The 113,271-nt window shown below is 65.7% G+C and carries 105 protein-coding genes, 3 tRNA genes and 1 pseudogene (2 of these 109 cut by a window edge); 51 read left to right on the forward strand and 58 right to left on the reverse strand.

Annotation, left to right across the window (positions count from 1 at the left end):
- From NLR35_RS11280 to NLR35_RS11310, 7 genes are all read right to left on the reverse strand, one after another.
- Positions 1-6,974, reverse strand: the 5' end (the start) of a protein-coding gene (locus tag NLR35_RS11280) for a VCBS domain-containing protein (protein ID WP_257166615.1). The gene continues 7,249 nt to the left of window position 1, outside the view; only the first 6,974 of its 14,223 coding nucleotides appear in the window; the start codon lies at positions 6,972-6,974; its stop codon lies beyond the left edge, outside the window.
- A gap of 413 nt (positions 6,975-7,387) precedes the next feature.
- The gene (locus NLR35_RS11285; protein WP_257166616.1) at positions 7,388-7,738 is read right to left on the reverse strand and encodes a hypothetical protein; all 351 of its coding nucleotides are present in this window, start codon (positions 7,736-7,738) and stop codon (positions 7,388-7,390) included.
- A gap of 82 nt (positions 7,739-7,820) precedes the next feature.
- Positions 7,821-8,657 (reverse strand): transglutaminase-like cysteine peptidase, encoded by an 837-nt coding sequence (locus NLR35_RS11290; protein ID WP_257166617.1) that lies wholly within the window; start codon positions 8,655-8,657, stop codon positions 7,821-7,823.
- 464 nt (positions 8,658-9,121) lie between these two features.
- A complete protein-coding gene (locus tag NLR35_RS11295) occupies positions 9,122-10,456 on the reverse strand; it encodes an HlyD family type I secretion periplasmic adaptor subunit (RefSeq protein ID WP_257166618.1) in 1,335 nt (444 codons plus the stop codon).
- Between the two features lies 1 nt (position 10,457).
- A complete protein-coding gene (locus NLR35_RS11300) occupies positions 10,458-12,755 on the reverse strand; it encodes a type I secretion system permease/ATPase (RefSeq protein WP_257166619.1) in 2,298 nt (765 codons plus the stop codon).
- 152 nt (positions 12,756-12,907) lie between these two features.
- On the reverse strand, positions 12,908-14,467 hold the full coding sequence (locus NLR35_RS11305; RefSeq protein ID WP_374940805.1) for a TolC family outer membrane protein: 1,560 nt from the start codon (positions 14,465-14,467) through the stop codon (positions 12,908-12,910).
- A gap of 130 nt (positions 14,468-14,597) precedes the next feature.
- A tRNA-Tyr gene (locus NLR35_RS11310) sits at positions 14,598-14,683 on the reverse strand.
- Between the two features lie 232 nt (positions 14,684-14,915).
- On the opposite strand from NLR35_RS11310, the gene rlmB reads away from it, so the two are divergent.
- Positions 14,916-15,758: a 23S rRNA (guanosine(2251)-2'-O)-methyltransferase RlmB gene (gene rlmB / locus NLR35_RS11315; RefSeq protein ID WP_257166621.1), complete on the forward strand. Its 843-nt coding sequence runs from the start codon at positions 14,916-14,918 to the stop codon at positions 15,756-15,758.
- A gap of 58 nt (positions 15,759-15,816) precedes the next feature.
- Here the strand turns inward: rlmB and NLR35_RS11320 are convergent, their stop codons facing one another.
- Both NLR35_RS11320 and NLR35_RS11325 read right to left on the reverse strand, forming a co-directional pair.
- Complete coding sequence (locus NLR35_RS11320) at positions 15,817-16,314, reverse strand: hypothetical protein (protein WP_257166622.1); 498 nt, start codon at positions 16,312-16,314, stop codon at positions 15,817-15,819.
- A gap of 54 nt (positions 16,315-16,368) precedes the next feature.
- Positions 16,369-16,830 (reverse strand): hypothetical protein, encoded by a 462-nt coding sequence (locus NLR35_RS11325; RefSeq protein ID WP_257166623.1) that lies wholly within the window; start codon positions 16,828-16,830, stop codon positions 16,369-16,371.
- Between the two features lie 287 nt (positions 16,831-17,117).
- Between NLR35_RS11325 and NLR35_RS11330 the strand changes: the two genes are divergently transcribed.
- Both NLR35_RS11330 and NLR35_RS11335 read left to right on the forward strand, forming a co-directional pair.
- Complete coding sequence (locus NLR35_RS11330) at positions 17,118-17,594, forward strand: hypothetical protein (protein ID WP_257166624.1); 477 nt, start codon at positions 17,118-17,120, stop codon at positions 17,592-17,594.
- 181 nt (positions 17,595-17,775) lie between these two features.
- Positions 17,776-17,850, forward strand: a tRNA-Thr gene (locus NLR35_RS11335).
- 40 nt (positions 17,851-17,890) lie between these two features.
- Here the strand turns inward: NLR35_RS11335 and NLR35_RS11340 are convergent.
- From NLR35_RS11340 to NLR35_RS11350, 3 genes are all read right to left on the reverse strand, one after another.
- On the reverse strand, positions 17,891-18,703 hold the full coding sequence (locus NLR35_RS11340) for a DUF2147 domain-containing protein (RefSeq protein WP_306577383.1): 813 nt from the start codon (positions 18,701-18,703) through the stop codon (positions 17,891-17,893).
- Complete coding sequence (locus tag NLR35_RS11345; RefSeq protein WP_257166625.1) at positions 18,700-19,326, reverse strand: DUF3313 domain-containing protein; 627 nt, start codon at positions 19,324-19,326, stop codon at positions 18,700-18,702. The genes NLR35_RS11340 and NLR35_RS11345 overlap by 4 nt, the downstream gene beginning before the upstream one ends.
- A gap of 179 nt (positions 19,327-19,505) precedes the next feature.
- On the reverse strand, positions 19,506-20,090 hold the full coding sequence (locus tag NLR35_RS11350) for a TetR/AcrR family transcriptional regulator (protein WP_257166626.1): 585 nt from the start codon (positions 20,088-20,090) through the stop codon (positions 19,506-19,508).
- A 327-nt stretch (positions 20,091-20,417) separates the two neighbouring features.
- On the opposite strand from NLR35_RS11350, the gene NLR35_RS11355 reads away from it, so the two are divergent.
- Positions 20,418-20,933, forward strand: a complete 516-nt coding sequence (locus tag NLR35_RS11355) for a hypothetical protein (protein ID WP_257166627.1) — start codon at positions 20,418-20,420, stop codon at positions 20,931-20,933.
- 45 nt (positions 20,934-20,978) lie between these two features.
- Here NLR35_RS11355 and NLR35_RS11360 read toward each other — a convergent pair whose 3' ends face one another.
- Positions 20,979-21,086, reverse strand: coding sequence for a hypothetical protein (locus NLR35_RS11360; RefSeq protein ID WP_035647070.1), 108 nt, complete (start codon positions 21,084-21,086; stop codon positions 20,979-20,981).
- A gap of 181 nt (positions 21,087-21,267) precedes the next feature.
- Here NLR35_RS11360 and NLR35_RS11365 point away from each other — a divergent pair, with 181 nt between their 5' ends.
- A complete protein-coding gene (locus NLR35_RS11365) occupies positions 21,268-21,516 on the forward strand; it encodes a hypothetical protein (RefSeq protein ID WP_006612910.1) in 249 nt (82 codons plus the stop codon).
- A gap of 220 nt (positions 21,517-21,736) precedes the next feature.
- Here NLR35_RS11365 and NLR35_RS11370 read toward each other — a convergent pair whose 3' ends face one another.
- The 4 genes from NLR35_RS11370 to NLR35_RS11385 form a co-directional block, all read right to left on the reverse strand.
- Complete coding sequence (locus NLR35_RS11370) at positions 21,737-21,976, reverse strand: hypothetical protein (protein WP_257166628.1); 240 nt, start codon at positions 21,974-21,976, stop codon at positions 21,737-21,739.
- Positions 21,977-22,194: 218 nt separating this feature from the next.
- Positions 22,195-22,923 (reverse strand): outer membrane protein, encoded by a 729-nt coding sequence (locus NLR35_RS11375; protein ID WP_257166629.1) that lies wholly within the window; start codon positions 22,921-22,923, stop codon positions 22,195-22,197.
- Positions 22,924-23,209: 286 nt separating this feature from the next.
- The gene (locus NLR35_RS11380; protein WP_257166630.1) at positions 23,210-23,656 is read right to left on the reverse strand and encodes a hypothetical protein; all 447 of its coding nucleotides are present in this window, start codon (positions 23,654-23,656) and stop codon (positions 23,210-23,212) included.
- Between the two features lie 162 nt (positions 23,657-23,818).
- The gene (locus NLR35_RS11385) at positions 23,819-24,220 is read right to left on the reverse strand and encodes a hypothetical protein (RefSeq protein WP_257166631.1); all 402 of its coding nucleotides are present in this window, start codon (positions 24,218-24,220) and stop codon (positions 23,819-23,821) included.
- Positions 24,221-24,514: 294 nt separating this feature from the next.
- Between NLR35_RS11385 and NLR35_RS11390 the strand changes: the two genes are divergently transcribed.
- Both NLR35_RS11390 and NLR35_RS11395 read left to right on the forward strand, forming a co-directional pair.
- Entirely contained in the window at positions 24,515-25,051 is a 537-nt protein-coding gene (locus NLR35_RS11390; protein WP_006612915.1) for a tetratricopeptide repeat protein, read from the forward strand.
- Positions 25,052-25,188: 137 nt separating this feature from the next.
- The gene (locus NLR35_RS11395) at positions 25,189-26,577 is read left to right on the forward strand and encodes a serine hydrolase domain-containing protein (RefSeq protein ID WP_257166632.1); all 1,389 of its coding nucleotides are present in this window, start codon (positions 25,189-25,191) and stop codon (positions 26,575-26,577) included.
- 132 nt (positions 26,578-26,709) lie between these two features.
- Here the strand turns inward: NLR35_RS11395 and NLR35_RS11400 are convergent, their stop codons facing one another.
- A complete protein-coding gene (locus NLR35_RS11400) occupies positions 26,710-28,290 on the reverse strand; it encodes a S10 family peptidase (RefSeq protein WP_257166633.1) in 1,581 nt (526 codons plus the stop codon).
- Between the two features lie 219 nt (positions 28,291-28,509).
- On the opposite strand from NLR35_RS11400, the gene NLR35_RS11405 reads away from it, so the two are divergent.
- From NLR35_RS11405 to NLR35_RS11425, 5 genes are all read left to right on the forward strand, one after another.
- Positions 28,510-29,172 carry a hypothetical protein gene (locus NLR35_RS11405; protein ID WP_257166634.1) on the forward strand — a complete coding sequence of 221 codons (663 nt, stop codon included), beginning with the start codon at positions 28,510-28,512 and terminating at the stop codon, positions 29,170-29,172.
- Between the two features lie 18 nt (positions 29,173-29,190).
- Positions 29,191-31,338 carry an adenylate/guanylate cyclase domain-containing protein gene (locus tag NLR35_RS11410; RefSeq protein WP_257166635.1) on the forward strand — a complete coding sequence of 716 codons (2,148 nt, stop codon included), beginning with the start codon at positions 29,191-29,193 and terminating at the stop codon, positions 31,336-31,338.
- Positions 31,339-31,542: 204 nt separating this feature from the next.
- On the forward strand, positions 31,543-32,322 hold the full coding sequence (locus tag NLR35_RS11415) for an NAD kinase (RefSeq protein ID WP_257166636.1): 780 nt from the start codon (positions 31,543-31,545) through the stop codon (positions 32,320-32,322).
- A 114-nt stretch (positions 32,323-32,436) separates the two neighbouring features.
- A complete protein-coding gene (locus tag NLR35_RS11420) occupies positions 32,437-32,982 on the forward strand; it encodes a response regulator (protein WP_172107934.1) in 546 nt (181 codons plus the stop codon).
- 111 nt (positions 32,983-33,093) lie between these two features.
- Positions 33,094-33,678 (forward strand): Hpt domain-containing protein, encoded by a 585-nt coding sequence (locus tag NLR35_RS11425; protein ID WP_257166637.1) that lies wholly within the window; start codon positions 33,094-33,096, stop codon positions 33,676-33,678.
- Positions 33,679-33,966: 288 nt separating this feature from the next.
- Here NLR35_RS11425 and NLR35_RS11430 read toward each other — a convergent pair whose 3' ends face one another.
- The 4 genes from NLR35_RS11430 to folE form a co-directional block, all read right to left on the reverse strand.
- Positions 33,967-35,142: a DUF2336 domain-containing protein gene (locus tag NLR35_RS11430; RefSeq protein ID WP_257166638.1), complete on the reverse strand. Its 1,176-nt coding sequence runs from the start codon at positions 35,140-35,142 to the stop codon at positions 33,967-33,969.
- A gap of 285 nt (positions 35,143-35,427) precedes the next feature.
- Positions 35,428-36,456, reverse strand: coding sequence for a transglycosylase SLT domain-containing protein (locus tag NLR35_RS11435; protein ID WP_257166639.1), 1,029 nt, complete (start codon positions 36,454-36,456; stop codon positions 35,428-35,430).
- A gap of 151 nt (positions 36,457-36,607) precedes the next feature.
- Positions 36,608-37,036, reverse strand: coding sequence for a phosphoribosyl-AMP cyclohydrolase (gene hisI / locus NLR35_RS11440; RefSeq protein ID WP_257166640.1), 429 nt, complete (start codon positions 37,034-37,036; stop codon positions 36,608-36,610).
- 30 nt (positions 37,037-37,066) lie between these two features.
- The gene (folE, locus tag NLR35_RS11445) at positions 37,067-37,774 is read right to left on the reverse strand and encodes a GTP cyclohydrolase I FolE (RefSeq protein ID WP_006612926.1); all 708 of its coding nucleotides are present in this window, start codon (positions 37,772-37,774) and stop codon (positions 37,067-37,069) included.
- A 227-nt stretch (positions 37,775-38,001) separates the two neighbouring features.
- On the opposite strand from folE, the gene NLR35_RS11450 reads away from it, so the two are divergent.
- Positions 38,002-38,460 (forward strand): iron-sulfur cluster assembly scaffold protein, encoded by a 459-nt coding sequence (locus NLR35_RS11450; protein WP_257166641.1) that lies wholly within the window; start codon positions 38,002-38,004, stop codon positions 38,458-38,460.
- Positions 38,461-38,574: 114 nt separating this feature from the next.
- On the opposite strand, the gene NLR35_RS11455 is transcribed toward NLR35_RS11450, so the two are convergent.
- Positions 38,575-39,462: a hypothetical protein gene (locus NLR35_RS11455; RefSeq protein ID WP_257166642.1), complete on the reverse strand. Its 888-nt coding sequence runs from the start codon at positions 39,460-39,462 to the stop codon at positions 38,575-38,577.
- Between the two features lie 262 nt (positions 39,463-39,724).
- Here NLR35_RS11455 and yidD point away from each other — a divergent pair, with 262 nt between their 5' ends.
- Positions 39,725-40,078, forward strand: a complete 354-nt coding sequence (yidD, locus tag NLR35_RS11460) for a membrane protein insertion efficiency factor YidD (protein ID WP_257166643.1) — start codon at positions 39,725-39,727, stop codon at positions 40,076-40,078.
- Between the two features lie 156 nt (positions 40,079-40,234).
- Positions 40,235-40,462 (forward strand): hypothetical protein, encoded by a 228-nt coding sequence (locus NLR35_RS11465; protein ID WP_257166644.1) that lies wholly within the window; start codon positions 40,235-40,237, stop codon positions 40,460-40,462.
- Between the two features lie 111 nt (positions 40,463-40,573).
- Here NLR35_RS11465 and NLR35_RS11470 read toward each other — a convergent pair whose 3' ends face one another.
- A complete protein-coding gene (locus NLR35_RS11470; RefSeq protein ID WP_257166849.1) occupies positions 40,574-41,809 on the reverse strand; it encodes a hypothetical protein in 1,236 nt (411 codons plus the stop codon).
- A 2-nt stretch (positions 41,810-41,811) separates the two neighbouring features.
- A complete protein-coding gene (locus NLR35_RS11475; protein ID WP_257166645.1) occupies positions 41,812-43,203 on the reverse strand; it encodes an APC family permease in 1,392 nt (463 codons plus the stop codon).
- Between the two features lie 425 nt (positions 43,204-43,628).
- Between NLR35_RS11475 and NLR35_RS11480 the strand changes: the two genes are divergently transcribed.
- The gene (locus NLR35_RS11480; RefSeq protein ID WP_374940809.1) at positions 43,629-44,759 is read left to right on the forward strand and encodes an alpha/beta hydrolase; all 1,131 of its coding nucleotides are present in this window, start codon (positions 43,629-43,631) and stop codon (positions 44,757-44,759) included.
- Positions 44,760-44,789: 30 nt separating this feature from the next.
- On the opposite strand, the gene NLR35_RS11485 is transcribed toward NLR35_RS11480, so the two are convergent.
- From NLR35_RS11485 to NLR35_RS11495, 3 genes are all read right to left on the reverse strand, one after another.
- The gene (locus NLR35_RS11485; protein ID WP_257166647.1) at positions 44,790-45,152 is read right to left on the reverse strand and encodes a hypothetical protein; all 363 of its coding nucleotides are present in this window, start codon (positions 45,150-45,152) and stop codon (positions 44,790-44,792) included.
- Positions 45,153-45,321: 169 nt separating this feature from the next.
- Positions 45,322-46,497 (reverse strand): MFS transporter, encoded by a 1,176-nt coding sequence (locus NLR35_RS11490; protein ID WP_257166648.1) that lies wholly within the window; start codon positions 46,495-46,497, stop codon positions 45,322-45,324.
- A gap of 113 nt (positions 46,498-46,610) precedes the next feature.
- Positions 46,611-47,894, reverse strand: a complete 1,284-nt coding sequence (locus tag NLR35_RS11495) for a hypothetical protein (RefSeq protein ID WP_257166850.1) — start codon at positions 47,892-47,894, stop codon at positions 46,611-46,613.
- Between the two features lie 456 nt (positions 47,895-48,350).
- Here NLR35_RS11495 and thrS point away from each other — a divergent pair, with 456 nt between their 5' ends.
- Positions 48,351-50,417 carry a threonine--tRNA ligase gene (gene thrS, locus NLR35_RS11500; protein ID WP_257166649.1) on the forward strand — a complete coding sequence of 689 codons (2,067 nt, stop codon included), beginning with the start codon at positions 48,351-48,353 and terminating at the stop codon, positions 50,415-50,417.
- Positions 50,418-50,580: 163 nt separating this feature from the next.
- Here the strand turns inward: thrS and NLR35_RS11505 are convergent, their stop codons facing one another.
- The gene (locus tag NLR35_RS11505) at positions 50,581-51,480 is read right to left on the reverse strand and encodes a hypothetical protein (RefSeq protein WP_257166650.1); all 900 of its coding nucleotides are present in this window, start codon (positions 51,478-51,480) and stop codon (positions 50,581-50,583) included.
- Between the two features lie 305 nt (positions 51,481-51,785).
- Between NLR35_RS11505 and NLR35_RS11510 the strand changes: the two genes are divergently transcribed.
- Positions 51,786-52,349, forward strand: a complete 564-nt coding sequence (locus NLR35_RS11510) for a nitroreductase (RefSeq protein WP_257166651.1) — start codon at positions 51,786-51,788, stop codon at positions 52,347-52,349.
- Between the two features lie 186 nt (positions 52,350-52,535).
- On the opposite strand, the gene NLR35_RS11515 is transcribed toward NLR35_RS11510, so the two are convergent.
- Positions 52,536-55,004, reverse strand: a complete 2,469-nt coding sequence (locus NLR35_RS11515) for a bifunctional diguanylate cyclase/phosphodiesterase (RefSeq protein WP_257166652.1) — start codon at positions 55,002-55,004, stop codon at positions 52,536-52,538.
- A gap of 934 nt (positions 55,005-55,938) precedes the next feature.
- Positions 55,939-57,033 (reverse strand): hypothetical protein, encoded by a 1,095-nt coding sequence (locus tag NLR35_RS11520; RefSeq protein ID WP_257166653.1) that lies wholly within the window; start codon positions 57,031-57,033, stop codon positions 55,939-55,941.
- Positions 57,034-57,285: 252 nt separating this feature from the next.
- Between NLR35_RS11520 and NLR35_RS11525 the strand changes: the two genes are divergently transcribed.
- Positions 57,286-58,326 (forward strand): patatin-like phospholipase family protein, encoded by a 1,041-nt coding sequence (locus tag NLR35_RS11525; protein WP_257166654.1) that lies wholly within the window; start codon positions 57,286-57,288, stop codon positions 58,324-58,326.
- Here the strand turns inward: NLR35_RS11525 and NLR35_RS11530 are convergent.
- Positions 58,313-58,741, reverse strand: coding sequence for a CBS domain-containing protein (locus NLR35_RS11530; RefSeq protein ID WP_257166655.1), 429 nt, complete (start codon positions 58,739-58,741; stop codon positions 58,313-58,315). The genes NLR35_RS11525 and NLR35_RS11530 overlap by 14 nt on opposite strands.
- Positions 58,742-58,773: 32 nt before the next feature.
- Between NLR35_RS11530 and NLR35_RS11535 the strand changes: the two genes are divergently transcribed.
- Entirely contained in the window at positions 58,774-59,025 is a 252-nt protein-coding gene (locus tag NLR35_RS11535; protein ID WP_257166656.1) for a hypothetical protein, read from the forward strand.
- Positions 59,026-59,032: 7 nt separating this feature from the next.
- Here the strand turns inward: NLR35_RS11535 and NLR35_RS11540 are convergent, their stop codons facing one another.
- Positions 59,033-59,827 (reverse strand): rhomboid family intramembrane serine protease, encoded by a 795-nt coding sequence (locus NLR35_RS11540; protein ID WP_257166657.1) that lies wholly within the window; start codon positions 59,825-59,827, stop codon positions 59,033-59,035.
- 513 nt (positions 59,828-60,340) lie between these two features.
- Here NLR35_RS11540 and NLR35_RS11545 point away from each other — a divergent pair.
- The 8 genes from NLR35_RS11545 (at position 60,341) to NLR35_RS11580 (ending at position 68,567) form a co-directional block, all read left to right on the forward strand.
- The gene (locus NLR35_RS11545) at positions 60,341-60,898 is read left to right on the forward strand and encodes a PAS domain-containing protein (RefSeq protein WP_257166658.1); all 558 of its coding nucleotides are present in this window, start codon (positions 60,341-60,343) and stop codon (positions 60,896-60,898) included.
- Between the two features lie 136 nt (positions 60,899-61,034).
- Entirely contained in the window at positions 61,035-61,649 is a 615-nt protein-coding gene (locus tag NLR35_RS11550; RefSeq protein ID WP_257166659.1) for a PilZ domain-containing protein, read from the forward strand.
- Positions 61,650-61,981: 332 nt separating this feature from the next.
- Positions 61,982-62,602, forward strand: coding sequence for a transglutaminase-like cysteine peptidase (locus NLR35_RS11555; protein ID WP_257166660.1), 621 nt, complete (start codon positions 61,982-61,984; stop codon positions 62,600-62,602).
- A gap of 569 nt (positions 62,603-63,171) precedes the next feature.
- On the forward strand, positions 63,172-63,762 hold the full coding sequence (locus NLR35_RS11560; protein WP_257166661.1) for an RNA polymerase sigma factor: 591 nt from the start codon (positions 63,172-63,174) through the stop codon (positions 63,760-63,762).
- Positions 63,752-65,911, forward strand: coding sequence for a VWA domain-containing protein (locus tag NLR35_RS11565; protein ID WP_257166662.1), 2,160 nt, complete (start codon positions 63,752-63,754; stop codon positions 65,909-65,911). Before NLR35_RS11560 ends, NLR35_RS11565 begins: the two co-directional genes overlap by 11 nt.
- 226 nt (positions 65,912-66,137) lie before the next feature.
- Positions 66,138-66,569: a hypothetical protein gene (locus tag NLR35_RS11570; RefSeq protein ID WP_257166663.1), complete on the forward strand. Its 432-nt coding sequence runs from the start codon at positions 66,138-66,140 to the stop codon at positions 66,567-66,569.
- A gap of 265 nt (positions 66,570-66,834) precedes the next feature.
- Positions 66,835-67,353 (forward strand): hypothetical protein, encoded by a 519-nt coding sequence (locus NLR35_RS11575; RefSeq protein ID WP_257166664.1) that lies wholly within the window; start codon positions 66,835-66,837, stop codon positions 67,351-67,353.
- Positions 67,354-67,754: 401 nt separating this feature from the next.
- Positions 67,755-68,567, forward strand: a complete 813-nt coding sequence (locus NLR35_RS11580) for a dienelactone hydrolase family protein (RefSeq protein WP_374940810.1) — start codon at positions 67,755-67,757, stop codon at positions 68,565-68,567.
- A gap of 186 nt (positions 68,568-68,753) precedes the next feature.
- Here the strand turns inward: NLR35_RS11580 and NLR35_RS11585 are convergent, their stop codons facing one another.
- The 3 genes from NLR35_RS11585 to NLR35_RS11595 all read right to left on the reverse strand — a co-directional run bounded on the left by NLR35_RS11585 (position 68,754) and on the right by NLR35_RS11595 (position 70,047).
- Complete coding sequence (locus NLR35_RS11585; RefSeq protein ID WP_257166666.1) at positions 68,754-68,894, reverse strand: hypothetical protein; 141 nt, start codon at positions 68,892-68,894, stop codon at positions 68,754-68,756.
- 138 nt (positions 68,895-69,032) lie between these two features.
- The gene (locus NLR35_RS11590) at positions 69,033-69,335 is read right to left on the reverse strand and encodes a hypothetical protein (RefSeq protein ID WP_257166667.1); all 303 of its coding nucleotides are present in this window, start codon (positions 69,333-69,335) and stop codon (positions 69,033-69,035) included.
- Between the two features lie 154 nt (positions 69,336-69,489).
- Entirely contained in the window at positions 69,490-70,047 is a 558-nt protein-coding gene (locus tag NLR35_RS11595) for a hypothetical protein (RefSeq protein WP_257166668.1), read from the reverse strand.
- A 75-nt stretch (positions 70,048-70,122) separates the two neighbouring features.
- Between NLR35_RS11595 and NLR35_RS11600 the strand changes: the two genes are divergently transcribed.
- Together NLR35_RS11600 and NLR35_RS11605 are read left to right on the forward strand one after the other, a co-directional pair.
- On the forward strand, positions 70,123-70,419 hold the full coding sequence (locus NLR35_RS11600) for a hypothetical protein (RefSeq protein ID WP_257166669.1): 297 nt from the start codon (positions 70,123-70,125) through the stop codon (positions 70,417-70,419).
- Positions 70,416-70,583, forward strand: coding sequence for a hypothetical protein (locus NLR35_RS11605; RefSeq protein ID WP_257166670.1), 168 nt, complete (start codon positions 70,416-70,418; stop codon positions 70,581-70,583). The genes NLR35_RS11600 and NLR35_RS11605 overlap by 4 nt, the downstream gene beginning before the upstream one ends.
- 34 nt (positions 70,584-70,617) lie before the next feature.
- Here the strand turns inward: NLR35_RS11605 and NLR35_RS11610 are convergent, their stop codons facing one another.
- Positions 70,618-71,148: a gamma carbonic anhydrase family protein gene (locus NLR35_RS11610; protein ID WP_009027539.1), complete on the reverse strand. Its 531-nt coding sequence runs from the start codon at positions 71,146-71,148 to the stop codon at positions 70,618-70,620.
- A gap of 85 nt (positions 71,149-71,233) precedes the next feature.
- Entirely contained in the window at positions 71,234-71,563 is a 330-nt protein-coding gene (locus NLR35_RS11615; protein WP_006611188.1) for a DUF6949 family protein, read from the reverse strand.
- 196 nt (positions 71,564-71,759) lie between these two features.
- On the opposite strand from NLR35_RS11615, the gene NLR35_RS11620 reads away from it, so the two are divergent.
- Positions 71,760-72,458: a hypothetical protein gene (locus NLR35_RS11620; protein WP_257166671.1), complete on the forward strand. Its 699-nt coding sequence runs from the start codon at positions 71,760-71,762 to the stop codon at positions 72,456-72,458.
- 359 nt (positions 72,459-72,817) lie between these two features.
- Here the strand turns inward: NLR35_RS11620 and NLR35_RS11625 are convergent, their stop codons facing one another.
- Positions 72,818-73,030 carry a DUF3126 family protein gene (locus NLR35_RS11625; RefSeq protein WP_006611186.1) on the reverse strand — a complete coding sequence of 71 codons (213 nt, stop codon included), beginning with the start codon at positions 73,028-73,030 and terminating at the stop codon, positions 72,818-72,820.
- A 270-nt stretch (positions 73,031-73,300) separates the two neighbouring features.
- Positions 73,301-74,128 (reverse strand): serine O-acetyltransferase, encoded by an 828-nt coding sequence (cysE, locus tag NLR35_RS11630; RefSeq protein WP_257166672.1) that lies wholly within the window; start codon positions 74,126-74,128, stop codon positions 73,301-73,303.
- A gap of 387 nt (positions 74,129-74,515) precedes the next feature.
- Here cysE and NLR35_RS11635 point away from each other — a divergent pair, with 387 nt between their 5' ends.
- Positions 74,516-75,913, forward strand: coding sequence for a hypothetical protein (locus NLR35_RS11635; protein ID WP_257166851.1), 1,398 nt, complete (start codon positions 74,516-74,518; stop codon positions 75,911-75,913).
- A 160-nt stretch (positions 75,914-76,073) separates the two neighbouring features.
- On the opposite strand, the gene NLR35_RS11640 is transcribed toward NLR35_RS11635, so the two are convergent.
- Both NLR35_RS11640 and NLR35_RS11645 read right to left on the reverse strand, forming a co-directional pair.
- Positions 76,074-76,823 carry an alpha/beta fold hydrolase gene (locus NLR35_RS11640; protein WP_257166673.1) on the reverse strand — a complete coding sequence of 250 codons (750 nt, stop codon included), beginning with the start codon at positions 76,821-76,823 and terminating at the stop codon, positions 76,074-76,076.
- Positions 76,824-76,866: 43 nt separating this feature from the next.
- Positions 76,867-78,009 (reverse strand): hypothetical protein, encoded by a 1,143-nt coding sequence (locus tag NLR35_RS11645; RefSeq protein ID WP_257166674.1) that lies wholly within the window; start codon positions 78,007-78,009, stop codon positions 76,867-76,869.
- Between the two features lie 327 nt (positions 78,010-78,336).
- Here NLR35_RS11645 and NLR35_RS11650 point away from each other — a divergent pair, with 327 nt between their 5' ends.
- Together NLR35_RS11650 and NLR35_RS11655 are read left to right on the forward strand one after the other, a co-directional pair.
- The gene (locus NLR35_RS11650; protein WP_006611181.1) at positions 78,337-78,579 is read left to right on the forward strand and encodes a zinc-finger domain-containing protein; all 243 of its coding nucleotides are present in this window, start codon (positions 78,337-78,339) and stop codon (positions 78,577-78,579) included.
- A 10-nt stretch (positions 78,580-78,589) separates the two neighbouring features.
- Positions 78,590-79,789 carry an FAD-dependent monooxygenase gene (locus NLR35_RS11655; protein WP_257166675.1) on the forward strand — a complete coding sequence of 400 codons (1,200 nt, stop codon included), beginning with the start codon at positions 78,590-78,592 and terminating at the stop codon, positions 79,787-79,789.
- A 28-nt stretch (positions 79,790-79,817) separates the two neighbouring features.
- Here the strand turns inward: NLR35_RS11655 and NLR35_RS11660 are convergent, their stop codons facing one another.
- Entirely contained in the window at positions 79,818-80,276 is a 459-nt protein-coding gene (locus NLR35_RS11660; protein ID WP_257166676.1) for a hypothetical protein, read from the reverse strand.
- Positions 80,277-80,697: 421 nt separating this feature from the next.
- Between NLR35_RS11660 and NLR35_RS11665 the strand changes: the two genes are divergently transcribed.
- Positions 80,698-80,784 (forward strand) — tRNA-Leu (locus tag NLR35_RS11665).
- Between the two features lie 194 nt (positions 80,785-80,978).
- Positions 80,979-81,932 (forward strand): SIR2 family protein, encoded by a 954-nt coding sequence (locus NLR35_RS11670; RefSeq protein ID WP_257166677.1) that lies wholly within the window; start codon positions 80,979-80,981, stop codon positions 81,930-81,932.
- Between the two features lie 132 nt (positions 81,933-82,064).
- Here the strand turns inward: NLR35_RS11670 and NLR35_RS11675 are convergent, their stop codons facing one another.
- Complete coding sequence (locus NLR35_RS11675; RefSeq protein WP_257166678.1) at positions 82,065-82,325, reverse strand: type II toxin-antitoxin system ParD family antitoxin; 261 nt, start codon at positions 82,323-82,325, stop codon at positions 82,065-82,067.
- A 127-nt stretch (positions 82,326-82,452) separates the two neighbouring features.
- On the opposite strand from NLR35_RS11675, the gene NLR35_RS11680 reads away from it, so the two are divergent.
- A complete protein-coding gene (locus NLR35_RS11680; RefSeq protein WP_257166679.1) occupies positions 82,453-83,184 on the forward strand; it encodes an SDR family NAD(P)-dependent oxidoreductase in 732 nt (243 codons plus the stop codon).
- Positions 83,185-83,193: 9 nt separating this feature from the next.
- Here the strand turns inward: NLR35_RS11680 and NLR35_RS11685 are convergent, their stop codons facing one another.
- The 4 genes and pseudogenes from NLR35_RS11685 to NLR35_RS11695 form a co-directional block, all read right to left on the reverse strand.
- A complete protein-coding gene (locus tag NLR35_RS11685) occupies positions 83,194-83,733 on the reverse strand; it encodes a glutathione S-transferase family protein (RefSeq protein ID WP_257166680.1) in 540 nt (179 codons plus the stop codon).
- Between the two features lie 47 nt (positions 83,734-83,780).
- Positions 83,781-83,852, reverse strand: a pseudogene (locus NLR35_RS34300) (glutathione S-transferase family protein); the annotation flags it as partial.
- Between the two features lie 24 nt (positions 83,853-83,876).
- Entirely contained in the window at positions 83,877-84,359 is a 483-nt protein-coding gene (locus NLR35_RS11690) for an SRPBCC family protein (protein WP_257166681.1), read from the reverse strand.
- Positions 84,356-84,688, reverse strand: coding sequence for a helix-turn-helix transcriptional regulator (locus tag NLR35_RS11695; protein WP_257166682.1), 333 nt, complete (start codon positions 84,686-84,688; stop codon positions 84,356-84,358). The genes NLR35_RS11690 and NLR35_RS11695 overlap by 4 nt, the downstream gene beginning before the upstream one ends.
- Positions 84,689-84,869: 181 nt before the next feature.
- Between NLR35_RS11695 and NLR35_RS11700 the strand changes: the two genes are divergently transcribed.
- Positions 84,870-86,273, forward strand: coding sequence for a methyl-accepting chemotaxis protein (locus NLR35_RS11700; protein ID WP_257166683.1), 1,404 nt, complete (start codon positions 84,870-84,872; stop codon positions 86,271-86,273).
- Between the two features lie 190 nt (positions 86,274-86,463).
- Here the strand turns inward: NLR35_RS11700 and NLR35_RS11705 are convergent, their stop codons facing one another.
- Entirely contained in the window at positions 86,464-88,074 is a 1,611-nt protein-coding gene (locus tag NLR35_RS11705; RefSeq protein ID WP_257166684.1) for an ABC transporter substrate-binding protein, read from the reverse strand.
- A 249-nt stretch (positions 88,075-88,323) separates the two neighbouring features.
- On the opposite strand from NLR35_RS11705, the gene NLR35_RS11710 reads away from it, so the two are divergent.
- On the forward strand, positions 88,324-88,467 hold the full coding sequence (locus NLR35_RS11710; protein ID WP_257166685.1) for a hypothetical protein: 144 nt from the start codon (positions 88,324-88,326) through the stop codon (positions 88,465-88,467).
- A gap of 84 nt (positions 88,468-88,551) precedes the next feature.
- Here NLR35_RS11710 and NLR35_RS11715 read toward each other — a convergent pair whose 3' ends face one another.
- Together NLR35_RS11715 and NLR35_RS11720 are read right to left on the reverse strand one after the other, a co-directional pair.
- Entirely contained in the window at positions 88,552-90,165 is a 1,614-nt protein-coding gene (locus tag NLR35_RS11715; protein ID WP_257166686.1) for an ABC transporter substrate-binding protein, read from the reverse strand.
- 431 nt (positions 90,166-90,596) lie between these two features.
- Entirely contained in the window at positions 90,597-92,210 is a 1,614-nt protein-coding gene (locus NLR35_RS11720; RefSeq protein ID WP_257166687.1) for an ABC transporter substrate-binding protein, read from the reverse strand.
- A 274-nt stretch (positions 92,211-92,484) separates the two neighbouring features.
- On the opposite strand from NLR35_RS11720, the gene NLR35_RS11725 reads away from it, so the two are divergent.
- The 8 genes from NLR35_RS11725 to NLR35_RS11760 all read left to right on the forward strand — a co-directional run bounded on the left by NLR35_RS11725 (position 92,485) and on the right by NLR35_RS11760 (position 103,342).
- Complete coding sequence (locus tag NLR35_RS11725; RefSeq protein ID WP_257166688.1) at positions 92,485-93,615, forward strand: M20/M25/M40 family metallo-hydrolase; 1,131 nt, start codon at positions 92,485-92,487, stop codon at positions 93,613-93,615.
- 494 nt (positions 93,616-94,109) lie between these two features.
- Positions 94,110-95,051, forward strand: coding sequence for an ABC transporter permease (locus NLR35_RS11730; protein WP_257166689.1), 942 nt, complete (start codon positions 94,110-94,112; stop codon positions 95,049-95,051).
- Between the two features lie 14 nt (positions 95,052-95,065).
- Positions 95,066-95,956, forward strand: coding sequence for an ABC transporter permease (locus NLR35_RS11735; RefSeq protein ID WP_257166690.1), 891 nt, complete (start codon positions 95,066-95,068; stop codon positions 95,954-95,956).
- 148 nt (positions 95,957-96,104) lie between these two features.
- Entirely contained in the window at positions 96,105-97,751 is a 1,647-nt protein-coding gene (locus NLR35_RS11740; RefSeq protein WP_257166691.1) for an ABC transporter ATP-binding protein, read from the forward strand.
- 268 nt (positions 97,752-98,019) lie between these two features.
- Positions 98,020-99,519: a M81 family metallopeptidase gene (locus NLR35_RS11745; RefSeq protein ID WP_257166692.1), complete on the forward strand. Its 1,500-nt coding sequence runs from the start codon at positions 98,020-98,022 to the stop codon at positions 99,517-99,519.
- Between the two features lie 22 nt (positions 99,520-99,541).
- Positions 99,542-100,705 carry a M20 aminoacylase family protein gene (locus NLR35_RS11750; RefSeq protein ID WP_257166693.1) on the forward strand — a complete coding sequence of 388 codons (1,164 nt, stop codon included), beginning with the start codon at positions 99,542-99,544 and terminating at the stop codon, positions 100,703-100,705.
- Between the two features lie 66 nt (positions 100,706-100,771).
- Positions 100,772-102,193 (forward strand): amidase, encoded by a 1,422-nt coding sequence (locus NLR35_RS11755; protein WP_257166694.1) that lies wholly within the window; start codon positions 100,772-100,774, stop codon positions 102,191-102,193.
- 258 nt (positions 102,194-102,451) lie between these two features.
- On the forward strand, positions 102,452-103,342 hold the full coding sequence (locus NLR35_RS11760; RefSeq protein ID WP_257166695.1) for a crotonase/enoyl-CoA hydratase family protein: 891 nt from the start codon (positions 102,452-102,454) through the stop codon (positions 103,340-103,342).
- Between the two features lie 198 nt (positions 103,343-103,540).
- Here NLR35_RS11760 and NLR35_RS11765 read toward each other — a convergent pair whose 3' ends face one another.
- The 3 genes from NLR35_RS11765 to NLR35_RS11775 form a co-directional block, all read right to left on the reverse strand.
- Entirely contained in the window at positions 103,541-104,518 is a 978-nt protein-coding gene (locus tag NLR35_RS11765; RefSeq protein ID WP_257166696.1) for an NADPH:quinone oxidoreductase family protein, read from the reverse strand.
- A complete protein-coding gene (locus NLR35_RS11770; RefSeq protein ID WP_257166697.1) occupies positions 104,518-105,120 on the reverse strand; it encodes a 2-hydroxychromene-2-carboxylate isomerase in 603 nt (200 codons plus the stop codon). The genes NLR35_RS11765 and NLR35_RS11770 overlap by 1 nt, the downstream gene beginning before the upstream one ends.
- Positions 105,121-105,308: 188 nt before the next feature.
- Positions 105,309-106,016 carry a glutathione binding-like protein gene (locus NLR35_RS11775; RefSeq protein WP_257166698.1) on the reverse strand — a complete coding sequence of 236 codons (708 nt, stop codon included), beginning with the start codon at positions 106,014-106,016 and terminating at the stop codon, positions 105,309-105,311.
- Positions 106,017-106,166: 150 nt separating this feature from the next.
- Here NLR35_RS11775 and NLR35_RS11780 point away from each other — a divergent pair, with 150 nt between their 5' ends.
- Complete coding sequence (locus NLR35_RS11780; RefSeq protein WP_257166699.1) at positions 106,167-107,189, forward strand: methionine synthase; 1,023 nt, start codon at positions 106,167-106,169, stop codon at positions 107,187-107,189.
- Positions 107,190-107,354: 165 nt separating this feature from the next.
- Here NLR35_RS11780 and NLR35_RS11785 read toward each other — a convergent pair whose 3' ends face one another.
- The 4 genes from NLR35_RS11785 to NLR35_RS11800 form a co-directional block, all read right to left on the reverse strand.
- On the reverse strand, positions 107,355-107,975 hold the full coding sequence (locus NLR35_RS11785) for a hypothetical protein (protein WP_257166700.1): 621 nt from the start codon (positions 107,973-107,975) through the stop codon (positions 107,355-107,357).
- Positions 107,976-108,079: 104 nt separating this feature from the next.
- The gene (gpt, locus tag NLR35_RS11790; RefSeq protein WP_257166701.1) at positions 108,080-108,607 is read right to left on the reverse strand and encodes a xanthine phosphoribosyltransferase; all 528 of its coding nucleotides are present in this window, start codon (positions 108,605-108,607) and stop codon (positions 108,080-108,082) included.
- Between the two features lie 19 nt (positions 108,608-108,626).
- Entirely contained in the window at positions 108,627-108,950 is a 324-nt protein-coding gene (locus NLR35_RS11795; protein WP_257166702.1) for a hypothetical protein, read from the reverse strand.
- 42 nt (positions 108,951-108,992) lie between these two features.
- Positions 108,993-109,730 (reverse strand): molybdopterin-binding protein, encoded by a 738-nt coding sequence (locus NLR35_RS11800; protein WP_257166703.1) that lies wholly within the window; start codon positions 109,728-109,730, stop codon positions 108,993-108,995.
- 228 nt (positions 109,731-109,958) lie between these two features.
- Between NLR35_RS11800 and NLR35_RS11805 the strand changes: the two genes are divergently transcribed.
- From NLR35_RS11805 to NLR35_RS11815, 3 genes are all read left to right on the forward strand, one after another.
- Positions 109,959-111,377, forward strand: coding sequence for a circularly permuted type 2 ATP-grasp protein (locus NLR35_RS11805; RefSeq protein WP_257166704.1), 1,419 nt, complete (start codon positions 109,959-109,961; stop codon positions 111,375-111,377).
- An 86-nt stretch (positions 111,378-111,463) separates the two neighbouring features.
- Positions 111,464-112,408, forward strand: coding sequence for an alpha-E domain-containing protein (locus NLR35_RS11810; RefSeq protein WP_257166705.1), 945 nt, complete (start codon positions 111,464-111,466; stop codon positions 112,406-112,408).
- A gap of 137 nt (positions 112,409-112,545) precedes the next feature.
- On the forward strand, positions 112,546-113,271 hold the 5' portion of the coding sequence (locus NLR35_RS11815; RefSeq protein ID WP_006612101.1) for a transglutaminase family protein. Its footprint extends 123 nt past the window's final position; 726 of the gene's 849 nt are visible here — the first part of the coding sequence; it begins with the start codon at positions 112,546-112,548; its stop codon lies beyond the right edge, outside the window.

Consider the following 113,271-nt stretch of genomic DNA (forward strand, 5'->3'; position numbering starts at 1 on the left):
AGGGTCGCGCCGTTCGGCGTGCCGACCACCGGCACGTCGTCCTTGACCGAGACGGTGAAGCTGTTGCTCGAGGTGTCGCCGTCGCCGTCCGTCGCCGTGAAGCTGAACGAGAGATTGACGATGTTCTCGCCGGAGCCGGCGGGATGATCGATGTTGCCGAGCAGCTTGAAGCTGTAGGAGCCGTCGTTCTGATCGCTCAGCGACACTTCGAACACACGGGTGCCGTGCGCGAGATCGTTGCCGGTGTAGCCGACCAGCACGCCGTTCTCGAACGCGTATTTGACGGTCTGGCCGTCCGACGTCAGGTTCAGGTTGCGGCCCGCGCTGTCCTCGGCGTCGACATTGGCGCTGGCGCTTGAATAGCGGAACGAGACCGAGCGGTCGCCGAGGCCGCCGCCGGCGGTCTTGTTGTTGTCGTCGCTCCCCCAGCTGATGTTGAGATCGCCACTGACGGTGGTCGATTCCTTGGAGGAATCGGTGCCGTTCGACAGATCGTCCTCGTCGACGGTCCGGGAGTCGCCGGCTGCCGCGGTCGGGGCGGTGTCGATCACGTTGACCTTGAACGTGCTCGTAACGCTGTCGCCGTCGGAATCGGTCGCCTTGAAGCCGAAGCTCAGCGGCAGGCTGTCCTTGCTGGCGCCCGATGCGGGGTGATCGAGATTGTCGTACAGCGTGAACTTGTAGCTGCCGTCACCGCTGTCGGACAGCTGGATGGTGAAGACGGTACGGTTGTCGGCGCTGACGGCCGTCAGCAAGGTGCCGTCGCTGGAGACCGTGTAGCTGATCGCCGAGCCGTCCGAGGTCAGGCCCGTTGCACCGGCTGACGTGGTGAACACCACCGAGCGGTTGTGACCGACGCCGCTGTTGTTGTCGTCGGCGCCCCAGGAAATGTCCAGGTTCCCGGTCTGGACCGTCGAGTTCGACGCATCGGGATGGCTGGTGTCGTAACTCGTCGTCGGCAGGCTGGCTTCGCTGACGGTCTCGTCCTCGGGGCAACCGATCGTCGGCACGTCGTCGGTGATCGAGACGCTGAAGCTGCTGGTGGCGCTGTCGCCGTCGGAATCGGTTGCCTTGAAGCCGAAATTCAGCGTCCGGCTGTCGGTGCCGGCGCCGCTATGGTCGATGTTGTCGAGCAGCGCGAACTTGTAGCTGCCGTCGCTGTCATCGCTCAGCGTCACGGTGAAGACGGTGCGGTGGTCGGTGGTGACCGCCGAGAGCGTGGTGCCGTCGGCCGAGATCACATAGCTGACCGCATAGCCGTTCGAGGTCAGGCCCTCCGGCGCGGCCGTGTTGAAGAACGACACCGAGCGGTTGTTGGTTGCGCCGGAGTCGTTGTCGTCGGCGCCCCAGGAGATGGCCAGCCGGCCGGTCTGCACGGTCGAATATGGCGAGTCCGGAAAGGCCACGTCGTAGAGATCGGTCGGCAGGTTGGATTCGCTGACCGTCTCGTTCTCGGCATGCCCGATGGTCGGGACGTCGTCCACCACGGTCACGGTGAAGGTGTTGCTGCTCGAATCGCCGTCGGAATCGGTCGCGGTGTAGTCGAACGTCAGCTTGACGACGTTGCTGCCCTGCCCGGCTGGATGATCGAGATTGCCGAGCAGCTTGAACGTGTAGGTGCCGCTGCCGTCGTCATCGAGCGAGACCTCGAACACGCGCTGTCCGAAGGCGAGATTGCTGCCGGTGTAGCCGACCAGCACGCCATGATCGAAGGCGTATTTCACGGTCTGGCCGTCCGACGTCAGCCCGCTGAGCGCGGCATCGCTGCCGTTGGTCACGTGGACATCGGCCGCGGCATTGGACGTATTGGTGAAGCGGACCGAGCGATCGGCGGCTCCGCTGTCGTTGTTGTCGGCGCCCCAGTTGATGTTCAGCGCGCCGGTGACCTGCGGATCACTGCTGCCGCCATGTCCATCATCGCCATGTCCATCGTCGCCATGGCGCTCGCCGTCGTCGCGCCCGTCGAAACCGCAATCGCCGCCGGCGTTGAGAGCGGCCTCGTTGATGCTCTTGCCCGTCCCGGTCTGAGCCACCGGGCTGTCGTCATTGACGTTCACCTTGAACGAGCCGCCGACCTGGTCGCCGTCTGAATCCGTCGCGACGTATTTCAGCGTCAGCGCGATGTTGTCTTCGGTGTTCGGAACGGGGTGATCGAGATTGTCCAGCAGCGTGAACGTGTAGGAGCCGGAATCCAGGTCGGACAGCTTGACCGTGAACACCGCGGCGTTGGCCTTGCTGTTGGTCCAGTTGCCGTTGCCGTCGATGTAGTGCTGGCCGTCGAAGCGATAGGCCGTGATCAGCGTGCCGCCGTCGCTGACGGCGTAGGTCAGGGCCACGCCGTTCGAGGTCAGGTGCTGAGCCGCGAGCGTGCTGGTGGCGTCCGACGCGAAGGTGACGGCGCGATCGCCGGTGACCGGCGCGGCGCCGGTGATGCCGACATTGCCGAGATTGTTGGCGCTATCGGCGCCCCAGGAGATGCCGAGGGCTCCGGTCGCGATCGTGTTCTGGCCGGGGACGTCGTTCGGGCCACCGGCAATGCCGGTCGCGAGGCCGTCCTCGTCGACCACGCCGGTCGGAATCTCCCGGTTCAGCACCGGCGCGTCGTCATTGACCTTCACGGTGAAGGTGTTGGTGACCGCGTCTCCGTCGGAATCGGTGGCGACGAAACCGAGCGTCAGCGTGACGTCGTCCTCGGTGTTGCGGACGGGGTGATCGATGTTGTCGATCAGCGTGAAAGTATAGGCGCCCTGCCCCTGGTCGGACAGCGACACCGTGAACACCGCGGCGCTGGCCGGATCGTCCGTCGGCTTGCCGTTCGCGTCGACATAGGTTTCGTGCGCGGCGTCATAGCGATAGGCCGACAGCAGCGTCCCGTTCTCGGACACGACATAGGTCAGTCCGACTCCGTTCGACGTCAGATGCTTGGCCTCGAGCGTGGTGACCACGTCCGAAGCAAACGTCACGGCCCGGTCGCCATTGACCGGCGCTCCGTTGATGCCGCCGTCGACGTCGCTGTTGGCGCTGTCGGCCCCCCACTGGATGCCGAGGAAATCGGTCACCGTCAGACTGGCGCCGGGGGCGTCCTTGCCATCAGCATAGGAATTGCCGGGATTGCCGAGCCCGTCCTCGTCGACCACCGAAACGCCGGCAGGCTCGCCGAAGGTCGGCGCGTCGTCATTGACGTCGACAGTGAAGCTGCCGTTGATCGCGTCGCCATCGGAATCGGTCGCGACGAAGCCGAGGTTGAGCGTGATATTGTCCTCGGTGCCATGCACCGGATGATCGAGATTGCCCGTCAGCTCGAAGGTGTACGAGCCGGCGTCCTTGTCGGACAACGACACGGTGAACACCGCGGCGCCCGCCTGCTCCGTCGGCTTGCCATCGGCGCCGATATAGGTCTCGTTCGCGGCATCGTAGCGATAGGCGGTCAGCACATTGCCGTTGGACGAGACCTCGTAATGCAGCGCGAAGCCGTCCGACGTCAGATTCTGGGCCTCGAGCGAGGCAACCACGTTCGCAGCGAAGGTGACTGCGCGATCGCCGTTGACCGGCGAACCGTTGATGCCGCCATCGACATTGCTGTTGGCGCTGTCGGCGCCCCAGAGGATGCCGAGCGTCTTCGTAACCGTCAGGTCGGCGCCGGCGACGTCGCCGCCATCGTCGTAGCTGTTGCCGTCATTGCCGAGACCGTCCTCGTCGACGACCGCATGGCTCGGCTTGCCTTCGATCACCGGGGCGTCGTCATTGACCTCGACGACGAAGCTGCCGTTGATCGCATCACCGTCGGAGTCCGTGGCGGTGTAGCTGAAGGACAGCGCCTGATTGTCTTCGCTGCCGTGAACCGGATGATCGAGATTGCCGATCAGCGTAAAAGTGTAGGAGCCGGCATTCTGGTCCGACAGCGACACGGTGAAGACCGCGGCGTTGGCCTGGTCCGTCGGCTGGCCGTTGGCGTCGATATAGTGCTCGCCGTCGTAGCGGTAGGCGGTGAGCAGCGTGCCGTTCTCGGCAACGGCATAGGTCAGGGCAATGCCGTTCGACGTCAGCCCCAGCTCGGCGAGCGACGGGATCGCCATCGAATCGAAGGTCACGGCGCGGTCGCCATTGACCGGCGAGCCGTCGATGCCGCCATCGACATGGCTGTTGGCGCTGTCAGCGCCCCAGAGGATGCCGAGCGTCTTCGTGACCGTCAGGTCGGCGCCGGCTGCGTCGTGGCTCTCCGCATAGCTGTCGCCGACATTGCCGAGGCCGTCCTCGTCGACCTGGCCCGAGCTCTGCTCCGCGCCGATGACGGGCGCGTCGTCGTTGATCTTGACGGTGAAGGTGTCGGTGATCGCGTCGCCATCGGAATCGATGGCGACGAAGCCGAGATTGAGCGTGAGGTTGTCCTCGGCGCCGTGCACCGGGTGATCGAGATTGGCCGACAGCGTGAAGGTGTAGGAGCCGTAGCCCGGGTCGGACAGCGACACCGTGAATACCAGCGTGCCGGAGCCGCCTTCGCTGTCTTCGCTGACCGCGTCGGCGCGATAGGCCGTCAGTGTGGTGCCGTCGGCCGACAGTTCATAGCGCAGCGCGAAGCCGTCCGAAGTCAGGTGCTGCGATTCGAGCGTCGCCACGACGTCGGGCGCGAACGTGACGGCGCGGTCGCCATTGACCGGCGCTCCGGTGATGCCGCCGTCGACATGGCTGTTGGCGCTGTCGGCGCCCCAGCGGATGCCGAGCGTGTCGGTCACCGTCAGGTGTTCGCCATCGGCGTCGCTGCCGCCCTTGTAGCTGTCGCCGGCGTTGCCGAGGCCGTCCTCGTCGACCACCGAATAGCTCGGCTTCTCGCCGAAAACAGGCGCGTCGTCGTTGACCTTCACCGTGAAGGTGTCGGTGATCTGGTCGCCGTCGGAATCTGTGGCGACGAAGCCCAGATTGAGCGTGATGTCATCCTCGGCGCCGTGCACCGGATGATCGAGATTGCCCGACAGCGTGAAGGTGTAGGAGCCGCGGTCCACGTCGGACAGCGACACCGTGAACACCGCCGCGCCCGAAAGGCCTTCGCTGCCCTCGACGTTCAGCGGCTTGCCGTCGGCGCCGACATAGGTTTCGTGCTCGGCGTCGTAGCGATAGGCGGTCAGCACAGTGCCGTTGGAGGACAGCTCGTAGCGCAGCGCGAAGCCGTCGGAGGTGAGATTCTGCGCCTCGAGGGTCGACACCACGTCGGCCGAGAAGGTGACGGCGCGGTCGCCATTGACCGGCGCACCGTTGATGCCGCCATCGACGTTGATGTTCGCATCGTCGGAGCCCCAGCGGATGCCGAGCGTCTCGGTGACCGTGAGGTCCTCGCCATCGGCGTCGCCGCCGCTGCCGGCCTTCATGACCACAGGCTTGACGCTCTCGCCCTCGGAGCCGCCCTCGTCGCCGCCCGGATGGTAGCTGTCGCCGGGATTGCCGAGGCCGTCCTCATCGACCACCGAGTAGCTCGGCCTCTCGCCGAAGCTCGGACCGTCGTCGCCGATGTTCACCGTGAAGGCGCTATTGACCGGGTCGCCGTCGGCATCGGTCGCCACGACATTGAAGGTCAGCGGCTGCGACGCGCCATGGACGCCGTTGTGGTCGATATTGTCGGACAGCGTGAAGGTGTAGCTGCCGGATCCCGTGTCGGACAGCGTGACCGTGAAGATGGTGCGCACGCTATCGCCGCTGCCGGCGGTGGCGATGATCTCAGTGCCGCTCGCCGAGACGCTGTACGAGATGGTCTCACCGTTGGAAGTCAGCCCGAGCGCCTGCAGCGTCGCGATGTCCGAGGACGCGAACACCAGCGAGCGGTCGCCGTCCACCACAGTGCCGTTCGAGCCGCCGTCGACCTTGCTGTTGCCGTTGTCGGCGCCCCAGGAGATGCCGAGATCCACCGTCTCGGTGGTCTGCACGAAGCCCCCCTCGCCGTTGGTCTGCTCGGCAAGGCTGGGCGTCTCGACCGTCGCCGCGACTGGCGAATCGTCGTTGACGCCGATCACGATTGTTACCGGCGCGGTGTCGCCGCTGCCATCGATCGCGATGACATTGACGGTGAGGTTCAGCGTGTCCTCGGTGCCGAACACCGGATGGTCGAGCGGACGCAGCAAGGTGACCGTGTAGGTCCCCTCGATCGTCGAATTCGCGTCGAGCGTGATGGTGAAGACCTGGTTGGCTGCGATCGACGGATCAACGCCGATGTAGCCGATCAGCTCGGGCTGGCCGTTGATCGTGGTGATCGCGAAATGCACCTCCTCGCCGCCCGACGTCAGGCCTGCGAGACCGGGCTGCGAGGCCGCGAACGCAAAGGCGCGGCCGATCACGTCGGTGCCGAAATCGACGTTCAAGGAGCCGGTGAAGCTCGTCGCCACACCGCCGACGTCGCCGGGGCCGCCGGGCCGCCCCTCGGACAGGCCGTCCTCGTTGAGGAGCACGGGCTGGACGCCACCGGGGATCGGCGTGGAGTTCGGCGTGGTCGGAGCCTGGCCGAAATTGCTCCCGAGCGATTCGCCGGCCAGCAGCGCCAGCGGCGTACCGCCGGTCAGCGGATCGATCGTGAAGCCGCCAAAATTTGCGCCCGCGGGCACGCCAGGCGCACCCGGCGTTCCGGCCGCCGGCAGCACCGACTGATCGGTCGTGACCGGAAACAGCTCGGCGAACTGATCGCCATTGATGATGCGGTCGGGACCGACTTCGAAGCTGACGTCCTTGAGCGGCGCGCCGTTGTTGTCGAACACCGGGTCGATCGACACCGTCGACTGATTGTCGAACAGGATGATCAGGCGATTGCCGATCTTGACGAAGGTCAGCTTCTCGCTGGCGATGTCGCTGAAATCGATCTGGTTCTGACCATCGAGATGAACCGTGACAGCCTGGCTGCCCTGCGGCTTCTCGATCTTCACATGCTTGGCAGAGACGCTGGATGGCTGCGAGGACGTGCCGGTCAACTGGGCCAGCAGGACAGGAGCATTCATGCGCCACAATCTCCAAATGCGGGGCGCCTTGGTGGCGCTCCCATTTTTCTGCGATTAAACTATTATTAAAGTTTAATTCGGGTCAATATTAGCAAGGTCTCTTAACCGGACTTTAGGGACTTTGGGTAAATGCAGTCAAGTGCAGCCGCGTTTACCAAGGTAAACCGGTTAGCAAGAATGCTTTACGACTGGGGGGAATGGGGCGCGCACCCCAAGACTAGATCGACGCTAGTCTGTATAGACGGCGCGGTGTCGGCTAGTATTCGCAAGATCTATACTTGAGCGCGGCAATACGCGCGTCGCCCGAATGTGGCGGGAAAGCCTCAAAATCGACGAAATGGAACTCGCCCGCCGCAAATTATTTGCGGCAGGCGCGGGTTATTCTTCTGAAATGCTGAAAAATGCGCGCGAGGTCAGATCCGGCTGACGACGCAGGGGATCGGCTGGTCCTTGCGCAGGTACAACAAAGCCTGATCATTGATGCCATCGAGCCACACACCGCGGCCGGCATAACGGTAACCATCGCCCATCGGGATCAAGCGAACCGGAATCGCGTGACGCGGACTGAGGCGCAGCTCGCCCGTGACGATTTGTCCCGGTGCAAGGACGGGACGGGAGCGCAGCACGTAAGAGCCGCCGTTGTCGCAGGCGATCGCGAAGGCTGCGCCAGGCAGCATGAGATCATGTGCCTTTGCGCTACCGATGAATCCACCGAGCGCCGACAGGGCCACTGCCCCGGAAATCATGAGTTGCTTGATCTTCACTGCTATCCCTCTGCTCGCCAGCTTCCCCGCGCGCATTAAGACCGCAAACAGCCTCTTCCACAAGCCGTCATGTCCGCGCAGCTCAGAGCAGAAGCGGCCGATCAAGCTCCCAACTACCACCGGTCTCGGCCTCGGCGGCCGGCGCGAGATCGCTCTCGCTTTCATGGTGCAGCCGCTCGGCATAGGGCGCGGCAAACAGGCTGACGCCGCGATGATCGATCGCAAACAGCGGCATGAAGGACTGCAGATCGCGGCCTTCCATCAGGGCGGCCCGACGGTTGTCGAGCACCAGCCACTTGCCGTCGATCCGCACGGCGAGAACCGCGTGGTCCTGCCGCACGGCGAGGTCGCGGACCAGCAACAGCTTGAGATCGGATTCCGCCGTTCCCGCAGCGAGCAGCACGGCATATTTGGCGATCGCGTAGTCCTCGCAGTCACCGAGCCCGCTGCGCAAGGTCTGCAGCGGTGAGCTCCAGACGTCCGGCGAGCCGTGCTGCTGATCATCGCTGACATAGCGCACGGCCTGATTGACGCCGCGATTGACGATCTCCGCGCGGACACGGGCGTCGGTGGCCGCCGCAGCGAGCCGTTTCAACGCCACGAAGCTGCGCTCCGACGGCGAGCAGCGCGCGTCATCGCCGTTGCAGCGTTCGACCGACATCCGCTCGCTGGCCATTGCGCCTTGGACGCCGCGCCATTTGATCCACAACAGCCCTTCGGGCGCACGGAAGGTCATCAGGCCGAACGGCTCGTCGCTCGGCGCCGCGACCGCGGGTCCTTGCGGCGCGTCGCTGCCGATCCCGACGCGCGTCGCCGCGTCGGTCGACGCCACTTCGACCGGTCCAGAAGCCGCGCGGCGCAGGCCGTCGTGCTTCGCAAGTACAGAATTGATGGTGAAGAAGCGAACGGGCGGCGGCACGGAGAGAGCTGTGTCGGCCGTATCCCGCTGGGCTCTGCGAGCCGACGTCTCGGCGGACGCGACACCGGCACAGCCGGCCATTACCGAGAAGGCAAGCGCAAGCCCTAGCGCACGCGGGACTCCCCGCGGCCGATCGATCCGCAACATCACTGACGCCCCGTATGCTCCGGGGCATCGGCCGACATCCCGTGTCGGTCCCTGTCCCGGTCGTTATGGGGATCAGGGATAGAACCGGCGCTGCTTCGGGCCGGTTAAACGGGGCCGACCAGGGCGGCCATGTTTGCCGATGCGACTAACAGCGCCGCACCAGACCGTATCAAATTGTACCTATTTTTCGGGACGCCCCCGGCCCACGCGAGCGCAGCAACATGCAATGAAACGCCGCAATCGGTGAGCTCCTGGATACCGCTGCCCGCCTGCCCTGGCGGCCATCGGCCGCCACAGCCGGCTTGCGAGACGGACGCTCAGCGCTCGCGCAGCGCCTCGTCGCGCAGCATGCGGGCCGGCTTGACCAGATAGTCCAGCACCGACTTCTTGCCGGTCAGGATCTCAACCGTGGCGACCATGCCCGGAATGATCGGAAGCGGCTGCTCGGCGGTGCCGAGATGGTTCTTCTCCGTTCGCACCATCACGCGATAGAACGTCTCGCCGCGTTCGTTCTTGTCGCCCTTTTCATCCGTGATGGTATCGGCGCTGATGCGCTCGACGCGGCCGTGCAGCGAGCCATACACCGACGAATCATAGGCGCTGAGCTTGACCACCGCCTCGTGATTGGGACGGATGAAGGCGATGTCCTGCGGCCGGATGCGGCCCTCGACCAGCAGCGTATCGTCGAGCGGCGTGATCTCCATCAGGCTGGCGCCGGGCGCGACGACCGCACCGATGGTGGTGACGTTGAGGCGATTGACGATGCCGCGCACCGGCGAGCGCAGCTCCGTCCGCCGCACGCGGTCCTGGGCCGACTTGATATTCTCATCGAGGACGGCGAGATCGGCGCGGGATTTGGCGAGGTCGTCCTCGGCCTGGGCACGGAAGGCGGTCACGATGTTGAGCCGTCGGGCGCGCGCTTCCTGCACGGCGGCTTCCGTCTTGACGATGCTCGCCTGTACGACCGCGAGCTGGCCGCGCATGTCGGTAGCCTGGCGGTCGGCGCGCAGCATCTCGATCTCCGGCACGACCTTCTGCTCATAGAGCTTGCGGGTCAGGCCGAGCTCGCGATTGAGCAGGGTCAGCGTCTCCGAGAATCGCTTTTCGGTCGCCCTGAGCTCGTCGATCTCCTTGCTCTTCTGCTGCTCCTGCTGCTGCACGACGTCGACGTCCTGCGCCAGCTTGCGGGCATGGGCGTCGAACACGGCGCGCTCGCTCTGCACGGCGCGCGGAGCGTCCGCGGCGAGGTCGTCGGGAAACACGACCGGGCTGCGGCCTTCGGTTTCCGCCGCGAGCCGGATGACACGCGCCGCCATCGCGCCACGGCGCTCGCGAATTTCGCCGAACTGCGAGGCGAAATTGGTGTCCTCGATGCGCGCCAGCGGCTGGTCCTTCTCGACGATCGCGCCCTCCTGCACCAGGAGATCGGCGATGATGCCGCCTTCGAGCGACTGCACCACCTGGGTCTGACGCGACGGCACGACCTTGCCGTTGCCGCGCTTGACCTCGTCGAGCACGGCGAAATGCGCCCAGATGAGGAAGGTGAAGAACAGGCCGAGCGAGGCGAACAGCAGCATCCGCGCCGTCTTCGGCGTGCGCAGCTCGATGGCCGCGCGGATGTCGTTGGAGAAGGCGAAATCACTGTGCGACATGTTACTTCGCGCCCTGCACCGGCTTCACTGCCATGGTCACGCCCTGTGCTGCCGCGGGCGGCTGCGGACGCAGCATGGTGAGGATCTGCGCGGTCGGCCCGTCGGCGACGATCTTGCCGGAGTCGAACACGAGGATGCGGTCGACCAGCGACAACAGCGACGGCCGATGCGTCGAGACGATGATCGACATCTCGCCGGCCTTGTCGCCCTTGGCCAGGACCTTCAGCCGCTCGAGGAATTCGCCCTCGCTGCGGACGTCGAAATGCGCGGTCGGCTCGTCGAGAAACAGCACGCGCGGCTTGCGGATGAGAACGCGGGCAAGCCCGATCGCCTGCTTCTGGCCACCCGACAGACTGCGGCCACCCTCGGCGATCATCATCTCATAGCCCTGCGGATGGCCGGCGATGAAGGTCTCGACGCCGGCGAGCCGCGCCGCCTCCAGCACCTCCTCATCGGTCGCTGCGGGACGGCCGAGCGTGATGTTGTCGCGCAGCTTGCCGTAGAACAGGTCAGTATCCTGCAGCACGAAGCCGATGCCGGCGCGCAGATCCGCCGGGTCATATTGCTGGATGTCGATGCCGTCGATCAGGATCGAGCCTTCGGTCGGCGGATAGAATGCGGTCGCGAGGCGGCCGACCGTGGTCTTGCCGGAGCCGACGCGGCCGATGATGCCGATCTTCTCGCCGGGCTTGATGTCGAAGGAGACGTTGTCGAGCGCCTTGGCCTGGCTTCCCGGATAGGAGAAGCTGACATTCTTGAACTGGATGCGGCCCTGCTTGATCTCGCGCGCGACGTAGATCTTTTCCGGCGGCCGCTCGCGGTCCAGCGACATCAGCCGGTCGATCGAGCGCAGCGCCGATGTGGTCTGGGTGAAGCGCGTCATCAGCCCGGCGATGCCGGCGATCGGACCGAGCACGCGGCCGGACAGCATGTTGGCCGCGACCAGCGCGCCGACCGAGAGCTTGCCGTCGAGGATCAGGAACACGCCGACCACCACCAGCAGCAGGCTGCACAGCTGGCTGGCCACGGACGCCGCGGTCATCGCCATCGAGGCCCAGAACTGCACGTCCTCGCTGGAGCGCGCCTGTGCCGCCACCGAGCGCTCCCACACCGTCTGCACCCGGCTCTCGCCGGCCACCGCGCGGACGGTCTCCATGCCGTTCAGCGATTCCACCAGGATGCCATGCCGCGCCGCCGACTGCGCCTGCATCTTGCGCATCGCCTTGTCGAGCGGCCGCTGGATCAGAAGGCCGACCGCGATCATCACCGGCAGCATCAAGAACGGAATCCAGGCGATGGGGCCTGCGATGACGAACAGCACGATGATGAACACGACCGCGAACAGCATGTCGGTCGCCGACACCACGGTGCCGGAGGTGAAGAATTCGCGGACCGAGTCGAAGTCGCGCATCTGGTTGGCGAGGATGCCGACCGACGGAGGCCGCTTGTCCATCTTCAGCGCCATCACGTGCTCGAAGATATTGGCGGCCAGCACCACGTCGATCTTCTTGCCTGTCATGTCGATGATGCGGCTGCGCACTACCTTGAGCAGGAAGTCGAAGCCGATGGCGAGCGCAAGGCCGATGCCGAGCGCCACCAGCGACGGGATGGCGCCGTTCGGAATGACGCGGTCGTAGACGCTCATCGTGAACAGCGGCGCGGCCAGCGCCAGGATGTTGACGATGAAGGCAGCGATCGCGACGTGTCCATAATTCGCGCCGAAACGGCTGACGATGGACCAGAACCAATGGGTCTTCGGCACCTCGCCGGCGGCATCGACGCGCGCATCGGCGACCGCGGCAGGCCGCACGAGATAGGCAAAGCCGACATAGCGGGCCGCAACCGCCTCGAAGCGCTCGATCGCGGGGGCTTCGTTGTGCGAGGGGTCGACGATGGTGACGCGGCCGGCCGCCTCATCGACGGTCAGCAGGATGCGGGTGGTGCCGTCATGAAACATCAGCACGCACGGCAGCACCAAAGCAGGAATCTCGCTGAGCGGCCGTTCGACGAGTTGCGCCTCGAGTCCGGCGCGGCGCGCAGCGCGATCGTAAAGGCCGATGGTGAGCACGCCGGTGTCGAGCGGCAAACCCGACAGCAGCGCGCTGCGGCTCAGCGCTCGGCCGTGATGGGCCGCGAGATAGAGCAGACTATCACTGAGAGGATCAGAAGCCGGTGCGGATACGCCGGGCGGCGGCAACACGGGCGCCTCTTCCAGCTCAAATCTGGTCGGACGAATATTCAACGACGCCTCAAAAATCCAGCGGGCCAGCCAGGCAACGCGCGCCTGCGCCCAGCGCATTGTGCTAATGATTGTCGTTTAGCCCAATTCTGTGGCTACGCCCCAGGTTTTTCGGGGCTTTCGCCGGTAGCAGGGTGAGTATGTGGCAGCACAGTAAATGCGAAAATGAGAAAGGCCGGCGCGGTCTGCGCCAGCCTTTTTATTCATCCTAACTATTTCGGTGCCGGGCCACCGTAGCCGCCGTACTTGCCCGACGTGACGAAGAGGGGCGAGTCCGCAGGATCGCTCGAGGCCCAGCGATCGCCGAAGGTGATCGGCGTGGGCTGCTTCGCCGCACCGTCCTGGCCGAACATCGGCACCGGACCTGCAGCGTTCAGCGGCTCCGGTCCCGGCGACGGCGCGCTCAGTCGCACCGGCGGCAGGCGATAACCGATGAAGCCACCAGACGCGTCGAGCGGCTCGGTCTCCGGCGGGTGGCCGGTCTTCAGATAGGCCAGCATCTGCCCCATCGCGGCGAGCAGCTGATAGTCCGCGAACACGACGACTCCGCGCGCCGACACCAGCGACACGTTGGCGTTGAAGTACTGGTTCTGCGAGTTCAAGAGATCGATCAGCGTGCGCTGGCCGAGCTCGTATTCCTTGTTGTAGGCGACGAAGGTGCGGCGGGCAGCCTCGACGTCACGGACCAGGGCCCCCACACGATCAGCGGTGATGATCCGGGCCGCCCAGGCCTTGTCGATCGACTCCAGCGCATCACGCTGCAGCCGGGCATGCTTCTGCTGCTCCTGGATCATGCGCTGCGCGGCCTCTTCACGGCGCCACGAGTTCTGGCCGCCGTTGAAGATGTCCCAGGACGCCACGACCTTGCCGCTCACCTCGTCATAGCGATTGTTGTAGGTGACCGACTCCTTGCCGGTGGTCGCGCGTCCCTCGAGCGAGACCGTCGGCAGGAAGCTTCCCGTGGTGGCATCGAAGCCACGCTTGGCGGCGGTCACGTCGGCTGCGGCGGCACGCAGCGTCGGATTGAACTTGTAGGCGATGTCCAGCGACTCCGCCTTGTCCCGCGGCAGGTCCGGCAGACGGCCGGGGAAGCGCAGATTGTACGGCTCGACGCCGACGACCTTGCGATACTTCGCCCGCGCCACTTCCAGGCTGAGACGGAATTCCTCGAGCACGGCCTGCGCTGCGGCGACGCGCTCTTCCGCCTGCTGCGTATCGCCCTCGCCGGCCCGGCCACCCTGGAAGCGCGCCAGCACGTTCTTGCGCAGCTCGAGATGGACCTTGAGGTTCTTGTCGGCCAAGCCGACCAGCGTGGTGTAGCGCACCACGTCCACATAGGCCTCGGCGGCGTCGAGCCCGATCAGCTCGGTACGCTCGAGCACGCGGAACGCAGCCGCATCCACGCGCGCAGCCTGTCGCCACACTTCGTTGATGGAGGAAAATCCATCGAACAGCAGCTGGCGCACGACCACGCTGGCCTCACGGCCGCGCAAATAGCGACCATTATTGTTCGGCGCTGGCGTGACATATTGCTTGAGCATTTCAGGTCCGGCGCTCGCATCGAGCCGGACCTGCGGGAGCAGGGTTCCCTGCTGCTGGCGAAGCTCCGATTCCGTGGCGCGACGATTGGCTGCCGCCTCGCCGACGCCCGGATTGGTCTTCACCGCCTGATTGATGGCGTCTTGAATCGTGAAAGGTTCTGCCCCAAACGCCGGGCTAAAGCCCATTCCCACGACACAAATGAAACCGAGTGAATGTATGATCTTCAACATACAGGATCGGTAACAAAGCCGCGATCAACCCGCAAGGAACCCCGCCACACTTCCGGCGAAAAATCGACGCGATGTTGCAGATTGGCGACTCTGCGTTGCAACCGGAGAAATTTCTAATCTTTATCAAGAATGGTGGGGGAGGCAGGACTCGAACCTGCGAAGCCATGAGGCGGCTGATTTACAGTCAGCTCCCTTTGCCACTCGGGACACTCCCCCGTATCGATGGCAGTTGAAGGCCGGCCGCGGAAAACAGCGGTTGAGTGACCATCAGCGCCATGAAGACGGTAAGGCCGGGGGCCCGGATGAAGGGGCGCGCGCGACCGGGGCCCTTATGATCGAACCGGCCCCTCAAAGTCAACCAAGGGACGACGATTTTTCCCAAGCCGGTTTTTCCAAGCCGCCGGTGCCAAATTGCCAGAATCCGCCGGCCGTGACAGAAGCTCACGCCATGAGCGAACGTGACCGCAAGCCCCCTTTTCGCCGCCAAGGCGGCAAATCTCCCGGCAGATTTTCCGGCAAGCCGCGCGGATTCGAGCGACCGCACGGCCGGTGGGAGCGCGAGGCCGGCTCGGATGGTCCGGTCATCCTCTATGGCTGGCACACCGTGAGCTTGGCGCTGGCCAATCCGAACCGGACCATCCGCAAGCTCTATCTGACCGAGAACGCCGCGCGCCGGCTTGCCGATGAAGGCATCGAGACGCGGGTCACGCCCGAAATCGTCCGTCCCGGCCAGATCGACCAGCGGCTCGGCCCCGACGCCGTGCACCAGGGCCTGCTCGCCGAGGCCGATCCCCTGCCCTCGCCCGACATCGACACGCTGGCTCCCGAGGGCCTGATCCTGGTGCTCGACCAGATCACCGATCCCCATAACGTCGGCGCCATCCTGCGCTCGGCGGCCGCCTTCGATGTCAAGGCCATCGTGACCACCGCGCGGCATAGCCCGGAGGCGACCGGCGTGCTGGCCAAATCCGCTTCGGGCGCGCTCGAGCTGGTGCCGATCATCACCGTGCAGAACCTCGCCCGCGCCCTGACCCGGCTCAACGAGCGCGGCTTCCAGACCGTGGGGCTCGACAGCGCCGGTGACGCCGACATCGCGTCGGTGCCCCTGCGCCAGCCGCTGGCGCTCGTGCTGGGCGCCGAGGGAAAGGGCCTGCGCCAGCTCACGCGCGAGACCTGCAGCGTGGTGGCGCGGCTCGACATGCCCGGCGCGATCAAGAGCCTCAATGTCTCCAACGCCGCAGTGCTCGCACTCTATGTCGGCGCGAGCCGGCTCGGACTGATGGCCAAATGACGAAACGCCCGCGCGCAGGCTGCGCACGGGCGTTCGCGACGGGGATTGACCTGGTAGATCAGTAGTAGCGGCGCAGCACGCGGCGGCCGTGATAGTAAGACGAGGCGCCCCAGCGATAGCCGCCATGCGGCTGGGCGTAGACCACTTCAGGCGCGACGCGGGTCGCCTCATAGGCGTGGTGGCGGTGATGATAGCGATACACCGGCAGCGCGCGCTCCTCATAGGCCGGATACGGGGCGAACGCACCGGGACCGCTATAGGTCGGGCCCTGGTTCACATAATAATATTGGCGGGTCGGCTCCGGCAGGCGCTCATAGGTGGCGCCGCAGCTGCCGCAGCCGGCCGCGCCATAGGTGTAGCCGGGCTGATAGGTATAGGTCGGCTGATAGGTGACCGTCGGCTGGTACGTCACGGTCGGCTGGTAGGTGACGGCCGGCGCGCACGGGCTCGCATAGCCGCACGGCGCGCAGGACGAATAGCCGCAGGCCATGGCGGGCGCGCTGCCGGCGACGGCAAGGCCGGCGATGGCGACAAGTCCTGAAATCATATGACGCATTACTCTCTCCTGATGATCTGATTTTTGTTTGATCTCGTTGTCGACGATTGGATTCTAACGACGATAGTCTGGAGGCCGATTACCGTAGCCGCGCGGGCCGCCGCCCTCCGGCGCGACGATCACCGCGGGTGGATACATCGGCACCGCCGGCTCGGCCGGCTGCATCTGCGACTCCGCGCCCCAGGAGCGGGAATAGCTTTCAGCCGGCTTCGGCAGCTTGCGGTTGGCCGGCGGCTCGATCTCCATCCGGCCATAGCCGGGCGTCGATCCGAGCGTCGGATAGTAGTGACCGACATGGGGCTCGGGCTCGACCAGACGGCCGCCATAGACCTGCGGCTGCATGTAGTTGCCCCGACCGAGACCGTACTGGCCTTCGACGACGGCGTAGGAGGCATCGATGCCGTTGATCACGACCGGCACGCCCGGCCGTTGCGGAATCACGATCTCGAACCCCTCGCTCGCGAGCGAGGCGGACGCCGTCCCGATCAAGATCGCAAGAGCCGTTGCAATACGCATGAATTCACGCCCGGGTTGCCACGCTACAAATACCGCAACGCGCCTCGCCATGGGTTAAGCGCGCGGATCAATCTGCCGGTAAGGCTAACGCGCAGGCCATTCGTTCGGGTTAAGGCGTCCGGCGAGTTCGCGGCGGAAGGTTAATGCCCGCTCATCAGCCGAGCGCGTCAGAACCAGCCGAAAATCTCCGAGCGCACGGTACGTGCCCTGCAAAAACATCGTGATCACTGCGGAACGGCAAAGCCCGCTTGTACTTAGCAGTCGGGGCGCAACGACGGAGTCATTCCATGATCAGATCTGCAATTCTCGGGGCTGCCGTGCTCGCGACGGCGCTGGCCGCACCGGCCATGGCGCGCGACATGCACCACCGCCACCACATGGCCCGCCACGACGCTGCTCGCCAAGACGCCGCGATGATGCAGCAGCGCGCCGACGGCGGCTGGAATAATGGTTGGAATAACGATTGGAATCGCCGGGGCACCGGCTTCTGGCCGGCCGATGTCGCCGCCGGCGCAGTCGGCGCCGCCGCAGGCGTGGCTGGGGCTGCCATCGGCACCGCCGGCGCCATCGCCACGGCGCCGTTCCGCACGGCGGACGCCTATGCCTACGATCCCGGCCCGTACCGCTTCGACCAGCCGACCTATGATCGCGGCCAGCTCGGCTACTACGGCGACTGGAACAGCTACGCCACCCGCAACGGCCTGGTCTGCCGTCCGGGCACGATGTTCAAGGGCGGCGACGGGCTGATGCACATCTGCCAGTAATCCCGGATCACTGCTCCGGCTCGACGAAGGGCGGCCTCACGGCCGCCCTTTTTCGATCTGGCGTCCCGATTGGAGCTCGCGCGACGGCAGTAGCTTCGGCCCATCAACTCTGGTAGGACGCGCTTCGGAGGCCCTTGCCGGGACGGCAGGCACACCTCCGCCACCATCCGAAGGCGCATTCGCCGGCTTAGCTCAGCGGTAGAGCAGCGGTTTTGTAAACCGAAGGTCGGGGGTTCAATCCCCTCAGCCGGCACCATCCGCCATGGCGCTGGGCGCGCCCCTCTTGAGCCCGAAAATCAATTCGCCCTGGGCTTGATCGCCGCCGCAGGCAACTTCACGCCCCCGGCCGCCGGCTTCGGCGCGGCCCATTCCGGATCGGACACGGGCCCACCGCCCTCCCCGGTCGCGGCGACGAGCTGACCGGGGACCAGATCAGTCACCTGAGCCCAGCCTTGGGTGGCGCAGAACAGGCCGAGCAGGCAGCCTTTGACCGCCAGCGTTCTCGGTCCCTCGCGCCAGATGGTCACACCGTAGGTCTTGCCGTCCTCGGCGTTGTACACCTCGCCGGCGTAGCGGCCGTCGGCATTCAGCTTCAGGCCGAGCAGCATCTGATGTCCGAGCAGCAGGCGGTTGCGTTTGGCCGGATCGGGATTGAGGCGGTCTCGGAACGCCTGGCCCTTGGCATCGGCGGTTTCTTTGGCCCACACGACGTAGCCACAGACGCGGTCCGGCGCCGATCCGCAGCGCTCGATGCGAATGCGGGCGCGGCCGTCCTCGGTCAGCCAGGTGCCGAGCGGATCGCTGATCGGTGCGGCGTTGCCGCGGCCCTCGGCCATCGACAACAACAGGCTGACCACGATGCGCAAGCTCACACGCAGGACGAATCTCAGAGTCATCTTGACGGACCTCATTGTCTCCACGGCTTCAAGCCAGGCGCTGGCGCGGCGGCCGCGCGGCCGGGATTCGCGCTCCGGGCGATCTTTGCCGGCCGATCGTCGACCTTGTGCGATCGAGCTGCCCGTACCCGCGATTTCGAGGCGGGAGGCGGCGGCAGATGCGCGGCGTGGCGACCCGCAATGATCGCGCCCGCGTGCGGGCTCGCCGCTCATTGCAGCTCAGCGACCAGGGCATCCGCGCCCTTGTCGATCCCCGCCTGCGCGGCGGACAGCGCACCGACGCTCGCGCTGATGTCGTAGGGCGCCGGATACTGCTTGCTGACGAACGCGTTCAGCAGCCGCCCGCTCGCGGCATCAAAGAGCTCGGCGGCGTAGAACACCGAGCCGGTCAGCAGCCCCTCGCCGTCGCGCGCGCTCTGCACGCCATTGTAGACGGCGCCTGCGAGATCGAAGCGCGAAGCCGTACCGAGCACGGGCGTGTTGGTCACCGCGCCTGTCAGGGTGAGCCGCACACGCAGCGTGTTCGGGCCGCGCTGGGTGACGGGCTGAAAGCGCGACGCCAGAGCTTGCTGGAAGCGGGTCCGCATATAGGCGGAGAGCTTTGCCTTGTCGGACTCCGACATGTCGCCGAACTGGTGATCGCGGCCCCGATAGATGACGATCGGCTCGAGGATCACCTTGTCATAGCTGCGCCAGTCGGTGGTCGTCGCGTAGCGGTAAGGCACCCGCCCCGAGGCATCAGCGGTATTCGATGCCAACAAGCGCGCCGAGGTCACCTCGGAATAGGCGACCGGCGTCACCGTGTTGCACCCGGCGCACATGGCAGCCGCTGTCATCACGACAGCGCCAGTCGTTCGGTACCCGCCCTTCATGTCACTCTCCTCTCGCCGATGCTGCGAAGCACAATCGACATCCAATCAATAAAACCGACCAGACGGTTTGTAAAGAGGTTAGCCTAAGAGCGGGTTAATTGCCCGAGGAACCTGACAACGGAAAATGGGGGAGGCGACCGGCCTCAGGATTTGGGCGAGTCGTCCTGCGCGAACCTGTCCCATTGCCGGTCATCGAGGAGGCGCGCGAACAAGCGATCCAGTTCGGCCGGTTCCAGCGGCGAGACGCGCAGCATGGCCATCAGGGCGAGCCCCCGCGCCGCGGCCCAGCGCAGCACGGCAAGCTCGGCGTCGTCGGCTTCGCCGCGAATCTCGGCCAGCCGCTCGGCGTCCTTGGCACGGGCATCGGCCAGCAGGCTGGGCTCCTGGGCCAGCGCGCCGAGCATCGCCTGCGCCACTGAATATTGCTGGGCAATCAGCTCGCGGGAGATGGCAATCTGGGTGGCGAGCTCAGACTGCCCTCCGGCTTCGCCGGCCTCAGTCCTGAATTTGCTGGCAAATTCGTCGAAGTGTGAGAACTGCTGCTCGAGCAGCGCCCGGAGCACCGCCTCCTTGCTGGGAAACTGGTGCATCAGCCCGCCCTTGCTGAGGCCGCTCTCGCGCGCGATCGCATCGAGCGTCAGCCGTCCCGGGCCATCGCGGGCGATAATGGTGAGGGCAGCAGTCAACGCCGCCTTCCGCGACCGCTCCGAGCGCGAGGGATTGTCCATCAGAAAACACCAGGTCTCGCCGAGATTGCATCAGTGCAGAGGCAGAGGGAGACTGAGGCGGCGTCTGCCCGGCCGGTGATAGGCGAGAGCCACCCTCTCCTGTCAAGCCAGCCGACTGCACGCTCGGATGCAGCAGGAACCATCGCCGCCACCGCGGATTGTCGCCATCGACTTCCACCGGGGCCAGGACGAAACGGGTTCGAACTGTGGCAACAGTATTGCCACACCTCAACCAGGACTCGCGCTTATCCCCAGAAGTCACTGGCCCATCAACTTGATTTAGGGACAGGCATTTGTTGCAATTACGGCCTTCTGGGGGACATCGCCATGACGTGGAAGGAAGAGCGTGATGCGCTGATCGCGCAGACCATGGCCTTCGTGCAATCGGTCACCGGCAAGCCGGCCGACTTCTCCAAGTTCGAAGTCCCTGCCATTCCGGTCGCGCCGCCCGTCGCCTCCCAGCAGGCACCGACCTCCCGCGCAACGTCGATCCCGGTCCAACCGGCGCTCGCAAAGCCCAGCGATCACGAACTCCCGGCCCGGGATTCGAACGATGCGGCGGATCCTGCCCCGGCAGAGAGTTATGAGTTGGCCAAGGTGCGAGGGCAGGAGTCCCCTGCTGTGCAGTCGCCAGCCGCCCAGGCCGGTTCTGGTCTCGGGCGCTTCACCAGCATCGCATCGCAGCTCGATCTACAGCGCGACATGCAGACCGAAATTCGCTCCCGCGTCGCCCGCTTCCGTGCCCATCAGGAGCGCTTCAACCGTGAGCGGCAGGAATATTTCAGTGCGACGCTTGCGCGACTGAAGGCCTCTGCCGAGGGAACGGAGCTTCCCGAGAAGTGAGTTCGTCATTCTCGCCCGCTCGAGCTCGCGAGAGGGCGCGCCTGCTCACAGCCAGGCGCACAGGGTCGCCACATTGGCGACAAAAGCCAGCAACAATCCAAACGCGAGCGTCAGCTGGATCCGCCCGCAGAAGATGTGGAGATCGGTTCCCATGGACTTAACCATCTGGCGATTCTAGCCCCGGAGTCCCACGGATTCTTTTTCCAAAAATTTAGGACTCGTTTACGACTCGCGCGGACCGAAAAGGCCACTTTCCGGCCGCGAACACGCCCGTGTCTCGCTACAACCCCTGTTCATCGTCGGTTCATCCTTCGCTTCTTTGGAGCCGTTTGGAATGCCCTATGCCCTGTTTTGCAATGAGGCCAAGTTGAGCAAGGCCTATCCGACCGAGGCTGACGTCTGGCGGCTGGCACGGCAAAGCGGACTGGTGGTGGATGTGATGATCAATGCGCGGCGTGAGGCCGGGCATCTGCAGCTCGACAATGACTACGAGATCCGGCCGTGTGCCGCCGAGCCGGAGGAGGATCCCTGGCAGAACCGCGTCGAGGCCGACCAGGAGTTCAACATCCCCTACGCCTCCTGAGCGAAGGGGAGATATTACGGCAGGGGCGCCTCGGCTGCCCCTCAGTCGACGCCGTCGAGCAGCGCCGATCATATGGTCAGACGGTTCGCGCGCGATCCTCCATGGGAGGGACCGCGCAGATACGTCTCTCACGACTTCCAGCAGGCTTTTGCAACTGAAGACACCGCAATCGGCGGGCAGCTGAGCTGCCCGCCGGAAGCGTCGCCTTGATATCCAGACCTTACGGCGTGGCCGTCGCCAGCGAGGCGGTTTCGGAGGGAAGTGCGACACAGGCACGCTTGCGGCTAAGGCCGCGGATCGCACCGGTCACCTTCAACACCTTACCCGACGGGCAGGATGCGGCTTGCACCAGCGCCACCTCGTATGGCGCCAGCATCAGCGGTTCGGACTTCAGGACGGTCTGGGCGGAGCACGGCAAAACAGCCGCCGACAACAACAGCACGGACAACAAGATACGCATGTGGGATGATCCATCAAACCGGCGGACTCATAATAACAACTGGTGGCGAAAGTTTCACGAAGGTTTGAAAATTTTTTTGCAGTGCGTGAGAGCCTCCGAAACCATCGCTACCATGGGTCGGTCAGCAAAACGCCCGCGCCAAGGCGCGGGCGTTTGACAGATTGTCGTTACGATGAGCGGCAGTGGGCGGGCGCCTTGCCTGCCGGCCGGTCGAGCGGTCAATACTTGCTGGCGACCGGACCACCCCAGCCGAACCGATAGTTCACGCCGACCTTCACCGTGTGGTCCTCGTTGTTGAAGCGGCCGCCCACGATCGGAGCCGGTCCACCCGTGAAAGTCGTATTGCCGAAATTATAGTACTGGTACTCGGCCTTGGCCGACCAGTTCGGGGCGAACATGTATTCGAGGCCGGCGCCGACGGTGTAGCCGTCCTTGCTGTTGCCCGCGGTCGTGAATCCGGCCGGCACTCCGGCGACGTTCACGCCGAGGCCATTGCCATCACGCCAGGCATAACCGCCCTTGGCGTAGACCATGGCCGGCCCCCAGGTGTAGCCGAGCCGACCGGTCACCGAGCCGAGCTGGTTGGCGCCGGTCGAGGTCACGACCGTCGCGCCAGGGAAGCCGAAATTGGTCGTGTTGCGGTCCATCCAGCTGTACTGGGCCTCGATGCCCAGCACCCAGTTCGGCGCGAACTGGTAGTCGAAGCCGCCCTGGACGCCGCCGAGGAAGCGCCCATTGTTGCCGTCGAGGCTGTTGTTCGCGGCAAAGGCCCCGCCGAGATGGCCGCCGATATAGAACCCGGTCCAGTCGTAGATCGCCTGGGGCGGGGTCATGGGCGGCGCCTTGGTGTAGGTGCGCGCGGGCATGTCGGCGGCGAACGCCGGCACGGCCGCAATGGTCGAAGCCAAGGCGGTCACAGCCACTGCACTCAGAAAAACGCGTTTCATGGGACGTCCCCGTTATTCATTTGCGACATCTATCGAACATCGTGGCCGCATTTGGGTTGCCCGATGGCGGTGACGCAGCTGTGATTGTCCGCCGCGTGTCACCAGGGGGCAACAAAGGCCTTTTGTTCCATAGGCTTCCCGAAGATTTCGTGAAGCTGAACGCTTCGCCCGACATTTGGTCGCACCGAGGCGGCAAAGCGTTTGAACCTATCCCTCACTTGTGATCGGGTTCGAACCCCCGCAAGCCGCTGCGACGACGTGGCAGGTCTGCCGTGAACGCAGCTTGCTAGCGGGTCATACCGGCCAGCTCGGGAAATGCCGCATAGCTCGATCCGGTACAGAGCTCGCCGGCCTCCTCGAGCAGCCGGTCGAACCGACCATCGACGAAGATCGCCGCCCGCTCCTTGGCCGGACGGTAGCTGCCGTCGGACTCGCGCGCCGCGTAGCGGAGGCAGCTGACATAGCGCAGGCGGCCGCCGACCGTCCGCTGCACCGGCTCGGCCAGCACGCCCTCGCGCACCCCGACCGGATTGTTCAGATAGGTCCTGAGATAGGCTACCAGCTCGGTGCGATAGTTTGCCGGAAAGGGCTGGTTGGAGACGCCGCGGTCCCCGGTGTAGGAGATGGCGCGATTGTCTTCGCTCATGAACGCAGCCGGACCGCCGCTCGCGCATCCCGCCAGCAGCAATGCCAGCGCGGCCGCCGGCCACCAGCTCGTTGTCCCAATCCCCACCGCGCCCAACTCTGCAAGCCCTCTCCTCGCCAGCTTCTAGCCGAAAGCCTGCGAACAGGAAATCCACCCGGCGTCACAGCCTCGTCAAACCGCTGCCGCCGGTCACGCGGGAGGCGTGCCGGCGGCAATACGAGCGTCGGTCGGATGGTCGTCCGCGGCCGATCAGCCGCGGCGGGTCGCAGGCGTCACACGCTTGAGGCTCACCTTCTTGTGGGCGGCGGCGGACGCATGCTGGACCTTCACCTTGTCGTGATGGCGAAGATGCGCGGTATGCCGATGCGTGTGCCGAAGCAGCGAGGCGTGCGGCTTGCCCTTGGCCTTGCCGACCGTCGGCTTCATCTCGTTGGTCTTGTCACCGGTCTGCGCGCTGCCGGCCTTCGCATCGGTCGTCTTGCTCGCGTCGGTCTTGTTGATCTCGCTCTTGTTGATTTCGGTCTTGCCGGTCGACGTGCCGGTGGTCTGGGTCGACTTCGCGGAAGCATCGGTTTTTGCAGGCCCTGCGGCGAAGGCGGGCGCAGCCAGGATCGACGCGGCGAGCAGTGCAATGGACATGGTCTTCAGCATGGTCGTCTCCGTGATGTGAAGATCTGCAAGGTACCATCCAGTGCGAATGGGCTCGTGATCATGGAAACGACCATAGGGAACGGGCACTGAACCCACCCTGAAGTAAAGCCGGGCTTTCAGTTCATCGACATGAAGGGATAGTCATCGAGGTGACTAGCCTGTCATCATCTGGCCAGTATAATGCACCGATCGCGGCGCAAAATCCGCGCAAACGACCGGGAATATTTCGCAGCTGCGGAAGTTCTTCTCCGCATGCAGTCACCACCTGTTGGATCGACAACTCGGGAGATACGAATGAAAAAGTCTGCGATCAGGATTGCCACGCTGGCATTGTGCGCGATGGCCGTGGCCTCCGGGCCGCTGCTTCTGTCGAAGGCTTATGCCGCGGGCAGCGAGACCCCGTCTTCGCCGCCGCCGGACAAGAAGAAGAAGGACAAGAGCTCGAGCATCGACGATCCGAAGTTCCTCGCTGCGTATCGTACGGCCTACACCTCGATCTATGATCGCGGCGACTACACCACCGCGATCCAGCAGCTCAAGGCGCTGAACCGTGAGGACGTCGCCGACGTGGCCAACCTGATCGGCTACTCCTACCGCAAGCTCGGCAACTACCAGGCCTCCAAGCAGTATTACGAGCAGGCCCTGGCGGATGATCCGAACCACGTGCGCACCTGGCAGTATTACGGCCTCTGGCAGCTCGAACAGGGCAACCGCGAGCAGGCCAAGTACCACCTCGACAAGGTCGCGCAGCTCGCCGGCACCAACAGCGCCGAATATCGCTCGCTGGCCGACGCGCTGGAAAAGCAGCCGGGCACCGGCCTCGTCTACTGAGGCGCTATCGGACACGTCCGATCTCGACAGTGGCGCAACCCGAAAGGGTTGCGCCATTTTCGTTTGTGCGCTGCCATTCCTCGGCTATGGATCAGTCTTCGCAGTTCATTTCATCACGGTTCGATAGGAGATTGCTCGTGGAGCCCTGGCTTGGCGCAGCTCTCGGTTACATCAAGGATTGGCTGGCGTATCAGGTCGAGGTCTCCGGACAGCCCGGCTGCATCATCGCGATCGCCCATCGCGGCGAGATCGTGCTCGAAGCCGCGTTCGGGCATGCCAATCTCGACAGCGGCGAGAAGCTGACGCCAAGGCATCGCTTCCGCATCGCCTCTCACACCAAGGCTTTCACGGCCGCCGGAATCATGCGGCTGCGCGAGCAGAAGCGGCTGAAGCTCGACGACCCCGTCGGCGACTACGTCAAGGACCTGCATCCGGAGGTCGCCACCGCCACACTCGGCCAATTGCTCTCGCATACCGCAGGCCTCGTCCGCGACGGCAAGGATTCCGGCCAGTTCACCGACGGCCGCCCCTACCTCGATTGGAACGAGCTGCTGGCTGAGCTGCGGCTGCCGCCGGCCATCGAGCCGAACAGCCGCTTCAAATATTCCAACCACGGCTACGGCCTGCTCGGCCTCGTCATCGAACAGATCACCGGGGAGCCCTACCCCAGTTGGCTGCAGCGCGAGATCATGACGCCGCTGGGCCTGCGCGAGAGCGCGCCCGACATGACCCTGCTGGCCAAGACCGTGCCGTTCGCGCGCGGTCATTCGCGCATCGTGCCACTGGGGCGCCGCGCGGTGATTCCCGGCGACAATCCGACCCACGCCATCATGGCCGCCGCAGGCGTCGTTGCGACCGCGGCGGATACCGCGCGCTTCTTCGCCCAGCTCGCACCCAACGCGAAAAAGAGCCTGCTCTCGGTCGCGAGCCGCCGCGAGATGGTCCGGCGGCAATGGCGCGTGCCGCAGGACGTCGAGGAAGCCTATTACGGCTTGGCGCTGATGAGCGGCACCACCGCAGGCTTCGACTGGTTTGGCCATGGCGGCGGCTTTCAGGGCTACATCTCGCGGACGTCGGTCATCCCGTCGCGTGAGATCGGGATCACCGTGCTGACCAACGCCATCGATGGCTGGGCCCCTGGATGGGCGAACGGCGTCAAGTTCATCCTGCAAGCCTTCGCCACCCATGGCGCGCCGTCGCGCAAGACGCGCGACTGGACCGGGCGCTGGTGGACGCTGTGGAGCGCCTTCGACCTCGTTCCCTTCGGCGAGCAGGTGATGGTGGCCAATCCGTCCTTCATCAACCCGTTCCTCGATGCGCCGCGCATCGAGGTGACGGGGCGCGACGAAGGCCGGATCACACACGCCGCCGGTTATTCCAGCCATGGCGAGCCCGTCCGGCGCGTGCGCTCGAAGTCCGGCGTCAGCGAAGTCTGGCTCGGCGGCGCGCGCCTGCGGCCGGAACGCGTTTTGAAGGCCGAAATGGAGCGGAAATATCCGAAGGGCCGGCGGAAGAAGGAGAGTTAGACTTCGGCCAGGAGTGTCCCCACACACCGTCAGTGCGAGCGAAGCGAAGCAATCCAGGGCGGCGCGAGGACTCTGGATTGCTTCGCTTCGCTCGCAATAACGGGTGGACAGAGAGGCGGCTCAAAAAAAGAGCTACCTGCCCTCCTTCATCATCGCCTCGGCCTCACCACGGAAGGCCTTCCGCGCATCGTCGCGGGAATAGAACATGTGTCCGCCGGGGTAGACCACGAGCTTGACCCGCGGCGGCCGCGCGAACGCCGGCAACTGGTCGAGCAGAATCTTCGTGCCGTAGTACGGCGTGGCGAGATCGAACAGGCCATGGCCGACCAGGAGCTTCAGCCTGGGATCGAGCGCGAGGATCTGCCGCAACTCGCCGGTCGATTCCGGCGGGCTGATGCCGCGGCCGAAATCCCAGGACCGGTTCACCGCGCCGCTGAGCAGCTCGTAGGAGCCGTCGGGACGCCAGTTCAGCTTGCGCGTCGTCAGCTCGACGGCCGCGCTGGTCAAGGGCGCCGTGAGCACGTCGCCGGAGGGATCGGAACTGCGCGAGTGGCTCGAATCCGGATACGGGTCGATGCCGAGCACCGAGCCGTCATAGCGGCCGGTGACGCGGCCATTCTTGCGATCGAACTCGCGGCGAAATTCCGAGACGTCGAAACGGCCCGCAAGCCTGCGGCTGACCGACTGGTCGATGCCGGTCAGGTTCGCGACATTGTCGGCAAGCCGGTTCGTCGCCTCAGTATCTGCCTCGCCCTTGACGAGATCGAGCAGGAAGTCCCCGCTGGCGTAACGCTCGACATCGGCGAGATCGGCGCGCGTCACCGGGCCCTTCATCTGCTTGGCCACCGCCGCAAAGCTCGGCAGGCTCGCGACATATTGCAACAGGCTGGAGCCTGAATAGTCGCGGAAGTCCATCAGCGGCGAGAGCAGGATCAGTCCGCTGACGCCGACACCCTGATCCTGCTGCAGATTTTGCACGATCTTCGGTCCTCGAATGCCGCCATAGCTTTCAGCGGTGACGAATTTCGGCGAGGCCAGCCGGTCATTCTTCTCCAGCCAGCGGCTAACCACAAGCGACAGCGAGCGCACGTCACCATCGACCGAGAAGAAGCGCTTGCGGACATCGTCGCCGGTCGCGACGAAGCGGCTGTAGCCGGTGCCCACGGGATCGATGAAGACGAGATCGGTGAAGTCGAGCCAGGTGTCGGCATTCGGCAGCAGGTCGGGCTTCGACGACGGTGTGACGCTGGCTGCGTCAATCCCAATCCGCCACGGCCCCGCATTGCCGAGCTGCAGATAGGCGGAGGACGCGCCCGGTCCGCCATTGAAGAAGAAGGTGACGGGGCGGCTGGCGCGATCGGTGCCGTCGAGCTGATAGGACGTATAGGCGATATCGGCCTGCGGCTCGCCCTTGTCGTCGAACAGGCGGATCGAGCCGGCGGTCGCCGTGAACGACAAGGTCCGGCCGGGCAATTTGACCGTCTGGGTGGTGGTGGAGTCGACCGGCAGCTTGTGCTGCTCGGCCGTCGAGGCCGAGCCCGGCGGGGTCGCGGCGCGATTGCCCGCTGAGCCGGCACGAGCTCCGCTCGGTGCGGCATGCTCCTGCGCCGCCGGCGGGGCGTCCTGGGCCCGCGCCGCGGGTCCAGCGATCAGCGCAGTCAAGGCCAAGGCCACCAGACCGGAACGTCCGATGGACGACGTGAAACCTGCCATCAACTCACTCCCTCGACCAAGTCCCGCACCAACCGTCGTCTTCAAACGCATGAACCGCGCTTGAGGACCAACCTCAACCAACTCTTCCGTGATCCAGGTCACACGGGGCCCGGTGCCTGTTCGGCCGACTTGTGTTATGGGCTCGAACCTCTCGATCCCGTCCAGCGTCCCAATCATGGGACAAAAGGCGCGCCGCCGGTTGCGATCACGGAGCTCATCATGAAATACCCGACGTTCATCGTCGCGGCCCTGACCGGGCTCGCCGCACCGGTCTTTGCCGGACCGCCGGCTGCGCTGGTGGAGGATGTGCAGGGCGAGGTGTCCGGCGCAGAGCTGATGGACTATGTCGCGCCCGGCCAGGTGATCAAGCTCGGTCCCGACGGCGCCGTAGTCATGAGCTACCTGAAATCCTGCCGCCGCGAGACGGTCAACGGCACCGGCAGCGTCACCGTGGGCCCCTCCGAGAGCAAGGTCGAGGGAGCCGCGCTCAAGAGCGACATCGTCAATTGCGACGCCAGCCACGCGCAGGCGACGACGCGTGAGACCAGCGAGGTCGCAGCGACCATCGTGCGCAGCGTCGGGCCGGACAGCGCGCCGATCGCGCAGGCGGTGATCTATGGCGCGTCGCCGATCTTCGAGGCCAAGGGACGTGGCACCCTGGTCGTCGAGCGGCTCGACCAGCCCGGCGATCGCCAGGAGGTCGAGCTTTCCGGCCGGCAATACAAGGGACGGTTCTACGATTTCGCCGGCACCAGCCATCCGCTGACGCCCGGCGGCACCTATGTCGCAAGCTTCGGCCCCGCCCGTATCGTCTTCAAGGTCGACGCGCAGGCCAAGGCGGGTCCCGGCCCAGCGGTCGGGCGGCTGATCCGGCTCAACTGAAGCTGAAAGCGGTCATCGGTGGCGATCGGACGCCGGACGCGCGACGCGCTTGCCGTCATCGCCATCGCATTGGCGTGCGCGGGCCTGTTCGTCTCGCCCGCCTTCGAGCGCGGCCGCGGGCTGTCGCTCGACGCCTTGACATGGCTGCGCTTCGAGGCGTTCGGCAATCGCCATGACGCTGCGACGAGTCCCGCGGTCGTGATCGCGATCGATGAGGAGAGCTATCAGGCGCCGCCCTTCAAGGGCGCCCCGCTCCTGACCTGGACCGGCGAGATCGGCCGCGTGCTGACCGCCGTGCTCGACGGCGGCGCCAAGGTGGTCGGCTTCGACATGGTGTTTCAGACCTCGATCGAGCAGTCGGAGATTCCCCTCGGCGATTCCACGCTGGGCGAGAAGACGCGCGGTTTCGATCGCGACTTCCTGCGCGCGCTGGCCGCCGCGGCCGCCGGCGGCAAGGTGGTGCTGGGCGAGATCTTCGGCGAGCCGCCGATCCTGCCCGCGCCGGGCCAGCGCATCGCGGTGCGCCAGCAGCAGAACCTGAGGCCGCTCAATACCTATACCGACAGCGACGACGTGGTGCGCCGTCATCCGCTGACGCTCAGCGCAGACGGCAAGATCATTCCGAGCATGGCGCTGGAGCTCGCCGCGCGCGCGACCGGCACGGCGCCCGCCATCGCCGCTGACGGCGTTGCCCTCGGCGACTACGCGATTCCCGGTCGGGTGCCGGGCACGATGACGTTGAATTTCGCCGGCGGCGCCGACGACATTCCCACCTATTCCTTCGCAGACCTGCGCGCCTGCGCGCTCAAGGGAGACAAGGACTATTTCCGCCGCGAGTTCAGCGGCAAGGCCGTCCTGATCGGCACCGTCGGGATCGAAGACCGGCGCGTGACCTCGAAGCGCTTCGCGACGCGGGCGGAGGGCGCGCGGCGGCCGCGCTGCGTGCTCGGCGAGCGCAGGGTCGCCGAGACCTTCGCCCGCAGCACCATTGCCGGCGTCTATATCCATGCCACGGCGGTGAACAATCTGGTGAGGCAGGAGGCCGCCGTGGAATTGAGCCGGCCCGCGATCTTTGCGATCGCGCTCGCCATGGCGCTGCTGGCCGCCCTGCTCGCGCGGCTGCTGCGACCGACCATTGCCGCAGCAATCCTCGCGCTGCTCGCGGTTCTCTACATCGGACTGGCCAGCGCCCTCTTCAACCGCGCCCTTGCGTTGCCCCTCGGCGAACCGCTGGCCGCCGGCATGCTCGCGCTCGCCGCAACCACCGGCTATCGCTTCATGGTCACCGACAAGGACCGCAGGCTGCTGCAGAAGAGCTTCGCCTACTACCTCGCACCGCGCGAGATCGACCGCATGCTGGCCTCGCGCCGGCTGCCGCAGCTCGGCGGCGAGACCCGCGAGGTCACCGTCTTCTTCTCGGACATCGAAGGTTTTTCGCGCATCGCCGAACAGATGTCGCCGGAGCAATTGATGGCGCTGACCAACGAATATCTGTCGGCGATGACTGATGTCATCGAGGCCCATGACGGCTATGTCGACAAATATATCGGCGATTCCGTCGTCGCCGTGTTCGGCGCCCCGCTCGACGATCCCGATCATGCCAAGAGCGCGGCCCATGCGGCGCTCGATTGCAAGGCGAAGCTTGCCGAGCTCAATCGCACCTCGAGCGCTTTTCAGGGCATCAAGGTGGCGCAGCGGATCGGCATCAACAGCGGCGCCGCGCTGGTCGGCAATTTCGGCTCGCAGCGGCGCTTCAACTACTCGGTCATGAGCGATGCCGTGAACGTGGCCTCGCGGCTCGAAGGCGCCAACAAGTTCTATGGCACCACGATCATCGCGTCCGAAAGCACGCGCTCGCTGGCCGGCGACGCCTTCGCCTGGCGCGAGCTCGACACCGTCAGAGTCAAGGGCCGCGAGCAATCGCTGACCATCTACGAGCTGCATGGCCGCACCGCCGAGCTGTCGCCGCAGGAACAGACCCTGCTCTCCGGCTACGCCACGGGTCTCGCGCACTGGCGCGCCGGCGAGCTGGCTCAGGCGGCCGAGCGCTTCGCGGCCGGCGCCGATGACGATCGCCCGAGCGCCCTGTTCGCCGCGCGCGTCACCGCGACCACGCCGAACGGTGCCACCGCCTGGGACCCGGTACGCACGTTGCAGGAAAAATGACGCGGCGATGACGCTGCCCTCGTCCGCAACCGCGGCAATGACCCGTCGCGAAGGCTGCGTGGTGCGCCCCATTTCCGGGCGGGATCGGCCCTCATACCGGCCCCATTGGCCCCGCATACCGGCCGCGATGGACAAGCACGGCCAAGGTCGGCTAGACGACACGGCGCCTTCAACCGGCCAACGACCAGCGAGCCCGATCGACGCATGACCACGTCCAAGCGATATGAGCGGATCGCCTTCGTCGCGAGTCCAAGTGCCGAGGCACAGGCTGCGCTGACGCAGCTCTCCGCGCTCTATGGCAACGCCGATCCGGATCTGGCCGATGTCGTCGTCGCCCTCGGCGGCGACGGCCTGATGCTGCAGACGCTGCACGACCACATGCGCTCGGGCAAGCCGATCTACGGCATGCATCGCGGCACCGTCGGCTTCCTGATGAACGAGTTCTCGACCATCGACCTGCATGGCCGGCTCGAGGCGGCGCAGGAATCGGTCATCCATCCGCTGTTGATGCGGGCGACCGACGCCAACGGCGTCGTGCACATCCATCACGCCATCAACGAGGTCTATCTGTTCCGCCAGACCGCGCAGACCGCGCGGCTGCGCATCCTGATCGACGAGCGCGAGCGCATGCCCGAGCTGATCGCCGACGGCGTGCTGGTGGCGACGCCCGCGGGATCGACCGCGTACAATCTCTCGGTGCAGGGTCCGATCCTTCCGATCAACGCCGCGCTGCTGGCGCTGACCCCGATCAGCGCGTTCCGCCCGCGGCGCTGGCGCGGCGCCCTGCTCCCGAATACGGCCTATGTCATCATCGAGGTGCTCGAAGGCGACAAGCGGCCGGTGGCGGCGGTGGCCGACCACGACGAGGTCCGCAACGTCCAGCGGGTCGAGGTGCTCTCCGACAAGACGATCTCGATGCGGATGCTGTTCGACGCCGGCCACAGCCTGGAAGAGCGCATCCTCAGCGAGCAGTTCGGCTACTGATTGCAGCGGTTTTCGCGGGCGCGCGGCCGCCCCGCAACGCTTTGTTAACCCGGTGCTCCCTATGGTTAATGCGCGTTGACCACCTTCATTGGTGATGCCTTCAGGCCGGCCCAAATGTACCGCATCGACTTCAACAAGCTGCGTTTCCTCGTCTGCGACGACAACCCGCACATGCGGCGCATCCTGCGCACGCTGCTGCATTCGTTCGGCGCACGCGAGGTCAACGAGGCCGAGGACGGCGCGACCGCGCTCGAAATGTACACGCATTTCTCGCCCGATATCGTCATCACCGACTGGGCGATGCCGATCTTCGATGGGCTCGAACTCGCGCAGATGATCCGCCAGCCGGAAGCGAAGGGCAATCCTTACGCGCCGATCATCATGCTGACAGGTCACTCCGAAAAGCGCCGCGTCACCGTCGCGCGCGATGCCGGCGTCACCGAGTTTCTCGCCAAGCCGATCTCGGCCAAGGGCCTGTATCAGCGCATCCTCAACGTGGTCGCCAATCCCCGTCCCTTCATCAAGACCAAGACCTATTTCGGTCCGGATCGGCGCCGTAACACCAACACCGCCTATATCGGCCCCGAGCGCCGGATCGGCGGCGAGGCGGAAATCTTCCAGCAGCCGTCACTTCTGGATAAAGCCCGCTCCGCAGTTTAGCGGCGCAGCAGTGAGCACCTGTTAACGCCGTCCCGGAATCGGTGCACAGCCCGTCCGGTCCATCGGCTATGAATCAGATTGCGTTGGTCGGCATCACCTGAGGATATCGAGATGGCGAAAGACAAGGCCCCGGCAATCCAGGTCAAGACCTACGCCTCGCATCATGTGATCACCCAGCCCAATCCGCTGAAGAAGGTGCTGCGGCGCACCGACGAGGAGGATCTGGACGATCCTGTTGCGCGCGCGGAAGCCGCGCTGGCCGGTCTGTCCGGCGAGTTCAAATCATGGATGGACAGCGAAGCCGAACGCCTGTCGAAGGCCTACGCCGCCGTGCGCAAGACCCACTTCGATGATGACGCCTGCGAGGAGATGTTCCGCGCGGCCCACGACATCAAGGGCGATGCGGCCACGTTCGGCTATCCCGCCGCCGCCGAGGTTGCCGACAGCCTGTGCCGGATCATCGAGCATGCGCCGGACCTGGACAAGGTCCCCGCCGAGCTGTTCGACCATCACGTCAACGCCATCCTGGCGATCGTGCATGATCACACCAAGTACCACAGCCCGACTGTCGCCGCCGAGCTGAGCCGTCGCCTGCGCCGCGTGGCGGATGACTATTTGATCCAGGTGAACCGCAACCGTCCGGAGCATCTGGAAGCGATCCTGGCGCCGAGCCTCGTGCCGAGCGATCAGCCGTAATCGCTCACGGTCGGGTTCTGCGGCAAGCTGCCTGCGAGCAAGGCGCGCGCAAGAAAATCTAGGCGCGTTCTCTCTCACCTGTCATTGCGGGGCGCGCGTAGCACGAGCCCGGAATCCATAGCCACGGGATGCAATGAGGCGCGAGATGGCGGCGGCGCTTGCCTTCGCCACATAACCGCTCGGGGTTATGGATTCCGGGCTCATCGCTGCGCGATGGCCCGGAATGACGTGGACAGAGATGGGTAGCCTCACACACAGGTGGGGGTGCGGATGAACCGTAAGCCCGGCCTACGCCGCGATCAGCCCGAACTCCAGCCCGGCCACGAAATCCTCGGCCATCACCTCGTCGCAGAACTCGCGGGCTTCGTCGCGGGCGGATTCGGTGGCGAACCTGCGGAGCAGGATCAGCAGCGGCTCGGCCGCATCGCGATCGGTCGCGCAATGGGTCAGCACGCGTTCCACCATCTTGCGGCGCAGGATGGCCGCGCCGCTCAGCGTGTCGGCAAAGCCGTTCTCGCGGCAGACCTCCAGCGCAATGGCGAAGGCCTCGAAGGTGGTGTCGGGGATGCCCGCCTTGCGCAGCAATCCTTGCAGGCTGGCGCGGCCACGCTCGTTGAGGAGCGAGGAGACGCGCGCGCGCGGCATGTCGGCGAGCTCCGACAGCGCGATCTCGAACAACTCGATATTGCCGGAGAGCAGCGCGCGCAGGATGAGCCCGGCAGTGAGTTGCGACGTCACGCGGAGATGCTGGACGAGACCGCGCAGCTCCTCGCCGCGCGTGCGTGAGGCGATGGTGATGGTCGAACGGTCGCGCGCTTCGCTGGTGATGCGCCCGGCCCGGTCGGCGCTGAGCCAGTTCCTGGCGACCACGAACTGCGCCAGCGTCTCGGAGAGTTTGTCGACCAGCGCCGCACGGGTTGCGGCCGGAAGATCGTCGAGCACCAGCATCGCTTCGCGGATGGCGGCGAGATGGCCGTGGCGTTCGACGATGCGATCCCAGGAGAATGGCGGGAGCTCGGCATAGGCGTTCTCGATCAGCTCGAGCGCCGCCGCGGCGCTGCCGACCTCGGCGATTGCCGCGCAGACCGGCGCCGGCAGGCCGATGCGCCGGGCGATGGCGCATTGTGTTTCGGAATTGCCGGTCGCGACGATGTCGACGAGGTCGGCATCGATCAGCAGCGGCGAGTGTTCGAGGATGATCGCGGCCACCGAAGGCTGGTCGGTCGCGAGCGCCTGGACGATGGCGGCCGGCGCATCCTCGCTGCGGGCGAACACCTCCGCCATGGCCTGCCGCACCAGCGGCGACGGATCATCCAGCAGCATGAGCAGCGCGCCCTCGGCGGCGCCGCGATCCTCATCCGAGAGATCCGACAACAACCACGCCCGCGCGAGAGCCCTGGTGGCCTCTGCCCGCTCACCGGCGGGCGCGGTTCTGACCCAACTGAGAAACTGCCGAACGATCATGGTCTTTCCGGCTTACGCAACTTGCAAACAAGGCCACGAGGGCCTCAACACCACCGAAAATAAACCACGACGCTTAACAAAGCGTTCACCATAAGTGGCTGGTTTTGTTGATGTTTTATTAAGCCGGGAGGCTTTTACTATACTATGATACCTCAGATTGGCTGATTTAGCCGTAATCCGACGGGCAAAACGCAGCCTTCGCCTTCCGCGGGAAGAGCGGCTAAGCAATTAAAAATTTGTCGATTGGAGGAATCGCGGGTCCGGATTGGCCCCGCCGGAGGGAGATCAGCCCGAGAACGTTCCGTTGCGATCGCTGAACAGGTCGAGCCTGCGCTGACCCGAACCGTTGCCGGCGTTGCCGCCGTCGCCATCACTGGAGCTGGCGCTGGCCGCCGGCGAGCGGCCCCACAAGTCGCGGACATCCGACGACACGGCTTGGCTGGACTGGCCGTCGACCTGGAAGAGCGAGCGGAACATCGGATCCGCGGGCCGGCTCGCCGCCGATGCGTCGGCTGTCCGGGCGGATGCGGCCTGCGCTCCCCGCACATCCGGGAACATCGACAGGAAGGTCGCGGTGTCAGTGGTCGGCAACGCACCGCCGCCGGCCGCATTGGCCGCGACGTTGCTGCCGGTGCCATAGAGGGCGAGCGCGCCGCGCGTCGCTGAGGAGTTGGCCGCCCCGGCATAGCGGCTGGTCAGCACCGAATAGACCTGCGAGACGCTGCGCGCCTGGCCGTCACGATCATAGAAGATCGGACGGTTGGCGGCGGCGGCACTTGGGAAGATCGCTGCGGCGGAGGCATTCGGTGTGTTCTGGGCGCTGGTGATCAGCTTCGCCGCCCCGCCCGCACCCATAAAGTGCGCCATATAGAGTTCGGCGTCGGTCGGCCGGCGACCGATCATGCCGGTCAGCTGGAAGCTGTTGGACTGGGTGAGCGCCGCGGCCATGGCGGAGGACGCCTGCGGGTCGTCGCGCAGCTTCATGATCGCCTGCCGCATGCCGGGATCGTTGACGGTGTACTCGCCCGAGGAGGTCCGCGTGATCGCGTCGGCATATTGGCCATAGCCGAGATCGGCACCGGCCTGCTTCACAGTGCCGAGCCAGGTCTGGTCGATGAACTGATAAAGTCCGCGCGCCGAGGACGTCGATGCGCCGGCGCTCGGATTGAAGTCCGACTCCATCTTCGCCGTCGACAGCAGATATTCGAAGCTGGTCCCGACCGTATCCGCCGCCTGCTTGATCGCGCCGGCGACCTTTGCCCGGACGCCGTCGAGAAGCCCGGTGGGCGAGGAATTGGATGCGTCGACCGACATGAGAAGACCCGCTGTTTGCAGATTCGCTGGCAGACAAACGCGCCGGGGAACGTCGGGCAAAATGCGATCGGTATGGTTAATGGCGGGTTAATTTCGCCTGATCGAGACGGCCAATGAACGACCCGGACGTTTCCGGATGCAGGCCTCTGACCTACTTGCGATAGACCGCGTTCGGATCGAACAGGCGCTCGGCATCGACGAACACCAGCCGCGCGCCGCCCTGGTCATCCGCGCGCTCGACCTTGCGATAGAAGCAGGAGTGACGGCCGGTGTGGCAGGCCGCCCCCGTCTGCTCGACACGCAGCCAGACCGCATCCTGGTCGCAATCGGTGCGCATCTCGACGACGCGCTGGGTCTGGCCCGAGCTCTCGCCCTTGCGCCACAAGGCGTTGCGCGAGCGGCTGAAATACCAGGCTTCACCGGTCGCGACCGTCTTGCGCAGCGCCTCCGCGTTCATGTGCGCGACCATCAGCACGTCGCCGCTCACGGCGTCCGTGGTCACGCAGGTGACCAAGCCGGCCGCGTCGAATTTCGGCAGGAAGGCAGCGCCCTCCTCGCGTTCAACTGAGGATGAAGACACGAAAATCTCTGCTGAAGAGCTTGGGCAGACTCACCGTTGCGGCGAGCGCACCATGGACAGGAAGCGCGACTGCTCGGCCGGATTGTCCCGGAACATGCCGGTGAAGCGGCTGGTGAAGGTGACGGCGCCATGCTTGGCGACGCCGCGCACCGACATGCAGGTGTGCTCGGCCTCGATCATCACGGCGACGCCGCGCGGCTTCAGCACCTCGTCGATCGCGGCTGCGATCTGGGCGGTCAGATGCTCCTGGGTCTGCAGCCGGCGCGCGAAGATATCCGTCAGGCGCGCGAGCTTGGACAGACCCACCACCCGCTCGACCGGCGTATAGGCGATATGCGCGCGGCCGTAGAAGGGCATCATGTGATGCTCGCATTGCGACGTGAACTCGATGTCGCGAATCAGCACGAAGTCGTCATAGCCGGCGGTCTCGCCGAAGGTGCGGTCGAGCACCTCGGCCGGGCATTGGTGGTAGCCCTGGAACAGCTCGTCATAGGCCTCGACGACACGGCGCGGCGTGTCGATCAGGCCCTCGCGGGTCGGATCCTCGCCGATGTAATTGAGCAGCGTATAGACCGCGGCCTCCGCCTCGGCGCGCGACGGCCGCGGACGGTCGGGCCGCACGGCGGCGGCGAGAAACTCGGCCGGGTCGAGCTCCGCAGGGCGCTCACCGGTCAGCTTGGTCTCGGACGGCTTGCCCTCGGGCTTGTTCGCGCGCAGCGTCTTGATCAAAGTGTCCATCTCAACTCCGTTCGACCGGTCGGCAATCCGACCGGAGTGTCACCGGCAGAGCGTCACCTTGGACGGCGTCACCTGCAGAGGTGCCACGCGCAGGCTTGGCGCCTCTGCGCCGGACGCCTATGGATGCGGCTGGAATTCCTGCCAATCATTTCCATATAGTCGCAATATAAGGCGATGAAACCCGGCCGCCAAGGCCGGGCCGCCGGTAATTCCGGAACGTCAGGCCCATGCTGAACGACATCTACAACAAGCGCATCATCGAGCTCGCCGGCAACATTCCGCGACTCGGACGGCTGGAGAACCCGGACGCGACCGCCACGGCCCATTCCAAGCTGTGTGGCTCGACCGTGAAGATCGATCTCAAGATGGATGGCCCTGTGGTGACCGACTTCGCCCATGACGTGAAGGCCTGTGCCCTGGGCCAGGCCTCCTCCTCGATCATGGCCCGCCATGTCGTCGGTTCCAGCGCCGCGGAGCTCCGCGAGCTGCGCGACATCGTCCGCCGGATGCTCAAGGAGAACGGCGCCCCGCCGGAGGGGAAATGGGCCGATATCGCCCTGCTCGAACCGGTGCGGGACTACAAGGCGCGCCACGCCTCGACCATGCTGACCTTCGATGCGGTGGTGGATGCGATCGGCCAGATCGAAGCAAAGGCAAAGGACGAGCCGGCCGCAGCGCAGGGCTGAACAGCCAGCCCGTCGGCCCAAAAGCATCCGGACGGGCGTCGCTGATCGGGAGTTTGCGACCGCCACCTTCATCCCTGGGCGAGGCAGAGCTGCCTCACCCCATCGGGCGCTGAATTATTGCTGCGGCGTCGCCGCGACCGTCGCCTGCGGAAGGGCTTCGGCCGTACGGGACAACGGCTTGTCGAGCGCTGCGGGGAAACGGTCCTGCTGCTTGTCACGGGCCGGCTTCGGCGCAAGCTCGGCGACCGGCGTCGTGCCCTTCAGTGGCAGCACGTCGGCCAGCAGTTCGGTCGTCATGACGTTAGTGGTCCGCAGCTCCGTACGGGACAGCTCGTGCAGGTCTTCCCACGGCGGCACGTTGAGGGCGAGCAGCAGCAGATCGCCAGCGCCGCCCATGTCGAAGGTGTATTTGGCGAGACGGCCGATGTCGCGCTCGACGATCATCAGGTCCTGCGCCGAATAGCTCGCGGCCTTGGCGTCGTCGGCGCGGTCGCCCATCCAGATCTGGTGAACGCGAACATGTGCGCTGTCAGGAACATAGCGGGTGGTTCCGGCGAGCAGCAGGAACACGCACATCGACTCGCAATAGGCCTCGGGCACGACCTTCGGCCGCTCGTTCGCCCGGCTGGGGCGCTGCGTCATGCCGACGGTGGTCCGCATCTTCAAGGCGCGGAACCGGCGGCCCAGGGTGATCGCGTCGTTGACGGAGCCGCCGCTGGAATCGAGCACCAGGGTTGCGCCGGTGAGATCGCGGTCCCGGGCGAAATCCTCGAAGTCCTTGGGACTGTCGCTGGTGACGATGCCGACGGCGCTGATCCAGCCGCAATTCGGCTCGCAGGCCACCCAGCTGAACCGCATCGGAAGTTTGCGCTCTTCGAGCGCGCCGCCGGCGCGCGCGGTGTTCGAGTTGATGGTGACCGTGCATCCGAGCACGGCACCCAGCGCTGCAACACCGAGAAGCATCCAGCGCAACTTACGCGACCGCAGCAATCTCACGCCCAATCCGTCCCCCTCGTAAAGCTCGGTACGCAGTTCCTCGTCTTCCTCGTCTCAAGACCTGACAAGCTGGCCTCAAATCCGTTATTAGTCTGTCACATCGTTGCCAGGAAACGTATCCGGGCAATTCCCGAGCGTCCAGGTGCGGCGCACTGCGGCGCAGCTGAAAACCTGTCATTGTTGCATCACATCACCACACGAGGGCGAGAGCGGAGGTTCCTTGCCGAGGAACCGGTCAAAGCCCGCATATCCGTCCGGTACAGCGCCCATGAAGCACTCATGCTCTGACCCCACCTGCCATTCTGCGCACATCCGGTCGGGGACGCTGTCGCGACTCCCCCGCCGCGCCGCCCATGCGCTGATCTGGCTCTATCGGCACACACTGTCGCCACTGGTTGGCTACAATTGCCGGCACATGCCGACCTGCTCGGTCTATGCCGATGAAGCCATCGAGCGTTACGGGCTGTGGGCCGGCGGCTGGATGACGTTGGCAAGACTGTTGCGCTGCCAGCCGTTCGGCACCTCGGGCATCGACAATGTGCCGGTGGAAGCGCCGGCCAGCGCGCGCTGGTATCTACCCTGGCGCTACGCGCGCTGGCGCGGCGTCAACGGGCCCAGTTAGGTCCAGATTAGTTGCAGTGCACCATTTGATTTGAAGCAAATCGGACTAGCAAGATTTCGTAGCAGGATTAGTCTGATGTGATCAGGCGGCCGTCGCAAGGAACGTCGCCGACCGCTGTTGCATTGATGTTGAAACTTCCGTTTCGGGAGGACAACCATGCGCTGGACGATCAACCCGAGATCGCGCCGATCCCGCACCGGTGTCGACCCCGATCATCTGCACGGCCAGGATCAAGTCGGGCATGACGCACGACAGGTCGACCTGCTCTGCATCATCGCGCTGCTGATCGTCATTGTCGGCGCCTGGCGCTATCTCGCCGACAGCACCACCCTGCCCCCGACCACCACGTCCTACATCGTGCCGAGCCAGAGCGTGCACTGGTAAGGACAAAGCAGCGCAACTAGCGTCTTGTAGTCGAAAGAGCTTTGCGAGATGGCGTAACCAAGCTAAGCGGCGGCGGTCATGAACGCGGATCACGCCGCTGCGGCACCGTTTCTACCAGCGCTGCCAGAAGAAGAACTCGTCGCGCCGCGGTGGCGGCGGATAGGCTGGGACAAGCTCCGTCGGACGCGGTGCACGGCGCGCGCGCGGCGGCGGGCTGGTTTCAGCCGGTCCCGTGGCCTCGGCCGACACCGTCGTATCGGCCGAGGGCGATCTCACCGAGAGCAGAACGTTGGACTCCCGCGTCCGCCAGCGATAGCCGATGCCAAAGTCGAGCGGCTGCGCGCGCTCGAACAACCGGGCGTAGCTGTTCTGATACATGCCGGGAAACTTGTCGATCGGACCGGCATAGCGCCCGAACGGGAAGAACCGCCACGCTCGCGTATCGTAACTCGCCAGCGGAATGCCGGAATCGTCCTGCACGATCGTGGCGCTGTTCTGCAGCAGCCAGCTACGTACCCGGGAGAAGCTGCTCAGGTGCAGCAGGTATGACGCACTCTTCAGCAGGCTGTTGCCCGGAGCGAGCGGATCACAGAATTTGAGAAAGCCGCTGGCCTTGACCCCGGAGTCGGACAGATCCGTCGAGAAGTAATAGAGCGTCTTCTCGACGCCGTCGGATCCAGCGAACACGATCCGTGCGCCCTTGGTCGCATTCCGGGTCGGTGGCTCGTTCGCGGCGTGTAGCGCGCCGGTCTCGTCCAGCCAGACCAGGCTCACGCTGCGGATCGTCTTGCCGGTGCGCGCCAGGAACACGTAGAGGATCGGCAGCGTCCCCTCCATCTCGCCTTCGCGCAGATCGACCTTCATGTTCTTGGTGATGAAGAACGAGAAGCTCAGGATCGATTGCAGCGAGCGCTCGACATAGGACAGCGCGGGACCGACGCTGCCGCGGGACAATGTGGTGAGGTCCGGGATCGGACCGGTCGGCTCGAGCGCGGCCATCACGTAGGTCGTGGCCTTCGGCGCGAAGACGTCGGCGTAGAGGAAGTCAGGCCCCGAGAAGAAATAGAACATCGTCGGCCGCGGTTCTGCGAGATTGGCCTCAGTCCAGGCGCGGATCTTCGACAACTGGCGCTGCTCGAGCTGATTGAACGCATTGTCGAGGAAGGCCGCGTGCCGCCGCCACGCCGGATCCTGGGTCACCGCGGCGAGCGGCGAGCCTGCCGACGGTGCCATGCCCGCCAGCACGCGCGCCGTGTCATCGGGCGTGACGGTCTGCGCCTCCACAGCGCCGCAGGTCACCACAAGCAGGCAGGCGACCGCGAACCAAAGTCTCGACACCAACACCATCCTCATTCCGAACCCGACATGGCTGTTGCGGCGGTCCGGCGGAACCGCGCGTGAGCGAACCAATAGATCAACAGTCCCGACAGCATCGCCAAAGCGCCGAGCCCGGCCTGCCAAGGTCGCGCGGTGATCAGGTAGTACATCATGAACCCGGTCACGCTGAGGAAGATCAAGGGCGTGACCGGATAGCCCCACGCCCGGTACGGCCGCTTCAGCTCCGGCCGGGTGATGCGCAGCCTCAACAGTCCGAGCACGGTGAGGAACGAGCACGACAACAACGCGAACTGGACGAGGTCGAGCACGGCTTCGAAACTCTCGGTGAACAGCATCAATGTCGACACCGTGAGCTGAAACAGGATGGCCCAGGCCGGCGCGCCATTGCGCGATCGGCGGGCGAACAGCGCCAGCGCCGGGATGTCTTCGCCCATCGTCATCAGCACCCGCGGCCCGATCCACATCATCGCGGCGATCGACGGCACAAGTCCGATGCAGATCATCCCGGCGACGAAGCGCCCGCCGGCCTCGCCGAAGATATGCGCGCCGGCAATGCTTGCGACCTGCAGCTGGCCGGCGAGCTCGCTCGTGGGCGCGGCCCGCAGGAACACCGCATTGAGCGCCACGTAGAGCACGAGCACGATCAGCGTGCCCAACAGCAGCGCGCGCGGCAGCGTGCGCTCCGGCGCGTGCAGCTCGCCGATGATGTAGGTCGCCGCGTTCCAGCCGGAAAAGGCATACATCACGAAAACCAGGCTGGTCGCGAACGCGGCGCTGGTCACATAGCCGATGTCGGATGTCGCCGGCAGGAACCTCACCGGCTGCGGCGCAGAGATGGCCCAGCCCGCGCCCAAGAAGGCGATGATCAGGCCGAGTTTCACCACGGTCGACAGCAGCTGAAAGCGGCTGGACTGCCTGATGCCGCCGAGCTGCACGAGGGTCACGATCCAGACCGCGCCGATCGCAAGCAGCATCGGCGGGACATTCGGCAGGACGGCGCGGCCATATTCTCCGAACGCCATTGCCGCGAGCGCCACCGGCGCGGCGAATCCGACCGTCGCGGAGACCCAGCCGGCCATGAACCCGATGGCCGGATGGAACGCGCGGTTGAGGAAATTGTACTCGCCGCTCGAGCGCGGAAACATCGTGCCGAGCTCCGCATAGGACAGTGCGCCGCACAGCGAAACGAGGCCGCCAAAGGCCCATAGCAGCAGGATCGCAAAGCCTGACGGGAGGTCCTTGACCTGGAAGCCGAGGCTGGTGAACACACCGACCCCGATCATGTCGGCGATCACGATCGCGGTTGCGACCGGCCAAGACACGGACGGACAAGACACGGACGGAACGGCGGCGCCGCCTGACCGGCCCGCTCTGGTGGCATCGTCCGCCTCGGATGCAGCCATCTGTTCGAAGGGCGCGCGCGGCGCCCCTTCCCTTTGCTTCAGGCTCAGGTTCCGGCCAAAGCATTCAATCATAGTTAACGCGGACTAAATATGGCCGCCGTTACAGGTTTTATATTACCTATTTCGCCCCAAAAGTCGGTCCTTGCGTTGCATCGACCGCCACCCCGGCCCACAATCGCGACACGATCGCGTGGTGTGTCGCCTGACGTGCCGGGGGTTGACCGGGCACCATCCTTAACGCGACCTCAACATCGGCGACGCAGATTGATGAAACCGACGGTTGTGGGGAGCCGCTGCGCGGCTCAGGATCGTCTTGGGGACGTATGATCGGGACCGCTCTGGCAAATTGGAGACACAGCCGCATGCGCCGCTTCGGCTGCCTGCGTGCGGCCTCCGGCCTCGCCGCCGGCGCTCTGTCGCTTGCGCTGGCACAGTGCGGCCAAGCCCCGAATCCGGCAGCGCTCGCCGCCAACGCAGCGCCGTCGCAGGAGCTCACCTTCGATCAGCGCTTTCCCGCCCCCGAGTTCAGCGATCGCTTCCCATCGGCCAGCGAGAGTTTTTCGCTGCATGCGCCGTCCGACTTCGCGCCGAAGCCGCCGCCCTATCAGGTTGCATCGCTGGAACCTCAGGCGCCCGCCCGGCAACAGCGCGAGGATCTCACCACACTTGTCAGCATGAAGACGTCGGCGTTCCCCTATTTCGGCAATAATCCAGCGTCCGACGCTCCGTTCCTCAACGTCTCCAGCGGCGAGCGCCGTGGTCACCGCAGCTTCTCCGGCCGCGTCTACTGGCAGGACCAGACCTACAATGACAGCCGCGTGCTGGTGCATGTCCCTGAGCAGTTCGACGCGCGCAAGCCCGGGGTGATCGTGGTGTTCTTCCACGGCAACGGCGCCACCCTGGAGCGCGACGTGCGCGACCGGCAGCTTGTGCCGCAACAGATCACCGGCTCCGGCGTCAATGCCGTGCTGCTGGCGCCGCAGATGGCGGTCGATGCCGCGGATTCCTCGGCCGGCAAGTTCTGGCAGCCCGGCGGCTTCAAGCGCTTCATGGACGAGGCCGCCGGCAATCTCGCCCGCCTCACCGGCGATCCCGCCAGCGCCAAGGCGTTTGCGAGCATGCCGATCGTGATCGTCGGCTACAGCGGCGGGTTCCTTCCCACCGCCTGGAGCCTCGAAGTCGGCGGCATCAGCGAGCGCGTGCGCGGCGTCGTGCTGCTCGATGCGGTGTATGGCCAGCTCGACAAGTTTGCCAACTGGATCGAGCGCAACCGCTCGGGCTTCTTCATCAGCTCCTACACGCGCTACACCGCGCGTCATGATCAGGAGCTGATGGCGATGCTGCGCAATCGCGGCATCGAGGTCTCCGAGGACATGGACCGGCCGCTGCGTCCCGGCAGCGTCGTCTTCGTCGAGACCGAGGATGGAATCACCCACCGGGATTACGTGACGCAGGCCTGGACCCGCCACCCGATCAGGGACGTGTTGACCAAGATGGCGGTCGCGCAGCCACCGATCCGGATTGCGGCCGGCGCCCAGAGCACGTCGAGCCGCTGAGCCCGCGCTGGCGTCCTGCGCGAGAGCGCGTCAGCTCTTCGGCAGCTTCGGCATGTTCTCGACGAAGCCGTTGAAGCAGGCCAGCCGCTCGTCCTGCTCCTTGGTGAACTTGCAGTCGGCGACGGACTTCGCCTTCATCGCCTTTGGCTTGGCGGCCGGCGGGATGACGGCGTCGTAGCAGTCCAGCCGCTCCTTGCTGCCGTCCTCGATCTCCAGACAGGCCTGCAGCTTCACGGCCGTCGACTGCGGCTTGGCCGGAGCGGCGGCCGCGGTCTTCATTCCCTTCGGCTTGACCTGCACCAACGGGCGGTCACCGACCATCGGGGGGCTGCTCTGGGCCAGGGCTGGCGCGCAAACCAACATTGCGGCAAGGCTCAACACTATCTTTTTCATGCCATGTCTCTTTTCATCCAGGCCATGGCGCACGCGACCAGCGCCGCTTATGGCGCGATCTCCTGCCCTGTGGCCTCCCACCACAGCGGCTTTAATCCGGTCCGGCAGGTTTTGCCAAGCGCCAAGCCGCAGTTCGCGGTGGACCTCAAGCCAGACCTCAAGCCAGACCTCAAGCCATGGCTGCAACCGGGACCCGCGGCCGGCTCGCCAGAATCGCGAGCAGCGCCACCACGACGAACCCCATCGCGACCGGACCGGTGGCGCCGAGAGCATCGCGCGCGAACAGGCTGCCGCCGACCGCCGACCCGATGGCTTGGCCGATATAGAGCACGGACGTGTTCAGCGACACCGAGGCCGAGGCAAGCGGTGGCGCTGCAGCAACCAGCCGGACCTGCTGCATCGAGTTGGTCGACGCAAATCCCAGGCCCCAGACCGCCACCGCCCCAGCCATCAGCGCATAGGCACCTGCACCGATCGTCCACAGGGCGATGCCCGTGAACAGCAGGCAGGAGAACAGCAGCGAGGTCCGATAGGCGCCCCAGCCATCGACGATGCGAGTCGCGATCACGACCCCGAGGAACCCGCAGACGCCATAGATCGCGAACACCAGCCCGACCTGGTTGGGATCAGCGCCGGTCAGCTTGGTCAGCAGCGGACCCATGAAGGTGAAGATCACGAACTGCCCCGACATCTGCAGCATCGTGATCAACAGCAGCAGCACGACGAGGCGATTGCGGCCGAGCGCGATCCAGGTCGTCAGCTCGACCGGCGCGCCCTTCAGGCCCGAGGGCAGTCGCCAGGTCAGCAGCACGAAGCTGATGGCGCCGGCCGCGGCGACGGCCAGATAGGCGGTCCGCCAGCCCGAATGGCTGCCGATGAAGGTGATCAGCGGCAGGCCGACGGCGGCGGCCAGCGACCAGCCGAGGAACACATAGGCGATGGTGCTGCCGCGCTTCTCCACCGGACTGATCAGCGCCGCCGTCCCCGCCGCCTGCGGCGTGTACAGCGCACCGACTGCCAGCATCACCAGTCGGATCGCGAGCAGGCTCGCATAATCCGGCGCGAAGGCCGAGGCGAGATTGCCGAGCGCGAGAACCAGCAGCGTGACGGCCAGCAACAGGCGGCGGTCGAAGCGGCTGGTCAGCCAGGCCGTCAGCGGCGAGCAGATGCAGAGCACCACGGCGCCGAAGGTGATCAGCAGGCCCGCCGTGTGGACGCCGATGGAGAGTCCCTCGGCGAGCTGAGGCAGCATGCCGGCGGGCGCGAGCACCGAGCAGCCGGTGACGATGTTGCCGAACATCAGCGCGGTCGGGGCCAAGCGCGACGAGGGCTGAAGGGATGTCATCTGATGAGCGGTCATGGCGCTTCAATAGCAGAGATTTTCATGCACTTGCATGAAAAGGTCTCATGCGGTCCATGACATTCTGTTTTCCTTCCCGTCCTTTCCCCTCCTCGACGTCAATGATCCGGCTGCGCGGAGGCCTGCGGCGAGGACAGCTGAGGCGGAGACACTTGAGGTGAAGGCATCTGGGGCGAAGACACCTGGGTCCAGGGAACCGGCACGTTGACGGGATAAACGACAGCTTTCGAAGGCGGGCAGCTGTCCGTCAGCTTCTTCAGCGCCGTCTCCAGCCCCTCGCTGCCAACGGCAAAGGTCAAAGCACCGGGGCGCGCGACGTTGAGCAGCGCATCGCTCAGCTCCGCTCGCGGTGCCGCCGCCACCGACCTGATCTGAGCGGCATTCATGAACACGCCCCAGGTCTCGCGATCGCCGGACCGGCGAGGCGGCGACAGAAAATTCAGCCTGACGTCGCCGCTGCTCATCGACAACGCCCCGCCCGCAACTCCAACGGCCGCATTGCGCTCGACGTCGAGCTCGAAGCGGTCCTGATCGAAGCAGACCAGCTGAAGACGGGTGGTCCGGAACGTGCCCTTGCCTTCCTCGCGCGACAGAATCGTCTTGTACGCAATGCCGCGGCTGGCGGCCTCGAACATCCAGGGACTTTCGACGCGATCGCGGCGGTCGAGCGCAAAGCGCACGATCTCCTCACGGGTCAGGATGCGCATGCCCTCGAACGGCACGGAGCGCGCCACCGTGAGCAGGCCCGGGTCGGCGCCGAGCCTGGTGATGTAGTCGAGCACCATCTTGTCGGACCGCGCCATCGCCGCCTGCAACGCCTTGGCGCGCACCTCGGGCGGCGGCACGCCGCCGGTGTAATTCAGGATGACGCGCGGCGAATGCACCGCCAGCGTCGCGTCCGGCGCGATCTCACGCACGGTGCCGCCGAGGATGAGATAGGGACAGGCGGAATTGCACATGGCTCCGCGCGTCCAGACCTCGCCGTGCAGCTCGCGGCCGGACTGCTTGAGCTTGGTGCAGACATCGCCTTCCTGCGACTCGAAACCGCATTCGCGCACGGTCGTGCGCCCGACCCGGACCGAGGCCTTCTTCTCCCGCAGCATGTTGCCCATCGCGAGCGCCTGCTCGAGATTGCCGCCCGGCGAATTGAAGTAGATCGGCAGCTTGCGGTCGCCGACCAGCTTCAAGACCTTGCGCAGCCGCGCCGCAGCGCCGCCGTCGATCTTGCCTTCGGCCGCGATCCAGCTGTCGCAGCCCGGTCCGCATGCGTCGGCCGGTCCCTTGACGAGGGCGAACGAGATCGGCGCAAAATTGTCCGCAATCCGCGGCGACTTGCCGGGACGCTTCGAAGGCTTGACCTCCGCCCCCGGCGTGACCGGCATCCCCGGCTTGACTGGCGCCGCGGGCTTGGCCTGCGCGGCAGGCTTCTGCGGCAAGAGCGGCTTTTGTTGAAACGCAGGCTTCTGTTGGAACGAAGGCTTCTGTTGAAAAGAAGGCTTGGCGGCCGCCGCAGGCTTTTCGGCCGGCGGCACGGCCGCATGGGCTGTCACGGCCGTGAGCACGAGCGCGGACAGCGCCGCGATCTGGATGCCGCAACGCCTGACCAGAAGAGAGAGTGGCGCCTCCCCAAAAGACACCATCACCACGCGTCCCCACGCCCCGAACACTTGAAGTTGTATCATACCGGCACCCGGCAGCAATGTCCGCACCGCAACAGGCGAGCCAAATCGGCCGGTTTTCCCGTCCCTCTCCCGGTTGCAGGCTGCAAATCCCCTGCTATACCCCTTGCTCCCGCTTACCTGCGCTCGTTCGCAGGAGTGAGCTAACGGAGAGAGACAATGCCTGACTCGAAATCCCCCGACTCGAAATCCGACCAGTCCAAAGCCGGCTTCCAGTACAGCCTCAGCAATCTGAAGCCCGCCGCCCCGGTCGAGAAGATCACCATCAGCTTCCCCGACGGCGCCAAGCGCGAATATCCCAGGGGCACCACCGGCTTCGACATCGCCAAGGGCATTTCGCCCTCGCTTGCCAAGCGCACCGTCGCGATGGCGCTGAACGGCGACGTCGTCGATCTCAACGATCCGATCGAAGAGGACGCCAAGCTCGAGCTCGTCGACCGCGACGATCCGCGCGCGCTGGAATTGATCCGGCACGATTGCGCGCACGTGCTCGCGGAAGCCGTGCAGGCGCTGTGGCCCGGCACCCAGGTCACGATCGGTCCCGTGATCGAGAACGGCTTCTATTACGACTTCTTCCGCAACGAGCCCTTCACGCCCGAGGACTTCGCCGCGATCGAAAAGAAGATGCGCGAGATCATCGGCCGCGACAAACCCTTCACCAAGGAGGTGTGGGACCGCGAGAAGACCAAGCAGGTGTTCCGCGACAAGGGCGAGGCGTTCAAGGTCGAGCTGGTCGACGCCATTCCGGGCAGCGAGCCGATCAAGATCTACTACCAGGGCGACTGGTTCGACCTGTGCCGCGGCCCGCACATGACCTCGACGGGGAAGATCGGCAACGCCTTCAAGCTGATGAAGGTGGCGGGCGCGTATTGGCGCGGCGATTCCAACAATCCGATGCTGACCCGCATCTACGGCACCGCCTTCGCCAAGCAGGAGCAGCTCGACGCCTACCTCAAGCAGATCGAGGAAGCCGAGAAGCGCGACCACCGCAAGCTCGGCCGCGAGCTCGACCTGTTCCACTTCCAGGAGGAAGGCCCTGGCGTCGTGTTCTGGCACCCCAAGGGCTGGAGCATCTTCCAGGCGCTGATCGCCTATATGCGCCGGCGTCTCGCCGGCGACTATGACGAGGTGAATGCGCCGCAGATCCTCGACAAGTCGTTGTGGGAGACCTCGGGCCACTGGAACTGGTACCGCGAGAACATGTTCGCGGCGCAGTCCGCCGGCGACGAGGCCGAGGACAAGCGCTGGTTCGCGCTGAAGCCGATGAACTGCCCGGGTCACGTGCAGATCTTCAAGCATGGCCTGAAGAGCTATCGCGACCTGCCGATGCGGCTTGCCGAGTTCGGCGTCGTGCACCGCTACGAGGCCTCCGGCGCCATGCACGGATTGATGCGGGTGCGCGGCTTCACCCAGGACGACGCGCATGTGTTCTGCACGGAAGACCAGCTCGCCGAGGAGTGCCTGAAGATCAACGATCTGATCCTCTCGACCTACTCCGACTTCGGTTTCGAGGGCGAGTTGACGGTGAAGCTGTCGACCCGGCCGGAGAAGCGCGTCGGCACCGACGAGATGTGGGACCACGCCGAGCGCGTGATGGCGACCGTGCTGAACGAGATCAAGGCGCAGAACAACCACATCCGCACCGAGATCAATCCGGGCGAAGGCGCGTTCTACGGGCCGAAGTTCGAATACGTTCTGCGTGACGCCATCGGCCGCGACTGGCAGTGCGGCACCACGCAGGTCGACTTCAACCTGCCGGAGCGGTTCGGCGCGTTCTACATCGATGCCGACGGCGCCAAGAAGGCGCCGGTGATGGTGCATCGCGCGATCTGCGGCTCGATGGAGCGCTATATCGGCATCCTGATCGAGCACTATGCCGGCAGCTTCCCGCTGTGGCTGGCGCCGACGCAGGTCGTCGTCACCACCATCACCTCGGAAGGCGACGAATACGCCAAGCAGGTGCTGGCGGCGCTCCGCCGGGCGGGTCTGCGGGCCGAGATCGATCTTCGCAACGAGAAGATCAACTACAAGGTCCGCGAGCATTCGTTGCAGAAGATCCCGGCGCTGCTCGTGGTCGGCAAGAAGGAGGCCGAGACGCATTCGGTCTCCGTCCGCCGTCTCGGCCGCGATGGCCAGACGGTGATGCCGACCGCGGACGCCATCGCGGCGCTCGTCGACGAGGCGATGCCGCCGGACGTGCGCCGTCGCCAGCGCGAGGCGGCCTGAGGTCATCCTACGCCCGCCGGAGCGGGCCGACATGCGGGAACGGTGTTCCCGCATGTCGCTTGCGTTGACCCGATCAACACGTTCCCTCGCCGTCATTGCGAGCGCGGCTCGCACTGACCCGTGGAGATATCTTGCGTCCACATCAGACGGCTGTCGCGAGCTGCTACGCTGACAGAGTGGCGACAGCATCCGTCGCACTTGCCTCCCTGCCCGCCTGCAGCGCCACGTCGGCGCATTCGGCCATGTAGAGGAACATGGTCGCGAGCATCCGCTCGATGGCGTCGCGGCCCAGCGGCAGGATGGTGATGGCGTCGGTGCCGCGGACCAGCAGGCCCTTCTCCTCGGCCTCGCGCAGCAAGGTCAGCACGTGCTTGCGCGACACCGAAAAGCGCGTCGCCAGACCATTGATCGAGTACGGCACGGGACTGTCCGGCGGAAACGCGTCCTCCGGCGCCGAGCTCTGCGCCAGGCTGAACAGGACCACCATGCCGGCGGTGCGCTCGGCAAACGGCTCGAGCTCCGGCGCGCCATCGAGCACCCGCGCGCCCGCGATGAAGCGGCGACCGAGCTCGAGCACGAACGCCTTCACGAACGCCGGATCGTTCAACCCGGCCCGATAGGCCACGGCGGCCGGCAGCACCGCGCTCATGGCGTCGAACTGCACGCCCCAGCGATCCCGATGCAACGCGATCAGCTTGTCGGTCGGCACCAGCGGCCTCCTGCGGCGATCGGGGTTGGAGGCCGACGCCACCAGCCCGGTCGCCCGCATCAACGCCAGCATGGCTTCGCAGCGGCCGGCGCTGCACAGGTCGAGCCTGGCGCACATCGCCTTCATGGCGCCGACCGTGAGGCCGAGCTCGCCCTCGCGCTGCTCGGCGAAATGCAGGTAAAGCGCGAAATGCGGAAACAGCGCCCGTGCCCGGTCGCTCAGCAGCGCATTGAGAATGCGGTCGCCGCGGTAGAGCCGGATGGCCGCGGCGGTCGACGCCCGCATCGCGCGCGCAAAGCCGGGCATCCGGCGCAGCCGGGCGACAGCGTCAGCTGATGGTCTCGGTACGGTCATCGGCAGGTCTGATCTTGCACGTGAGGCGCCCTCGGCGGATCTCTCAGCATTATGTTTTTACCGGCGCGCCTCAGGTTCGACAATTCGCGCCGATGACAGCAATTTGGACAGATGGCCGCAGACGCGCGCTCCGCTTGGCGTCGCGAGAAGCCCTCGCCGGAACCCGCACAGGCGTCAGGCATCGGCGCGCTGGTCGTGAGGCCCGGACGGAGGCGGTAGAACCGATCAAAACGCCGTGCCGCGGCCTCGTTGCAGGCTGGGGCGCATGCTATCTGTTCCGCGTGCAACGAACGAGATCCACCGACGTGCCCGACGCGATTGAACTCCTGAAGACCCGACGCTCCGTGAAACCGCGCGAGATGAGCGGCCCCGGCCCCTCGCCCAGCGAGATCGACACCATCCTGACCATCGGCGCCCGCGTGCCGGACCATGGCAAGCTGGCGCCCTGGCGCTTCATCGTGTTCGAGGGCGACGGCCGCCGCCGCGCCGGTGAGGTCATCGCCGCCGCGTTCGCCAGGAAGAACCCGCAGGCGAGCGCCGCCGAACTCGAGGTGGAGAAGAACCGCTTCATGGAGGCGCCGCTGGTGATCGGCCTCGTCAGCTTCACCCGGCCGCATCCCAAGGTGCCGGCCTATGAGCAGGAGCTCTCGGCCGGCGCCAGCGCGATGAACATCCTCACAGCGGCCACCGCGCTCGGCTATGGCGGCTGCTGGCTGTCCGGCTGGTTCATGTTCGACCGCGACGTGATGGACGGGCTCGGGCTGAAGCCGGAGGAGAAGCTCGCCGGGCTCATTCATATCGGCAAGCCCACCAAGCCGAGCGAGGACCGCCCCCGCCCCGCGCTGGCTGACATCGTCACGCGGTTCTGACCGCCACAATCTCCGCTGTCGTCCCGGCGAACGCCGGGATCCATAACCACCGGCCGGCGTGGTGATGGACTCTGGGTCGGCACCGCTCGTGACCGCACTGCTCGGTGGCTATGGGTCCCGGATCGGCGCGTGCCTGCGTCGCGCTTGTCCGGGACGACATTTGTGGGTGTGGCGGCCGTCATCCCATCACGCCGCCTTCGACGCTTTCGCGCCGAACTGCGCCAAGAGGCCCGCGATCTCCGAGGCCGGACGCGCCGCGCTGAACAGATAGCCCTGCACCTGGTTGCAGCCCTCCGCGCGCAGCCAGTCGAGCTGCTCCGCTGTCTCGACGCCCTCAGCCGTGGTGGTGATGTTGAGGCTCTTGCCGAGGCCGGCGATGGCGCGGACGATGGCGAGACAGTCCGAGCGCTGCGCGAGGTCCTTCACGAAGGAGCGGTCGATCTTGATCTTGTCGAACGGGAAGCTGCGGAGATAGCTGAGACTGGAATAGCCGGTGCCGAAATCATCCATCGAGATGCGGATGCCGAGCTGACGCAGCTGATGCAGCGTCGCCAGATTGGCCTCGGTCTCGGCGAGCAGGATCGACTCGGTGATCTCCAGTTCGACGCGGTCCGGCGCCAGCCCTGATTGCGCCATGGCCTGGATCACGACCTGCACCAGATTGCGGCTACGAAACTGCACCGCAGACAGGTTCACCGCGACCTTGATGCCGTCGGGCCAGGTCGCCGCCTCGCGGCAGGCCTCGCGCAGCACCCATTCGCCGAGCGGCACGATCAGGCCGATGTCTTCGGCGACCGGAATGAACTCGGCCGGCGAGATCATCCCCTTGTCTGGGTGACGCCAGCGCAGCAGGCACTCGAACGCCGAGATGGCGTTGGTCGCGACATCGACCAGCGGCTGGTAGTGCAGCTCGAACTCGGCCTGCGCAAAGGCGCGGCGCAGGTCGTGCTCCATGTCGCGCCGCTTCTGCGCCTGCAGGTCCATCTCCTTCTCGAAGAAGCGATGCACGCGGCCGCCGTCCTGCTTGGCGCGGTACAGCGCCATGTCGGCGTTCTTCATCAGCTCCTCGCAACTGACACCGTCGCGCGGCGACAGCGCGATGCCGATCGAGGCGCCGATCACGAGCTCATTGCCGTCGATGTCGTAGGGCGCGCTGAGCGCGGTGATCAGACGGGCCGCGCACTCGCTCGCATCTTCCGGGCCGGTGCCGCCGAGGATCATGGCGAACTCGTCGCCGCCCAGCCGCGCCGGCAGATGACTGCCATTGATCTGCTGCCTCAGCCGCTCCGCGACGGCCTGCAGCAGCCGGTCGCCCATCGGGTGGCCGAAGGAATCGTTGATGGTCTTGAACAGATCGAGGTCGATGCACATCACCGCGACGCGCTTGTCCGACGATGCTTTGTCCTCGAGCTTCTGCGTCAGCTGCTGCTGGAAGAACTCGCGGTTCGGCAGGCCCGTCAGGCCGTCATGATGCGCCATATAGGCGATCCGCGCCTCGGCGCGGCGGCGCTCGGTGATGTCGACGATCGCCACCAGCACGCCGTCGCGGCCGTCGAAGCTGATCTCGCGGCCATAGGTCAGCACCTCGATCTCGCTGCCGTCTGCCCTGCGGTGCCGCCAATCGCGATGGAACGGCTCGCCCTCGGCCAACCGCAACAGCGCCTCATCGAGGCTCGCCCATTCGCCCGGGAGCCACAGATCCCACACCGTCATGCGCAGCAGGTCGGCACGGCCGTAGCCGTAATGACGGGCCATCGCGTCATTGACGTTGAGGATCTGCGCGGTCGTGCGGTCGAGGATGCACATCGGCATCGGATTGGCCTCGAACAACAGCCGGAACGAGGCCTCGCGCCGCTTCAGCGCGGTCACGTCGGCAATCGTCAGCGAGACGATGTCGCCGAAGGCATGGGCGCCGAGCCTGAGGCTGCGATCGTCGCAATCCAGCTCGAACTGATCGCTGCCGCCCCGCGTCACGACCTCGACCAGCCGCGCCATCACCTCCGGCGCGCCCAGCATGTTGCCGCCCTGCTTCAGCCGGTGCCATTGCAAGGTGAGCGGCGCCAGCCTGAGCAGGTCGGCCGCCGCGCGATTGTGATGGACGACCTGGAAATCGCACGGGCTACCGGCGCTGTTGCGGATGGTCGCGAGCGAGATGACTCCGTCGTCCGTCGTGGAGAAGATCGCATCGAGCAGATTGTACTGCGCGGCGCGCTCGTTGATGTAGGCGCCGACCAGCGTGCTGCCCCAGCGCGAACCGGTCGGCAGCGCCAGCACGTCGTAGGTGCGGACCATGCCGTCGCGCACGCAATGCGCCGTCGCCAGATGCGGTTGCAGGCTCGTCAGCGCCGAATTCGCCGCCTCCGTCAATACGGTGGCGCAATCCGGCGAGACGTCGGCCACGGCGATGTCCCAGCGCTCATCCTGAAGCCATTGCTGCACGTAGCGGCCGCTGCGCGAGATCTCCAGAACGCCCTGCTCGTGCCTGAGCACGGCGACATGATCGGCGAGGCGACCGAGGCTGCCGAGCATGACGTCCTCGTAGCGCGGCAGCGTCTGGCCGGGCTTCAGCGCCGCCTGCCATTTCCGCCTGAGCACCGGGATGTCGTCGAAGAGATCGCTGCTGACCTTTTCGGACGTCGTCTTGGCGGCACTCATCGTATTCCCCACGCAGTCATCACGCTCCGCCCGCCGGCGGTTTCCGCGTACCCATGCGTCGCTTGCGTCTAATGAGTTGTAAAGGCGAGGTGCGTTCTGCAGGCCGCGCGCGAATATGACAGTTTTAAGTGGTTCCATGGTTAGTGCGCGTTAGCGACTATGACAGCGCGACGTCACGCGGGAGCGCGAGACCGTGACAAGGCGATCTCGCGGCGGAGAACCGCCCGAGCGATGCATCGGCAAGACCCTCGATCGATGTGAGGGCGCAGGGAGGACCGGACCTCGACCGAGGCCCGTGGCCCGCCTGCGGAAAAAATGCAGGCGGCAGGTACCACAGGTTCAGCCGGAAATCCGGCCCCCCCTGCGCGATGGCTTAACGGCTGCTTCGCGTTCTCCCTGGTGCGCCGGGCTTTCTGGCCACCATGCCGTGCAACGCGCTCACGCGCGTTGCACGGGTGATATCAGCTTCGGGATATCAGGACCGCGCGACTTGACCGTGCGCAGCGGATTGTTCGTCGGCGCGAGCAACCCGCGCTGCAATCCACCACGCCCACCGCTCCCCGCCCCGCGTGCCGTGACGACCGCGATACGCCCCTCATCCCGGGACGGGATGCGCGAGAGCATCGATCTGATTTGCCCGACGAGGCAAGAACTAATAAGTGCGACAAAGTAACCCGACGGGCAAAGGCAACGCCTTTTGGCGCATCATGTCGCGCATAAGCGCTTCGACATTCACCGCTGTCGTCCCGGCCTTGAGCCGGGACCCATAACCACAGGCCGCAATGAGGCGGGCAACTGGCAGCAACGTCCCTCGATAGCGTCCGCGGTATGGGTCCCTGCGTTCGCAGGGACGACACCTTGGGTGGGGATACTCTCTGCGTTCATCCACGCGACGCGGTCGCAATGATATGCTTCGCGGTGTCGCGCAACGTCCTTATCGCGCCAGCACCTCGACCTCGCCGTCGACGCCGTTGACGACGTTGAAGGAGCGCTCGAACACCTTGCCTTCGTATTTGGCGATGGCGCGGTAGTCGCCTTCGGACAGCACGACCTTGGGGAAGGCGCCGACAGATTCCTTGATCACGTCGCCGCCGGGGTTGATGACCGACCAGGCGGTGTTGGCGAGCGCCTCGCCGCCCTTGTCGGAGACCAGCTTCAAGGTGATGACCGCGGCGCGGTGCGTGACCGTAACGTCGGTGAGCTTGCTGGCCTGGACGCGAATGTCGGAGCGCACCACCGAGTTGGCGTCGCCATAGTTGGAGACGATGTAATAGGTGCCTTCGGGCAGCATCAGCATGTCGCCCGCGGCGACGTTCGGCACCAGCGGCGCGCGCTCGCGGCCGTCGAACTGGCTGCCCTTGTAGATCGCGAACGAGATCTGGTTCTGCGGAATCTTGCTGCTGCCGACCCGGCCCTCCAGCCGCAGGCCACCGGCCGGCAGGAGAAAGGATTCGCGATCGGTGTCGGTCTTCAGGCTCACCGTCCGGACGGCGCTGACGAGGCCGAGCGCGACATGGACGACGTAGTTGCCGGGCGGCAGCACGATGTTCGGCGTCGGGCCGCGATCCTCGCGCAGCATCTTGAAGGCGCCGGTCTCGTCGGGCCGGTCGGCGAAGACGCGCCAGACCAGGCCGCCATTGATGTTCGGCAGATCCTTGCCGTAACGCGCCGACAGCGACAGCACACCCTGGTTCGGTGCAGCGGGGGGAGCAGCCACCGGCGGAATGGCGGCGGGCGCGCCCGGCGGGATCGCGGCCACCGGCGGGCCCGGGATGGCCTGCGGCGCGGGCGGCGGCGGAACCACGGGACCCGCTCCGGGCCCGGAGGGCGGTGCGAGACTGACGGCAGCGCCGGGATCCGGCACCGAAGCCGGCGGAACCGGCGGCGGCCGGTCGCTGAACAGCTGCGCCTGCGCGGCGGTGAGGCCCCAGGCGGCTACAAGCGACCCGGCCACAAGACACGACAGCACCCGCGCGGGCCATCGCCGCACGCCGCACCGGACTCGGATGAAACCGCGACCACTCGTCATCCCCCTCGTTTTGACCGAAAACGGGGCAAATTCAAGCCTGTACTGAACCGATCCGGGAATCGTGGGGCGTGGCGTGCGGCTTGGCCGCGCTACGATCGTGACGACGGACATCGCAGGACCATCACATCAGCGGCATCTCATGGAGCCGTCAACCGGCATAAAGAATGCTTCTGATAGGTTCGCGCCGGAACGGTGACGGTGCGGCACGGCGTGGCGGCGGCGTCGCAGAATGGCGTATGCGTGGAGATGATGGTGCTGGATATGTTGATGGGACGCCGCCATGGCGGAACAGACGGCACGAATGTCGGACTCGGGACGATCCGCAAGCCGGTGATCGGGTTAGCGCTCGGGGGCGGCGCGGCGCGCGGCTTTGCTCATATCGGGGTGATCCGCACCCTCATGGCGCATGGCATCGTGCCCGATGTGGTCGTCGGAACCTCGATCGGCGCGGTCGTCGGCGGCGCCTATGCGGCCGGCCAGCTCGATGCGCTGGAAGAATGGGCGCGCAGCCTGCAGATGCGCAACGTGCTCGGCTATCTCGATATCCGCCTCAACGGATCCGGCCTGATCGGCGGCGAGAAGCTCGCAGCCCAGCTCGAAGCCTCGCTCGGCCGCGTCGGAATCGAGGAACTGCCGATGAAGGTCGCGACCGTGGCGACGGAGATTCGTACCGGGCACGAGATCTGGCTCACGCATGGCAGCTTGGTCGACGCGATGCGCGCCTCCTACGCCCTGCCCGGAATCTTCGCGCCGGTCCTGATCGGCGACCGCTGGCTGGTGGACGGCGCGATGGTCAATCCGGTGCCGGTGTCAGCGGCGCGCGCGCTCGGCGCCGAGATCGTGATCGCCGCCAATCTGTCGAGCGACGTGTTCACGCATTCGACGACGATCTATTCGCACGGCCAGCCGGTCGAGGTGCCGGAGACGGTGATGGAAAGCACGCCGCCGAAGCGGCGCTTCCGCAGGTTGTTCTCGCCGGAGCGTGCGGTGAAACGGCAGTTCTTCGGCGAAGGCGGCCGGCCGGGAATCTCGTCGGTGATGGTCGACGCCTTCAACATCATGCAGGACCGCATCACGCGCGCGCGGCTCGCCGGCGATCCGCCGGACCTCCTGATCTCGCCGCGCGTCGGCCAGATCGGCTGGTTCGACTTTCATCGCGCGGCCGATCTCATCGCGTTCGGCACCAAGGCGGCCGAACGCGCGCTGGATTCGATCCATGAGGCGATCGGCGGGCCGGTCACCCAACCGGCCGGAGCACCGGCGCCGACCGGCGGAGCGCCTACGCCGTCTTGATGTACTGGCGCAGCGCTTCCTGCTCGGTCTCGTATTCCTGGACGCGCCACTTTACGACGTCGCCGATCGAGATCAGTCCGACCACGAGGCCGCCTTCGATCACCGGCAGATGGCGGAACTTGCCGTTGGTCATCGTCTCCATGAGCGAGGCCACCGTGTCGGCCGGCTTGCAGCTGACGACCCGGCGCGTCATCACGTCCGAGACCGGCTCGGTGAGGACGGATGCGCCGCGCTCGCCCAGCGCGCGCACGATGTCGCGCTCGGAGAGAATGCCCTCCATCCGCGAGCCCGACATCACCAGCACCGCGCCGATCTTGCGGTCGGCGAGCAGCCTGGCGGCGTCGGCAAGTGAGGTCTGAGGGTCGACGCTCTCGACCTGATGGCCCTTGATGTCGAGGATCGCACGTACTGTCATTGCTCGTCTCCTTGAGAGGCCGATGCGCCTTCTTGAGCGAGGCGTCGTTGCGGCCGATGCCTGCAGAAGTCTTCAGTTCAAGCGAGTTCGATCGTCACGCGTGCCAATCAACAATTGGCCGCTCGACAGTTGGCAAATGCACCAGTCGCGTTCTGGTTGCAGTGCGCTCGGCAGGCCGGCGGATGGCCTTCAAAAACGGCCTGCCTTATTTGCCCGGAATCGTGTTCCGGTTGCATAGGGTGCAAATGATGAATGAAATCACCCGCGCCCGCAAGCGCAGTTGAGCGGCAACTAACTGTCGACCGGCTCCGACGGCAACGCAGGTGCAGCATCTTCACGCACATGCGGGATCGGATCGAACAGCGCAAACAGCACCAGTCCGGCGAGGAAGCCGCCGATATGCGCCTGCCAGGCGACATCGGCGCCGTCAGCACCCGGCGTGAGGCCAAAGGCGCCGAACAGGATATTGACGCCGAACCACACGCCAAGAAAACCGAGCACCCGCGGATTGCGCAGCGCACGCGACAGCGACAGCGCCGGCACCTTCGCCGCCGCATCGGCATCGCCGCGACCGAACGATAGGAACCCGCCGCGCACGAAGGCAAAGCGCATCGCCGCCGCCATCGCGCCGGACACCGAGGCCGAGGCGCCGATCATCGGCGCCAGCGCATGCTCATGGGTGACGAGATGGGCAAGCGCGCCCGCCGCCGCCGTCACCGCCATGAACAGATAGAACCTCATGGCGCCGAAGCGGCGCGCCAGCGCGCTGCCGAACGGCAGCAGCCACAGCACGTTGAAGCCGATATGCGTCAGATTGGCATGCAGCAGCGAGTAGCTGACGAAGGTCCAGATCTTGGCCGGCGTGCCGCCCGGAAACGCGCCGTCGAGCAGCGTCTGGTCGTATCGTTTCGGGACAAAGGCGAACAGGTCCATGATCCAGCCGTCCCATTCCTCGGGCAGCAGCACGCGCAGATGGATCACGGCGATCAGAGCGATATAGGCCGTCAGTGCGCCCGGCAGGTTCAGGACCGGCTCGCGCGCAGCCTGCCGCGGCGGATCTTGGGTGACGTCTGACGGAGAATCCAACGGGCCGCACGCCTTCGACGAGAGGAACAGATCTGTCAGATAGGCGGCTTTGGCGGATCTGTGCAAGCGCACACATGCAGAGTTGATGTGCGGCCTGATGGCCCCGAAAACGACGGCGATCCGGAAAAGAAAAGAGGGAGAGCCCTGAGAAAGCTCTCCCTCGTGAGATCCGCCGGTTTGTTTGCGCGTCCGGAGAGCCCGGGGTTATTTTTCCCCACCCCTCCCCGTCGCGACGACCGGACTTGTTTGACGCCGCCTTCGTGTACCTCTACCGGTCGCGGCGGACCTCGTCCGGCCGCGATGGCATGAACGCTTTTTTAACGATCCCGTGGCCGCCGCCAAGCACATCGTTAATTTAACCTTAACGCGCGGAAGCTCGGGGTAAGACCGGCACGATCGCACCATCGGCATGGACGCTGCACAGCCCCTCCTGCACAAACAACCAGGGAGGCGCCTGGACGAAAGCGGGACAGCGATGTCCTGACAACGTCGAGGGCGCGAGGGGTCTATCCGATGAAACATCCGTCCAATCGCGAGCTCTTCGCCTATTGGAACGACAGACGCGGCCATGCGAAGGCGCCGGAGCGCGGCGACTTCGAGCCGTCGGCCGTGCGCGAGCTGCTCGGCGACATCTTCGTGCTGTCCTGCGATCCCGACAGCGGCTTTCCGTTCCGGATGGCCGGCACGCGGCTTTGCGCCCTGCTCGGCGGCGACGTGAAGGACAAGAGCTTCGCCGCGCAGTTCTCGTCCGCCAGCCGCTACGAGATCGAAGAGATCGCGTCGGTGGTCTGCGAGGAGACGCTTCCCGCCATCGCCGGCGTGACGGCTGTGGCGCCCGATCGCACAACCGCGCATTTCGAGCTGTTGCTTTTGCCGTTCGCCATGCGCGCGCATGAGCCGATCAGCCTCACCGGCCTGCTCGCCCCGTTCGAGACGCCGCAGGGCGCGCTCGGGCCATTGGAGATGGTGTCGTGGCGCTACATCCATCCGCCCGTCCAGCCGATCGTGCCGCGCGCGCTGCGCAAGCTGGCACTCGCCCGCGGCCTGATGGTGTATGAGGGCTTGCGCTGATCGCCCGTCGCCTCCCGCGACGCGCGAACAACATGAACGCGCGCGGCGCTGCGATAACGCTGAATTAACCGTGCAGCATTTAGTTTCGTTGCTGGATCGTCCGGTCCTGTAAAGAGCCGGCTTTGAGTGGCGAAACATGGCGTTGCCGAACATCAAACAATCTCTTCCGGCCGCCGAGGAGCGCCGCCGTTTCCAGCGGGTCAAGGTCCACCTGCTCGGCCGCTACATGCTGCCGGATCGCCGTGAGTTTCCCTGTCAGGTGATCAACATGTCGCCCGGCGGCCTGGCGCTGCTGGCGCCCGGCATCGGCAATGTCGGCGACCGCGTGATCGCCTATCTCGACCATATCGGCCGCGTCGAGGGCAAGATCACCCGCATCATCGACAACGGCTTCGCGATGACGATCGGCGCCACCGCCCGCAAGCGCGACAAGCTCGCCGCACAGCTGACCTGGCTCGCCAACCGCGACATCCTCAATCTGCCGGAGGATCGCCGCCACGACCGTATCATCCCGCGCAACCCGATCGCGGTGCTGACGCTCGAGGACGGCACCAAGATGACCTGCCGCATCATCGACATGTCGCTGTCGGGCGCGGCCATCGCAGCCGAGACCAAGCCGGCGATGAAATCGCAGGTCATGCTCGGCCGGGTGCAGGCGCGCGTGGTGCGAAATCTCGAAGGCGGCTTCGCCATCGAGTTCGTGCATCCGCAGCTCGCCGAAACGCTCGAAGAGAGCGTTACCGCGCGGTAAAGCCGCAGGTCCCTCAAATCCCGCAACTTCACGGAGCACACGGCGTCCGCCATCGCGGGCGCCGTGTTGCGTTCGGCGACCGCACGCTGCATCCGGCGCAGTTAATGTACCGCCTGAAAAGCGCTGCCGAGCCTGCAACGACAGCGGTTCCCGCCTTAATGCGGCGCATTTGAATCAACCCCGATCGATTCAAATTTTAAGCGAATTCGATTCAACAAGGATTCAAATTAGCGCCTTGTTTGAATTGGGTTTTCGTCAAATCCATCGTGGCGATTTAGCGGCAGCGAAAAATCTTTGTGAGACACATGGTCCCAACGAAAACGGGGGCCAAAATGGTCAAGCGGACGGGACAGGCAAAGGGATTGGCGGTCGCAGCCTTCCTGATGGCGATGGGGACGATGGCGCATGCCGGTGATGACCGGGTGCTCTATGCGAGCCTGGGCGACACGACGCGGGCGCCGATCGGTTGGATCGAGTTCTGCACCGAGACTCCCGAGGAATGCCGCGGCGGCGCGTCGCAGCCCCGCGACATCGTGCTGTCCCAGACCGCCTGGCGCGATCTGCTAAAGGTCAATCGCTGGGTCAACGAGAACGTCAAGCCCATCACCGACATGGACCATTGGGGCGTGGTCGAGAAATGGTCGCTGCCGACAGACGGCTACGGCGACTGCGAGGATTATGTGCTGCTGAAGCGCAAACTGCTGATCGATGCCGGCTGGCCCCGCGAGGCGTTGCTGATCACGGTGGTGCGCGACAAGAAGGGTGAAGGACACGCCGTCCTCACCGTGAAGACCGACAAGGGCGAATACGTGCTCGACAATCAGAACGAGAACGTCGTCGCCTGGACCGAGACCGGCTACCGCTTCGTCAAGCGGCAGTCGCAGAGCGACCCGAACGTCTGGGTCTCGCTCGGCGACGGTCGCCCGGCAGTGGCCACCGCCAGCGCCAGATAGCGCTGAGAGAGGCGAAACAGGAATTCGAGTTACGCGACCCGGTCACATCCCCACCCCTCCCCGTCCCAGACCGGTTCGCGCGCGGCCAGCTCTCCCCCAAGAGCTGGCCGCACCTTTTTGGAGACGGCCCGAAAAAAGCGCGATTCCAACGGGCTCCAGCGACAACCGGAAACCACCCCGAAGCTCGCGACGTTTGGCGCATCCCGCATGGCCCGGCCAACTCGGCTGCCCGCCCGGGTGAAAACCACGAAACTGTGCGGCAGGCGATCGTTTTGCTCGCATGCGCCCGCAAAGTCCCGCTGCCTGGGGTTGCCACCTCCGCGGAGCGCCGTAAGGCTCTGGCCTTGCGAGGTCCAAAATTCTTCCTGACCTGGCCCAAGGATTCCGCTGTTCCGTTCGTCTCAAGGGGTGAATGCCGGGAAAATCTCTTTCCCAGTGTCCGGTGTATGGGTGGAACGACGATGGGAGCGATAGGGCACATGCGATCGCCGTCCTGGACGGGACTGGACGAGGGGCCGGGTGACCGTCCCGGTTGTCTTGCTCAATCCCGTCGGCCCTGAGGAAAGGACATGGAGGGCGTCATTCAGCGCGTGACAGCAGAGGTGACTGAGCCGTCGGGCAGCGACGCCACGGATGACGACCTCGTCTGTCTGGCCACGCAGGGCAACCGGGCCGCGTTCGAAGCCTTGTTGCGGCGTCACTACGACCTCATGCACCGCGTTGCCTGGCGCATGACCGGCTCCCGGACGGACGCGCAGGACATCTGCCAGGATGTCTGCTGCGCGCTCGTGGAGCGGATCGCTTCCTTCAGGGGGGACGCCAAGTTCACGACCTGGCTGATCGGAATCGTCCGCAACGCCTGTCATGATCACCATCGGCGCCATTCGACGTTGGCGCGCCTGAAACGCCACCTCGCCTTGCTTGCGCGAATGGCGGCGCTGCCCGATGGCAGGGATCTCTTTCGTCGCAGCTGGCTCGCGAGCGAGCTGGCGCAGCTTTCGCCGCTGCTGCGCGAGACGGTCGTGCTTGTGGTCGGCGAAGGCATGACCCACGCGGAGGCGGCGACGGCCCTCGGTGTCTCCGAGTCGACGATCTCCGGCCGCATGCACGAGGTGAGGCGACGAGCGAGTCTCGCGAAGGACATCAGCGATGAGTTCTGATCCCGACATCACGCGTTTGCCCGCCTCCCCGCCGCCCCCGCCGGACGCGCGTGACGCGGCCGTGCAACAGGCGCTGCTGCGCTTCGATCGAAAAAGCGCCGCAACCGCCCAAGGAATCTCGACCGACATCCGTCTCATCGAGCGAACTGCCGCGTCCCTGCGGCCGTCACGCGAGAGGCCTGTCATGAAGCGAACGCGATATCTCCTGGCTGCCAGCCTGGCCTGCCTTGTTGTCGGATCGGGCGCCTATCTCCATCTCATTCGGTCACCGCAGGTGGCGCAATTCGCTCCGCCCCTCCAACCGAGGGTGGCGAGCAACGAGGCCGCTCAGGCTGAGCCGACGGTGCAAGCAAAGAAGGAAAGCGAAAGCCAGGCCCAGCCGCAAACGCAAATCCCAACCGCCACTCCGGCCGCAAAGCCCAACCCGGAAGCCGCCGCGCCCTCGGCAGCCGCGGCGCCGCCTCCCGCCACGCCGCATGTGGAAGATCGGATCCTCAGCCGGGTGGCTCCGCAGGCGCCTGCCGCGACCGACCGGGTGCAGGGCTTCATGCCGGGGACGCCGTCGCCCTATTCCGCTCGGAGCCGCGGGGACTACAGGACCGATGACGGATTCAACCGCGCGTCGCCGCCAGCCTTTGCCCAGCAGATGGCGCCGGCCGAAAGCCTACCCGACCACACACAGCGCGAGCGCGTCTTTGGTGCCGCCGAGCCTGCCGGCCGCGACAAGTTCGCGAATGCGCCGGAAAACGCCTTCCAGATCGCGCGCGATGCACCGGTCTCGACATTCTCCATCGATGTCGATACGGCGTCGTACGCATTCGTCCGCGCACAGCTCAACCGCAATGTCCTGCCGCCGGCCGCGTCCGTTCGGACCGAGGAGCTGATCAACTACTTTCCCTATGACTATGAAGCGCCGGCATCGGCGGACGAGCCGTTCCGGGCCAATGTTGCCGTGTTTCCGAACCCTTGGGCGGAAGGCCGCAAACTCATGCGCATCGGCATCAAGGGTTATGCGCTGCAACAGACAAACCGGCCGCGCGCGAATCTCGTTTTCCTGATCGATACCTCGGGCTCGATGCAGCCGCAAAACCGGTTGCCACTCGTGAAACAGTCGCTCGCCATGCTCGTGACCCAGTTGCAACCTGAGGACCGCATCGCGATCGTGACCTATGCGGGAAATGCCGGCACGGCGCTTGAACCCACGTCCGTATCCGAGAAGGCGAAAATCCTGACAACGATCGATCGGCTCGAGGCGGGCGGCAGCACGGCGGGCGCCGAAGGCATCCGCCATGCCTATGCGCTTGCGGAGCAGAACTTCGACGCCAGCGGCGTCAACCGCGTCATCCTCGCCACCGACGGCGACTTTAACGTCGGGATTACGAACAGGGACGAGTTGAAGGGGTTTGTCGAACGGCAGCGCGAGAAGGGCATTTTCCTGTCCATCCTTGGCGTTGGCATGGGCAACTACAACGACGCGCTGGCGCAGACGCTGGCACAGAATGGCAACGGCGTCGCCGCTTACATCGATACGATCAACGAGGCGCGCAAGGTGCTGGTCGAAGAAGCAAGTTCGACGCTGTTTCCGATCGGCAAGGATGTGAAGATCCAGGTCGAGTTCAATCCCGCAGCCGTCGCCGAATATCGGCTCATCGGCTACGAGACGCGACTTCTCAATCGTGACGATTTCACGAACGACAAGGTCGACGCTGGCGACGTCGGCTCGGGGCAAACCGTGACGGCGCTCTACGACATCGTGCCTGTCGGCGGGCCTCGAACGGTCGACGATCTCAGATACGGGGCGCGGGCCGCGGCGAGCGGCGCTCCGTCGCCGGCCGAATATGCCTTTGTCAAGATCCGTTACAAGCTGCCGCGATCCGATCGAAGCGTGGTGATCAGCACACCCGTCGATCGCGGGTCCGAAAGCGCTCGCTTCGAGGAGGCGCCACTCGATGCCCGCTTTGCAACCAGTGTCGCCGCGTTCGGCGAGATTCTGCGTGGTGGAAAGCATACCGGCCAGTTCGGCTACGACGACGTGCTGCGTATCGCCTCCGCAGCACGCGGAGACGATCCTTACGCCTATCGCGCCGAGTTCCTTCAGTTGGTGCGCGCGGCCAAAACCGCGAGCGCAATGCAGCCACTGCGACCTTGATGGATCTGCGATTCTCGACCACGGCATCGGTGCGCAACTTGCGACCCGCGCAGGCGAAAAGCGTCAGGCGAATGAAACTCGCCAACGCCGTCGAGCGCGGCCAGGCCTCCCCCAAGGTCTGGCCGCACCTTTTTTAGGCCTTGCTTTGACGATATCTTCCTGGCGGGGCGCGGCGGATCGCCGGCCAACCTTGTTTTCCCTCGACCGTCGGGTTTAGGTTGTCGGCATGATGATGATCCTGCGAAGCGCGGCGCTCGTGGCTGCGGCCCTGACCCTTTCGAACTGCTGCATGTCCGGCACCGGTTGCTCGGGCCCGCTGGCCTCGGCCGGCACGCCGGCGATGGCCGCCGCAACACCGGGTGCCACACCCGCCGCGATGACGGCACCGCAGGCGGCGACAGCCATCGCCGACTGGGACGGACGCGTCGCCTCCTCGGAGGCCGATACCGACATGGTGATGGAGCCCGACATCGGCGCCGCTCCCCGCAAGACCGGCAAGCGCCGTGGCGACTCGCGCGTCGACGCGATGTCCTCGCAGTCGAGCACGGGCACGCGCGGCCGGATGAGTTGGGAGGAGGAACAGGCGGCCGACCTCGCCGACGAGGCTCGCCTCAAGCAGAAGCTCAATATCTGCCGGAACTGCAACACGACCCAGTAACCCTCTGACCCGTCTCGGGTTCAGCACCTTGCCCGGGACCGGCCGACGGCTGGCCGGCGCGACCGGCCGGGAGTTTGCCGGCGGCGTTTTTGCGGCTTGCCGGCCTCGTTTTCGTCAGATTTGCTAATAAAGTCCGGTGGTCGGGATCGGCCTCCCACGGCATGCGTTTTGCTGCTTATGGGCTGCTCCTGCCGAGCATGCCTTTTTCCGCCGCTCCAATTTTCGGAACGGCCTTCCGAAGCTTTTTGGTTAGGGTGGTTTCGTGATGGATCCGGTGACGCGCGACACCAGACGTTATCTCGAGAAGTCCGGCGCCAGCGCCGTCAAGAGCTCGCAGCCGATCGCGCTCGCCGCGGCCACCCTGCTCGTGCTGGTCGCGGGCATCGGCGGCATCCTGCTGTGGCGCGCCTATGGCGGTTCACCGGTCGAGCCCGAGCGCGGCGCGGTGACTCGGCAGTTGCAGGCGCGGACGGCTCAGGCCTCCGAGCAATTGGTGGAGAAGACCAAGGGGCTGGAGGCCAGCCAGCAGGAATCGATCGACCAGCTGCAGATGATGCAGGAGCAGCTGCAGAGCATGCGCCAGCTTCTCGCGGCCCAGCAGGCCGACACCAAGCGTCTTGCCGAGCAGGTCTCGACGATGAAGGAGTCGATCGACGGCCTGCGCCAATCCTTCGCCAGCACGCAATCCTCCGAGCAGGCCTCGCCGCCGCCGCGCAATCGCAGCATCCGTGCGCGCGCTCATGCGAACCGCAGCGGACACCGGCATCGCCGCAGCCGCGGTTAGTCGTTAGTCGTAGGAGCTGTACAATCCCTGCCGAAAATTCCCGGTGGCTTGTGAAGTGCTTCACATAGCGAGCCGTGGATTCGGGCCATCTTGTGATCACCGGATGGCGAGCCAATTTCAGGATGGCGCAGGGCCAATTTCAATCCGGGGCTGGCAAGGTCGTTGGCGCCATACTGCGCCGACGACCTTGTTCTTTGTAGTGGACCCTCGAGCGCAAGATGACTTCGGAACTGCGCCGCGTGCACAGCACCCTCTCCTGCTGGTGACTTGCTTTTCACAGCCGCTTCTCTGCTCAATGCACGCCTCACCTGTGGAGAGAAGCCGCCATGTCCGCCGACCCCATACTGACGTCCGACGTGATCGGACTGACCAAAGTCGCCCCGTTCTCGCGCCGCGGCTTCATGACCGCGTCCGCAGCCGTCACCGCCGGCTACACGTTGGCCGCAGGCCCTGTCCGGGCCGAGGTCATCACCACCGACACCAGCGGCCTCAATGCTGGCGATGCGAAGGTGAAGGTCGCCGATGCCGAGATGCCGGTGTATTTCGCCAGGCCCGTCAGCGCCAGCAATCCGCCTGTCATCCTGGTCGCGATGGAGATCTTCGGCCTGCACCAATACATCAAGGACGTGACGCGACGCCTCGCCAAGCTCGGCGCGCTCGCGGTGGCGCCCGACTACTATTTCCGCAGCGGCACCGATCTCACCAAGATCAGCGACATCAAGGAGCTGCTGCCGATCGTGAATGCGAAGCCTGATGCCGAGCTGCTGTCGGATCTCGACGCGACGGTGGCCTGGGCCAAATCACAGGGCGGCGACACCTCGCGTCTCGGCATCGTCGGCTTCTGCCGCGGCGGCCGCAATGTCTGGGAATATGCCGCCCACAATGCCGGGCTGAAGGCCGGCGTGGCGTTCTATGGTCCGCTGACCGATGCGCCCAACCCGGCGTGGCCGAAGAGCCCGGCGCAGCTTGCGCCGGAGATGAAGGCGCCTGTGCTCGGCCTCTATGGCGAGGCCGACACCGGCATTCCAGTCGCCAGCGTCGAGGCGATGAAGGCCGCGCTCGCGGAGAACAAGAAGACCGCTGAGTTCAAGCTCTATCCCGGCGCGCCGCATGGCTTCCACGCCGACTACCGCCCGAGCTATCGCAAGGAGGCGGCGGAGGATGCGTGGTCACAGATGCAGGCGTGGTTCAAGAAATATGGCGTGCTGAGCTGATCGGCACGCACATGTCGGCGTGGTGACCGAGGGTGGGCAAAGCAGCCGCGGCCAGGCGGCAGCGTGCCCACCGTCGCTCCGCGAACTCGTCAGCAACGATGGCGGGCACGGCGCGACTGCCATCTCGCACGCGGCGAGATCACGACCGCGCCTTTGCCCACCCTATGCGGACCGCGCAAGGACGGCTCAGCGCCGCCGGCGCACCCTCGCCGGCTGCCGGGCGCCCTGTTCGAGCTCCCAGGCCATCCAGACCAGAGCGGCGCCGAGACCGACGACGACGCCCATGAAGACGAAGGTGAGTTCAGGGGATGTGAGTGAGTTCATCATGCCTGGAATCCATGCAAGCGTTGCGCCAGCTCTTGCTCCATGGCCGCCTCGTGCACCGCAGCGGCAGGAAATGGTGACCGGGATATCGTTAAGGCGAAGTGACTGGCCAACGCGTCACCCCGCCCGCAGGTTCACCGCTCATTCACAGACTTCAACGGGACGAAGACGCCAGCCGTGCGCTGTCCGCACGCGCTTCTTGATCACGTAGCAGCCGCCGATGTCTTCATAGGTGTAAGGGTAGTAGTTGTAGGGATAGCCGCCGTAATAATAGGGATAGCCGAAACCGAAGCCGATCCCGAAGCCAGGGCCAAAGCCGTGGTGATAGAAGCCGTGACCGAAGCCACCCCCGTGATGGAAGCCGCCGCGGGCCGACGCCGCGCCGGGGATCATGATCAACGCGATCCCGCCGGCCGCCAGCAATCCCATCCAAGTTTTACGCATCGATCCGTCTCCAAATTCACGCAGCCCAAGCTGCAATGATCGCGTCATTGCAACGCAAATGTCTTAAGGCCTGATTTGGAACAGCTCGCGGGCAGCCGCACTCACATCTGCGCGATCAGGTGTCTGAACGTCACGTCAAGAGCCGCAGCAATGATCAGCAACCGCGGCAGATGCTCTTCACCTTCTGATCGACCTTCTGGTTCTCCTGCTGAATCTCGGCATCCACCGTGTTGTCGCCCGGACGGTTGGGTCCCGTTGCCGAGGTGCCGCCGGCGGCACCGCGGCCTGCGCCCGTGGTGACCCCGGAATTGCCCGACGCTGAGCCAGATCCGCTCGCACCCGAGCCGGTCGATTGGGCGGTGCCAAGGCTGTTGGTGCCGTTGGCGCCGGCCGCCCCCGGTTGAGACAGCTGCGCGCCATTGCCGACGCCGTTCGGGCTGGTGGACGTGTTTCCCAGCCCCGCAGCGTTTCCAGAAGCTGTGCCGCTGGTACCGCTCGTCCCGGCGCCTGCAGTCCCGGTCGTCCCGGCGCTGGAGCCGCTGCCACCCGTCGCACTGCTCGCAGCGCCGCCGCCGCCGGCCGCGCCGCCGGCGCTTGCTCCGCCGCCCGCCCCACCTCCTCCGCCGCCACCGCCGCCGCTCTGGGCGAAGACGGCCGTCGCCGTCGTGAGACCTGCAATCACGATCAGTGTGCGCAAGGAATGTCTGGTCATCGGAGGCTCTCCCTTTACGTCTCAACCCGACCGGGCAGGCCGCGTTCCGGAACCAACGTGAATGGGAGAGGATTGATGGCGCGAGGAGAAGATGGACAGGTGCGCAAGCTGATCGCCTTCGACCAGGACACGTTCGACAAGCTCAAGCAGCTCGGTCGCGATCAGATGCTCGGCCTGCAGGATCTCGCGGACGAAGCGTTCATGGACCTGCTCGAGAAGCACGGCGTGCCGGCCGACCTGAAGGACGCATTGCGCAGGAGCGCGGCGGAGGACGACGCCACCGCCGCGCGCGAACGCAAGGACAAGCCCAGCAATAGACCCAAGACGCGGGCCAGACCCAAACGCAAGCAGAGGAGCAGGATTTCAGCATGACCACCGACCCCGATCCGTTCGAACAGGGCGAGCGCGCCGCGCGCGAGAACATTCCGGCCGAGGCCAATCCGTATCAGGATGGCAGCGAGCAGCATGCGCTATGGGCGAGCGGCCATGAGCGCGTCGCCAGCGCGCGCGAAGCCAGCGAGTCCGAGGGGACGTGAGCCGCGCGATCAGCCCCTCGCTGATCAGGCTGCCTCAGCCGATCTTCTTCAGGCCTTTGGTGTAGCGCGGGCCCTTGGCGACATAGGCCTTCGCCGCGATGCCCATGCGCTCGACCTGCGCGGGCTCCAGCGTGCGCACGACGCGGGCGGGTGCACCGATGATCAGCGAATATTCCGGAAAGTCCTTGCCCTCGGTGATGATCGCGCCGGCGCCGACGACGCTGCCGCGACGGATGTGCGCGCCGTTCATGATGATCGAGCCCATGCCGATCAGCGCGTCATCCTCGACCGTGCAGCCGTGCAGGATCACGTTGTGGCCTACCGTGACGTTGCGGCCGACGCGCAGCGGAAAGCCGGGATCGACGTGACAGGTGGCATTGTCCTGGATGTTGGAGCTCTCGCCGATCTCGATCCAGTCATTGTCGCCACGAATGACCGCGCCGAACCAGACGGTGACCTCGCGGGCCAGCTTCACGCGGCCGATCACGGTGGCATTGTCGGCGATGTAGTAGTTGCCGTCCGCCGGCAGCTCGGGCGCCTGCCCGTCGAGTTCGTAGATAGCCATGGAGGTCTCCCGTTCGCGGGTGACCTTGGCACGGCCAGGACGGCGAATTCAAGCAATCGCGGCGCTTGCCGTTCCGATGAGGAACTCACGCCAGCACGCCGGCGGCGCGCAAGGTCATCACGATGAAGGTGCCGGACATCATGCTCCAGAAGCCGGCGATCACGGTTGCCAGCATCACGAACTCGAAGCGGCGGCGCTCGATGCGGGCGCCGCGCAGCGTATTGCGCATGATGATGAAGGGGGCTGCGAACACCAGGAACGGCACGGCAGCGAAACGGCGCGGCGTCACGCCCTCCTGCAGCAGCTCGAAGCCCGGCGGCCGCTCAGCATAGGCCTGATAGCCGCTGGCCAAGGCGCCGGCCAAGGCAAAACCGATCAGGAGCGAGAACAGGGAATTGAACGCCTCTGCCGACATCGTACGCACTCACTCAAACTTGCAGAACTGCCCGATGCTGGTTTGGCAAAATCCGGCCCCGCTCGCCACATTATCCTTAAGGAAGGGTTAATCGAGCCCGCGGCAAATGTGCAGGTCCCTGCCGGTAAGATTCTGCAGAAAATCGCATTGCCGTGGCATAGTCGCGCTGATTCGCCGTTGAGATCCCCAGCCCGACATGACGATGTTTTCCGTCCGCAGTGCCCGCCCTTCGAACGGACATGGCCACGCCGTGCCGATCGTGACCGGCTGCGTGCTGGCGGCGTCCGCCGTGGCCGTCGTCGCCTACCTCTTGTGGCCGACATGGCAGGCCGGCGCCTTCAAGGGGCCCGAACGCCTGCCGGTCAGCATCGGCGGCACCATCTTCAACGTCCCCTCGGCCGCCATCAGGGTGAAGATCCAGCGCCACACCGGCCCGCAGGAGCGGGTCGATCTCGGCTTCGACTATCCCGCCCTCACCCCGCCCGAGGCGCCGCATCACGTCAGCGCCGACCAGGTCGATCAGGCGCCGCATCCGATCGATCGAATCTTCGTGTCGATCTCGGCGCATCACGACGCGCTGTCGCCGGAGGCGCGGCTCAAGACGATCTATCCGCGCTATCTGAGCCCGTCCGCCATTTCAGTCCAGAACGGCTTGACGATGCGCGGCTTCCGCGCCGGCACGCCTTACGATGTCGAAGACCTTTTCATGGCCGACCAGCCGGCGCTGGTGGCGCGCTGCACCCGCGATGCGGCCACCCCCGGCATGTGCCTGAGCGAGCGCCGCATCGACGGCGCCGACCTCGTGTTCCGCTTCCCGCGCAGCTGGCTGTCACAATGGCAGGACGTGGCCGCCGCGATGGATCGGCTGACGGCACAGATGCATGCGGTGAAGTAGTTGGGCATAGCCGCTGGAATGTCGTGACTTCGCGCGGTGGGTGCGGCGGCGTCCGGCTTCTAAGTGCAGCCGTGTATGAACCAGCACCTTACGTATGATGATGCGGCTACGTGCACGTCGGCAGACAAGCGCGGTGCTCATGACTGAGCCCTCTCCCCTTGCGGGAGAGGGCATGTACGAAGGCGCGGCAGACTCGGTTGGGTGAGGGGTATCTCTCAACGAGCGCAGTTCGCGGAAAGATACCCCTCACCCAAGCGAGCACGTTGATCGGCCGGTGAGGCCCTCTCCCGCAAGGGGAGAGGGCACATTCGCTTGCACCGCGCGGGATCGTCCGTACCCCAAGCGCAGTCGCTTACTGTCTACTCGACCAGATCGTCTTCCAGGATGGCCATCTGGAACTGGAACGAGCGATCATCGTCCTCGTCGTCGACGAACAGGACGCCGATGAACTCCTCGCCGATATAGACCTCGGCGGAGTCTTCCTTCTTCGGCCGCGGCACGACGCGGATCTTGGGATTGCCGAACACGCGCTTCAGATACGCGTCGAGCTTCCTGACTTCCTGAACGTCCACGGGAGATCTCCAATTGCAGCGGGTTGCTTGTTGTTCAGGACGTGACAGCACGGCACGTCCGTGTCCTCGAAGCTTGTTAGTTCAGCCGGTCGATGCCCGGCATTGATACCAGCGTCATCGAACGCACCTGAAAAGGGACGCCGTGGATCTCACATTCAGTCCGCCGCGGCAATGGCGGATCGTCAGATCCACAGATCAACGATGTGTTCGCACGAAATCCCGTGGTTGAAAAGCTCTTGACTTCGAGATTGCGCGCACGCGCGCCGCGGCTCAGATGCCGATCGCGTTGATCATCTGGTCCATGGTGCGCGAGGGCTCCGCGCAACCGGCCTCGCCGACGATCTTGGCCGGGACGCCGGCCACCGTGACGTTGTTAGGCACCGGCTTCACCACCACCGATCCGGCCGCGATGCGCGCGCAATGACCGACCTCGATATTGCCCAGCACCTTGGCGCCGGCGCCGATCAGCACGCCGTGGCGAATCTTCGGATGACGGTCCTCGTTCTCCTTGCCGGTGCCGCCGAGCGTCACACCGTGCAGGATGGAGACGTTGTCCTCGATGACAGCGGTCTCACCGCAGACGAAGCCGGTGGCGTGATCGAGGAAGATGCCGCGGCCGATCCGCGCCGCCGGATTGATGTCCGTCTGGAACACCGCCGAGGAGCGGCTCTGCAGGTAGAACGAGAAATCCTTGCGGCTCTTGCGATGGAGCCAATTTGCAAGGCGATGCGTCTGCAACGCGTGGAAGCCCTTGAAGTAGAGCAAGGGGTCGATGAAGCGCGAGGTCGCGGGATCGCGGTCATAGACGGCGACGAGATCGGCACGAAAGGCATGGCCGAGATCCGGCTCGTCGCGCAGCGCGTCGTCGAAGGTCTGGCGGATCAGGTCGCCGGACAGCGCGGAATGATCGAGCCGGTCGGCAACGCGATGCACGACCGCATCTTCCAACCGGCTGTGATGCAGCACGGTCGAAAAAATGAACGTGGCCAGCTCGGGCTCGCGCCGGACGATCTCTTCGGCCTCGTGGCGAATGCGATCCCAGATCGGGTCGAGCGTCGCCAGCTTTCCGCCCTGGGGATTGGTCTGATGCATAGCCATGGCTGCGTCTCGCAGAGTTTAGTGGGCAGGCAATATAGCACAGCGCGTGGAATGATGTCCTCCACACGCTGCGCGAGGCCATCGATCCATTCTCGCCGGCCGCGCTGCCAGGAGATCACGGGATTGAGACATTTCCGTTACGCGCAACGTGACCCCGCCAGGCCGACAGACCGGCGGTCGGCTCGAAGTGGTCAGCAGGAACCGGAAATCAAGTCGGTGAGCCGCCAGCCCCGCAGGTTTCCCATCGAGGACGAGCGTCGGGGCCAGATACCATCCCTGAGGCAAAAAGGAACCACCCGGGACCAGACAGACACCCGTCCCCGCTGGATCACGGGGCTGGCTTTACCATCCATCAGCCTGCGTCTATTGATGAATACCGCCTTGACCATGTTTTGGCCATGGTGCTCCGAACCGGGGGATGCAGGCATCAGTAACACTCAGATCCTGGACGAACGCGCAAGCGAGGCCGGTGCGGCCTGGCTTCCCGTCATCGTCATCCCCCTCTTCCTGGTCGCCCCCGCGCTGTGGAACGGCTACCCGCTGTTGCAGTGGGACACCGGCGGCTATCTCGCGCGGTGGTACGAAGGCTATCTGGTGCCGAGCCGCTCGACCGTGTTCGGGCTCTATCTGCACTACGGCGAAGGCTCCAGCTTCTGGCTCAATCTCGGCCTTCAGGCGCTGGCCACGTTGTGGATCCTGCAGCTCACGCTGCGCGTCCTCGGGCTCTACCAGCCGCTGCGCCTGCTGTGGATCGGCCTGTTGCTGATCCTGACCACCGCCCTGCCCTGGCTCGCCAGCATGCTGCTGACCGACATCTTCGCCGGGCTGTCGGTGCTCGCGCTGTTCCTGCTGGTGACGCAGGCGCGCCGGATCTCGGCGCTGGAGAAAGCCGCGCTGTTCGGCTTCGTGGCGTTTGCCTCCGCCACCCACAGCGCCACGCTCGGCGTGCTGTTCGGTCTGTGCTGCGCCGGCTGGATCGCCTATCCCTGGCTGCGCCGACAGATCGCGCTCTCCGGGCTGATCCAGGCCAGCCTCACCATCGTCGCCGGCGCGACCATGCTGCTCGCCGCGAACTTCGCTCTGTCGGGCCAGCTGGCCTGGACGCCGGGCGGCACCGGCGTCGCCTTCGGCCGCATGCTTCAGGACGGCATCGTCGCGCAATATCTCAACGATCATTGCGGGCGCGAGAAACTCAAGCTCTGCCCCTACCGCAACGAGCTGCCGCCGACGGCGGACGATTTCCTGTGGGGCAACTCCATGTTCAACAAGCTCGGCCGCTTCGAGGGCATGAACGAGGAGATGGGCTTCATCGTCAAGCAGTCGCTCGCCGCCTATCCGCTGTGGCAGGCCAAGGCGGCGGCGATCGCGACCGGCGAACAGCTGATGCATGTGGCGACCGGCGAAGGCACCAGCGGCTGGGTGCCGCACACCTATGGGATCATCGAGCGCTACATTCCCTCCCAGGTCCGGCAGATGCGCGCGGCGCATCAGCAGCATTGGGAGATCAATTTCGCGGTCGTGAACTGGCTGCATGTGCCGGTGGCGCTGGGCTCGATGCTGGCGGCGGCCGCGATCGCGGCGCATGCGATCTGGCGCCGGCGGCGCGACGACATCACCCTGCTCGCCGTCACCGTGACGCTGGCGCTGCTCGGCAACGCCGTGATCTGCGGCGTGCTCTCCGGGCCGCACGACCGCTACGGCGCCCGGCTGGTGTGGATGGCGACATTCACGGTACTGATCGCAGTGGCGCGGTGGTTCAGCGGCGAGCGAACGACGCAAGCGTAGGGTGGGCAAAGGCGCCGCACCGCCATCTCCACATCCGAGCTTTCGGTGGCGCCGTGCCCACCATCTCACCGCATGTGACGCCGCCCGACGGTGGGCACGCTGCCGCCTGCGGCGGCCGCTTTGCCCACCCTACGGCAGCGCGTCGTTCCGCGCGCGAGCGTCAGCGCCGCACCAGGAAATCCACCACACCGGCCTTGTAGACCTTGTCGCCGACGGCGCGCATGTGGTCGCGGTTGGGGATGTCGAGCACCTCGGCGCCCGGGATCAGCGCGCCGAGCGCGGGCCCCGAGCCGGAGACTTCGTCGGTCGTGCCGACCGCGACCAGCACGGGCACGGCGATGCGGCCGGCATCCTCGCGCGCGATCAGGCCGCGCGAGCCGCGCATGCAGGCGGCGAGTGCGAGGCGATCCGAGCGGGTCTGGTCGGCGAAGGCACGGAACGTCTTGCCGACGGGATCGGTGACGTCGTCGAGCGACGGCGCCTCGAGCGCCGCCGCGACGTTCTCGCCGGGACCGCCGCCCTCGATCATCGCCATGCCGATGCCGCCGAAGATCGCCGCGCGCAACCGCTGCGGCGTCGTCAGCGCGATGTGGGCGGCGATGCGGCCACCGAGCGAATAGCCCATCACGTCGGCGCGCGCGATGTCGAGATGATCCATCAGCGCCGTCACGTCGCTCGCCATCTCGGCGATGGAATACTGCGCGGGGTCGTACAGCTTGGCCGAGTCGCCATGGCCGCGATTGTCCAGCGCGATGACGCGACGGCCGGCCTTGCGCAGCTCGGTGACCCAGCCCGGATAGATCCAGTTGACGGTCTTGGTCGACGCGAAGCCGTGGACGAGCACGATCGGATCGCCCTCCCCCTCATCGATGAAGGCGATTTCGACGGCGCCGTTGGAAAAGCTCGGCATCGGACCTGGTCCCGAAAAATCTGGAGTGATGGTGCAGTGAAGTCTAGCCGCAGGGCGCGGCGGCGACCAGTTGCCCGCTCGCTGCAGCGGCCTGCATCCGGCGCAGCCGCCGGCGCTTGCCGCGATCGATGACGCTCTGCGTGGCGCGCTCCGTCATCGCCTTCAGCGAGGCGACGGCGCTGAACAGCGTCATCAGCGCGCCGAACAGCCAGAGCGCGAGATTGAAGGCGCCGGCCGTGAGCAGCAGCGCGCCACGGCCGAGCAGCTTCAGGATCGCCCGCGTCTGGCCGCCCTTGGCCTCGGCGAGGCGGGCGGCGCGCGCGATGTCCTTCGGCCCGTCGGCGAGCTTGAGCGAATCGAGGGCGCCGCGCGTGCCCACCTTCTCGGTGATACGGCCGACATCCTTGGCCAGCCGCACCAGCGCGCCGGCCTTCTCGGCCCGGAAAGCGGCGCGGATCGCAGTTGCCGTCTGGCCCGGACGCAGCATCGAGCCGGAGGCGACCGCCTGCTGCAGCATCGGTGTATCGACCACCTCGCGCGCCGAGCGTCCAGCCCAGGACGCCAAGCCCTCGCCGAGCCGGCCGACCTTGCGGGCATCCTTCACCAGGGTGAGCCCGGCCCGCACCGGCGCGGCGCCACCGGCCGAGACATAGGTCGCCGCGGTCACGGCAAGTCCGGCCGTGGCCAGGCCGAGCACGAGGCGATCGGTCTCCTCGCCCATCACCAGATGCTTGCCCTCACGAATGGCGTCGCGGATGTCACCGAACACGAACAGATCGCCGGCCACCGTACCGGACAGGCTGGCGACATCGTCGGCCTGCCCCGTCACGAGCCCGGTCGCAAACCGCCTGGCAACGCTGGTGGGCGCCCTCTCCGCAGCAACGGCATCGCTCACGCGCTGAACCTGTGCCTCATCGAGCGCAACCTGATGCTCCCTCGCGAGCGCGACGAAGCTCTCGGCGAGATCGGGATCGCCGGCAGCAAGCGCGTCGTCGATATTGCGTGCGATGAGCACCGGATCGGCCCGCAGCATGAACGCGACCTGAAGCTCCGACAGATTCGCCGGATCGTCCTGCGCCGCGACCACGGCGAGCGACGCCTGGGCATGCGGCCACAGCGCAACGCCGATTGCGGCGCTGACGGCGAGGCCGGTCACGGCCAGGTTGAGCCTCCAATTGATTCGCATCACTTGAACCGCATCGAGATCACGCCGCCTTCACGTTTTCGCGCATCGATCCGTCCCAAGACATAGGATATCCGGCCCGGGAGACAACGGCCCCGACGAAAGAAGGGCTTCTCGGCGAGGGCCGGTTTGTGTCGAATCCACAAGCGCAAAAATATCGGCGTGCGTCGCGCCCCACGAGGTTCCCAACCCGAGGAATTGGCCTTATGGCTCAGCATGGTGCGCCGCCGTCGCCACGACGGCCCGGCGCCTCTGATTCTGTCCCGTCGGCCGCTTCCCCGTGCTGATTCCACTCTCTCTTCCTGCTTCTTGCCACTCGAGGTGAAACCGATGGCCGATAACATCGTCCCGCATTTCCACAACGATGCCGGTGTGCCCGTCATCGAGATCGGCTCGCATGAGTTCATGTGCGTGGGCGCCAATCCGCCGTTCGACCATCCGCATGTCTTCCTCGATCTCGGCAACGACAAAGAGATCATCTGCCCGTACTGCTCGACGCTGTACCGCTATGCGCCCGACCTCGCCGCCGGCGAGGCACGGCCGCCGGAATGCGTGCTGAAGGACGTCGCCTGACCGGCGCGTCGTGGCACTGCGGACCGTCACCGTCGCGGGGGCCGGGATCGGCGGCCTGACCGCCGCGCTGGCGCTTGCGACCAAGGGCTTTCGCGTCGTCGTGCTGGAGAAGGCCGAGCGGCTCGAAGAGGTCGGCGCCGGCCTGCAGCTCTCCCCCAACGCCAGCCGCATCCTGATCGATCTCGGCCTGGGGCCCCGGCTCACGGCGCGCGCCGTGGTGCCGGAGGCGGTCAGCATCATGAGCGCACGGGCCGGCGGCGAGATCGCCCGGCTGCCGCTCGGATCGGCCGCCAGCGAGGCCGCCAGCGCGCCCTATTGGGTGATCCACCGCGCCGACCTGCAGGCGGCCTTGGCCGCCGAGGCGATCGCGCATCCGGACATCGAGCTCAAGCTCGGCTGCCAGTTCGAGGACGTCGCCGCCCACGCCAAGGGACTGACCGTGGTGCATCGCCAGGGCAACGAACGGCGGCAGGACGTGGTGCTGGCGCTGATCGGCGCCGACGGCGTCTGGTCGGTGGTGCGGCACCATCTGTTTCCGCAGGTGCGCGCCGAATTCTCGGGCCTAATCGCCTGGCGCGGCACGCTCGACGCCCGGCAGTTGCCGCGCGAGTTTACCAGCGCGCGGGTGCAGCTGTGGATGGGTCCGGACGCCCATCTCGTCGCCTACCCGATCTCCGCCGGTCGCCAGGTCAACGTGGTCGCGGTCGTGCCCGGCACCTGGAACCGGCCGGGCTGGAGCACCGAAGGCGATCCGAACGAGCTGAAGGCTGTGTTCGGCCCGCCGCGCTGGCCGGCCTCGGCGCGGCTTCTGCTCAACGCCGTCGACGGCTGGCGCAAATGGGCGCTGTTCGGCGTGCCCGAGGGCATCGAATGGACCAAGGGCAATATCGGCCTGCTGGGCGATGCCGCCCATGCGATGCTGCCGTTCGCCGCGCAGGGCGCCGGCATGGCGATCGAGGATGCGGCCGTGCTCGCCAAGACGCTGAGCGAGGCGCGCCCGGACGGGCCGGCCGCGGTCGAGAGCGCACTGAAGCACTATGCCAAGCTCCGACGCCCCCGTGTCGGGAGAGTGCAGCGCACGGCGCGCAGCCAGGGCCGGATCTATCACATGGCCGGGCCATTGGCGCTCGCACGCGACATCAGCATCCAGGCGCTGGGACCGCAGCGGCTGTCGGCGCGACAGGGCTGGATCTACGACTGGCGGCTGTAGGCGCCGGCAATCCTCATTTCGCCGAGGCTCAATACACCGAGCCGTCGCGCGGCAGGGTCGACGGTCCGCCGGAGCTGGCCATCGGCCGCGCCGTGCGCGCGGGCTTGACCGGCTTGCCCTTGGCCGCGACCGGCGTCGGCGGCGTCTCGACGCACTTGTTGCGGCGCCAGGCCTCTTCCGCGAACTGCGACTGGCCGCGGACCGCGACGTAATCGTTGCGATAGGCCACCTCGGCGACGACGGCGCCCCCGGCCCCGGTTTCCGCCTTGGCCATCAAGCCCTGCAACTCGGCGGTCCTCCCAGCGAGCGCCTTGCGCTCCGCCTCGAGCTGCTTGCAGTCGTAGAGGTCGTATTTGGCCGGATCGGCGAACGCCGTAGACACGCTGTCGCTCATGCCGGCACAGCCCGACATGAGCAACGAAAGCGCGAACAATCCCGCGGCAAGCGCGAGGCGGTGATAGCCCAGGCGATGGCAGTCGGTCGTCATGAGGCCTCGATCATCCACCCGTCTCAAAGCTTCGTACCATCGATGACCCCAGACGGTCCGGTCATCGATGCCGCCCTCTTCGAACGGCGCGAGCCCGCCACAAGATGGAGCAGCCTTGCGCCCACCGTTTCGCAGGCCTCAGCTGGTGCCGACGGCCGGAGCCGAGGTCCGCCAGAATCGTTTTCCGCTGATGGCGGCGTGGCTTACACCGACCACCTCGCTCATGTCCTGCACAATGTCTCACACCCGATCGGTCTTGATCCATTGCGGCACGGCGGACACCCCTTCAAAGCAGTTGGTGACGGCCGGATTGAGGCTTTACCAAGGCAGCCGCGCCGGCTTAAGCACACGATTAGCCGAGAGGCCGCATACAAGCTCATTCCGTATTGCCGGATGATGCGCTAGGTCTCTGATCTCAAAGGCGGACGTGGCGGAATCGGTAGACGCAAGGGACTTAAAATCCCTCGATGGCAACGTCGTGTGGGTTCGAGTCCCACCGTCCGCACCAAGGGCTCATGCCTCCGAGTCAGGCCGCCGTGGCTGAAGCGTTGGGACAGCCTTCCGCCATCCGTATTGGCAATAGGGCAACAGCGCCCGTTGGAGCGGCCGTGCCTTTGCCTAAATCAATTGAAAACGATCGATAGAATATGCGCCTTCGAGTTGTATACTACTATACGATTCACGCAGCGCGCAGATTGACCTATGGCACTCATCCTGCTCACCGGCGCCGGCTTCAGCCGAAATTGGGGCGGTTGGCTTGCAAACGAGGCTTTCGAATACTTGCTCGGGCAGGACGGCCTGCACCCGCGCGTGCGACATCTGCTTTGGGCTCACAAAGAGAGCGGCACCGGATTTGAAGGCGTGTATCAGGCACTCAAGGATGGCGCGAGCAATCCCACCGATCAAGCGGTGTTCAGGCGATTCCACGAGATGGTCGCGGGCATGTTCCATTCCATGCGTCATGGTTTTCAACGGGTCTCCCTCGGCGGTCCAATTCAGCGCTTTCTCGCGTCATTCGATGCCATCTTCACATTGAACCAAGACACTCTTCTCGAACTCCAGTACATAGGCGGCGACATCCGGCAGCACTCAGATGGGAAATTCTTTGCTTGCGAGACCCCAGGGCTCTTCGAGACTGACCAAAAGATCTCTCCGCCAGGACTGTACAGGCCGCTTGATCCTCCCTACTCGACCACTAACCAGCATCAGCCCTATTTCAAGCTACATGGCTCAAGCAACTGGATGCTGCCCGACCGATCCGACTTGATGCTCATTATCGGTGGCAACAAGGTGAGTGCCATCAACAGCTCCCCTCTGCTCTCATGGTATCATGAGCAGTTCAGAACGATGTTGAATGGAGCCAGGGTTGTCATAATCGGCTACAGCTTCACAGACGATCACATCAACAAGGACCTTATAGAGGCGGCGGGGACCGGCGCACGGTTATTCATCGTCGACCCTTCGGGCGTTGACATCATCGACAAGCGAAAACCTGCCCAAATTCCTCAACCCAGAGAGCACCTCATGGAGAAGCTCATGGGGAATATCGATGGTGCTTCGCGGCGGCCGCTCCTCTCTACTTTTGACGGCGATGACATCGAGCGGCGCAAGTTGGATCACTTCATTACTGCCGCTTGGCGAGGCCTGAAGTCCTGACCAATTAATGGCACGGGTATGAACTGCACGGTCGAAGCGGTGGAGGAGCGCGGTTGCCGCTGTCTCGTTGCCGGCGGCGATGTACTACCAGATTCCAGCGCGTCTTCCCTGGCCTGCGGGCGCAACAGGCGGCTACTTTGCACGCGTGGCCTTCCGGCGTTTCGCCTCTGCGATGAGGTCTTCCACATCCTGGCCCTCGGCGGGACCGCTGTCGAGACCGTCCTGGATCGCGCTGCGAAGAGCTTCGAGTTTGGCCTTGCGCCGCTCTTGCTTTTCTTCGATCAGCCGCAGCCCTTCGCGCATGACCTCGCTGGCGGTCGAATAGCGGCCGCTGTCCACCAGGCCCTTGATCAACTCCTCGTAGTGTTTGCCGATGGTGTAGCTGCTGGCCACGGAAACTCCTCTAGCAGAATGTAGCATATGATCTCGGCTCAAGCGCTCCGAACAAGGTCGATCCGAACAACACGCGGCATCTTTCTGACCGGACGTGCCCCTTTATGAACCAAGCAACGAGGCGGTCGTGGATGCGGATCTTCGCATTGCCCTGATCACCGGTGCCGGACGTGCGACGGGCATCGGCTTCGAGGTCGCGCGGCAGCTCGGGCGGCGCGGCTGTCGCATCATCCTGACTGCCAGGACGGCAGCGGATGCGCAGGCCCGGGCGGCCGAGCTCAACGCGGCGGGCGTGGTCGCCGAAGGTCACGGCATGGACATCACCGATCCCGACGCGACGGCGAAGGTCGCCGCGCTCTTGGACGAGCGGTTCGGCCGGCTCGACGTGCTGGTCAACAATGCTGCGACGCTCGGGAGCTATGACGAGACCGCCTCGTCCGCCGATCTCGCCGAGGTCCGCGCCAATTTCGAGAGCACGCTGTTCGGCGCCTGGTCGGTGGCGCAGATCTTCCTGCCGCTGTTGCGCAACAGCGCGCATGGCCGACTCGTCAACGTCTCCAGCGGCGCCGGCTCGCACAGCGATGCGGAATTCGGTCTCGCCACTGCTGCGCCGATGCCAGCCTCCTATGGGGTAGCCAAGGCCGCGCTCAATGCGCTGACGGTGAAGCTCGCCAGGGAAAACCCCACGCTGCGCGTCAACGCGGTCTGCCCCGGCTTCACCGCGACCTTCGACGGCGGCGCCGCGATGGGCGCGCGCCCGGTGGCCGACGGCGCCGCCAGCGTGGTGTGGGCGGCACTGATGGGCGATGACGGGCCGACCGGCGGCTTCTTCCGCGACGGCAATCCGCTCGGCTGGTAGCGCGCCCCCCTACGCCGCCTGTGCGCGGGCCATGAGTTGCGCCATCGTCGTCGCCTGGAAGCTCGGGCGTGCTTCCAGCCGCGCGATCCAGGCGGCGAGATTGGGATGGCCTGACGTCAGTTCGGTCCATTCCGGCGTCAGCGACAGAAAGCTCGCCTGCGGACCAGCCTGCAGGTCCGCCAGCGACAGCCGGTCGCCTGCCATGAAGTGCTGTTCGCCGAGCAGCCGCGACAGCTCCGCGATGACTGTTCTCGCCTGTGGCATCGCGCTGATAATGGCGGATTCGTCCGTCGCGGTGCCGAAGAATTGCGGGCCGACGATGCGCTGAAAGATGATGACGTTGCACACGCCCTGAAACAGGTACCAGTCGCTGATGTTCATCACCTGGTCCATGCGCGCCGCCTGCTTCGGCTCATCCGGCGTCAGCGCCGGCTGCGGCAGCACGCGGTCGAGATAGCGCAGGATCGCCTGGGTCTCGTACAGCTCGAAGCCATCATGGCTGAGGGCCGGCACCCGGCCGAACGGATGCCGTGCGAGATGCGCCGCCATTTCGAATCCCCGGGCGAAAGCGGGGCAAGCCGATAGCTTGCTCCCTTCTCCTCCAGCGTGGCCAGCACGCTGCGGCCGAACGGGCTTCCCGGCACCGAATGCACGACGAACGCTGACATGACGTTTCCCCCATGATGATTGATTTACGAGGACGCCGGCCCCTCGGCCTCAGCCACAAAGCGCTGCAGCAGGCCCGGCCAACCGCCGTCGACATCCCGGCGCATCGAGGCCCCGCCCTCCGCGCCCATGGTCTCGAACTTGTGGTGCACGAGCTCGACCCGCGTTGCGTCCTTGCCTTCGGCGAAGAACCGGACATCGACCTCTGAGCGCATCGCGGCATCCGGCTTCCACTGCGCATCGACCTGCCACAGCATCACGAAGCGCTGCGGCGGCTCCCATCGCGTGATGGTCGCGACCACCGTCTGCGTGCCGTCCTCGGCGATCTCCAGCCAGCGGCCGCCGAGCTGCGGCTCGAGCAAGACCTTCGCGATCGGCTTGCCGCCGACGCCATGCGTATGCGGCCACCACTGGGTCAGCCCGCTGGTGAACACCGTGAAGGCATGATCGATCGGTGCGCGGACACGGACCTGTTTCTCGACCGGCGCAATGACGACGCGCTCACTCATTCCCCGTCTCCCTGTCCTTTCGCGTGACGGTGCGTGCGTTCGGCCTCGATCTTGAAGGCCAGCAGCGCGTCGTCCCAGAAGCTGTCGAGCCAGTCGCGCAGCTCGGCCAGCCCCTCGCGGCGCAAGGAGTAGATGCGCCGCGCGCCCTCGCTGCGCTCCTCGACGAGGCCAGCATCCTTCAGCACCTTCAGATGCTGCGACACTGCCGGCCGCGACACCGGCATGCCCTTGGCGATGGCATGAACCGGACACGGTCCGTGGCGGAGGCGCTCGAACACCTGCCGCCGCGTCGGGTCTGCCAGAACTGTCAACGCCGTTTCGTAAGCCATGACTTACCGTAAGGCACCACTTACGGTTTGTCAAAGACGCCAACCGAACCCCGCCCCTACCGCCGGTTGCGACGGGAAACCCACCGTTAACCATACAGCGCTCAGAGTTCCGACGGACTGCCGCCACGGCGCTGACATCCGGCGCGAGACCGGCCGCGCTCGATTTGAACCGAGAGACACGATGCTGGGATTCCGCAGCCGCAAGACCGATCATCAGGATGCCCCGCCCGTCTTCGATACGGCCGCGCACGAGGCGTTTCAGGACGTGTTGGCGCAATGCCTCGACGACTGGGCTGCCGGCAAGCTGAACCGCGAGGTCGCGAACCTCGATGCCGCCGCGCTACGCGCAAAACTCAAGCCGCGACTGATCGAGGCGATCCATCGTCTCGGCACTGCGCTGGCAGGCCGCGCATCCCAGGACCTCGACTCCATCGTCGACCTCTGCATCAACAGCAACGAGGCTTCGATCAGTGCAGCGCGCCTGATCGGCGCCTCCAACAATCAGTCCGAGCGCTGCCAGAGCCTCGCCTCGGCCTCTGTCGAGATGCAGGCTTCGGTGCACACCATCCGCTCGACATCGACCGAAGCGGCAGCCGAGGCGGCCGCCACGCGCCAGGCGGTCGAGAACAGCGTCACCGCGGTCCGCAGGACGTTGCAGACCATGAACGGCATTGCGAGCTCCGTGCGCGACACCTCGGCCAAGATCGCCGACCTCAGCGCGGCCTCGGCGGAGATCGGCTCGATCGTCGGCACCATCGATGCGATCGCCAACCAGACCAATCTGCTGGCGCTCAACGCGACGATCGAGGCGGCGCGCGCCGGCGAGTTCGGCAAGGGCTTTGCGGTGGTCGCAGCCGAGGTGAAGAACCTGTCGCAGCAGACCACAAAGGCGACCGAGGACATCAAGGGCCGCATCGAGCGGCTGCAGGCGGAAATGAGCGGCATCGTCGAGGCGATGGCGGGTGGCGCCAAGGCGGTCGAGGTCGGTATGTCCGAGATGAACGATCTGGCGCAGACGATCGATCAGGCTGGCAGCCGGACCGCCATCGTCAGCACCAAGATGAACGAGATCTCCGGCATTCTCGCCGAGCAGACCGCCGCGACCGACGAGGTGGCGCAAGGCATCACCATCATCGCCGATCTCGCGACCGCCAATGCCAACGAGGTGATGTCGCTCGCCGACACCATGGGACGGACCGACGCCAAGGTCGGCAAGATGCTGGGCGAGATCGCCAAGCTCTCGCTCGACAATCAGGTGGTGCGCCTCGCCAAGGCCGACCATGTGATCTGGAAGAAGCGGCTGGTCGACATGTCGGTCGGCCGACTCCAGCTGCGCGCCGACGAGCTCACCGATCACCACAATTGCCGGCTTGGCAAATGGTACTACGGTGAAGGCGGCCAACGCCTTGCCGGCGACGCGGCATTCCGCCGGCTCGAACGCCCGCACGAGGCGGTGCATCGTCACGGCAAGGAGGCCGCGCGCCTGTTCAGCTCAGGCCGGATCGACGAAGCGCTCAACGAGATCGGCAAGGTCGAGGTGGCCTCGACCGAGGTGCTGGCGGCGCTGGACGACATCAAGGCGTGATGGCCGAGCTACCGCGGCAATCGTAGTCGTAGGGTGGGCAAAGGCGCAGGTACGCTGCATCTCCGAACGAGATTGCCAAGGCGCCGTGCCCACCGGCTTAGCCAAGACCTCGCTGCGCGACGGTGGGCACGCCGCCGCCCTGACGGGCGGCCGCTTTGCCTACCCTACGAGGCCATGAGCTACTCGCGAGCTACTCGCTCTTGTCCACGTTCCAGAACACGGGCACCGCCTGCCCTTCGAGCACGCCGGTGACAGACTTGCGCCAGGCGCTCGGCATGAACCATTGGCCGAGCGGCACGTAGATCACCTGGTCATAGATTTCCTTCTGGATCTCGGTCGCGATGCGCTTCTGGTCCTCGGGCGTGCCGGCCTTGGCGAAAGCATCGCGCAGCTCTTCCATCTTCGGATCGTCAGGCCAGCCGAACGGGCTCTTCTGTCCGCGCGCGCCGACGAAGGTGCTGCCGATCGGGTTGCCGGAATCGGCGATCACCGAGTTGGTGAAGAACATATTCCAGCCGCCCTCCTTCGGCGGCTTCTGGCTGGCGCGGCGCGTCACCACCGTCTGCCAGTCCGTCGTCTGCAGGTCGACCTTGAAGCCGGCCGAGCGCAGCAGCTGCGCGGCGACGACCGGCTGCGCCTTCAGCGTGATCGCGTCGCCCGGCGCCAGGATCACCACCGGCGTGCCGTCATAGCCGGACTCGGCGAGCAGCTTCTTGGCCTGCTCCATGCCGTTGCCCTTCACCAGCGTCTCCGAGCCGACGTCGCTTTCCAGCGGCGTGCCGCAGCCGAACACGGCGCCGCAGATCGTGTAGTATTTTGGGTTGCCGGTGAGCGCGTCGAGCACGTCCTTCTGGTTCAGCGCCAGGAAGGCCGCGCGGCGGATCTTCACATTGTCGAACGGCGGAAACAGGAAGTTCATCCGGCCCAAGGTCTGGTAGCCGAACTTGTTCAGCACGTTCATCGTCAGATCGGGACTGGCTGACAGCACCGGCTCGAGGTCGAGCGGCGGAAACTCCATGAAGTCGATGTCGCCGGATTGCAGGGCGTTGACCGCGGTCTGCGCGTCGGGCATCGAGATCCACTCGACACGATCGACCTTCACCACCTTGCCGCCGGCGGTCCAGCTCGGCGGCTCCTTGCGCGGCACGTAGTCGGTGTTCTTCTCGTAGACCGCCTTCACGCCCGGCTGGAATTCAGCCTTCACGAATTTGAACGGCCCCGAGCCGATCTGCTCCGAGATCTGCGCGTTCGCAGGCGTCTCGGCGAGACGCTTCGGCATCATGAACGGCACGTAGGACGACGGCTTGCCGATCGACTCCAGCACGAGGCCATAGGGCTCCTTGAGCTTCAAGGTGATCGTCTTGGCATCGGTGGCCTCGAGCGAGGCGGTCGCCTCCATCAGCTTCTGGCCCATGCTGTCGTTGCGGCTCCAGCGTTTCAGCGAGGCGACGCAATCCTCCGCCGTCACCGGCATGCCATCGTGCCACTTCAAGCCGTCGCGCAGGGTGAAGGTGTAGGTCAGCTTGTCGTCGGAGACCTTCCACTCCGCCATCTGCGGCTGGACCTGAAACTTCGCGTCGGTCCCGAGCAGCGTGTCATAGACCATGTAGCCATGATCGCGGGTGATGTAGGCGGGCGTGAACACCGGATCGATCACGCGCAGATCCGAATGCATCACCGCCGTGATCGTCTTCTTGCCGGCTGCAACGGCCTTGGTTGTTGCACCGAGCGAAACGGCCATCGCCGCGGCAATCAGACAGGACACCAGCGCGGATGAGGTCCGCCGCAAAGGATGTGACATGCAATATCTCTTGATGTGAGCTTTCATCCGACGGTCCCGACCGCAATCAAGGCCGGCAAGCCGCTATGCCGCGCATCAGGGAGCGCGGAGCAAACAAGCTTGCGGAATGCAGACTTGCAGCAGTTCCACTGCGCGTCAATCGGCACGGACGCATGGCGACCGTCGCCTCATGCGCGGGCCGACCCCGGTGCCGACTCCTGGAACTGGAAACGGGCTCGCTCGTTAGCAGCGCGACCAGGGAGCATGCCAATGCCGACCGAAACAGCCGCCGAGTCACATCGCACGACCCCAGCCGCGGCGCCGATCCGTGCAAGCAAGAAGCTGTCGCAGGATCAGCTCACGCCACCCCTGATGGTGGATGGGCTGGAAGCCGTCCGGGATACGCATTGCTGACGACGGTCGGGCGCCCGAGCGAGCGAAAGAGCGCGACAATGATGTCCTCGCCGCGCCCTGGTCGACGTCACAGATGACGACCGTCTACTCCTTCTTCTCGATGTTCCAGAAGATCGGCGTCGCCGGGCCGTCGAGCACCCCGGTCAGCGTCTTGCGCCAGACGCTCGGCTGCAGGTATTGCCCGAGCGGGACATAGATGACGCGCTCATAGTTCAGCTTCTGGATCTCGGTCGCGATCTTCTTCTGCTCGTCGGCCGACGATGAGCGTGCATAGGCGTCGCGCAGCTTCTCGATGTCGGCATCCTCGGCCCAGCCGAACCAGCCACCCTTGGTGCCGCGGCCGCCGACCGAGACATTGGCGACGGGATTGGCGACGTCGGCGCCGACCCAGTTGGTGAAGAACATGTTCCAGCCGCCCTCCTTCACCGGCTTCTGGCTGGCGCGGCGCGTCACCACGGTCTGCCAGTCGGTCGCCTGCAGGTCGACCTTGAAGCCGGCTTCGCGCAACAGCTGCGCCGACACGATCGGCTGCGCCTTGAGCGCGATCACGTCGCCGGGCGCCATGATCGCGATCGGCGTGCCGTCATAGCCGGACTCGGCGAGCGCCTTCTTCGCCTCCGCCATGCCGTTGCCCTTGATCAGCGTCTCGGCCCCGACATCGGTCTCCAGCGGCGTGCCGCACACGAACACCGCGCCGCAGATCTTCTGATACTTCGGGTTGCCGACCAGCGCGTCGAGCACGTCCTTCTGGTTCAGGGCGAGGAAGGCCGCTCGGCGCACCTTCACATTGTCGAACGGCGGGTTCAGGAAGTTCATGCGTCCGAGCGTCTGGTAGCCGAACTTGTTCAGCACCTCGGTCTTGAGCTCGGGGTTGGCCTCCAGCACCGACAGCAGCTCATAGGGCGGCGCCTCCATGAAATCGATGTCGCCGGCCTGCAGCGCGTTCGCAGCGGTCTGCGCATCCGGCATGGTAATCCACTCGACGCGATCGACCTTCACCACCTTCCCGCCCGCCGTCCAGCTCGCCGGCTCCTTGCGCGGCACGTAGTCGGTGTTCTTCTCGTACACCGCCTTCACACCGGGCTGGAATTCCGCCTTGACGAATTTGAACGGTCCGGAGCCGATCTGCTCCGGAATCTGCTGGCCCTGCGGCGTCTCGGCAAGACGCTTCGGCATCATGAACGGCACGTAGGACGACGGCTTGCCGATCGATTCCAGCACCAGGCCGTAGGGCTCCTTCAATTTGAGCACGATCGTCTTGGCATCCGGAGCCTCCAGGCTCGCGGTGAAGTCCATCAGCTTCTGGCCCATGCCGTCGTTGCGGCCCCAGCGCTTCAGCGACGCGACGCAGTCCTCGGCGGTGACGTCGGCGCCATCGTGCCACTTCAAGCCGTCGCGCAAGGTGAAGGTGTAGGTCAGCTTGTCATCTGAGACCTTCCAGTCCGCCATCTGCGGCTGGATCTTGAAGTTCGCGTCCGTGGCGACCAGCGTGTCGTAGACCATGTAGCCATGGTCGCGGGTGATGTAGGCCGTGGTGAAACCGGGGTCGATGACGCGCAGGTCGGAATGCATCACTGCGGTGATCGTTTTCTTGCCGGCTGCAATCGCCTGCGGCGCAAGCCACGGTGATAGCAGAACGGCGGAGGCAACAAGCCAAGACGCGAGCGCGGAACGGGCCCGGCGCGGATGAGGTGACATGCGAGCTCTCTTGACGTGACGGGTGAACGACGGCCTCGGAGTGATCGAGACACGGCGACCGCTGGGCGTCGCACCATCGCTTTCAGGGTCTTCGCCCAGCGTTCATTCCGCGGGCGAAAGACTTGCAACAGTTCCTGCGCCCGTCAATCGGCTTTGCTGTCGCCTCTTCGCCGGCCGCCGTGCATCTAATTACCAGCGTTGCTCCCGTCAGGTGGGCAAAGGCGCGGTGGTGCTATTTGTACGCGCAGACGTGTTGAGGCGCCGTGCCCACCGTCTCTCCGCCGAGCATGCTGCACGACGTTGGGGCGCGCTGCCGCCCTCTGCGCCTGCTTTGCCCAGCCGACGGCAGCGCGCCGCGCGCCCTCGAATGAAAAAAGCGGCGGAGTTGCCTCCGCCGCTCGATCACTTTGCTGGTTCAAACTCGGCGTGACTTATTCGCTCTTGTCGATGTTCCAGAAGACCGGCGTCGCCGGACCGTCGAGCACGCCGGTCAGCGACTTGCGCCAGCCGCTCGGCAGCAGGTACTGGCCGAGCGGGATGTAGATCACCTTCTCGTAGTTCATCTTCTGGATTTCGGTCGCGATCTTCTTCTGCTCCTCCGGCGAGGCCGAGCGCGCATAGGCATCGCGCAGCTTCTCGATCTCGGCGTCCTCGGCCCAGCCGAACCAGCCGCCCTTGGTGCCGCGGCCGCCGATGGACACGTTCACGACGGGATTGGCGACGTCGGCGCCGACCCAGTTGGTGAAGAACATGTTCCAGCCGCCCTCCTTCACAGGCTTCTGGCTGGCGCGCCGCGTCACCACGGTCTGCCAGTCGGTCGCCTGCAGGTCGACCTTGAAGCCGGCCTCGCGGAGCAGCTGCGCCGAGACGACCGGCTGCGCCTTCAAGGTGGTCACGTCGCCCGGGGCCATGATCGCAATCGGCGTGCCGTCATAGCCGGACTCGGCGAGCGCCTTCTTGGCCTCCGCCATGCCGTTGCCCTTGATCAGCGTCTCAGCGCCGATGTCGGTCTCCAGCGGCGTGCCGCACACGAACACCGCGCCGCAGACCTTCTGGTACTTCGGATTGCCGACCAGCGCATCGAGCACGTCCTTCTGGTTCAGCGCCAGGAAGGCCGCGCGCCGGACCTTCACGTTATCGAACGGCGGGTTCAGGAAGTTCATGCGGCCGAGCGTTTGGTAGCCGAACTTGTTCAAGACATCGATCTTGAGCTCCGGGCTCGACTCCAGCACCGACAGCATGTCGTAGGGAAGATTTTCCATGAAGTCGATGTCACCCGACTGCAGCGCGTTCACTGCGGTCTGCGCATCCGGCATGGTGATCCACTCGACGCGGTCGACCTTCACCACCTTGCCGCCCGAGGTCCAGCTCGCCGGCTCCTTGCGCGGCACGTAGTCGGTGTTCTTCTCGTACACCGCCTTCACGCCCGGCTGGAATTCCGCCTTGACGAACTTGAACGGGCCCGAGCCGATCTGTTCCGGAATCTGCTGGCCCTGCGGCGTCTCGGCGAGACGCTTCGGCATCATGAACGGCACCAGCGACGACGGCTTGGCGATCGACTCCAGCACGAGGCCGTAGGGCTCCTTCAACTTGAGCACGATCGTCTTGGCGTCCGGCGCCTCGAGGCTCGCCGTGAAGTCCATCAGCTTCTGGCCCATGCCGTCATTGCGGCCCCAGCGCTTCAGCGACGCGACGCAGTCCTCGGCGGTCACCGGCGTGCCGTCATGCCACTTGAGACCGTCTCGCAGCGTGAACGTGTAGGTCAGCTTGTCGTCGGAGACCTTCCAGTCCGCCATCTGCGGCTGGACCTTGAAGCTCGAATCGGTCGCCAGCAGCGTGTCGTAAACCATGTAGCCATGGTCGCGGGTGATGTAGGCCGTGGTGAAGCCTGGGTCGATGACGCGCAGGTCCGAATGCATCACCGCCGTGATCGTCTTCTTGCCGGCAGCCATGGCCTGGGTGCTCAGCGCCGTGGAAAGCGAAAGCATGGAAACGGCGAGGCTCGTGGCGAGCGTCAGGCCTTTCCAGCGCGGGATGTGGAACATTACAGAAGTCTCCTAGCGGGATGGATTTGACCTGAATCTGTTCAGACCCAGATCATTCGTTGTGCGTGCAGATCAATCCTTGTGCGAACTAACACGCTGTAAGTCGTAGGCTTTCGACAGTTGCAGAGGTCGTGTTTCGCGTCAATCCGCATTCAGTGCATGCCGCTCACGCCTCAGATCGCCGTTAACGCTTACACAGCTTTCGCTTTACAAAGCGCGCGCGACTATCGTCTCGTGTCACGAGATTCACGATAAGGCCTTGAAGAGAGCACACATGAATCCAGCCGATCTTCCCTTCGATACCGAAGCCATGCTGCAGGGCCTGCGCGGCTGGGTGGAATGCGAGAGTCCGACCTGGGACGCCGGCGCCGTCGAGCGCATGCTCGATCTCGCCGCGCGTGACATGGCGATCTCGGGTGCGACGATCGAGCGCATCGCCGGACGGCAGGGTTTCGCCGGCTGCGTCCGCGCCCGCTTCCCGCACCCCAGGCAGGGCGAGCCCGGCATCCTGATCGCCGGCCACATGGACACGGTCCACCCTGTCGGCACGCTGGCCAAGCTGCCGTGGCGCCGCGACGGTGGCCGGTGTCACGGTCCCGGAATCTGCGACATGAAGGGCGGCAATTATCTCTCGCTCGAGGCGATCCGGCAGTTGATGAAGGCCTGCGTCACGACGCCGCTGCCGACCACCGTGCTGTTCACGCCCGACGAAGAGGTCGGCACCCCCTCCACCCGCGACGTCATCGAGGCTGAAGCGCGCCGCAACAAATACGTGCTGGTGCCCGAGCCGGGCCGTCCCGACAATGGCGTCGTCACCGGCCGCTACGCCATCGCGCGCTTCAATCTCGAAGCCACCGGACGCCCCAGCCATGCCGGCGCGCGGCTCGCGGCCGGCCGTTCCGCAATCCGGGAAATGGCGCGGCAGATCCTCGCCATCGACGCGATGACGACGGAGGATTGCACCTTCTCGGTCGGCATCGTGCATGGCGGCCAATGGGTGAATTGCGTCGCAACGACCTGCACCGGCGAAGCGCTCAGCATGGCCAAGCGCCAGGCCGATCTCGACCGCGGCGTCGAACGCATGCTCGCACTGTCCGGCACCACCGACGACGTCGCCTTCAATGTGACACGCGGCGTGACGCGGCCGGTGTGGGAGCCGGATTCCGGAACCATGGCGCTGTACGAGACCGCGCGCCGCATTGCCGCAGACCTCGGCATGTCCCTGCCCCACGGCTCGGCCGGCGGCGGCTCCGACGGCAATTTCACGGGAGCGCTCGGCATTCCCACCCTCGACGGCCTCGGCGTCCGTGGCGCAGATATGCACACCCTCAACGAGTATATCGAGATCGATAGCCTCGCTGAACGCGGCCGCCTCATGGCCGGGCTATTGGCGTCGCTGGCGTAACCACGTGCTTGCCGCATGACCGTAGGGTGGGCAAAGCAGCCGCCGCAGGCGGCAGCGTGCCCACCGTCGAACTGCGCGGACGCTTGGAAGATGGCGGGCACGGCGCGACCGCGATCTGGTTTGTGTGAGGCAGCACGGGCCGCGCCTTTGCCCACCCTACAGCACCACTCGTTACGCGCTGTTGCGCAGCAGCACGGTTTCATTTTCCGGGACCGCCCTGAGCAAGTGGACATTCGCCTTGCCGCGCGCGCATGATGGCATGCGGCTTGCAAAGTTTCGCGCGAAAGTTCGCCGCAAAGTGCCGCGACATTGTTTGCAAATGCGAGGGATCGCGCTGATCACGAATCCCGTGTCATGCGCATGCACGCACGGACGAGCGAACACCGGAGATCTCGAAAGCGATGAATCTTGCAAGCCATGACCATCGGTGACATGCACACTCACTCACGACATCAGGCGCGTCATCCCCGCACCATGACAACGGTTCTCTCAAGATGATCGGTTATCTGTTTCGCCGCATCCTCGCATCCATCCCGGTGATGGGCGTGGTGGCGTTGTTCGTCTTCCTGCTGCTGCGGCTGACGCCCGGCGATCCCGCCGCGATTCTCGCCGGCGACAATGCGACGCCCGAGCAGCTCGAGCGCATCCGCACCACGCTCGGACTGAACGAGCCGCTCTACGTCCAGTTCTTCACCTGGATCAATCAGCTTGTTCACGGCGATCTCGGCGTGTCGCTGATCTCCAAGGTGCCGGTGCTGCAGATGATCGGCCAGCGCATCGAGCCGTCGATCTCGGTCGCGCTCTCGACGATCATCCTGTCGATCCTGGTCGCCGTCCCGCTCGGCGTCATCGCGGCGTGGAAGCACGGCACCTGGATCGATCGCTTCGTGATGGCGCTGTCCGTGCTCGGCTTCTCGGTGCCGGTGTTCGTGATCGGCTACATCCTGATCCAGGTGTTCGCGATCAATCTGCGCTGGGTGCCCGTGCAGGGCTTCAAGAGTCTCAGCGTCGGTTTCGGGCCGTTCTTCGAGCGCATCATCCTGCCGACCTGCGCGCTGTCCTTCATCTACGTCGCGCTGATCGCGCGCATGACGCGCGCGGCGATGCTCGACGTGCTCGGCGAAGACTTCGTGCGCACCGCGCGCGCCAAGGGCGTCAGCGAGGTCGCGGTGCTGCTGCGCCACGCGCTGCGCAATGCCGCCGTGCCGGTCATCACCGTGATCGGCTCCGGCTTTGCACTGCTGATCTCCGGCGTCGTCGTGACCGAGAGCGTGTTCAACCTGCCGGGCATCGGCCGTCTCACCGTCGATGCCGTGCTGGCCCGCGACTATCCCGTCATCCAGGGCATGATCCTGCTGACGTCGTTCATCTACCTGGCGGTCAATCTGCTGATCGACCTCGCCTACACGCTTCTCGATCCCCGTATCCGCTACTGAAGGCCTCAGCTCCGATGGCAATCGTCACCACTCCTGAGCCGTCGATTCCGGTCACCACACGACTGGGGCCCCGGTTCGGCTTTCTCACCTCGACCCCGATCATCGCCGTGGCCACCGTTTGCCTGTCGCTGATCGTGATCGTCTCGGTCCTGGCGCCGCTGCTGGCGCCGCATGATCCGGTGCTGCTCGCACCGGCGCAACGGCTCAAGCCGGCCAGCGCGCAATTCCTGCTCGGCACCGACGCCTATGGCCGCGACCTGTTGTCGCGCACCATCTATGGCGGCCGCATCTCGCTCCTGGTCGGCGTCGGCGCTGCCGTCATCTCGATCGCGATCGGGCTGGTGATCGGCCTCGTCTCCGGCTTCTTCCGCTGGGTCGATGCCATCCTGATGCGGGTGATGGACGGCCTGATGGCGATCCCGAGCATCCTGCTCGCCATCGCGATCGTCTCGCTGTCCGGCGCCAGCGTCGGCACGGTGATGATCGCGATCACCATCGTCGAGATTCCGCGCGTCGCGCGCCTCGTCCGCTCGGTCGTGCTGACCGCGCGCGAGGAGCCCTACGTCGAAGCCGCGATTTCGCTGGGCACCTCGATGCCCAAGATCATGTGGCGGCATCTGATGCCGAACACGATTGCGCCGCTGATCGTCCAGGGCACCTATATTTGCGCCGCGGCGATTCTCACCGAGGCGATCCTGTCCTTCCTCGGCGCGGGCATCAGCCCGGAGACGCCGACCTGGGGCAACATCATGGCCGAGGGCCGCTCCTACTTCCAGGTCAAGCCGTCGCTGATCTTCTGGCCCGGCCTGCTGCTGTCGATCGCGATTCTCTCGATCAACCTGATCGGCGACGCCGCCCGCGACGCGCTCGACCCCCGCATGAAGCAGCGCGAGGCCGGCAAGTGACGGCAGTGCATCAAGCGAAGAATGTTGACGTCATTCCGGGGCGCGTCGCAGACGCGAACTATGGCGCGCAATTGCGCTCCCGAGAATCTCGAGGTTCCGGGTCTGGTCCTGCGGACCATCGCGGAACGACGACAGAGAGAGTTTTAATATGACCGATACCATCCTCGACATCGACAATCTCGTCGTCACCGTCGGCAAGACCAGGAATCCGAACGGCCCGCGCATCATCGACGGCGTCTCGATCAAGGTCGAAAAGGGCGAGACGCTGTGCGTCGTCGGCGAGAGCGGCTCCGGCAAGTCCGTGACGTCGCTGACCACCATGGGCCTCCTGCCGAAGAACGCGCTGCACGCCGTCGGCGGCAGCGTCAAGCTGGTCGGCGAGGAGCTGCTCACCGCCAGCGATCGCCGCCTGCGCGAGCTGCGCGCCACGCGGATGGCGATGATCTTCCAGGAGCCGATGACCGCGCTCAATCCGGTCGTGCCGGTCGGCCGCCAGATCGACGAGGTCCTGCGCGCCCATACTTCGCTCGACGGTCGCGCGCGCCGCAAGCGCATCCTCGACATGATGGAGCAGGTTCACCTGCCCGACGTCGAGCGCATCTTCGGCTCCTACCCGCATCGCCTGTCCGGCGGACAGCGCCAGCGCATCATGATCGCGATGGCGCTCGTGCTGGAGCCGAAGCTGCTGATCGCCGACGAGCCGACCACCGCGCTCGACGTCACCACGCAGAAACAGATCCTCTCGTTGATCCGCGAACTGCAGCGCGATCACGGCACCGCGGTGCTGTTCATCACCCACGACATGGGCGTCGTCGCCGAGATCGCCGACCGCGTCTCGGTGATGCGCCAGGGCCGCCTGGTCGAGACTGGCGCGCTGGACAAGATCCTGCGCAAGCCCGAGATGGACTACACGCGCAACCTGCTCGCCTCCGTGCCGAGCCTGATTCCGCGGCCACCGCGGCCCGACACGACCGAGCCGGTGGTGCTGGAGACCAACGAGCTCGGCAAGGTCTATCGCGAGCGCTCGTTCATCGGCAAACCGCGCGAGGTGGTCGCCGCGCAGAACGTGACGCTCACTTTGCGCAAGGGCCGTACGCTCGGCATCGTCGGCGAAAGCGGCTCCGGCAAGTCGACGGTCGCGCGCTGCATTGTCAGGCTGATCGACCCGACCTCCGGCGGCGTCCGCCTTGCCGGCCACGAGATCTCGATCCTGACGCGCCGGCTCTTGCAGCCGCACCGCAAGCGCATCCAGATCGTGTTCCAGGATCCCTACCGCTCGCTCAACCCGCGCCTCACCGTGGGCGAGAGCATCGCCGAGGGACCGATCAACTACGGCACCTCGCATGACAAGGCGATGGCCCGGGCACGCGAGCTGCTCGAACTGGTCGGCCTGCCCGCCGATGCCATCTCGCGCTACCCGCACCAGTTCTCCGGCGGCCAGCGCCAGCGCATCGCGATTGCCCGGGCGCTCGCGCTCGATCCGGATGTTCTGGTGGCCGACGAAGCGGTCTCCGCGCTCGACGTCTCCGTGCAGGCCCAGGTGCTGGAGCTGCTCGACGAGATCCAGCGCCGGCTCGGCATCGCGATCCTGTTCATCACGCATGACCTTCGCGTCGCCGCCCAGATCTGCGACGAGGTCGTGGTGATGCAGAAGGGCCGCATCGTCGAACAGGGCCCGGCGGGCGAGATCCTGACGCATCCGAAGGAGGCCTACACCAAGTCCCTGCTCGAAGCGGCCCCCGGCCGGAACTGGGATTTTGCCAACTTCCGGCCCGTGTCGGAAGCGGTGGCGTAGCCGCTCTGCCGTGGATTCGTAGGGTGGGCAAAGCGGCCGCCGAAGGCGGCAGCGTGCCCACCATCGGCGCCGGTTGAGTTTAGGCGGTGGGCACGGCGCGCGAAAGACCCTGGCCTACGACGCGTCGTGTGGCGCGCCTTTGCCCACCCTACCGACGGCATCGCCGCTCCGCTCACTCGGCATGCAAAACGGCATCGCTCCTTCGCTTGCGCGGGCCGCCGGGCACAGTCTAACGTCGCCACTCCATCTCACGACCTGAGGCGAAGTAATGACGCGCGTCGCGATCGGCGGCTTTCTGCACGAGACCAATACCTTCGCCCCGACGAAAGCGGATTACGACGACTTCATGCATGGCGGCGGCCGCGCCTCCATCGCCGACGCTGCCAGCGTGATGACGACCATGCGCGACATCAATGCCGGCCAGTCCGGTTTCATCGCGGTCGCGGAAGCCAATGGCTGGGAGATCGTTCCCAGCATCGCCTGCGCAGCGAGCCCGTCGGCTCATGTCACCCGGGATGCGTTCGAGCGCATCACCACCGTGATGGTCGACCGCATCAAGGCGGCCCTCCCGCTCGACGGCGTCTATCTCGACCTGCACGGCGCCATGGTGCCGGAGCATTTCGACGATGGCGAAGGCGAGATCCTCGCGCGCGTGCGCAAGGCGATCGGGCCAAACGTACCGCTGGTCGCGAGCCTCGATCTGCACGCCAATGTCACGCCCGAGATGATGGCGCATGCGGACGCGTTGATCGCCTATCGCAAATATCCGCACACCGACATGGCCGACACCGGCCGCGCCTGCGCCGAGCACCTCGCGCTGCTCTTGCGCACAAAGCAGCCGCTGGCGAAAGCCTTCCGCCAGCTGCCCTTCCTGATTCCGATCAGCTGGCAGTGCACCAACGACCAGCCCACCAAGGGCATCTATGAGAAGCTTGCGGCGATGCAGAGCGACGCGGTGCCGACGCTGTCGTTTGCGCCGGGCTTCCCGGCCGCGGACTTCGTGCATTGCGGTCCCAGCGTGTTCGCTTACGGTCGCACGCAGGCGGATGCGGACGCCGCCGCGGATGCAGTGGCTGCCATCGTCAGTGGTCACGAGGATGATTTCGACGGCCGCATCTACACGCCGGACGACGGCGTGCGCCACGCGATGACGCTGGCGAAGACAGCCACCCGCCCGATCGTCATCGCCGACACCCAGGACAATCCCGGTGCCGGCGGCGATTCCGACACCACCGGCATGCTGCGCGCGCTGGTGCGCAACCGCGCCAGCCGCGCCGCGATCGGCATGATCTACGATCCCCAGGCCGCGCTGGCTGCGCATGCGGCCGGCGAAGGCGCGACGATCACATTGTCGCTCGGCGGCAAGAGCGGCATTCCCGGCGACGCGCCGTTCGAGGAAAGCTTCATCGTCGACAAGATCTCCGACGGCCGCTTCGTCGCGCCCGGCCCGTTCTACGGTGGCCGCAAGATGGAGATGGGTCCGTCTGCGTGCCTGCGGATCGGCGACGTCCGGGTGGTCGTGGCCTCGCACAAGTCGCAGCTCGCCGACCAGGAGATGTACCGCTTCGTCGGCATCGAGCCGACCGAGCAGGCGATCCTCGTCAACAAGAGCTCGGTCCACTTCCGCGCCGATTTCGAGCCCATCGCCGAACAGTTGCTGATCTGCGCCGCGCCCGGCGCGATGCCCGCCGATCCCTCCACCCTGCCCTGGACCCGTTTGCGCCCGGGCATCCGCCTCAAGCCGAACGGCCCGGCGTTCAAAGCTTAAAACCTCCCAGGAAACCACACCCATGCCCACGATCGATCGCATCCAAGGCTACGCCGACGAGCTCACCGCCATCCGCCGCGACCTGCACGCGCATCCCGAGATCGGATTCGAGGAGACGCGCACCTCCGGCATCGTCGCCGAGAAGCTCGCGCAATGGGGCATCGAGGTGCATCGCGGCCTCGGCGGCACCGGCGTGATCGGCGTGCTCAAGGGCAAGGGTGCCGGCAGCAAGAAGATTGGCCTTCGCGCCGACATGGACGCGCTGCCGATGGAGGAGAACACCAACCTCCCCTGGCGCTCCACCATCCCCGGCCGCTTCCACGGCTGCGGCCATGACGGCCACACCACGATGCTGCTCGGCACCGCGCGCTATCTCGCCGAGACGCGCAATTTCGACGGCACCGTGCATTTCATCTTCCAGCCGGCCGAGGAAGGCCTCGGCGGCGCGCGTGCGATGATCAAGGACGGCCTGTTCCAGAAATTCCCCTGCGACGAGCTCTACGGCCTGCACAACGCGCCGGACCTGGAGCATGGCGAGATCGCAATTCTCCCGGGCCCGGCAATGGCCGGCGCCGACTTCTTCGATATCAGAATCTCCGGCTACGGCGCTCACGGCGCGATGCCCGAGCGCTCCAAGGACGCGGTGGTGATCGCGACCAGCGTCGCCCAGGCGATCCAGACCATCGTCAGCCGCAACGTCGAGCCGCTGCAGGCCGCCGTGGTCTCGATCACCCAGATCCACGCCGGCTCGGCCTACAACGTCATTCCGGGCGACGCCTGGCTGTGCGGCACCGTGCGCGCATTCTCCGACAATGTCCGCGCGCTGGTGCGCGAGCGCATGCGCGCGATCTGCGCCGGCATGGCGGCGGCATTCAATTGCGAGATCGACGTCGACATCCGCGACACGTTCAGCGTCCTGGTGAACCAGGAGGAGCAGTCCAAGGTCGTCGAGGAGGTCGCGCGCACCGTCGTGGAGCCCTCGAAGGTGCTGACGCGCTCGACGCCGAAGATGGGCAGCGAGGATTTCGCCGACATGCTGCAGACCATCCCGGGCGCCTATTTCTGGGTCGGCCATGATGGCTCGGTGCCGGTGCACAATCCCGGTTACGTGCTCGACGACAAGATCCTGCCGATCGGCGCCAGCATGTTCGCGCGCATCATCGAGACCCGTCTGGCGGCCGCCTAGCGCCGCCTGACGTATGTCAATGAGCGGGCCTGGAATTGAGACGAACTTCGGCGACGGAGGACCAGCATGCACAAGCCCGCTTCTGACGACGTCACCTCGCTGCACGATCTCTCCGCCGTCGACCTGATTGCAGGTTATCGCGCGCGCCAGTTCTCGCCATCCGAGGTGATGGACGATGTGCTGGCGCATGTCGCGGCGTGGGAGCCCGAGATCAAGGCGCTGTACCTGCTCGACGTCGACGCCGCGCGGGCCGCGGCGAAAGCCTCGACCGAGCGCTGGGCCAATGACGAGCCGGCCGGCGTGCTCGACGGCGTGCCCGCGACGGTGAAGGACAACATCGCCACCAAGGGCCAGCCGATGCCGCTCGGCGCGGCCAGCGTCACGCGCGCGCCGCTCGCGGCCGACGCGCCGCCGGTGGCCCGCCTGCGCGAGGCCGGCGCGATCATCTTCGCCAAGACGACGATGCCCGACTACGGCATGCTGTCGTCGGGCCTGTCGAGCTTCCACCCGCTGACGCGCAATCCGTGGGATCTGCGGATGAACCCCGGCGGCTCCAGTGCCGGCGCCGGTGCCGCGGCCGCCGCAGGTTACGGCCCGCTGCATGTCGGCACCGATATCGGCGGCTCGATCCGGCTGCCGGCGTCGTGGTGCGGCCTCGTCGGCCTGAAGCCGAGCTTCGGCCGCGTGCCGATCGATCCCCCCTATGTCGGCCGCGTCGCCGGTCCCATGACGCGTATCGTAGATGACGCCGCGCTGATGATGAGCGTGCTGTCCAAGCCCGACCGCCGCGACGGCACCAGCCTGCCGCCGTCAGACCTGCACTGGAAGGTCGCAGAGAAGCCGGTGCGCAAGCTGCGCATCGGCTTGATGCTCGATCTCGGCGGCGTCGGCCAGCCGTTGGAGGAGTCGGTGCGCGCGACGACGCTGGCGGCGGCGAAGGCCTTCGAAGACGCCGGCGCGATCGTGACCGAGACCAAGGGTTTTCTCACCCGCGACATGCTCGACGGCCTCGACAATTTCTGGCGCGCGCGGCTGTGGGACGACCTCGCCCGGCTCGCGCCCGAGGTGCGCGCGAAAACACTGCCCTACATTCTGAATTGGGCCGAGCGCGGCGCTGCGTTGTCGGGCGTGGAGGTCGTCAGGGGCTTCAACGTCACGATGGCGCTGCGCGCCGCCGCGGCGAAGCTGTTCTGCGAGTACGACTACATTATCTCCCCGGTCTCCCCCGGCGTGAAGTTTCCCGCCGAGTTCGCCTCGCCGGTCAACGATCCCGAGAAGCCGTTCGAGCACATCACCTACACCGTGCCGTGGAACATGTCGGAGAACCCGGCGATCTCGGTCAATGCCGGCTATGATTCCGACGGCTTCCCGATCGGCCTGCAGATCGTCGGCCGCCGCTTTGACGATGTCGGCGTGCTCGGCATGGCCAAGACGTTCGAAGGATTGCGCGGCGAGCAGCGGCCATGGCCGAAGGCGCCGGCCGCGTAGCCCGCTTCGTAGGGTGGGCAAAGGCGAGCGCACCGCACCGTCCAAGCGTGCCATTGCTGATGGCGCCGTGCCCACCGCCACACCATCAGTGTGAATGGTGGGCACGGCGACGCGCTGCGCGCGACGCCTTTGCCCACCCTACGGAATACGCCGCGCGCGCCTTGCCGCATGGCGTTGTTCGATGCTTGCGCATCGGCCTGGAATGCCGTTTCTAACAACCATAACCAACAACACATCAAGAAACCCGAGGAAACCTCCATGGCCTACCAGACCATCCTCTACGACGTCGCCGACAAGATCCTCACCATCACGCTGAACCGCCCGGAGAAGCTCAACACCTTCACCGGCACGATGATGGAAGAGCTGATCGACGCCTTCGATCGCGCCGACAAGGACGACGGCGTCAGGGCGATCATCATCACCGGCTCGGGCCGCGCGTTCTGCGCCGGCGCCGATCTCTCCTCCGGCGCCGACACCTTCGATCGCGATGCCAAGCGCGGGCCGGTGAAGCGGCATGCCGACGGCAGCGTCGACTATTCCGATCCGCAGGTGCGCGACGGCGGCGGCCAGGTCACGTTGCGCATCTTCAAGTCGCTCAAGCCGGTGATCGCGGCGGTCAACGGCCCCGCCGTCGGCATCGGCGTCACCATGCAGCTCGCGATGGACATCCGCATCGCGTCGGAGGCGGCGCGGTTCGGCTTCGTGTTCTCCCAGCGCGGCATCGTGCCGGAGGCGGCGTCGAGCTGGTTCCTGCCGCGCATCGTCGGCATCTCGCAGGCGCTGGAATGGTGCTACACCGGCCGCGTCTTCCCGGCGCAGGAGGCGCTCGCCGGCCGTCTCGTCAGCAAGGTGGTGCCGCCGGACGAGCTGCTGCCGACCGCCCGCGCGCTCGCGCGCGAGATCGCGGACAAGACCGCGCCGGTGTCGATCGCGCTGATCCGCCAGATGATGTGGCGCATGATGGGATCAGATGATCCGATGGAAGCCCACAAGGTCGACAGCCGCGGCATCTACGCACGGGGACGCTCTGACGACGTCAAGGAAGGCGTGGTGTCGTTCCTGGAGAAGCGTCCCGCGCAGTTCAAGAACACGGTGACGGCCGACATGCCGGACTACTTTCCGTGGTGGGACGAGCGGGAGTATAAATAGTTATCGGGCGCGGTCGCGCGACATATTCTCCTGTCGTCCCGGACAAGCGCGCGGCACGCGCGCGCCGAGCCGGGACCCATAACCACAGGATGGGGTTGGGCGACGAACGACGTTCCGGGTGCCACAAGAGAGATCACGCGGTATGGGTCCCGGCGCGGAGGCCGGGACGACACCGGTGGTTTGGCGCCGCTGTGTGCCTCAGTCCATCACCAGCGCGACCCTGCCGATCGCCTTGCGATCGATCAACAGCCGCATCGCCGCGGCGTAGTCCGCGAACGGCACGCGGTGAGAGACGTTCGGCCGCAGCTTGCCCTGCTCGGCGAACTCCAGCAGCGCCGCCATGCGGCGCTGGCCCAGCTCGGGATCCTTGCGAACGGCCTCGCCGGCGCGCACGCCGAGCACGCTGGCGCCCTTCATCAGGATCAGGTTGGTCCGGGCCAGCCCAATGCCGCCGGTGAAGCCGATCACCAGCAGCCGCGCGCCCCAGGCGATGCAGCGGACGCTGTTCTCGAACACCTCGCCGCCGACCGGATCGAACACGACATCAACGCCACGGCCATCGGTGATGCGCTTGACGGCGTCGCGGAACGGCTCGCGCGCATACAGCACGAGATGATCGGCGCCGCGCGCGCGGGCGACCGCGAGCTTTTCCTCGGATGAGGCCGCAGCGATCACCGTGGCGCCGAGCAGCTTGCCCAACTCGACCGCCGCAAGGCCGACGCCGCCGCCGGCGCCGTGCACCAGCAGGGTCTCGCCCGGCTTGAGCTGGCCGCGATCCACCAGCGCGTGATGCGCGGTGCCGTGGCCGGCCAGATAGGTCGCGCCCTCGGCGTAGTCGAACGGCGTCGGCAGCGGCGTGAGCTGGCTCGACGCGACCACCGCCTCCTCGGCATAGGCGCCGAAGCGCATGCGGACGATCACCCGGTCGCCGACGGCGTAGCCGGTGACATCGGAGCCTAGTTCGATCACGGCGCCAGCGGCTTCCACCCCAGGCGTGAACGGCAGCTCCGGCTTCAACTGATACTCGCCGGCCGCCATCAGAATGTCCGGAAAGTTGATGCCGGCAGCGCGAATTTTCACCCGCACCTCGCCTTGTCCCAGCGCTCGCGGCGGCAGCTCTTCGAGCCGCAGTGTCTCCGGCGGACCGAGCTCGCGGCAGACGATCGCGCGCGGCATCAGGCCGCCTTCCGCTTCGCCAGCGCCTCACGGATCAACGGCAGCCGGTCGTTGCCGAAATACATGTCGTTGACATCAAGGAAGATGGTCGGCGAGCCGAAGCCGCCGCGCTTGACGACCTCCTCGGTGTTGATGCGCAGCTGATCCTTGATGCCCTGCTGCGCGATGCCGTCGAACAACGCCTTCGGATCGACGCCGACGCGCCGGCACACTTCGGTGAGCACCGCATCCTGCGAGATGTCCTGGTCCTCGCCCCAATAGATCTCGAACACGGCGCGCGCGAACGGCACCATCTCCTGCCCCAGCCAGATGCAGCCGCGCATCGCCTTGACGCTGTTCACCGGAAACACCGAAGGCGGCATCTTGATCTTGAGGCCAGCCGAGCGCGACCAGTCGCCGAGGTCCTTCAGCATATAGGCCGCCTTGGCCGGCACCGGCGCCTCGCGCTGCGCGTAGACGCTCGGATTGATGGTGTTGAAGATACCGCCGACGAGAATGGGCCGCCAGACGATGTCGACGCCGAACTCGCGGGCGAGCGGCTGGATGTTGTGGAAGGCGAGGTAGGTCCAGGGGCTGGAGCAGTCGAAGAAGAATTCGATCATGGTGTGTCCTGTTGCTGTTACCCCTCATCCTGAGGAGCGCGCACCGCGCGCGTCTCGAAGGATGAGGCCCGGTTTGTGGCCTCATGGTTCGAGACGCGCCTTCGGCGCTCCTCACCATGAGGTTCTGGCACCCAAGGAGGTCCTGCGCACCAACCATGAACACGCCGTCGGCGTGTTCATGGGGTTTACTATGAACCTCGTCCCGTCATTTCCTTCGCCCGCGCGCCGAACATCACGTGGCGGGTCTCATCATTGAAGGGCTCCTTGACGAACTTGCCGATGGCGAGCCCGGCTTGCAGCTTCGGCCGCGCGCGCACCGTCGCGTACCAGCGTTTGATGTTGGGATAGTCGTCAAGCGTAAAACCCTGCGCCTTGTGGGTCATCATCCACGGAAAGCAGGCGATGTCGGCGATCGTGTAGTCGTCACCGGCGACGTAAGCGCCGGTCCTGCCGAGCTGCACGTCGAGCACGTGGAACAGCCGCGCCACCTCGTCGCGGTAGCGCTGGATCGCGTAGGGAATCTTCTCCGCGGCATACAGCGCGAAATGGCCGTGCTGGCCCATCATCGGCCCGAGCCCGGCCATCTGCCACATCACCCATTGGATGACGCGCGAGCGCGCGCGAACGTCCTGCGGCAGGAAGCGTCCGGTCTTGTCGGCGAGGTAGATCAGGATCGCGCCGGTCTCGAACACGGCGAACGGCGCGCCGCCGTCGGCCGGCGCGCGGTCGACGATCGCGGGGATGCGGTTGTTGGGGCTGATCGCCAGGAACTCCGGCTTGAACTGGTCGCCGGCGCGGATGTCGATGGGAATCACGGTATAGGGCAGCCCGAGTTCCTCGAGCATGATCGAGATCTTCCAGCCGTTCGGCGTCGGCGCGTAATGGAGGTCGATCATGCCTCGCCTCGAGTCCTTCCCCAGTGGCCGTCCCGGACCATTATGCCGCGCTGCGAAACGCGCGCCGGCCTTGGTTCTTTCTGTACCTGACAGTTAAGCCATGGCAGACAGGCGCTCAAGCCTGACCGCCTTCCAGCCGGAGAGTCCCACATGCTGTTTCCATCGACCATCGCAGGATCGCTGCCCAAGCCGGAATGGCTGGCCGAGCCGAACGTGCTGTGGGCGCCGTGGAAGTCGAAGGGCGAGGAGCTCGCCCGCGCCAAGCGCGATGCGACCATCCTGGCACTGAAGCTGCAGGAGGATTCCGGCATCGACATCCTCACCGAGGGCGAGCAGTCGCGACAGCATTTCGTGCACGGCTTCCTCGAGCGCGTCGAGGGCATCGACTTCGCGCACAAGGTCGAGATGGGCATCCGCAAGGACCGCTACAAGGCGATGGTGCCCCAGGTGGTGGCGCCGCTGTCGCTGAAGGGCCGCGTCCATGGCGACGAGGCGCGGATCGCGCGCACGCATACGACGCGCGCCGTGAAGTTCACTCTGCCAGGGCCGATGACGATCATCGACACCATCGCCGACAACTACTATGGCGACCGCGTCAAGATGGCGTTCGCCTTCGCCGAGCTGTTGAACCAGGAGGCCAAGGCGCTGCACGACGACGGCATCGACATGATCCAGTTCGACGAGCCCGCCTTCAACGTCTACATGGACGAGGTGCGCGACTGGGGCATCAAGGCGCTGGAGCGCGCCGCCGAGGGCCTCACCTGCCCGACCGCGGTCCACATCTGCTACGGCTACGGCATCAAGGCCAACAACGACTGGAAGGAAACGCTGGGCGGCGAATGGCGCCAATACGAGGACACCTTCCCGGTGATCGACGCCAGTTCGATCCAGCAGGTCGCGGTCGAATGCCGCAATTCGAAAGTGCCGATCGAGCTGCTCGGCCTGCTCAAGAACAAGATCGTCCAGGCCGGCGTCATCGATGTCGCCAGCGACGAGATCGAGACCGCGGAGGACGTCTGCAAGACGCTCGAGGACGTCATGAAGGTGGTGCCGAAGGAGAACATCATCGCCACCACCAATTGCGGCATGGCCCCGATGCGCCGCGAGATCGCCGAGGCCAAGCTGATGGCGCTGGGCACCGGCGCGAAGCTGGCACGGCAGCGCTTCGCGTGACGCGTAATTCGTAGGGTGGGCAAAGGCGCTGCCCTACGATCTCCGCGCGCACGATCGCGGTGGCGCCGTGCCCACCGTCTTGCCGCAGCGCTCCCTGATGGATGGTGGGCACGGCGCTCTGGCACTGATGCATGGGGATGGCGCGGTGGTGCGCCTTTGCCCACCCTACGACGGCTGTGAACTGGGATGCAGTACGGGCCGATAGCCGGCCCGGAGCGCGCGCAGCGTCGATGGTGGCGTCAGCAGCAGCGGCGCGGCGAGGTCGTCGCGCGCGGCGCTGTAGCCGGCGAACGACCATGGACATGCCCGGCCCTGCACGACCAGAAAGATCTCATCGCCCGCCTGCACCATCGCGCCGTCGGGCAGTTCGGTCCACGGCATCTGCAGCGGATGCAATCGCTTCCTGCCGCGCTCCAGCCGCTCGCGATGCAGCACCTTGTCGATGTCGGCGGCCCGAACCGGGCTGACGCCATTGCCCTCTTCCCATGCCGCACGAAACCGGTTGGCGTCGTCGCGGCGGCAGTAGAAGCAGGGCCGATGGCCGGCGGCGAGCGCGGTGGCTTCGTCGAGGAAGAACAATTCGGTCCAGCTCTGCCGCGCCATCACCTCGCGGCGCTTGCCGCGGAACTCACACAGGCAGACCAGCCAGGCCGGGCTCGACCAGCGCTTGGTCAGCAGCGTCTTCGTCGCGGGGTCATGGATGATGCCGCGATTGCCCGTGAACATCCCACGGTGCGGCGTTGCGACGATGTCGCCGGTCGGCGTGACGCGGTTCTGCAGCGGCATGGCGAACCTTCGGATGGCGAATAGCGACTAGGGAGTAGCGAATAGCGAACGCCTCGCCCACCCGAATCCCCTATTCGCTACTCCCTAGCCGCCATTCGCCCAGCTCACGCCGCGCCGTCTCGCAGCGGCGGCGCGAACGACAGGGCGGTGTCCCAGGGGAAGAAGATCCAGGTGTCCTGCGACACCTCGGTGATGAAGGTATCGACCAGCGGCCGGCCCTTGGGCTTGGCGTAGACAGTGGCAAAGTGGGCGTCGGGGAGAATGTCGCGAACCATGCGTCCGGTCTTGCCGGTGTCGACGAGGTCATCGACGATGAGCAGCCCCTTGCCGGTGCCGCCGCCGAGCTGGGCGGTGTCGGGCGAGATGCCCTTCAGGACCTGAAGCTCCCCCTGCTTGGTGTGGTCATAGCTGGCGATGCAGATCGTATCGATGACCCGCACACCCAGCTCCCGCGCCACGATGGCCGCCGGCACCAGCCCGCCACGGGTGATGGCCACCACGGCATGAAACGGCCCGATCTCGTTGAGCCGCCAGGTCAGCGCCCGACAGTCACGGTGGAATTGATCCCAGGACACCGGGAAGGCCCGGCCCGCCCGTTCCTGCGCGATGAGGTCAGAATTCTTTTCAGCCATCTGCAATCTGCCCATTGATCTAGGAGAATAGCTTGCGTCCGATGGAGGCCGCCAGCAGAAACAGGGCGGCATAGCCCAGATACCACAGGAACGCGCGCCTAAAGGCCCTCAGGCGAAGACGATGCACGACAATGGCCGCCTGCAGCTCGCCGGGCTGCCGGTCGATCACGGCCTCCAGCACACTGGGGCCTGGAAAGTTCAAGCCAGGCTGTGCGAGCTGCCAGAAGAACGTGCTCACTCCGATCGAGTAGTCGCCGATGCGACGGTAGATCCGCCAGCCCCGGGATTGCAGATAGATCCCGACCGGCATCAGAGCGAGGAGCGGTCCCCCGAGCACGGCCATATACAACAGATCTCGGCCCGAGGGAGCCATCGCGCTCGGTGCTCAGGCGGCGCCGCGCAGCCCGGCGAGCATCTCCTTCACCGCCGCCATCGCCGCCGACAGCTTCTCCTGGTCGCGCGAGCGCACCACCAGATGCGTGTTCGGCTTCTGGTCCTCGTCGATGAAGGGGTAGCTGCCGATGATGGTGTCCGGGTGCGCCTTGGCAATCTCGCGCAAGGGGCCGCCGATGTCGCCTTCCCGCGCATTCGCGCGCACCGTCTCCGACAGCATGCGGACGCCGGATTTCAGCTTCGGCGCGACGATGTCCATCATCGCCTGCATGATCGAGGGCACGCCGGCCATGACGATGACGTTGCCGAGCTTGAAGCCCGGCGCGAGGATGGTCGCGCTCTGGATCAATTCGGCGCCGTCGGGAATGCGCGCCATCCGCAGCCGCGCCTCGTTGAGCTCCTGCTCGCTCCAGCGCTCGCGGAAGCGCGCCACGACCTCGGGGTGATGGTCGATGCCGACCCCGAACGCCTTGGCGATCGAGTCGGCGGTGATGTCGTCATGGGTCGGCCCGATGCCGCCGGTGGTGAACACATAGGTGTAGCGGTGCCGCAGCGCATCCAGCGCCGCGATGATGTCGCCCTCATCGTCCGAAACCACCCGGACCTCCTTGAGGTCGATGCCGAGGTTGGTCAGGTATTCGGCGATGAAGCCGATGTTCTTGTCCTTGGTCCGGCCGGACAGGATCTCGTCGCCGATGACCAGCAACCCCGCGGTGACGATCTCGCTCATGGTTTCTCCTCGCATCTACCGTCTCTTTTGGCCCGAGCCGGCGCCAAAGTCATCCAGAACGTCGCAGTCTATGCCGCGGATTTGAGCATCGTGCAGCCGGTTTTTCGGGCACGCTTTCCGCAACCCCCACGAAATGCCGCAGGAGAATGCATATCGCGCTGGCCCGGCCCTTGCTACCATCATGCGGAGTCATGCAGTGTATGGCCAGGCGGGGACACACGGGCATCTATGGCAGTTGCGTTCGACGAAATGAACGAGCCGGGCGGCGACGTCCGTCAGGCTTATCAGGAGCTGTCGCGGTGGCTGAAGGAAACGCCGCCGGAAGCGCTGGAGTATCGCCGCCACGAGGCGGAGCTCCTGTTCCGGCGAATCGGCATCACCTTCGCGGTGTATGGCGAGGCCGAGGCGCAGGAACGGCTGATCCCGTTCGACGTCATCCCGCGGATCATCTCGGCCAAGGAATGGACCCTGCTGGAGAAGGGGCTGAAGCAGCGCGTCAAGGCGCTGAACATGTTCCTGCGCGACATCTATCACGGCCGCGACATCCTGCGCGCCAACGTGGTGCCGGATGACCTGATCTTCCAGAACCCGGTGTTCCGGCCGGAAATGAACGGCCAGGACGTGCCGCACGACGTCTATGTCCACATCGCCGGCATCGACATTGTCCGCGTCGACGCCAACGACTTCATCGTGCTGGAGGACAATGCGCGCACGCCGTCGGGCGTGTCCTACATGCTGGAAAACCGCGAGATCATGATGCGGCTGTTTCCGGACCTGTTCGCACGCCACCGCGTCGCGCCGGTCGAGCGCTATCCGGACGAGCTGCTGTCGTGCTTGCGGTCGGTGGCGCCGCTCAGCGCCTCGGCCGAGCCGACCGTGGCGCTGATGACGCCCGGCATCTACAACTCCGCCTATTACGAGCACTCGTTCCTGGCCGACAAGCTCGGCATCGAGCTGGTCGAGGGCCGCGACCTCATCGTCAAGAACGACGAGGTGTTCATGCGGACCACCGAGGGGCTGAAACGGGTCGACGTGATCTACCGCCGCGTCGACGACGACTTCCTCGATCCCCTCACCTTCCGGCCCGATTCGGCGCTCGGCGTGCCCGGCCTGATGTCGGCCTATGCCGCCGGCAACGTCACGCTCGCCAATGCGGTCGGCACCGGCATCGCCGACGACAAGGCGATCTATTCCTACATGCCGGATGTCGTGAAGTTCTATCTCGGCGAGGAGCCGATCCTGAAGAACGTGCAGACCTGGCGCTGCCGCGAGCCGCAGGACCTGTCCTACGTGCTCGACCATCTCGGCGAACTCGTCGTCAAGGAGGTGCACGGCTCCGGCGGCTACGGCATGCTGATCGGCCCGGCCGCGACCAAGGCCACCATCGAGGCATTCCGCGACAAGCTCAAGCGCGAGCCGGAGGGCTTCATCGCGCAGCCGACCTTGGCGCTGTCGACCTGTCCGACCTGCGTCGCCTCGGGACTGGCGCCGCGCCATGTCGATCTCAGGCCGTTCGTGCTCACGGGGCGCGACCGCACCACCATCGTGCCCGGCGGTCTCACCCGCGTGGCGCTGAAGGAGGGATCGCTGGTGGTCAATTCCAGCCAGGGCGGCGGCACCAAGGACACATGGGTGCTGGATGAGTAAGACCCGGCATCATCGCCTCACGCGCTTCGTATCCGTGCATGCCTCGCCGATCGGCGCAGGCGCACTTCGCACCTCGTAGATTGCCCATGCTGTCGCGCACCGCCGAAAACCTGTACTGGCTGGCCCGCTATGTCGAGCGCGCCGAGTATCTCGCCCGCACCATCGACGCCACCTTGCGCGTCACCGCCCTTCCTGCGGCCTATATCGGCAAGACCAATGAGTGGGAATCGGCGCTGCTGACCGCCGGCGTCAGCGCCAGTTTCTATGAGGCCTATTCCGAGGCCAACGAGCAGAACGTCGTCGAATATCTCTCGTTCAACCAGTCGAACCCGTCCTCGATCAAGAACTGCATCGAGGCCGCGCGGCTGAACGCACGCTCGGTCCGCACTGCGCTGACCTCCGAGATGTGGGACACGCTCAACGGCTCCTGGATCGAGTTACAGGAAGTCTGGAGCAAGGGCACCAAGACGCGCGAGGAGCTGGCGCGCTTCCTGCGCTTCGTGCAGGAGACCTCGCTGCGCTTCGACGGCTCGGCCTACCGCACCATGCTGCGCAACGACGCCTATTGGTTCTCCCGCCTCGGCCTGCATCTCGAACGCGCCGACAACACTGCGCGCATTCTGGACGTGAAATATCACGTGCTGCTGCCGGAGGACGAGCATGTCGGCGGCCCGCTCGATTACTATCAGTGGACCTCCATCCTGCGTTCGGTCTCGGCGCTCACGGCCTATCACTGGGTGTATCGCGAGACGCTCAAACCCTGGCTGATCGCGGACCTCTTGATCCTCAACGACACGCTGCCGCGCTCGCTCGCCAGCTGCTACGGCAATCTCGTCCGCAATCTCGACCAGATCGGCGTGGCCTATGGCCGCCAGGGTCCGTCGCAGCGCCACGCCCGCGGCGTGCGCAACCGGCTGGAGCATTCCAACATGGACGACGTCTTCCAGCGCGGCGTCCACGAGTTCATCCAGGAGTTCATCTCCGACAATTCGCGGCTCGGAGAGATCATCACCAAGCAATACCTGATCTGACAGGCGCCGCTGCCGGGAACTGTGGCCGCAAGACCACTCCCGTCGCTCGTCGATCCAGCCAACGACGAGCCTGCCCTTTTTTGGGCAGGTGAAACGAGCTACCGCGGTAATCCACCTCACAACACCGATCGACCGCCATGCGCCTGCGTATCTCTCATTCCACCACCTACCGCTACGAGCCGGCGGCCACCGGCGTCATCCAGATCCTGCGCATGACGCCCGGCAGCCATGACGGCCAATATGTGGCGGAGTGGCAGATCGACGTGTCGACCGACTCCCGCCTCGACATGCACGAGGACGCGTTCGGCAACGTCACGCACGTCATCACCCACGGCGCCCTCGAGGACCTCACCATCACCGCCGAGGGCCTGGTCGAGACGCACGACACCGGCGGCGTTCTGAAGGGCGCAGACGAGCGGTTTCCGCCGGGCTTCTTCCTGCGCACCACCCCGCTCACGACCGCCAATGCCGCGATGACGACGATCGTCCGCGACCTGCGCGCGGAATCCGAGAGCGACGTGCTCGGCTTCCTGCACACCCTGATGATGCAGGTCTACGAGCACATGACGTTCGACGAGAACCCGACTCACAGCGGCACCTCGGCGGCGGAGGCCTTCGCGCTCAAGCGCGGCGTGTGCCAGGATTACGCGCATATCTTCATCGCCTGCGCCCGCGCGGCGGGAATCCCCGCGCGCTTCATCTCGGGCCATTTCCTGCGCTCGGATGGTGCGGTGCACCAGGACGCCGGCCATGCCTGGGCCGAAGCCTATGTGCCTGATCTCGGCTGGGTCGGCTTCGACGCCGCCAACTGCATCTGCTCCACCGACGCGCATGTCCGGGTCGCCATCGGACTGGATTATCTC

It is taken from the genome of Bradyrhizobium sp. SRS-191, assembly GCF_024586915.1.
In the GTDB taxonomy this organism is placed as follows: domain Bacteria; phylum Pseudomonadota; class Alphaproteobacteria; order Rhizobiales; family Xanthobacteraceae; genus Bradyrhizobium.

Bases quoted from the DNA above. Each gene is read 5' to 3' on its own strand.
- NLR35_RS11295 (WP_257166618.1), bottom strand. From the start codon at position 10,456: ATGTCGCACAGTGATTTCGCCTTCTCCAACGACATCCGCGCGGCCATC.
- NLR35_RS11300 (WP_257166619.1), bottom strand. From the start codon at position 12,755: ATGCGCTGGGCGCAGGCGCGCGTTGCCTGGCTGGCCCGCTGGATTTTT.
- NLR35_RS11305 (WP_374940805.1), bottom strand. From the start codon at position 14,467: ATGTTGAAGATCATACATTCACTCGGTTTCATTTGTGTCGTGGGAATG.
- rlmB (WP_257166621.1), top strand. From the start codon at position 14,916: ATGAGCGAACGTGACCGCAAGCCCCCTTTTCGCCGCCAAGGCGGCAAA.
- NLR35_RS11320 (WP_257166622.1), bottom strand. From the start codon at position 16,314: ATGCGTCATATGATTTCAGGACTTGTCGCCATCGCCGGCCTTGCCGTC.
- NLR35_RS11325 (WP_257166623.1), bottom strand. From the start codon at position 16,830: ATGCGTATTGCAACGGCTCTTGCGATCTTGATCGGGACGGCGTCCGCC.
- NLR35_RS11330 (WP_257166624.1), top strand. From the start codon at position 17,118: ATGATCAGATCTGCAATTCTCGGGGCTGCCGTGCTCGCGACGGCGCTG.
- NLR35_RS11340 (WP_306577383.1), bottom strand. From the start codon at position 18,703: ATGAGCGGCGAGCCCGCACGCGGGCGCGATCATTGCGGGTCGCCACGC.
- NLR35_RS11345 (WP_257166625.1), bottom strand. From the start codon at position 19,326: ATGACAGCGGCTGCCATGTGCGCCGGGTGCAACACGGTGACGCCGGTC.
- NLR35_RS11350 (WP_257166626.1), bottom strand. From the start codon at position 20,090: ATGGACAATCCCTCGCGCTCGGAGCGGTCGCGGAAGGCGGCGTTGACT.
- NLR35_RS11355 (WP_257166627.1), top strand. From the start codon at position 20,418: ATGACGTGGAAGGAAGAGCGTGATGCGCTGATCGCGCAGACCATGGCC.
- NLR35_RS11360 (WP_035647070.1), bottom strand. From the start codon at position 21,086: ATGGGAACCGATCTCCACATCTTCTGCGGGCGGATCCAGCTGACGCTC.
- NLR35_RS11365 (WP_006612910.1), top strand. From the start codon at position 21,268: ATGCCCTATGCCCTGTTTTGCAATGAGGCCAAGTTGAGCAAGGCCTAT.
- NLR35_RS11370 (WP_257166628.1), bottom strand. From the start codon at position 21,976: ATGCGTATCTTGTTGTCCGTGCTGTTGTTGTCGGCGGCTGTTTTGCCG.
- NLR35_RS11375 (WP_257166629.1), bottom strand. From the start codon at position 22,923: ATGAAACGCGTTTTTCTGAGTGCAGTGGCTGTGACCGCCTTGGCTTCG.
- NLR35_RS11385 (WP_257166631.1), bottom strand. From the start codon at position 24,220: ATGCTGAAGACCATGTCCATTGCACTGCTCGCCGCGTCGATCCTGGCT.
- NLR35_RS11390 (WP_006612915.1), top strand. From the start codon at position 24,515: ATGAAAAAGTCTGCGATCAGGATTGCCACGCTGGCATTGTGCGCGATG.
- NLR35_RS11400 (WP_257166633.1), bottom strand. From the start codon at position 28,290: ATGGCAGGTTTCACGTCGTCCATCGGACGTTCCGGTCTGGTGGCCTTG.
- NLR35_RS11405 (WP_257166634.1), top strand. From the start codon at position 28,510: ATGAAATACCCGACGTTCATCGTCGCGGCCCTGACCGGGCTCGCCGCA.
- NLR35_RS11415 (WP_257166636.1), top strand. From the start codon at position 31,543: ATGACCACGTCCAAGCGATATGAGCGGATCGCCTTCGTCGCGAGTCCA.
- NLR35_RS11420 (WP_172107934.1), top strand. From the start codon at position 32,437: ATGTACCGCATCGACTTCAACAAGCTGCGTTTCCTCGTCTGCGACGAC.
- NLR35_RS11425 (WP_257166637.1), top strand. From the start codon at position 33,094: ATGGCGAAAGACAAGGCCCCGGCAATCCAGGTCAAGACCTACGCCTCG.
- NLR35_RS11430 (WP_257166638.1), bottom strand. From the start codon at position 35,142: ATGATCGTTCGGCAGTTTCTCAGTTGGGTCAGAACCGCGCCCGCCGGT.
- NLR35_RS11435 (WP_257166639.1), bottom strand. From the start codon at position 36,456: ATGTCGGTCGACGCATCCAATTCCTCGCCCACCGGGCTTCTCGACGGC.
- folE (WP_006612926.1), bottom strand. From the start codon at position 37,774: ATGGACACTTTGATCAAGACGCTGCGCGCGAACAAGCCCGAGGGCAAG.
- NLR35_RS11450 (WP_257166641.1), top strand. From the start codon at position 38,002: ATGCTGAACGACATCTACAACAAGCGCATCATCGAGCTCGCCGGCAAC.
- yidD (WP_257166643.1), top strand. From the start codon at position 39,725: ATGAAGCACTCATGCTCTGACCCCACCTGCCATTCTGCGCACATCCGG.
- NLR35_RS11465 (WP_257166644.1), top strand. From the start codon at position 40,235: ATGCGCTGGACGATCAACCCGAGATCGCGCCGATCCCGCACCGGTGTC.
- NLR35_RS11470 (WP_257166849.1), bottom strand. From the start codon at position 41,809: ATGGTGTTGGTGTCGAGACTTTGGTTCGCGGTCGCCTGCCTGCTTGTG.
- NLR35_RS11475 (WP_257166645.1), bottom strand. From the start codon at position 43,203: ATGGCTGCATCCGAGGCGGACGATGCCACCAGAGCGGGCCGGTCAGGC.
- NLR35_RS11485 (WP_257166647.1), bottom strand. From the start codon at position 45,152: ATGAAAAAGATAGTGTTGAGCCTTGCCGCAATGTTGGTTTGCGCGCCA.
- NLR35_RS11490 (WP_257166648.1), bottom strand. From the start codon at position 46,497: ATGACATCCCTTCAGCCCTCGTCGCGCTTGGCCCCGACCGCGCTGATG.
- NLR35_RS11495 (WP_257166850.1), bottom strand. From the start codon at position 47,894: ATGCCGGTCACGCCGGGGGCGGAGGTCAAGCCTTCGAAGCGTCCCGGC.
- thrS (WP_257166649.1), top strand. From the start codon at position 48,351: ATGCCTGACTCGAAATCCCCCGACTCGAAATCCGACCAGTCCAAAGCC.
- NLR35_RS11505 (WP_257166650.1), bottom strand. From the start codon at position 51,480: ATGACCGTACCGAGACCATCAGCTGACGCTGTCGCCCGGCTGCGCCGG.
- NLR35_RS11515 (WP_257166652.1), bottom strand. From the start codon at position 55,004: ATGAGTGCCGCCAAGACGACGTCCGAAAAGGTCAGCAGCGATCTCTTC.
- NLR35_RS11520 (WP_257166653.1), bottom strand. From the start codon at position 57,033: ATGACGAGTGGTCGCGGTTTCATCCGAGTCCGGTGCGGCGTGCGGCGA.
- NLR35_RS11530 (WP_257166655.1), bottom strand. From the start codon at position 58,741: ATGACAGTACGTGCGATCCTCGACATCAAGGGCCATCAGGTCGAGAGC.
- NLR35_RS11545 (WP_257166658.1), top strand. From the start codon at position 60,341: ATGAAACATCCGTCCAATCGCGAGCTCTTCGCCTATTGGAACGACAGA.
- NLR35_RS11550 (WP_257166659.1), top strand. From the start codon at position 61,035: ATGGCGTTGCCGAACATCAAACAATCTCTTCCGGCCGCCGAGGAGCGC.
- NLR35_RS11555 (WP_257166660.1), top strand. From the start codon at position 61,982: ATGGTCAAGCGGACGGGACAGGCAAAGGGATTGGCGGTCGCAGCCTTC.
- NLR35_RS11560 (WP_257166661.1), top strand. From the start codon at position 63,172: ATGGAGGGCGTCATTCAGCGCGTGACAGCAGAGGTGACTGAGCCGTCG.
- NLR35_RS11565 (WP_257166662.1), top strand. From the start codon at position 63,752: ATGAGTTCTGATCCCGACATCACGCGTTTGCCCGCCTCCCCGCCGCCC.
- NLR35_RS11570 (WP_257166663.1), top strand. From the start codon at position 66,138: ATGATGATGATCCTGCGAAGCGCGGCGCTCGTGGCTGCGGCCCTGACC.
- NLR35_RS11575 (WP_257166664.1), top strand. From the start codon at position 66,835: ATGGATCCGGTGACGCGCGACACCAGACGTTATCTCGAGAAGTCCGGC.
- NLR35_RS11580 (WP_374940810.1), top strand. From the start codon at position 67,755: ATGACCGCGTCCGCAGCCGTCACCGCCGGCTACACGTTGGCCGCAGGC.
- NLR35_RS11585 (WP_257166666.1), bottom strand. From the start codon at position 68,894: ATGATGAACTCACTCACATCCCCTGAACTCACCTTCGTCTTCATGGGC.
- NLR35_RS11590 (WP_257166667.1), bottom strand. From the start codon at position 69,335: ATGCGTAAAACTTGGATGGGATTGCTGGCGGCCGGCGGGATCGCGTTG.
- NLR35_RS11595 (WP_257166668.1), bottom strand. From the start codon at position 70,047: ATGACCAGACATTCCTTGCGCACACTGATCGTGATTGCAGGTCTCACG.
- NLR35_RS11600 (WP_257166669.1), top strand. From the start codon at position 70,123: ATGGCGCGAGGAGAAGATGGACAGGTGCGCAAGCTGATCGCCTTCGAC.
- NLR35_RS11605 (WP_257166670.1), top strand. From the start codon at position 70,416: ATGACCACCGACCCCGATCCGTTCGAACAGGGCGAGCGCGCCGCGCGC.
- NLR35_RS11610 (WP_009027539.1), bottom strand. From the start codon at position 71,148: ATGGCTATCTACGAACTCGACGGGCAGGCGCCCGAGCTGCCGGCGGAC.
- NLR35_RS11615 (WP_006611188.1), bottom strand. From the start codon at position 71,563: ATGTCGGCAGAGGCGTTCAATTCCCTGTTCTCGCTCCTGATCGGTTTT.
- NLR35_RS11620 (WP_257166671.1), top strand. From the start codon at position 71,760: ATGACGATGTTTTCCGTCCGCAGTGCCCGCCCTTCGAACGGACATGGC.
- cysE (WP_257166672.1), bottom strand. From the start codon at position 74,128: ATGGCTATGCATCAGACCAATCCCCAGGGCGGAAAGCTGGCGACGCTC.
- NLR35_RS11635 (WP_257166851.1), top strand. From the start codon at position 74,516: ATGTTTTGGCCATGGTGCTCCGAACCGGGGGATGCAGGCATCAGTAAC.
- NLR35_RS11640 (WP_257166673.1), bottom strand. From the start codon at position 76,823: ATGCCGAGCTTTTCCAACGGCGCCGTCGAAATCGCCTTCATCGATGAG.
- NLR35_RS11645 (WP_257166674.1), bottom strand. From the start codon at position 78,009: ATGCGAATCAATTGGAGGCTCAACCTGGCCGTGACCGGCCTCGCCGTC.
- NLR35_RS11650 (WP_006611181.1), top strand. From the start codon at position 78,337: ATGGCCGATAACATCGTCCCGCATTTCCACAACGATGCCGGTGTGCCC.
- NLR35_RS11660 (WP_257166676.1), bottom strand. From the start codon at position 80,276: ATGACGACCGACTGCCATCGCCTGGGCTATCACCGCCTCGCGCTTGCC.
- NLR35_RS11670 (WP_257166677.1), top strand. From the start codon at position 80,979: ATGGCACTCATCCTGCTCACCGGCGCCGGCTTCAGCCGAAATTGGGGC.
- NLR35_RS11685 (WP_257166680.1), bottom strand. From the start codon at position 83,733: ATGGCGGCGCATCTCGCACGGCATCCGTTCGGCCGGGTGCCGGCCCTC.
- NLR35_RS11690 (WP_257166681.1), bottom strand. From the start codon at position 84,359: ATGAGTGAGCGCGTCGTCATTGCGCCGGTCGAGAAACAGGTCCGTGTC.
- NLR35_RS11695 (WP_257166682.1), bottom strand. From the start codon at position 84,688: ATGGCTTACGAAACGGCGTTGACAGTTCTGGCAGACCCGACGCGGCGG.
- NLR35_RS11700 (WP_257166683.1), top strand. From the start codon at position 84,870: ATGCTGGGATTCCGCAGCCGCAAGACCGATCATCAGGATGCCCCGCCC.
- NLR35_RS11705 (WP_257166684.1), bottom strand. From the start codon at position 88,074: ATGTCACATCCTTTGCGGCGGACCTCATCCGCGCTGGTGTCCTGTCTG.
- NLR35_RS11710 (WP_257166685.1), top strand. From the start codon at position 88,324: ATGCCGACCGAAACAGCCGCCGAGTCACATCGCACGACCCCAGCCGCG.
- NLR35_RS11715 (WP_257166686.1), bottom strand. From the start codon at position 90,165: ATGTCACCTCATCCGCGCCGGGCCCGTTCCGCGCTCGCGTCTTGGCTT.
- NLR35_RS11720 (WP_257166687.1), bottom strand. From the start codon at position 92,210: ATGTTCCACATCCCGCGCTGGAAAGGCCTGACGCTCGCCACGAGCCTC.
- NLR35_RS11725 (WP_257166688.1), top strand. From the start codon at position 92,485: ATGAATCCAGCCGATCTTCCCTTCGATACCGAAGCCATGCTGCAGGGC.
- NLR35_RS11730 (WP_257166689.1), top strand. From the start codon at position 94,110: ATGATCGGTTATCTGTTTCGCCGCATCCTCGCATCCATCCCGGTGATG.
- NLR35_RS11735 (WP_257166690.1), top strand. From the start codon at position 95,066: ATGGCAATCGTCACCACTCCTGAGCCGTCGATTCCGGTCACCACACGA.
- NLR35_RS11740 (WP_257166691.1), top strand. From the start codon at position 96,105: ATGACCGATACCATCCTCGACATCGACAATCTCGTCGTCACCGTCGGC.
- NLR35_RS11745 (WP_257166692.1), top strand. From the start codon at position 98,020: ATGACGCGCGTCGCGATCGGCGGCTTTCTGCACGAGACCAATACCTTC.
- NLR35_RS11750 (WP_257166693.1), top strand. From the start codon at position 99,542: ATGCCCACGATCGATCGCATCCAAGGCTACGCCGACGAGCTCACCGCC.
- NLR35_RS11755 (WP_257166694.1), top strand. From the start codon at position 100,772: ATGCACAAGCCCGCTTCTGACGACGTCACCTCGCTGCACGATCTCTCC.
- NLR35_RS11760 (WP_257166695.1), top strand. From the start codon at position 102,452: ATGGCCTACCAGACCATCCTCTACGACGTCGCCGACAAGATCCTCACC.
- NLR35_RS11765 (WP_257166696.1), bottom strand. From the start codon at position 104,518: ATGCCGCGCGCGATCGTCTGCCGCGAGCTCGGTCCGCCGGAGACACTG.
- NLR35_RS11770 (WP_257166697.1), bottom strand. From the start codon at position 105,120: ATGATCGAATTCTTCTTCGACTGCTCCAGCCCCTGGACCTACCTCGCC.
- NLR35_RS11775 (WP_257166698.1), bottom strand. From the start codon at position 106,016: ATGATCGACCTCCATTACGCGCCGACGCCGAACGGCTGGAAGATCTCG.
- NLR35_RS11780 (WP_257166699.1), top strand. From the start codon at position 106,167: ATGCTGTTTCCATCGACCATCGCAGGATCGCTGCCCAAGCCGGAATGG.
- NLR35_RS11785 (WP_257166700.1), bottom strand. From the start codon at position 107,975: ATGCCGCTGCAGAACCGCGTCACGCCGACCGGCGACATCGTCGCAACG.
- gpt (WP_257166701.1), bottom strand. From the start codon at position 108,607: ATGGCTGAAAAGAATTCTGACCTCATCGCGCAGGAACGGGCGGGCCGG.
- NLR35_RS11795 (WP_257166702.1), bottom strand. From the start codon at position 108,950: ATGGCCGTGCTCGGGGGACCGCTCCTCGCTCTGATGCCGGTCGGGATC.
- NLR35_RS11800 (WP_257166703.1), bottom strand. From the start codon at position 109,730: ATGAGCGAGATCGTCACCGCGGGGTTGCTGGTCATCGGCGACGAGATC.
- NLR35_RS11805 (WP_257166704.1), top strand. From the start codon at position 109,959: ATGGCAGTTGCGTTCGACGAAATGAACGAGCCGGGCGGCGACGTCCGT.
- NLR35_RS11810 (WP_257166705.1), top strand. From the start codon at position 111,464: ATGCTGTCGCGCACCGCCGAAAACCTGTACTGGCTGGCCCGCTATGTC.